The following is a 115,343-nucleotide window of genomic DNA, read 5'->3' as shown; positions in this document are numbered from 1 at the left end:
CTCCCCCTCCGACGACCACCTCGCCGCCCACGACGACCGTCTCCGCGACCGTGCCGGGGATCTCCTCGGGGGCGATCCGCAGGATGTCCCGCGAGAGGACCACGAAGTCGGCGAGCTTGCCGACGGTGAGCGAACCCCGCTCGTGCTCCAGGAAGTTCGCGTAGGCGGAGCCCCGCGTGTAGCCCTCGACGGCCTCGGCGACGGTGAGGGTCTGGTCCGCCGTCCACGGCTCGCCGCCGGCGAGCGGGCGGCGGGTGACGGCGGCGTGGATGCCGACCATGGGGTCCATCTCGGCGACGTTCCAGTCGCTGGAGAGGGCGAGCACGGCGCCCGCCTCGCTGAGGTCGCGCAGCGGCCAGGCCTTGTGCCAACGGTCGGGGCCGATGTTCTCGGCCCAGTCCTGGCCGGGGCCCGCGATGTCCGGGGCGGCGTGCCGGGGCTGCATGCAGGCGACGACGCCGAGTTCGGCGAAGCGCGGGGTGTCGGCGGGGTCGAGGCATTCGACGTGGACGATCTGGTGGCGCGCGTCGCGGGGGCCGTTGACGGCGCGGGCGTGGGCGACGGCGTCGAGGACGGTCCGGATGCCGCGGTCGCCGGTGGCGTGCACGAAGCACTGGAAGCCGCGGGCGTCGAGGCGGGCGAGCAGCTCGGCGAACTCCTCGGGCGGGTAGAAGGTGTCGCCCCGGTGGTGGGCGCAGCCGGCGTACGGCTCCAGGAGGGCGGCGGTGCGGGGTTCGACGACGTCGTCGATGTACAGCTTCAGCGGGCCGACGCGGAAGCGGTCGTCGGCGTGCTCCCCGGCGGCCGCCTCGAAGGCGTCGAGGTCGGCGTCGGTGGTGCCGCGCGGGTGGAAGAGGGCGGCGACGATCCGGGAGCGGAGCCGGCCCTCTTCGCGTGCGCGGGTGAAGAGGGCGAGGTCGTCGAGGGAGTTCTGGGGTTCGACGACGGTGGTGATGCCGAAGCGGACGGCGTCGTCGAGGCTCCGGGCGAGGCGCCCGTACTGGCGGTCGGGCGAGGCCCACGGGACGCCGAGGGCGCGCAGGGCGCGGTGGCCGTCGCGGGACAGGCCCTTGACCGCGAAGTCCTTGACGAATCCGGTGGGTTCGCCGGTGGCGGGGTCGGTGACGGCACGGCCGAAGGGCAGGTCGGTGTGGTCGCGGTCGACGCCGAGGGCGCGCAGGGCGGCGGTGTTGAGCCAGGCGGTGTGGACGTCGTAGCTGAGGACGAGGGCGGGGGTGTCGCCGGTGGCGGGGTCGAGGTCGGCGGCGGTGGGCATGCGTCCGCCGGGGATCGCGGAGTAGTCGAATGCCTCGGCCTCGATCCAGGCGGCGTCGGGGTGGGCGGCGTGCCAGCTCCGCACGCGCGCGTGGATCTCGTCGAGGGTGCGGGCGCCGGCGAGCTGGACGCAGGCGTCGTCGGAGCCGAGCCGGACGTGGTTGTGGGCGTCGACGAAGCCGGGCAGGACGAGCCGTCCGGCGGCGTCGAGGCGGCGGGTGCCGGGTCCGGTCCAGGCGGCGGCGTCCGCGTCGGCGCCGAGCCAGACGATCCGCCCGTCCCGTACGGCCATCGCCTCCGCCTCCGGCAGCGCGGGGTCGACGGTGTGGATGCGGGCACCGGTGAGGAGCAGGTCGGCGGGGGCGGGGGCGGTGCGGTTCATGCGGGGTGCGTTCCTTGTCGTACGGGAGGGAGGGCGGCGGTCGCGGTCGGGGCGGGGCCCGGTCAGGCGGCCGGGTGCGGGGTGGCGGTGCGGCGGGCCAGGAGGACGTACACGAGCGCGGCGACGGGTGCGCCGAGCAGGGTGAGGTCGGCGCCGCCGAGCGGGGCGACGAGGGGGCCGGTCCAGAGGGCGGAGTCGCAGGTGAGGGCGGAGAAGAGGCCGCCGGCGAGGAGCGCGGCGGCGCCGGCGGGGTGCCAGCCGGAGCGGTACCAGTAGGCGCCGCCGGGGCCGGTGCGGTGGAGGGCGTCGGAGTCGTAGCGACAGCGGCGCAGCACCATGTCGGCGAGGAAGACGCCGCCCCAGGGGGCGAAGACGATGATCAGGAGGGAGAGGAAGGAGAGGAGGGAGGTGGTGAAGTCGGTGAGGAACAGGGCGCCGAGGGAGCCCGCGGCGGTGACGGCGGCGCTGACGGCGAGGGCGCGGGCGCGGTTCCAGGGGATGCCGAGGACCTGGAGGTTGAGGCCGGAGGAGTAGAGGGTGATGACGGAGTTGGTGACGGAGCCGCCGAGGACGAGGGCGAGGAAGACCGGCCGGAACCAGCCGGGCAGCAGGCTCTCGGCGCCGGCGACCGCGTCGGTCATGTCCGTCCGCGTGGCGGCGGCGACGCCCGCGACGCCGAGGGCGACCGAGGAGAGGAAGCCGCCGAGGGCGCCGCTGACGGTGACGGCCCGCAGGCTCGTGGTCCGGGGCAGGTAGCGGGTGTAGTCGGCGGGCATCGGGAGGTACGAGAACGGGCCCGCGAGCATCACCACGAAGGCCAGGCTCCAGCCGGCGGCGCCCGGTCCGGTGGCGGGGGCGGAGGTGTCGGCGCCCGGCACCAGGAGGACGACGAGGACGCCGAAGCCGACGGCGAGGACGTAGGCCATCCAGCGCTCGGCGAACTGGACGGTGGCGTGGCCCCAGAAGGAGATCGCGAAGGTCAGGGCGAGGGTGACGGCGAGGGCGAGGGCCCGGGGCCCGGCTCCGCCGGACCAGCCGAGGGCGGCGAGGAAGGCCTCCAGGGCGAGGGTGCCGACGACGGTGTTGACGACCGTGTAGCCGATGCTGACGACCCAGTTGAGCGCGCCGGCGGGGCGGTTGCCGCGGTGGCCGAAGGCGGCGCGGGAGAGCACCAGGGTGGCGGTGCCGGTGCGGACGCCGCCGAGGCCGGCGGCGCCGATCGCGAGGAAGGAGAGGCCGCCGAGCACGACGACGGCGGTGGCCTGCCAGAAGGAGAGGCCGAAGGCGACGGCGAGGGCGCCGTTGATGACGTAGGTGAAGGTGAGGTTCGAGCCGAACCACACCCAGAAGACGTCCTTGGCGCTGCCGTGGCGCTCGGCGTCGGGGATGGGGTCGATGCCGTGCTCCTCGACCTGGAAGACCTCGTCCCGGGTGGCGGTCAGCGGTGCCGCCGGCTTGTGGTCGAGCACATCACGCTCCTCTTGAATGGCGTTCTAACTCCTTGAATGGCATTCAAGATGGGTGACGGGTTCCGGCCACGTCAAGACCCCGCCCGGGATCCGGTTAAGGTCGTTCCCGTACGCGGCGCCGCGCAGGGGCGGCGCCGCCGCGAGGGAACGGGGCACGGCGACGGTGGCAGGGGCGGCACGGCGGCGCGACGGACACGTCACCCAGGAGCGGATGCTGGAGGAGGCCATGGCGGCGATCGCCGAGGACGGCCTCGCCTCCCTCACCATGTCCGCGCTGGCCGAACGGCTCGGCACCAGCGGCGGCCACATCCTGTACTACTTCGGCTCCAAGGACCGGCTGCTGCTCGCCGCGCTGCGCTGGAGCGAGGCGGCGCTGGCAGGGGAACGCCGGGAGCTGCTCGCCCGCCGGACCACCGCCGAGCGGAAGCTCGACGACTTCCTGCGGCTCTACCTGCCGCGCGGCCCGCGCGATCCGCGCTGGACGCTCTGGATCGAACTCTGGGCCAGGACCGCCGGCAACCCCGAACTCCGCGAGGCCCAGCGGGAACTGGACGCCGACTGGCAGCGCGACCTGGAGTCCCTGCTCGCCGCCGGCGCGGCCCGGGGGCGCTTCGCCCCGCTCGACGCGACGGCCCGCGCCTCCGAACTCCTCGCCCTCCTGGACGGCCTGAGCACCCGCGTCGTCCTCGGCGGGCCGGACTCCCCGCCCGGCGGCCGCCCCGCCCTGGACACCGCCCGGGCCGCGGCGGCCCTGCTCGTCCCCCGCGCCTGACCCCGCTCAGCCGACCGGCGGCCCCGCGGGCCCGCTGGCCCGAACGGCCTTACGGGAGCGGTGAAGTGACGTACCGTCCGCTCCGCTCACCGGACCGCCCGTCCGGCGCGGGACGGGGCGCGGGGCGCGGGGGCGCCGTACGCGCGGGGGCGTGGCGCGGGCGTGTCGTGCGCGGGGCGCGCTCCCCGGGGTTCACGCCGGGTCGGCGCCGTCCCGGTACGCCTCCAGGAGCCGGAGCCAGACCTCGCTCAGCGTCGGGTACGAGGGGACCGCGTGCCACAGGCGGGAGACGGGCACCTCCGCGGTGACGGCGACGGTGGCGGCGTGGAGGAGTTCGCCGACGGCGGGGCCGACGAAGGTGGCGCCGAGAAGGACCCCGCGGTCGAGGTCCACGACGAGCCGGGCCCGGCCGCGGTAACCGCTGGCGTAGAGGCCCGCCCCGGCCACCGAGCTCATCTCGACGTCGACCGCGCGGACCCGGTGTCCGGCGCGTTCGGCCTCGGCCAGGCTCAGGCCGACGGCGGCGGCCTCCGGGTCGCAGAAGACCACCTGGGGGACGGCCCCGTGGTCGGCGGTGGCCGCGAGCGGCCCCCAGGGCGCGTCGCCGGCGGGGGCGGTGCCGGCCGCGCGGGCGGCGATCGCGGCGCCCGCGATCCGGGCCTGGTACTTCCCCTGGTGGGTGAGGAGCGCCCGGTGGTTGACGTCACCGACCGCGTAGAGCCAGTCGGTGCCGGTGACGCGGAGGCTGTCGTCGACGTCGAGCCAGGAGCCGGGTTCCAGGCCGACGGTCTCCAGGCCGATGGACTCGGTGCGCGGGGCGCGGCCGGTGGCGAAGAGGACCTCGTCGCCCTCGACGGTGTCGCCGCCCTCCAGGACCACGGTGACGGGGCCGCCGCCCCCGTCCCGTACCACCGCCTCCACCGACACGCCGGTGAGGACGTCGGCGCCGCGCGCCCGCAGGGCCTCGGCGACCCGCTCGCCGACGAAGGGCTCCATCCTGGGCAGCAGCCCGTCGCCGCGCACGAGCATCGTGACGTGGGAGCCGAGGGCGTGCCACGCGGTGGCCATCTCGACGCCGACGACGCCGCCGCCGACCACGACCAGACGGCCCGGCACCCGGTCGGCGCTGGTCGCCTCGCGGCTGGTCCAGGGGCGCGCGCCGGAGAGTCCGGGCAGCGGGGGCAGGACGGCGCGGCTGCCGGTGCAGACGGCCACCGCGTGCCGCGCGGCCAGGACGTGGTGCTCGCCCTCGGGGCCGTCGACGACGACCCGCCGGGGGCCCGCCAGGCGCCCGTGCCCGCGGTAGACGCGTACGCCGATCGAGTCCAGCCAGTCGACCTGCCCGTCGTCCTTCCAGTGCCCCACGGTCTCGTCCCGGTGCGCGAAGACGTCCAGGGCGTCCAGGGGGCCGTAGACCGCCTCGCGCAGGCCGGGGACCTTGCGCGCGTCCGAGCGGGCCAGCACCGGACGGAGCAGGGCCTTGCTGGGCATGCACGCCCAGTAGGAGCACTCGCCGCCGAGGAGTTCGGACTCCACGATCGCGGCGGTCAGCCCGGCCGCCCGCACCCGGTCGACGACGTTCTCGCCGACCGGCCCCGCACCCAGGACCACCACGTCGTACTCGTGCTCGTGCTCGTTCTCCACCGTTCGCGTCATGGGGACCAGTCTGGTGGGTGGGGGCCGGAATAGCTCGGCTCGCCGGGCCGTTGTGCGGGGCGAGTCCCCAGGGGACCGTGAGGACACCACCGGAGACCGGAAAGGCGGCGGCATGAGCACCATCGAGCTCACCAAGGACAACTTCGACGAGGTCGTGAGCGGGAACGACTTCGTCCTGATCGACTTCTGGGCTTCCTGGTGCGGACCCTGCCGTCAGTTCGGCCCGGTCTACGAGGCGGCCTCCGAGCGCCACCAGGACCTGGTCTTCGCCAAGGTCGACACCGAGGCGCAGCAGGAGCTGGCCGCCGCCTTCGAGATCCGGTCGATCCCGACGCTGATGATCGTCCGGGAGAAGGTGGCGATCTTCGCGCAGCCGGGCGCGCTGCCGGAGGCCGCGCTGGAGGACGTCATCGGCCAGGCGCGGAAGCTGGACATGGACGAGGTCCGCAAGTCCGTGGCGGCGCAGCAGCAGGCCGAGTGACCGGAGCGCCCCGCGCACGGTGAGAGAGCCCCCGCTCCGGCGGGGGCTCTCTCGTGTCCGTACGCCCTCCGGCGGGTGTCCGAGCGCGTCCGTGCGCCCTCCGGCGGGTGCTCACCCGTGTCCGTACGCCTTCCGGCGGGTGCTCACCCGTGTCCGTACGCCTTCCGGCGGGTGCCCGCCCGTGCCCGTGCGCCCTCCGGCGGGCGGGGGATGCCGGTCAGCGCTCCAGGACCAGGGCCAGGCCCTGGCCGACGCCGATGCAGAGGGCCGCGAGGCCCGTGCCGGAGCCGGCGGCGGCCAGCTGGTGGGCGACCGAGCCGGCGAGCCGGGCGCCGGAGGCGCCGAGCGGGTGGCCGAGGGCGATGGCGCCGCCGCGCGGGTTGACGATCGCGGGGTCGAGTTCCGGCCACTCGGCGAGGCAGCCGAGGGCCTGCGCGGCGAACGCCTCGTTGAGCTCGAAGGTGGTCAGTCCGGCGAAGGAGCGGCCGGCCCTGTCCAGGGCGCGGCCGACGGCGGCGACCGGGCCGAGGCCGAAGAGCTGGGGCTCGATGCCGGTGACGGCGGAGGCCCGGATCCGGGCGAGCGGCTCGCGGCCGGTCTCGCGCAGCCCGGTCTCGTCGACGAGGAGGAGAGCGGCGGCGCCGTCGTTGAGCGGGGAGGCGTTGCCGGCGGTGACGGTGCCGCCGTCGGCCCGGAAGGCCGGCTTGAGGCGGCCCAGCGCCTCCAGGGAGGTGTTCTCGCGGACGCACTCGTCGCGGTCGAGCTCCGCGCCCGGGTACGGGACCACCTCGCCGTCGTACAGGCCCTTGGCCCACGCCTCGGCGGCCTTGCGGTGGCTGTCGAGGGCGAAGGCGTCCTGCGCGTCGCGGCCGATGCCGTGGCGGTCGGCGACGAGCTCGGCGCCCTCGCCGAGGGAGACGGTCCACTCGGCGGGCATCCGCGGGTTGGTCATGCGCCAGCCGAGGGTGGTCGAGTGGAGCTGCTGGTGGCCGGCGGGGAAGGCGCGCTCGGGCTTCTGGAGCACCCAGGGCGCGCGGGACATCGACTCGACGCCGCCGGCGATCGCGACGGAGGCGTCGCCGAGGGCGATGGCGCGGGCGGCCTGGATCACGGCCTCCAGGCCGGAGCCGCAGAGCCGGTTCACGGTGACTCCGGGGACGCTGACGGGCAGCCCGGCGAGCAGGACGGCCATGCGGGCCACGTCCCGGTTGTCCTCGCCCGCGCCGTTGGCGTCGCCGAAGTAGACGTCGTCGACGAGGGCCGGGTCGAGGCCGGGGGTGCGGTCGACGAGGGCCCTGACGACATGGGCGGCGAGGTCGTCCGGCCGTACGGAGGCGAGGCCGCCGCCGAACTTCCCGATGGGGGTGCGGACGGCGTCGACGATGTACACGTCGCGGATGCTCATCGGATCTCTCCCGGGTCCCGGCGGAACGGCTCTGTTCGCCTGGTGAAACAAGTTTCGCGCTGGTGCGCGCGCAGAGTCTGGGCCCGCCGGTCCGCCGTGTCAACGGCCCCCCTCACGGCGGGGGCCGGGGCGCGCGGCTGTGGCGGGCCGGGCGCGCCTCTGTGGGGGCCGGGGCGCGCCGCTGCGGGAAGGGGTGCGCTGCCGTGGGAAGGGGTGCGCTGCCGTGGGGAGGGGTGCGCTGCCGTGGGGAGCGGGGCACGCCACCGTAGGAAGGGATGCGTCGTCGCGGGGGCCGGGGCGCGCCGTCCGTGTCACCGCCGCCGGGCTCACCCCGCGGGCGCGTCCCGGACCAGCGCGACCAGGCCGTAGTCCAGCTCGCGCCCGTCCACGAGCAGCGCCTCCACCGTGCGCGTCTCCGGGTCGACGTCGGCGACGATCCCGTGCCCCTCGTAGATGGGGTAGCCGGACTCGCCTTCCCGCCCGGTCAGCTCCACCACGGCCGACCGCACCGCGCTGTCCGCGACGGCCGCCCCGCCCCGGTCCTCGACGTGCGCGGGCACCAGCAGGATCTCGTAACGCTTCGGGTGAGTGCTCATGCACCGACGCTAAGCGCTGCGCGCGCCCCCCGCCGGGCGGCACGGCGGGCCCCCGGAGCGACGGAACGCCCCGCGACGGGGGCGGTACGGGGGTGGTACGGGGGCGGGGTACGGGCGCCGGGGCTCCGGGGGCGTACGGCCCCGGGGCGTGCGGCCGTCAGCCGGACTCGCGCGGGATCACGCGCGAGTCCAGGAGGGGGCGGGTGCTCGTCGCGCCGGCGGTGCCGTTCACGGCGCCGTCGACAAGGGCGGCGAGCTCCCCGCCCGGGATCAGGTCGATGCGCACGGTGCTCAGACGGGGGCGCAGGAGGCGGCCGATGAGGAGGTCGTCGGCGCCGACGACGGCGGTCTCCCCGGGGACGTCGACGCCCGCGTCCTGGAGGGCCCTCATGAGGAGCATGGCGTACTCGTCGTTGTAGCCGAAGACGGCGTCGAGGCCGAGTTCCGGCCAGCGCGCGGCCAGCGCCTCGGCGGACTCCTCGGTGTACGCGAGGGGCAGCGGTACGACGGTGGCGCCGGCCGTCTCGGCGGCGCGGCGGACGCCGTCGAGGCGCGGGCCCGAGAACATGCCGAGGCCCGGCTCCTCGGGGACGACGACGCCGATCCGGCGGCGGCCGGCCGCGACCAGGTGCTCGGCGGCGACCTGGCCGACCCGGGGCTGGTCCAGGACGAGGGAGTGGGTGCCCTCGGCATCGCGGGACCCGATGGTGATCACGGCCTTGACGCCGGAGCGCCTGAGGATCTCCACGGCGCCGGGCGTCACCTCCACCTCGCCCGTGGAGACCACGGCGACGGGGCGCAGCTCCGCCCAGGCGCGGGCCGCGTCCTCGGGGGCGAGGCCGACGCTGCCGTACTGGACGACGGTGTAGTCGAGGCGGCGCAGGGCCCACTGGAGGTCGTTGAAGAAGCGGCTGTAGAGCGGGCCGACGGGCACGTGCGCGGTGGGCAGCAGCACCAGCCGGCTGTGGCCGGCCCGCAGGGTGCGGGCGGCGGCGTGGGGGACGTAGCCCAGCTCGCGGGCCGCCTCGCGGACCCGCTCGCGGGTCGGTTCGCTGATGCGGACCGCCGAGGTGTTGTTCAGGACGTAGCTGACGGTGGCCCGGGAGACGCCCGCGAGGCGCGCCACGTCGGCGCTGGTGGGCACGGCGCGGGCGGAGGGGCGGGCCGGGGGGCGGTCGGGGACGCGGCCCGGGCCACCGTCGGGGGCGTGGTCCGGCGCGCCGTCGAATGTGTGGTCCGGCGCGCCGTCGGAGGTGTGGCCCGGCGGGCGGTCGGGGGCGTGGTCGGCGGGCTGTTCGATCGACTGACTCATCGCTTCGGCATCTTTCCAGAACAATCCGGCGCAGGGTCTGGCGGATGGCCGGATTTGAGTGCTACATAATGCCCACACGCGCCACTGACACGTGTCACCACCCTGAAACCATTCGCTTCCCGCCCCCTCGTCGGGCGTTCTCTCCCTGGAGGGCACCGTGGTCCTTTCCTCCCCCGGGACCGGAGCCGGTACGGGCTCCGGTCCGGGCACGGGCTCCGGTCCGGGCGCGGGCTCCGGTCCGGGCGCGGGCTCCGGTCCGGGCGCGGGTTCCGCCCCCACCACCGGTTCCGGCTCCGCCGCCTGGCCCACCCGCGGGCTCCTCCCGCTGCTGCTCCTCGGCAACACCGCGATGTACTCGCTCTACATAGGGGTGGCGGGCGTGCTGCTCGCGCTCCAGATCGAGGCCATCGACCCGGCGGAGAAGGTGGCGAACCTCGGGCTCGTCGCCGGTGTGTCCGCGATCTTCGCGACCGTCTTCAACCCGGTCGCGGGGGCGCTCTCCGACCGCTCCGGGCGCCGCAACCCGTGGATCCTGGCCGGCGGCCTGCTCGCGGTGCCGGTGATGCTGCTGCTCGGCAGCGTGCACACGGTCCTGCTGGTCACCGTCGCCTGGTGTCTGGGCCAGGCGGTGATGAACGTCTACCAGGCGGCGATCACCTCCGTGGTGCCCGACCGGGTACCGCTCGCGGCGCGCGGCAAGGCGTCGGCGGCCGTCGGTCTCGGCCTGCCGATCGGCTCCACCATCGGTGCCCTGGTCGGCGCGGCCTTCTCGGAGGACTACCGGACCGGCTATCTGGTCTTCGGCGCCGTCGTCGCCGTCGCCTCCGTGATCTTCACCTCGCTCGCCCGCGAGGAGCGGACACCGGCCAGGGCCCCGATGCCGGCCAAGGCGCAGATCGCCGCCTTCGGCAGCGCGCTGAAGGACCACGACTTCCGCTGGGCGTTCATCGGCCGGGCGCTGCTCGTCCTCGGCTACTTCGCGGTGTCCGGCTTCCAGCTCTACATCCTCAAGGACCACACGGACCTGCCGGCCGGGCTCTCGGCCGAGGAGGCCGTCGCCGTCCTCATGCCGGTCAACTCCGTGGCCATGGTGGTCTCCACGGTCCTCGGGGGCTGGCTGTCCGACCGCTTCGACCGCCGCAAGCTCTTCGTCGGCGCCTCGGCGGGACTGGCCGCCGCGGCCCTGGTCGTCCCGGCGCTCTCGACGAGCTGGCCGGCGATGCTCGTCTTCTCGGTCGTCAACGGCCTCGGTTTCGGCTGCTACATGGCGGTGGACACGGCCCTGGTGACCATGGTCCTGCCGAAGGCGGAGGACGCCGCCCGCGACATGGGCGTCCTGAACGTCGCCAACGCGGGCCCGCAGATCGTGGCGCCCTTCGTCGCCTCGGCGGTGGTCTCGGCCGGCGGCGGCTACACGCCCCTCTTCGTCGTGGCGGCCGTGCTGTCGGTCCTGGGCGCGCTCGCGGTCCGGCCGATCCGCTCGGTCCGCTGAGCCGGGGCTCCCGCGCGGGTCGCCAACCCCGTCCGGAGCCACGGGTTCTGACGTACCGTTCAGTCATGGACGAGTCGATGGACAGCTCGATGGTGGGACTGCTCGGCCGGGTGACCGGGACGATCGGGCCCGGACTCGTCGGCGAGGTGATCCTGCGGATCCGCGGCGGGGCGGAGCACTTCCTCGCGTACGCCGCGTCCCCGAAGGAGCGGATCGCGGTCGGCACCCTGGTGACCGTCGTGGAACACCTCCCTCCGCGCACCGTCTATGTCACAGCCGTGTACGACGTCTGACACGACGTCCGGCACGACCGTTGAGCGGCGCCCGTCCCGGGCGCACACTCCCTTCACCGGATCCGCACGGCTCCGGTGAAGGGGGAGCTTTCCCATGGGCATCGGCATTCTGGCGGGCGCCGTCGTCGGCTCGCTCGTCGTCCTGATCGTCCTGTTCAAGATGATGTGGCGGGTCGCGGAACCCAACGAGGCGCTCATCATCTCCGGTTCCAACCACAAGAACGAGGGCCTCGGCGACGGCATGGGATTCCGCATCGTCACCGGTCGCGGCACCCTGGTGGTGCCCGGCGTGCAGGCGGTGCGGAAGCTGTCGCTCGACCTCAACGAGACCCAGCTGTCCGTCGAGTGCGTCACCCAGCAGGGCATTCCGCTCAAGGTCCGGGGCGTGGTGATCTTCAAGGTGGGCGACGACTTCGTGTCGATCGCCAACGCGGCCCGCCGCTTCCTCGACCAGCAGAAGCTGATGAGCGAACGGGTCCACATCGTCTTCGCCGGTCATCTCCGAGCCATCGTCGGCGGGTTGACCGTAGAGGACATGATCCGTGACCGGGAGAAGCTGACCGGGCAGGCGCGTTCGGCCTGTGGCACGGAGATGGAGAAGCTCGGTCTGATCGTCGACTCGCTCCAGATCCACGAGATCGAGGACCCGACCGGCTACATCAAGAACCTCGCCGCCCCGCACGCCGCCGCCGTCCAGCGCGACGCCCGGATCGCGCAGGCGGAGGCCAACCGGCGGGCGACCGAGGCCGAGCAGCAGGCGGCCGCCCGGATGTCGGAGGCCACCCGCGACAGCGAGATCCTCCAGGCCGGCTACCAGGCCGAGCGGGACCAGGCCAGCGCCCGGGCCCGGCAGGCCGGGCCGCTCGCCGACGCCGCCTCCCGCCAGGAGGTGGTCGTCCAGGAGACCCGGGTCGCGGAGCTGGAAGGCCTCCGCAAGGAGCAGCAGCTCCAGGCGGAGGTCCGCAAGCCGGCCGACGCGATGGCGTACGAGACGCGGACGCTGGCCGAGGCCGAGCGCGACGCCCGGATCTCGGCCGCGCAGGCCAAGGCGCGGGAGACCGAGCTGGCGAGCGCGGCGACGGCCACGGCGACCCGGGTGACCGGTGAGGCCGAGGCCGCGGCGGCGCACGCCAAGGGCCTCGCGGTGGCCGAGGCCACCCGGGCCAAGGGCCTGGCCGAGGCGGAGGCGATCAAGGCGCGGGCGGCGGCGCTGGCCGAGAACCAGGAGGCCGTGGTCGCGCAGCAGCTCGCCGAGCGGTGGCCGGAGATCGTCGAGGCCGGCGCCTCGGCCTTCGGGAACGTGGACCAGATGGTCCTCCTGAACGGCGCCGACGGCATGGCGGAGATGTTCGCCAAGGCCCTCACCATGGGCGGCACCGGCCTCGGTCTCGCCCGCCAGCTGCTCGCCACGATGGGCCCGAACGGCGGCGACCGCCCGGCCGCCGCCGTACCGGCCGCGCGGGGCGGGGACGAGGAGGTGACGACGGTCGAGATCACCGTCGGCGACGACGCGTGACGCCACGGACCCCGTGGAGACCGGGGCGGGCCCGGCGCCATCCTGGCGCCGGGCCCGTATCCCGTATTCGGTGTTCAGGATCCCGGATCCAACCTTCAGGATCCCGGATCCAACGTTCAGGATCCGGGATCCTGAAGGTTGGATCCAGGACACCGTCTCCCCGGAACCGCGATCAGTTGTGCCCGAACTTCCGCTCCCGGCGGTGGGAGGGCTGCTCGATGACGGACCGCGGTGCCTCGCTCGCGGCCGTGGTCCCGCCCTTCTCCTTGGCGGACGCCGTCTCGCGCTGCTCGTGACCGCCCGTGCGGGCGCCCTTGTTCACCCGGGTCTGCTTCTTGCCCACGATCGTGCCTCCCGTACGACTGCGACGACGGCTCCGGGACGCGTCTCGGACGCGTCACCGTGTCCTTTCAGGCTCGCACGGGGGTACGAAGCACGCATCACGTGACGGATCGGGTGGTGGCGACGGGATCCAGGACCCGGTGGAAGGCGGCGAGGGTCGGCGTCCCGGCGGCACGGTCGAGGACGGCGAAGACGATCTCGTCGAAGTGGCCGGCGAACCGTCCGTCACCGGTCAGCAGCGCCTTGAAGGCGCCGGCCACCTCGGCCGGGTCGTTGCGGAAGACCCCGCAGCCCCAGGCGCCCAGGACGATCCGGCGGTACCCCTCGGCGGCGGCGGTCTCCAGGACCCGCTCCGCGCGGGAGGCCAGCACGGCGGGCAGCCGGTGGGCCCGCTCGGGGCTCGTGCGCCGGACGACGCCCGCGTTGGGCGCGGGCGAGGTCAGGAAGCCGACGGTGAAGGGGGCGGCGAGGAGGGCGCCGCGGTCGTCGCGGAAGACCGGGACGCGGGGCGAGTGGATCACCCGGTCGGTGTAGAAGGTGTCCCGGTCGCCCCGGTGGTGCTCGTAGTAGGCGGGGGCGCGGAGCAGCGTGGCGTGGAGGGCGGAGGAGCGGCACAGGGCCTCCTCCTGCGCCTGGGCGCCGTTGAGGTAGCCGCCGCCGGGGTTGCGGGCGGAGGCGAAGTTCAGGACGGCGACCGGGCGGCCGGGGCCTGCGGTGGTCATCCGGCGGGCGGCGGCGAGGCTGCTCTCGCCGGTGACCTCGATCCGGCCGGCGTGGCCGGTGTCCGGGGTGACGGGTACGGGCCCGGGGCCGTACAGACGGGTTCCGGCCAGGGCGGCCGCGAGGTCCTCGTGGAGGGAGACGGTCCGCCCGTCGGGGGCGGTGTAGGAGCCCGCGGCGACGATCGCCTCGGTCTGCCGTGCGATCTCGCGCAGTCGTGCACTCATGCTCCGAGGATGATCGTTTCAGCGGGTGCGGGACAAACGGTTTTCCCGTGCTCCCGGTGACCGCTGGTCCGGGAGCGTTTTACGGACGTCCGGGGGCACGGGGGGCGCGCACGGGGGCGCCGAGGCGCTCTTGCACGCCGCCCGGAGGTGGCTTTAGGTGGAAGGCAGCGGCTCCCGAACGGTTCCGCGACCAGCACCTGGAGGTGCACGGATGGCGTCCAGCGGCACCCCGCGCGGCGGCCCGCCCCTCACCGAGGAGGCGGCGGAGGACCTGCTGCGCTGCATCTGTTTCAAGACCGGCCCGCCCCGCACCGTGGGGGTGGAGCTGGAATGGCTCGTCCATGATCTGCGCGACCCGAGGGAGCCGGTGCGCGCGCCCCGCCTCACGGCCGCGCTCGACACCGTGCGGTCCCTGCCGCTGGTGTCGTCACTGACCTTCGAACCCGGCGGGCAGCTGGAGCTCAGCTCGCTTCCGGCCGGTTCCCTCATGGAGTGCCTGGACTCCCTCTCCTCCGACCTGGCGGCGGTCCGCGGGGCCCTGGGCCCGCACGGACTGACGCTGAGCGGGTACGGGGTGGACCCCTGGCACGCGCCGCGCGAGCGGGTGCTGCGCGAGCCGCGGTACGACGCGATGGAGATCGCGCTAGGCCGGTCGGGGCCTGCGGGCCGGGCCATGATGTGCGAGTCGGCCTCGGTCCAGGTCTGTCTGGACGCCGGATACGAGGAGCCGGGACCGCTCGGCTATCTGCGCCGGTGGGAGCTGGCGCACCTCTTCGGCGCGGTGCTCGTGGCCGTCTTCGCCAACTCCCCGCAGCACGGCGGCCGGCGGACCGGGTGGCGGTCCACCCGGCAGGCGCTGTGGGCGGACCTCGACCCGGTGCGGACCCTGGCGCCCGCGGCGGACGGGGACCCGCGCGGCGAGTGGACCGCGCACGTCCTGGACACGCCGGTGCTGTGCGTGCGCGCGGAGGAAGGCCCGTGGCTGGTGCCGGAGGGGCTGACCTTCCGGGAGTGGCTCCGGACGGGAGAGCCGCGGCCCGCCGACGCCGACGACCTGCGCTACCACCTGACGACCCTCTTCCCGCCGGTCCGGCCGCGCGGTCACCTGGAGCTGCGGATGATCGACGCGCAGCCGGGCGCGGACGGCTGGATGGTGCCGGTGGCGGTGACGACGGCGGTCTTCGAGGACGCCGAGGCGGCCGAGGCGGTGTACCGGGCGGTGCGGCCGCTGGCCGAGCTGGCCGGTCCCGGACCGGCTCCCCGCAATCCGCTCTGGTTCCTGGCCGCCCGGGAGGGTCTCGCCGATCCGCTGCTGCACGCGGTGGCGGTCGAGGTCTTCGCCGCGGCGCGGCCCGCGCTGCGCCGGATCGGCGCGGGCGAGGGCGTGCGGCGCGCCGTCGACGCCTTCCGGGAACGGTACGTGGACCCCGGGGGCTGCCCGGCCGACGAGCTCCAGGTGATGACCTCATGACCGGCACCACCGGCGGCGCGGAGGCGCTGCGGAGCAGGGCGCTGGAGGCCCTGACGGCCGCGCGGGCCCGCACCGCGCTCCTCACCGACTGTGTGGACGACGGCGAACTCACCGCCCAGCACTCGCCGTTGATGTCGCCCCTGGTCTGGGACCTGGCGCACATCGGGAACCAGGAGGAGCAGTGGCTGTGGCGGGAGGTGGCGGGCCGGGAGGCGCTGCGGCCGGAGATCGACCCGCTGTACGACGCCTTCGCGCACTCCCGCTCCGAGCGCCCGTCGCTGCCGCTGCTGGCGCCGGCCGAGGCCAGGGCCTACGCCGCCGACGTACGGACCCGGGTGCTGGACGTCCTGGCGGGGGCGCGGCTGGAGGGGCGTCCGCTGCTCGACGAGGGTTTCGCCTTCGGGATGATCGCCCAGCACGAACAGCAGCACGACGAGACCATGCTGATCACCCATCAGCTGCGCTCGGGGCCGGCCGTGCTGAGCGCTCCCCCGCCGCCGGCACACCCCTCGGGGCCGCTGCCGGCCGATGTCCTCGTGCCGGGCGGGCCGTTCACCATGGGCACCTCGGACGAGCCCTGGGCGCTGGACAACGAACGCCCGGCACACCTCCGTTCCGTTCCCGCCTTCCGCATCGACACGGTGCCGGTCACCAACGGCTCCTATCTGGCCTTCATGGCGGACGGCGGCTACACCGACCGGCGGTGGTGGCATCCGGAGGGATGGGCGCAGATCCGCGAACACGGCGTCGTGGCACCGCTGTTCTGGCGGCAGGACGGCGGGCAGTGGCTGCGGCGCAGGTTCGGGACGACCGAGCCGGTGCCGGAGGACGAGCCCGTGGTCCACGTGAGCTGGTACGAGGCGGACGCGTACGCCCGCTGGGCGGGGCGCCGGCTGCCGACGGAGGAGGAGTGGGAGAAGGCGGCGCGGTACGACCCGGTGACCGGCCGTTCGCGCCGCTATCCGTGGGGCGACGCCGACCCGGGCCCGGACCACGCCAACCTGGGCCAGCGGCACCTGCGGCCCGCGCGGGCCGGGAGCTACCCGGCGGGCGCCTCGCCGCTCGGGGTGCGGCAGCTGATCGGTGACGTGTGGGAGTGGACGGCGAGCGACTTCCTGCCCTACCCGGGCTTCCGGCCCTTCCCGTACGAGGAGTACTCGGAGGTCTTCTTCGGCCCCGAGTACAAGGTGCTGCGCGGCGGTTCGTTCGCGGTCGACGCGGTGGCCTGCCGGGGCACCTTCCGCAACTGGGACTATCCGGTGCGGCGGCAGATCTTCGCGGGCTTCCGCACCGCCCGCTCCGCGGAGCTGGGCTGATGTGCCGTCACGTCGCCTATCTGGGCGACCCGGTGGCACTCGGCGAGCTGCTCGTCCGGCCGCCGCACGCGCTGCTGCGCCAGGCGTGGGCGCCCCGCACGCAGAGCAGCGGGGTGGTGAACGCCGACGGCTTCGGCGTCGGCTGGTACGCGGACGGGGACCCGGTCCCGGCCCGGTACCGGCGCACCGGGCCGATCTGGGGCGACCTCTCCTTCGCGGACCTGTCCCGGGTGGTGCGCAGCGGGGCGCTGCTCGGCGCGGTGCGGGGGGCGACGCTGCCGGGCGCGGACGGGGAGGCCGCGGCGGCGCCGTTCGCGTCGGGGCCCTGGCTGTTCAGCCACAACGGGGCGGTGCCGGGCTGGCCGGGGGTCCTGACCCCGCTGGCGGCGACGCTGCCGGCGGCCGAGCTGCTCGGCCTGGAGGCGCGGACCGACTCGGCGCTGCTGTGGGGGCTGGTGCTGCACCGGCTGCGGGCGGGGCAGGGTCCCGGGGACGCGCTCGCCGGGACGGTGCTGGCGGCGGCCGAGGCCGCTCCGGAGGCCCGGCTCAATCTGCTGCTCACCGACGGTGACCTGGTCGCGGCGACGGCGTGGGGGAACAGCCTGTGGTGTCTGTCGGGTCCCGGCCGGGTGGTCGTGGCCTCCGAACCGTACGACGACGATCCCGGCTGGCGGGAGGTGCCCGAGCGGACGCTCGTCACCGCCTGCCGGACCGAGGTCGTCCTCACCCCGCTCAAGGAGTCGTCCGCGTGAGCACGTTCCAGCTGACCCGTACCCTCGCCCCGGACGCGGCCGCCGCCGACCTGCGCGCCGACGTGCTGAACGGGCTGACCCGCTCGCCCAAGGAGCTGCCGCCGAAGTGGTTCTACGACGCGCGCGGCAGCGAGCTGTTCGACGAGATCACCCGGCTGCCCGAGTACTACCCGACGCGGGCGGAGCGGGAGATCCTGGTCGCGCGGGCGCCGGAGATCGCGGCGGCGACCGAGGCGCGGACCCTGGTGGAGCTGGGTTCCGGTTCGTCGGAGAAGACCCGGTTCCTGATCGACGCGCTGCTGCCGGGGCTGGCCGCGTACGTGCCGGTGGACGTGAGCGAGTCGGCGCTGACCGGGGCGGCCGAGGCGCTGCTCGCCGACCGTCCCGGGCTGCGGGTGCACGCGCTGGTCGCCGACTTCACCCGGGGCATCGCGTTGCCCCGGACGCCGGGGCCGCGGCTGGTCGCCTTCCTGGGCGGGACGATCGGCAATCTGCTGCCGGAGGAGCGGCGGTCGTTCCTGCGCTCGGTGCGGTCGATGACGGCGGCCGGGGACGGCTTCCTGCTCGGTACCGACCTGGTGAAGGACGAGTCGATCCTGGTGGCCGCGTACGACGACGCGGCCGGGGTGACGGCGGAGTTCAACAAGAACGTGCTGGCGGTGATCGACCGCGAACTGGGCGCGGACGCCGATCCGGACGACTTCGACCACGTGGCCCGGTGGGACCGGGAGCGGGAGTGGATCGAGATGCGGCTGCGGGCGCGGCACGCGCTGACGGTGAAGATCCCCGGCCTGGACCTGGCGGTGCCATTCGAGGCGGGCGAGGAGCTGCGGACGGAGGTGTCGGCGAAGTTCCGTCAGGAGGGGGTGCGGGCGGAGCTGGCCGAGGCGGGGTTCGAGATGGCGCGGTGGTGGACGGACGAGGAGGGCCGGTTCGCGCTGTCGCTCGCGACGGCCCGGTAGACGGCCGGGGTGGCCCGGACGGCCTGAGCGACCGGGGCGGCCGGGGCGGCCGGGGTGGCCTGAGCGTCCGGTGGCGGCTGCCGGGGAGCGGGGGGCCGCCGGTGGGCGGTGGGCCGGACGGGGACCGCTGGGAGCCGGCGGGCGGGCCGGTGCGGGGACGTCGGGTCGACGGCCCGCTGGGCGGCGGCGGCCAGCATCCTGCGGTCCGGGTACTGGATCGCGGATATCGGATCCAGTACCCGGATCTCGACGGCGAGGCCCGGCGTCCGCGCGACCCGCCACAGCGACGCGCCCAGCGGGTCCTCCCCCACGTACGCCGCCGCCCCCTCGGGCCGGTAGCCGATCCGTACCGGCTGGATATCGGATCCGGTGTCCACGGCTGCCTGGAAGAGGGCCGGACGGAACCGGCCGCCGGCCCGCCCGCACCAGGTGGAACCCTCCGGGAAGGCGCTCACCCGGCCGCCCGCCGCGAGCGCCCCGGCGACCTCGCGGACGGTGCCGGGCAGCCGGCGCAGGCCGTCGCGGTCGATGAAGAGCGTGCCGCCCAGGGCGGCGAGCGGGCCGAGCACCGGCCAGCCGCGCACCTCCCGCTTGGCGACCATCCGGCCGGGCAGGACCGAGGCCACCACGGGGATGTCCAGCCAGGACACGTGGTTGGCGACCACGAGCGCCGGTCCGCCGGCGGACGGCCCGGCGCCGGTGACGGTCAGCCGGACGCCGAAGGCGCGGACGACCGCCCGCGCCCAGAGCCGTACGAGCGGGGGCCGCGCCGCGCCCGGCAGCAGGCCCGCCGCCGGGAGGAGCGCCACCCCGAGCAGGACGGTCGCGAGGCCCGCCGCGAGCCGGGCGCAGGCGAGCGGCGCGGGGACGGGCCGGAGGGCGGCCGGGGCGGCGGTCGGCGGGTCCGGGTGGGCCGCGCAGCGGTGGCCCGGGGTGCAGGGGGCCGTGGGGAGCCACGGCGAGGGGAGCGGGACCGCGCGGTTCACGAGGCCGGGGCGAGCGAGAGGAAGTGGCGCAGGTAGCGCGGGTTGGTCCGGCGGAGCGAGAGCAGCACGTAGAGGTCGGCGACGCCGAAGTCGGGGTCGTGGGCGGGGGCGCCGCAGACCCGGGCACCGAGCCGGATGTAGCCGCGGAGCAGCGGGGGCAGCTCGGTGCGGCCCTCGGGGCGGCGGACGCCGTCGGCGTTCCACAGCTTGTGCGGGGTGACCCAGTACTCCTCCGGGGCGAGGTGCTTCGCCTTGACGGTGTCCCAGGTGGCGGCGGCGAGGGCGCCGCCGTCGGAGAGCGGGAGGGAGCAGCAGCCGGCGAGCCATTCGTGGCCGGTGCGGGTCATGTAGCGGGCGAGTCCGGCCCAGATGAGGGCGATGACGGCGCCGTTGCGGTGGGCGGGGTGGACGCAGGAGCGGCCGACCTCGACGAGGTCGTGGCGGAGGGGGGCGAGCCGGGTGAGGTCGAACTCGGTCTCGGAGTAGAGGCGGCCGGCGACGGCGGCCCGCTCGGGCGGCAGGATCCGGTAGGTGCCGACGACCTCGCCGGTGGTCTCCTCGCGGACCAGGAGGTGGTCGCAGAAGGCGTCGAAGGCGTCGGTGTCGAGGCCCGGCTCGGGACCGTCGAGGCGGGCGCCCATCTCGCCGGCGAAGACCAGGTGGCGCAGCCGCTGGGCGGCGCGGACCTCGTCCTGGTCGCGGGCGAGTCCCACGACGTAGCGGGGCTCGGGCCGCGGCCCCCCGGCGGGCCCGGGCCGCGCGGGCTGCGCGGGCAGCGCCACGGCGGGCTGGATGCCCGCCGGCACGGGGACGGCGGGGGCCGCGGGGGCGGTGGAGTCGGCGAGCGCGTGCGAGAGGGCGGGCATGGCGGTCTCCTCCGGCGTACGGAAGGTGAAGGGTCGGCGCCGGTCCGCGAGCGGTGCGGTCCGGCCCCTCGTTTCTTCCGCCGCCGACTGGATTCGACGTGACCGGCCGGGGGCTCGTGGGTGTGGGAAGGCTGAATGCTCCGCGGCGCCCCTCGGCCCGCGCCCCGGGGCCGCGCCCTGAGCCGCGCCCCTGAGGCATGTCCCCGGGCCGCGCCCCTGAGCCGTGTCCCCGGGCTGTGTCCCCGGGCCGCGCCCCTGAGCCGTGTCCCCGGGCTGTGTCCCCGGGCCGCGCCCCTGAGCCGTTCCCCTCGGGACCGGACCCGGCCCGGCCCCGGCCCGGGCGCGGCCCGGCGGGGATCACTCGGCCAGGGTGCCGGTGATGGCCTCCGAGGCGGTGCGGGCCGCCTTCTCGGCGTCCTCGCCCTCCAGGACGGCGGTCATGAAGGGCTTGATGGGGTTGTCGCCCTCGACGCTGGCCCACTGGGGGGAGTTGGGGGTGGCGCGGCCGTTGGCGGCGCCGGCGGCCATGGCGGCGGTGGCCTCCTGGCCGGAGACCACGGAGGCGAGGCCCTTCTTGTTGGGCACGTAGCCCATGGCCCGGGCCAGTTCCGTCTGCCACTTCTCGCCCGCCAGCGCCTTGACGACGTCGAGGGCGGCGCCGCGGTCGGGGGCGTTCTCCGGGATGATCAGGTCGGAGCCGCCGGTGAAGACCGCGCAGGGGGTGCCGGCCTCCTTGCCGGGGATCGGGAAGTAGCCGAGCTTGTCCTTGAGTCCGGGGTTGGTCTTGAGGATGGCGGCGACGGCGCTGGGGGTGGCGACGATCTGGGCGACGTCGCCGCGGGCGAAGACCTCGGCCTGCGGCGGGTTCTGCTCGTCGGCGTTCTTCGGGCCGGAGCCGAGGGACTGGAGGTCCTTGTAGAACTCCATGCCGCGCAGGGCCGCCGGGCTGTCGAGGGCGCCGGTCCACTCGCCGCCCTTGTCGACGGCGAGCTCGCCGCCCTCGTCCCAGATGAAGCCGGCGAGGGTGTACCAGTCCTGGCCGGCCAGGTAGATGCCCTGGGAGCCCTGCCGGTTCAGCTTCTCGGTGGTGCTCAGCCACTCCGCGCGCGTGGCGGGCACCGCGGCGACGCCGGCCCGGGCGAAGAGGTCCTTGTTGTAGATGACGATGCGGTTGGCGGCGTACCAGGGGATGCCGTACTGGGAGCCGCCGATGCTGCCAGGCTCGGCGAGACCGGGCAGCCAGTCCTCGCTGCCGAGGTCGCGGACGGACTCCAGGGTGAGGTCGTAGAGCCGGTCGGTGTCGGCGTACTGGGCGACCTGGGTGTTGCCGACCTCGATGACGTCCGGTCCGCCGCCGCCCTTGATGGCCTCGGTGACCTTCTTGCCGATGCCGGTCCACTCCTGGATGGTGACGTTGAGCTCGACGTCGTCGTGCTCGTCCTCGTACGCCTCGGTGAAGCGCTTCAGGAAGTCCTCGCTGACGCTGTCCCGCATGAGCCATATGTCGACCGTCCGGGTCTCGCCCCCGGAGCCCGGCAACAGCCCGCAGCCCGCGAGGGCGAGTGCGGTGGCGGCAGCCAGCGGGCATGCGAGGAAGCGGTTCTTCACGGAGGTCACCTTCGGTTCAGCACACGGCGGTGCGGGCAGGGGGGCTGACCCGACGTGGGGGGACCGAACGGGTTGTTCGCGCGGGTATGTGGCCTGGATTCTGGTCTGGACCAAGCATGTGGTCAAGTCCTTGACCATCTCGTTCCCGGATCGGGCGGGGCATTCGGAACGGTTACCTCCGGGTACGGGCGAAGGGGGCGGCACCGCCCCGCCGTGTCGCGCGGTTCCCCGCGCTGGGGCACGGTGGAGTGACCGTACGAGAGGAGTCCGGCCCCCATGTCGAACCACACCTACCGCGTCACCGAGATCGTCGGCACCTCCACCGAGGGCGTCGACCAGGCCATCCGCAACGGCATCGAGCGCGCCTCGCAGACGCTCCGCGGCCTCGACTGGTTCGAGGTCACCCAGGTGCGCGGGCACCTGGTGGACGGGCGGATCGAGCACTACCAGGTCGGCCTGAAGGTCGGCTTCCGGCTGGACGACGAGGCCTGACCCGCCGTACGCCCGCCGGCGCCGCCGCGCACCCGGGCGGCCCGGCGGATCAGGTCCGCCCCTCGCGCTCCTGGGCCTCCCTCAGCGCCTCGGAGGGGGTCGCCCAGTGGGCGCGGACGACCGGGAAGCCGGCCGCCTCGGCGGCCTCGCAGACCAGCGGGTCGTCGTCGACCAGCATGCGGACCGCGCGGCCGGCGCCGAGCCGGCGCAGGATCTCCACCTTGGTGACCCGCGCCGGCCGGAAGTCGCGGTGCCGGCGCATGTGCAGCGGGCCCTCGGGAAGCCCCTGGGCGGCCAGCCAGTCCAGGGTGTCCCGACGGCAGCGCTCCGGACGCCCGGTCAGATAGACCACCTCGCACTCCTCGGCCGCCGACCGGCACAGCGCCACGCCCTCCGCCAGCGGCGGGTCGTCGGGCGCCGCGCCGAAGAAGGCGTCCCAGTCCCGGGGCCGGCGCTCCAGGAAGTGCTGCCGGTGGGCGGTGTCGGCGAGGGTGCCGTCGAGGTCGAAGACGGCCAGCGGCCGGAGGTCTCCTGTCACGCGCCCAGCCTAGGAGCCGCCTCCGACAACCGCCGCCGACAGCCGCCGCCGGACGCCTTCGCCGTACAGCGTCCCCCGCCCATACGCTGGCGCCCCGCCCGTACGCTGACGCCCCGCCCGCACGGCGCGCACCCGCCGTGCGGCCCGCCCCCGCCCCCCGTCCTCCCGGGCCGGGTGCCACGGGCCGCCGGGAACACCGGCGGCACGCGCGTGTTGGAACCGTCATGAGCACTCTCCCCCCGGGCTTCCCCCTCTCGGTCCTCGACCGCTCCCGCACGCGTGAGGGCGAGGCGCCGGCCCAGGCCCTGCGCGACACGGTCCGGCTCGCCCGCGAGGCGGATGCGCTCGGCTACCACCGCTTCTGGGTCTCCGAGCACCACGGCGTCCCCGGGGTCGCCGGTTCCGCCCCCACCGTGCTCGCCGCCGCCGTCGCCGCCGCCACCTCGGCCATCCGGGTGGGCACCGGAGGGGTGATGCTGCCCAACCACCGGCCCATGGTGGTGGCCGAGCAGTTCGGCGTCCTGGCCTCGCTCTTCCCCGGCCGGATCGACATGGGCCTCGGCCGCTCGCTGGGCTTCACCGACGGGGTCCGGCGCGCCCTCGGCCACGACAAGGACGAGGCCGAGTCCTTCCCGGAGCGGATCGAGGAGCTGCTCGGCTGGTTCACCGGCGACCGGACGGCCCATCCCGGCGTCCACGCCCGCCCGGCCGAGGGGCTGCGGGTCCCGCCCTTCGTGCTGGCGACCGGCGAGGGCGCCCGCATCGCGGCGGAGGCGGGGCTGCCGTTGGTCGTCGGGGACCTGCGCCGGCGTGCCCGGCTGCTCGCCGCCGTGGACGCGTACCGCTCCGCCTTCCGGCCCTCGGCGTGGGCGGCGGAGCCCTACGTCGTCGTCTCCGGCACGGTCGCCGTCGCCCCGACCGAGGCGGAGGCGCGCCGGCTGCTCGTCCCGGAGGCCTGGGCCATGGCCCATTCCCGCACCCGGGGCGACTTCCCGCCGCTGGCGCCGCCCGGGCGGATCGAGCGGCTCCCGATGACGGACCGCCAGCGCGGCCTGTACGAGGAGGGGCTCGCCGGTCATCTGCACGGGACCGAGGAGCAGGTGGCCGAGGGGCTCGCGGAGGCCGTGCGGGAGACCGGGGCGGACGAGGTCCTGGTGACGACGAGCACCTACGACCGCGAGGCGCTGCTCGCCTCGTACCGGGGGCTGGCCAGGGCGGCGGGGCTCACTCCCCGGACCGGTCGGGCTCCCGGACCCGAACGGCGGCCCGATACCGCCCCGGAAACGGATATTGGATAAAATCTCCGAATGCTGGATCCAGCCTCCGCCCACGACCCCTACATCCGGGTCCGCGGCGCCCGTGAACACAACCTCCGGTCCGTGGACGTCGACATCCCCCGCGACACCCTCACCGTCTTCACGGGGGTCTCCGGCTCCGGCAAGTCCTCCCTCGCCTTCGGGACCGTCTACGCGGAGGCCCAGCGCCGCTACTTCGAGTCCGTGGCGCCCTACGCCCGCCGGCTCATCCACCAGGTCGGCGCGCCGGAGGTCGGCGAGATCACCGGCCTGCCCCCGGCGGTCTCGCTCGAACAGCGCCGCGGCGCCCCGAGCGCCCGCTCCTCCGTCGGCACGGTCACCACCCTGTCGAACTCGCTGCGGATGCTCTACTCCCGCGCCGGCGACTACCCGCCCGGGGCGCCCCGGCTCGACTCCGACGCCTTCTCCCCCAACACGGCGGCCGGCGCCTGCCCGTCCTGCCACGGCCTCGGCCGGATCCACGAGACCAGCGAGGAGCTCCTCGTCCCCGACCCCGGCCTGTCCATCCGGGAGGGCGCCGTCGCGTCCTGGCCGGGCGCCTGGCAGGGCAAGAACCTCCGGGACGTCCTCGACGCCCTCGGCCACGACGTCGACCGGCCCTGGCGCGAACTCGACCCGAAGGACCGGGAGTGGATCCTCTTCACCGAGGAGCAGCCGGTCGTCACCGTGCACCCGGTCCGCGAGGCCGGCCGGATCCAGCGCCCGTACCAGGGCACGTACACCGGCGCCCGCCGGCTCGTCCTGCGCACCTACGCCGAGTCGAAGAGCCCCGCGCTGCGGGCCCGGGCGGAACGCTTCCTCACCAGCGCCCCGTGCCCGGTGTGCGGCGGCGGCCGGCTGCGCCCCGAGGCGCTGGCCGTCACCTTCGCCGGCCGGACCATCGCCGAGCTGGCGGCGCTGCCGCTGACGGCCCTGGCCGGGGCGCTGGCCCCGGCCGCCGCCCCCGGCGGTCCGGAGACCGCCCGCGTCCTCGCCGGGGACCTGATCGCCCGGATCGCCACCGTCACCGAACTCGGCCTCGGATACCTCTCCCTGGACCGCACCACCCCCACCCTCTCCAGCGGGGAACTCCAGCGGCTCCGGCTCGCCACCCAGCTCCGCGCCGGGCTCTTCGGCGTCGTGTACGTGCTCGACGAGCCGTCCGCCGGTCTGCACCCGGCCGACACCGAGGCCCTGCTCGTCGTCCTCGACCGGCTGAAGGCGGCCGGCAACACGGTCTTCGTCGTCGAGCACCATCTCGACGTGGTCCGGCACGCCGACTGGCTCGTCGACGTCGGCCCGCGCGCCGGCGAGCACGGCGGCCGCGTCCTGCACAGCGGACCGCCGGAACTGCTGGCGCGCGTCGAGGAGTCGGCCACCCGGCGGTTCCTCTTCGACCGCTCCCCCGTGCCCGAACGGCCCGCGCTCGCCCCCGGGGAGTGGCTGCGCACCGGGCCCGTCACCCGGCACAACCTGCACGGGGTGGACGCCGCCTTCCCCCGGGGCGCGCTCACCGCCGTCACCGGCGTCTCGGGCTCCGGGAAGTCCACCCTGGTCGGGGCGCTCACCGGGGAAGGGGAGGGGAACGGGCGGACCGTGACGGTGGATCAGAAGCCGATCGGCCGCACCCCGCGCTCCAACCTGGCCACGTACACCGGCCTCTTCGACGTGGTGCGCAGGCTCTTCGCCGAGACCGAGGAGGCCAGGGCGCGCGGCTACAAGGTCGGACGCTTCTCCTTCAACGTGCCGGGCGGCCGCTGCGAGACCTGCCAGGGCGAGGGGTTCGTCTCGGTGGAGCTGCTGTTCCTGCCGAGCACGTACGCGCCCTGCCCCGACTGCCACGGCGCGCGCTACAACCCGGAGACCCTCCAGGTGCGGTTGCGCGGCCTGACGATCTCCGAAGTACTCGACCTCACCGTGGAGTCGGCGGCGGAGTTCTTCGCGGACGTCCCGGCGGCGGCCCGGAGCCTGAGCACCCTCCTCGACGTCGGCCTCGGCTATCTGCGGCTCGGCCAGCCCGCGACGGAGCTCTCCGGCGGCGAGGCCCAGCGCATCAAGCTCGCCGCCGAGCTCCAGCGCCCGCGCCGGGCGCACACCCTGTACGTCCTCGACGAGCCGACGACCGGGCTGCACCCGGCCGATGTCGAGGTCCTGGTGCGTCAGTTGCGCGGCCTGGTGGACGGCGGCCACACCGTGGTCGTGGTGGAGCACGACATGGACGTGGCCGCCGGAGCGGACTGGGTGATCGACCTCGGCCCGGGCGGCGGCGAGGCGGGCGGGCGGATCGTCGCCGAGGGGCCCCCGGCCCGGGTGGCACGGTCGGCGCGGAGCCGCACCGCGCCGTACCTGGCCCGGGCCCTGGGGTCCGTGACCGGCTGACGGCGCGGAGCGGTCAGCCGTTCCGGCCGGTGGCCGAGCCGAAGCCGAGCCAGGTGTGGCGGTTGTTCCACCAGCACCAGCCGACCTTGGGCGCGCCCTTGCGCTCCTTGCCGTCCCGGCCGGTGCCGTTGCTGATCCAGAGGGCCGGGGTGCGGGCGTCGAAGGTGCCGTTGGCCTTCCGCAGGCGCGAACCGATCGTCATGAAGCACTTGTTGCGCTCCAGGACCCCGGGCCGCTGGAGCAGCCAGTGGATGCCCTCGCTGAGGACGAGCGGCGTCCGGCCTGCCGCCGTGATCGCCGGAAGCGCCTCCTCGGGGCTCCAGTTGCCCATGTGGTCGCCCCGGTCCAGGCCGTGGACGAGGTAGAACGGTCCTTCGGGGAGCTCCACGCCCTGCGGGGCGAAGTCGTCCACGTCGGTCATGTCGACCACGAGGAACCCGGCCTTGTCCCCCAGGCGGAGCAGCGGGGCGAGGGCGGAGGCGGGCGCGGCGGCCGGGTGGAGGGCGAGCAGCGTGCCGGCCGGGGCGTCGGCGGCGGCCTTCTCGGCGTAGGCGCGCAGTGCGCCGGCGTCGACGCCGGTGAGGGCGGGCACCCCCAGTTCGATCAGCCGCTCGGCCTGGTCGGTGAGCGGGGGGAGCGGGAAGGTCGTGGTGAAGGCGGTCGGGGCGGTGGGCTGGGCGTCGGGCAAGGTTCTCCTCCGTCGGGACTGCGTCGGCCCGGGAGGAACGGTCCGGGCCGGCGCTTTGTTCCCGGCGCCGGAGGGTGTGTCACCTCACCTTGCGGCGGGCCCGCAGCCATTCCTTGTTCATGGCGGCGATCGACGGCAGCGGGATGCCCTTGGGGCAGGCGGTGGCGCACTCTCCGGTGAGCGTGCAGCCGCCGAAGCCCTCCGCGTCCATCTGGGCGACCATGTCGAGGACGCGGGTCTCGCGCTCGGGGGCGCCCTGCGGCAGCACGTTCAGGTGGTTGATCTTGGCGGAGGTGAAGAGCATCGCCGAGCCGTTCGGGCAGGCGGCCACGCAGGCGCCGCAGCCGATGCACTCGGCGTGCTCGAAGGCGGAGTCCGCGTCCGCCTTCGGCACCGGGGTCGCGTGGGCCTCGGGGGCGGCGCCGGTGGGGGCGGTGACGTAGCCGCCGGCCTGGATGATCCGGTCGAAGGCCGAGCGGTCGACGACGAGGTCCTTGACGATGGGGAAGGCGGAGGCGCGCCAGGGTTCGACGTCGATGGTGTCGCCGTCGCGGAAGGAGCGCATGTGGAGCTGGCAGGTGGTGGTGCGCTCGGGGCCGTGGGCGTCGCCGTCGATGACGAGGCTGCACGCGCCGCAGATGCCCTCGCGGCAGTCGTGGTCGAAGGCGACGGGGTCCTCGCCGCGCAGGATGAGGTCCTCGTTGAGGGTGTCGAGCATCTCCAGGAAGGACATGTCGGGGGAGACGCCGTCCACCTCGTAGGTGGCCATGGCGCCCTCGGCGCCGGCGTTCTTCTGGCGCCAGACGCGCAGGTTGAGCTTCATGCGTAGCTCCGCTGGGTGGGGTGGACGTACTCGAAGGTGAGCTCCTCCTTGTGGAGGACGGGGGCTCCAGGCGTGAACTCCCAGGCGGCGGCGTACGAGAACTCCTCGTCGCGGCGCGCGGCCTCGCCGTCCGGGGTCTGGGACTCCTCGCGGAAGTGGCCGCCGCAGGACTCCTCGCGGTGCAGGGCGTCGAGGCACATCAGCTCGGCGAGTTCGAGGTAGTCGACGATCCGGTTGGCCTTCTCCAGCGACTGGTTGAACTCCTCGCCGGTGCCGGGGACCTTGATGCGGCGCCAGAACTCCTCGCGGATCTCGGGGATCCGGCGCAGGGCGGTGCGCAGTCCCTCCTCGGTGCGGGCCATGCCGCAGAACTCCCACATGACCTCGCCGAGTTCGCGGTGGAAGGAGTCGGGGGTGCGGTCGCCGTCGACGGCGAGGAGGAGGTGGAGGCGGTCCTCGGTCTCGGCCAGCACCTCGCGGACGGCGGGGTGTCCGTCGGTGACGGGCTCGGGCGCGGGGTTGCGGGCGAGGTAGTCGTTGATGGTGGCGGGCAGGACGAAGTAGCCGTCGGCGAGGCCCTGCATGAGGGCGGAGGCGCCGAGCCGGTTGGCGCCGTGGTCGGAGAAGTTGGCCTCGCCGATGGCGAAGAGGCCGGGGACGGTGGTCTGGAGGTCGTAGTCGACCCAGAGTCCGCCCATCGTGTAGTGGACGGCGGGGTAGATCCGCATGGGGACCTCGTACGGGTTCTCCGCGGTGATCCGCTCGTACATGTCGAAGAGGTTGCCGTACTTGGCCTCGACGGCCTTGCGGCCCATCCGGGCGATGGCGTCGGCGAAGTCCAGGTAGACGCCCTGGCCGCCGGGGCCCACTCCCCTGCCCTCGTCGCAGACGTTCTTGGCGGCGCGGGAGGCGATGTCGCGGGGGACGAGGTTGCCGAAGGAGGGGTAGATCCGCTCCAGGTAGTAGTCGCGCTCGTCCTCGGGGATCTCGGCGGCGGGGCGGGTGTCGCCCTGGGCCTTGGGGACCCAGATGCGGCCGTCGTTGCGGAGCGACTCGCTCATCAGGGTCAGCTTGGACTGGTGGTCGCCGGTGCGCGGGATGCAGGTGGGGTGGATCTGGGTGAAGCAGGGGTTGGCGAAGTACGCGCCGCGCCGGTGGGCCCGCCAGACGGCGGTGGCGTTGGAGTTCATCGCGTTGGTGGAGAGGTAGAAGACGTTGCCGTAGCCGCCGCTGGCGAGGACGACGGCGTCGGCGTAGTGGGTGGAGATCTCTCCGGTGATCAGGTCGCGGGCGACGATGCCGCGGGCCCTGCCGTCGACGACGATCAGGTCGAGCATCTCGGTGCGGGCGTGCATCTCGACGTTCCCGGCGGCGATCTGCCGGGACAGCGCCTGGTAGGCGCCGAGGAGGAGCTGCTGGCCGGTCTGGCCGCGGGCGTAGAAGGTGCGGGAGACCTGGACGCCGCCGAAGGAGCGGGTGTCGAGGAGTCCGCCGTACTCGCGGGCGAAGGGGACGCCCTGGGCGACGCACTGGTCGATGATCTCGACGGAGATCTGCGCGAGGCGGTGGACGTTGGACTCGCGGGCGCGGAAGTCGCCGCCCTTGACGGTGTCGTAGAAGAGGCGGTGGATGGAGTCGCCGTCGTTGCGGTAGTTCTTGGCGGCGTTGATGCCGCCCTGCGCGGCGATCGAGTGGGCCCGGCGCGGTGAGTCCTGGAAGCAGAACTGGACGACGTGGTAGCCCTGTTCGGCGAGGGTGGCGCCGGCGGAGCCGCCGGCGAGTCCGGTGCCGACGACGATGATCCGGTGCTTGCGCCGGTTGGCGGGGTTGACCAGCTTCGCCTCGAAGCGGCGGGTGTCCCACCGCTCGGCGACGGGGCCGGCCGGGGCCTTGGTGTCGGCGATCGGGTCGCCGGTGCGGAAGTCGAGGTAGCTCATGGTCAGTTCACCACTCCGGTCATGACGCCGACGGGGACGGCGATGAAGCCCGCGGTCAGGACGAGCGCGAGGGCGTTCGCCGTGAGGCGCAGGAGGCGTTCGCGCCGGGCGTTGCCGACGCCGAGGGTCTGGGCGGCGCTCCAGAAGCCGTGGCGGACGTGGAGTCCGACGGCCAGCATGGCGACGATGTAGATCGTGTTGCCGTACCAGGTGGAGAAGGTGTCGATGACGTTCTGGTAGGGCCTGCCCTCCTCGAAGCCGCCGGGGTGGACGGTGCCGGTGGTGAGGTCGAGGACGTGCCAGACGATGAAGAGGCCGAGGATGATCCCGCCCCAGCGCATGGTGCGGGTGGCGTAGGAGGAGCCCTTGCGCCGGTGCGCGTACCGGGTGGGGCGGGCCCTGATGTCGCGCCTGCTGAGCTGGTACGCGGAGACGGCGTGCGCGCCGACGGCGGCGAGGAGCGCGATCCGGGCGAGCCACAGCCCCCACTCGTGGTGCAGGACGGGGGCGCCCATCACGCGCAGCCAGTGCGCGTAGCCGTTGAACTCCTCCGGGCCGAAGAAGACCTTGAGGTTGCCGGCCACGTGCGCGACCAGGTAGGCGAGCATGATCAGGCCGCTCGCGGCCATCACGGTCTTCTTGCCGATGGTCGACGACCAGAAGCCGCGGGAGGGGGTGCGGGACGGCGGGCGGGCGGGGGCGGTGTCCCCGGCGGGTGCCGGGCCCTTCGCGGTCGCCGTGTCCTTGCTGGGTGCCAGAGCCATGTCCTCGACGCTAGGGCCGAAGGGCCCGAGAGGTCCAAGACATGGTCCGGCTCATCTCCATAGGCTGTCGCTATGGTTTTGCCTTAGGCTGGTGTTCATGCAGTTCCAGCAGCTCCTCTACTTCGTGGCCGTCGCCGAGACCCGCCACTTCACCCGGGCCGCCGAGCGCGTCCACGTCTCGCAGCCCTCGCTCTCCCAGCAGATCAAGGCGCTGGAGCAGGAGCTGGGCGCCGAGCTGTTCAGCCGGGCCCGGGGCAACATCGCGCTCACCGACGCGGGCGAGGCCCTCCTCCCGCTGGCCCGCCGGATCCTCGCCGACACCGAGACGGCCCGCCGCGAGGTGCAGGAGCTGGCCCAGCTCAAGCGCGGCCGGGTGCGGCTCGGCGCGACCCCCAGTCTCTGCACCGGTCTCCTCCCCGACGTGCTGCGCGCCTTCCACGACCTGCACCCGGGGATCGAGCTGCTCATCGAGGAGGGCGGCTCGCACGACCTCGTCCGCGAGCTGGCCCGCGGCTCGCTGGACCTGGCGCTCGTGGTGCTCCCGCTGCCGTCCCCGTCGCCGGCGCTGACCACGGTGGAGCTGCTGCGCGAGGACCTGGTGGTGGTCTCGGCGGCCTCCGCCCCGCCGCCGCGCCGCCCGGTACGGATCACCGATCTGCGCGACCAGCCGCTGGTGATGTTCCGGCACGGCTACGACCTGCGGGAACTGACCGTGGGAGCCTGCCGGGCGGCCGGTTTCGAGCCGGCGTTCACGGTGGAGGGCGGCGAGCTCGACGCGGTCCTCGGCTTCGTGCGGGCCGGGCTCGGGCTCGCCGTCGTGCCGGCCATGGCCGCCGCCCGCGCCGGCCGCGACCTGCGCGTCACCGCGCTCGCCCGGCCGGGCCTGCGGCGCACGATCGCCCTGGCGCACCGCAGCGACGTGGCGCCGCCGCGGGCCGCGCGCGAGCTCCAGAGGCTGCTGATGGCCTCGCGGCCCGGGAAGCCGGCCCCGGACGTCGCCTGAGGGGCGCGCTCAGGGTTCGATGAGGCCCGCGCGGATCGCGTACCGGGTCAGCTCGACCCGGTCGCGCAGTCCGAGCTTCTGGAGGATGTTGGCGCGGTGGCGCTCCACCGTCTTCGGGCTGATGAAGAGCAGGTCGGCGATCTCCCTGGAGGTGTGTCCCTCCGCGACCAGCTTGAGGATCTCCTCCTCCCGCTCGGTGACCGGCCGCTCGGGCAGTCCCGCGCCGGACCGCGCCCGGTCCAGGTAGCTGCGGATCAGCGCGGTCTCCGCGCCCGGGTAGATGAACGGTTCGTCGCGCAGCGCCGCCCGGCACGCCTCGACCAGGTCCCGGTCGGCGACGGACTTCGGCACGTACCCGTTGGCGCCGGTCCGCAGCGCCTCGAAGAAGTACTCCTCGTTGTCGTACATGGTGAGCATCAGGATCCGCAGCCCGGGCCGGAGCCGGGCGAGTTCGCGGGCCGCCTGGAGCCCGGTCGTCCGGGGCATCGCGATGTCCAGGACGGCCAGGTCGAGCCCGTCGTCCCGCCGGGCGGCGGCGACGGCCTCGGCGCCGTCCCCCGCCTCGGCGACCACCTCCAGGTCCGGCTCGGCGTCGAGGATCAGCCGGACCCCGCGGCGCACCAGCGCGTGGTCGTCGGCGAGGAGGATCCGGGCGGGCGGGCGTACGGGAGGGGTCATCGCCCGTCTCCGGGAGCCGGTCGCGCCGGCAGGTCGAGGCGCACCTCGGTCCCGCCCCCCTCCCCCGCGCCGACCCGCAGCCCGGCGCCGACCAGCAGGGCGCGCTCGCGCATGCCGCCGATGCCGGCGCCCTCGGCGGCGCCGCCCGTGCCGTGCCCGTCGTCGCGGACGAGGAGGCGGGTGCCGCCGCCGGGGGCCGGACCGAGGCGCAGTTCGACGTGGCCGGCGCCCGAGTGCCGGGCCGCGTTGGTGAGGCCCTCCTGGGCGACCCGGTAGACGACGAGTTCGGTGGCGGGGTCGAGCGGCCGCGCGCCGGGGGCGAGGTGGGTGGTCACCCGCAGGCCGGGGGTGGAGAGTTCGCCGGCGAGGGAGCGGAGCGCGCTGTGCAGGCCCAGCTCCTCCAGGACGCCGGGCCGCAGCCGGCGGGCGATCCGGCGGATCTCCTCCAGACCGGCCCGGGTGGTCTCCTGCGCCTGGCGCAGGTCCTCCCGCAGCTCCGCCGGGGCGCGGTCGGCGGTGTGCTTCAGCTGGAGGAGGACGGCGGTGAGGGTCTGGCCGACCTCGTCGTGCAGCTCGCGGGCGATCCGCTGCCGCTCGGCCTCCTGCGCGGTGAGGACCCGCCCGCTGCTGGTGGCCCGTTCGGCCTCCAGGCGGTCGAGCATCGCGTTGAAGGCCGCGGTCAGGTCCGCGATCTCGCCGCGGCCGGTGACCTCGGCGCGGGTGCCCGGCTTGAGCAGGTCGGCGGTGGCCATGGCGCGGCCGAGCCGCCCGAGCGGGGCGAGCCCCACCCGCAGCAGCGCCGCGTCGAGGACCAGCATCAGGGCCAGTCCGCAGACGACCACGACGGCCTCGCCGAGGAGCACCGGGGTGGAGACGGTGACGGGGCCGAGGAGGAGGGCGGCGGCCAGGACCAGCACCGCCGCGTTGAGGAGGAAGATCCGTCCGTACAGTGACACCGTCCCGCTCCCCCTGACTCCGCCGAGCCCGCTCGCACCCGCCTGACCTGCGCAGAAGCCTATGCGCCGCTTCATCCTGCGGGTCGGCCGGGGGCCCTGTCCATCCGTGCCGGCACCCATGTGCGCGGCCCTTCGGAGATGGCAGCATGGACCGGCCGCGGCCCCGGACCGCCCGCCCTCGCGGAGGGGCGCCGGCCTCCTCGCCGCGCGCCCACGCAGAGCAGAGACGACACGAGGAGTCCGGGCCGTGCCCACTTCACGGATGAGCTCGACGCCGTTGCCCGGCGTCGGCGTCCAGTACGACCTCACCACCCGGGAACACCGGCACCTGTCGGTGATCGCCCACCGCGACGGCACCCGCAGCGTCAACGTCTACCGGTCCGACGACCCGGACGACTGCCTGCAGTCCCTGCACCTGACCGCGGGCGAGTCCGCCGCCCTGATCGACGCCCTGGCGCCCGCCCACCACAGCCCGAACCTGCTCCACACCACCGAGCTGGGCCTGGTGGCCGAACGCGTCGAGCTGTCCTCGGTCTCGCACTGGAACGGGCGCACGCTCGGCGAGACCCGGATGCGCACGGAGACGGGCGTGTCGATCGTGGCCGTGCTGCGCCGCGCGGACGCCGTCCCCTCCCCCGGCCCCGGCTTCCGCCTGGCCGGCGGGGACACCCTCATCGTCATCGGAACCCACGAAGGCGTCGACGCCGCCGCCGCGATCCTGGGAAGGGAGTGATCGGTGCATTCGTCCGCCGTCTTCCTCATCGAGTTCGGAGCGATCATCCTCGGCCTCGGCCTGCTCGGCCGGATGGCCGGGCGGCTGAAGTTCTCGCCCATACCCCTGTACCTCCTGGCCGGTCTCGCCTTCGGTGAGGGGGGACTGCTGCCGCTGGGGGCCAGCGAGGAGTTCGTCGCCATCGGCGCCGAGATCGGCGTCATCCTGCTGCTCCTGATGCTCGGTCTGGAGTACACGGCGACCGATCTGGTCACCAACCTCAAGACGCAGTACCCGGCCGGTCTCGTCGACGGGGCGCTCAACGCGCTGCCCGGGGCGGCGATGGCGTTCCTGCTGGGCTGGGGCCCGGTGGCGGCCGTGGTGCTGGCCGGCGTCACCTGGATCTCCTCGTCCGGCGTCATCGCCAAGGTGCTGGGCGACCTGGGGCGGCTGGGCAACCGGGAGACCCCGGTGGTGCTGAGCATCCTGGTCCTGGAGGACCTGGCGATGGCGGTCTACCTGCCGATCGTGACCGCGCTGCTCGCCGGGGCCGGGCTCGCGGCCGGCAGCGCCACGCTCGCCATCGCGCTGGGCGTCGCGGGCCTGGTGCTCTTCGTCGCCGTCCGGTACGGGCGGGTGATCTCCCGCTTCGTCTCCAGCGACGACCCGGAGAAGCTGCTCCTGGTCGTGCTCGGTCTGACGCTGCTCGTCGCCGGCCTCGCGCAGCAGCTCCAGGTGTCGGCGGCGGTCGGCGCGTTCCTGGTGGGCATCGCGCTGTCGGGGGAGGTCGCGGAGGGCGCCCACCACCTGCTGAGCCCGCTGCGGGACCTGTTCGCCGCCGTCTTCTTCGTCTTCTTCGGGCTGCACACGGACCCGGCGAGCATCCCGCCGGTGCTGCTGCCCGCGCTGGCGCTGGCCGTCGTCACCGCCGGCACGAAGATCGCCACGGGGTACTGGGCGGCGCGCCGCAACGGCGTCTCCGCGAAGGGCGCGTGGCGGACGGGCGGGACGCTGGTCGCGCGCGGCGAGTTCTCCATCGTCATCGCGGGCCTGGCGGTCTCCGCCGGGATCGAGCCGTCGCTGGGCCCGCTGGCCACCGCGTACGTCCTCCTCCTGGTCGTCGTCGGCCCGCTCACCGCCCGCTGGACGGAGCCCGTCGCCACCTGGGTCACCGCCCGGCTCGGCGGTCCCGCCCCCGACCCGGGGCCCGCCCGGGAACGGCTTCCGCTCGCCGGGCCCGATCCGGAGCCCGAGCCCGATCCGGAGCCGGAGCCCGTCCGGAACGAGAGCTGACCGGTGGCCGCGCCGGGAGGGGAGCCGCGGGGCCCCCTCCCGGGGCGCGCTCCGCCCGGGACCCGTACGAAATCCGCGTGCGGACCGGTCGGGCGGGCTGCGAGCATCGCGGGATGGACCACGCTCTCGAACGTCTGCTCGTCCGGCACACCCTCCGCCTGCCCGCCCCCTCCGGTCCGGCCGGGGACGGATCCGCAGCCGCCCTGCGGTTCGACGCCGCGCTGCGGACGGCGGGGTTCGCCCTCTCCTCCCCGCTGCTGAGGGAGCTGTCCGGGCGGTCCGCCGAGACGGTCGTCGAGCTGGCCCGCTGGACGCTGGAGGCGGTCCGCGAGCGGGTCGGCGACCACGTCCGGCACAACGCGTACTTCATCGACTTCCCGGCCAACGTCCCCGACACCTGGGACTTCTGGCTGTCGTGCGTCCTGGACGCGCTGGAGGACCCGGCGGTCCGGGAGTCGGTCGAGGCGCGGCTGAGCACCGGGGTGCTGGACCTGCTGACGCTTCCCGCCTACGGCCGCTACCCGCACTCCTACGAGGAACTGCTCGCCGCGCACGAGGAGTTGGTCCCGGCGGCCGGGGACCGGCTGACCGTGCTGCACCTCGGCGGACCCGTCGGGGAGGAGCTCGGCGCGCTCTACGTCGCGCTGGCGGGCTCCACGACCCCGCTGGGCGACGAGCACCTGGCCGACCTGGCGGTGCTCGCCGGGCACTGCGCGGACGGGCCGCAGCCGGCGGAGATCCCGGTCCGGGAGGTCCGGGCCGTCGTGAACCGGGCCCGGCTGCGGGCCGGTGCGGCACCGCTGCTCGACACCGTCACGGACGTCCTGCGACTGGCCTGCGCGCTGGCCGACGGGGACGTGACGCTGCGGGAGCCGACCCGATTCCGCGCGCTGTCCCGGCCGCTGCGGCGCGCGCTGCTCGCGGGCCTCGACGGCGTGGTGGCGGGGGCGCCGGAGAAGCTGGCCGACGTGGGCCCGCACCGGGAGGCGTGGAAGCGGCTCGGGGAGCGGCTGCACCCGCACGAGCACCCGGCGTGGCCGCACGCGGCCGAGGTGTTCGCGGTCGCCCGGGGCGAGGTGCGGGCGCCGTCGCTGGACTCCCGGGTGGAGGCGCTGCTCGCCCGCGGCGACGTCCCGGGGGCGGCCGGGCTGCTGGCGTCGGCCGCGCCGGGGCGCCTGTTCAGGGCGCTGGACCGGCTGCTGCGCTCGGCCGCGGACGGGACCGGGCGGGAGGCGGTGCTCGCGGCGGCGGAGCGTGCCGCGCCCCGGGTGGCGGGCCGGGTGGTGCTGTCGGTGCGGGAGCACCTGCGGAACCGGCACGACGGGCCGGGCGCGCCCCGGCGCCTGTTCGTGAACCGCCAGGGCTGCGCGTGGGTGACGGCGGACACCCGGCGCGCCCTGCCCCCGGACGCCCGGCGGCGGCTGCTCGCGCTGCTGGACGGGGAGACCCGGCGGCGGATCGGCGCCCCCGGGCACCTGCTGGTCGACCCGCTGATGCTGGACGTGGCGCTGCCGCTGAGCGGCCGGGCCTCGTCGGGGGGCTTCGGGGTGCTGCCGCGCGGCTCGGTCTCGCCGGTCGACGGCGAGCTGCTGCGGTTCTTCATGTACTGGAAGGAGGCGCGGCGGACGACGGACCTGGACCTGTCGGCGCTGCTCCTCGACGAGCGGTACGCGACGGTCTCCTGGCTGTCCTACACGGAGCTGACCACGGTGGAGGGCCGGCACTCCGGGGACGTCACCGAAGCCCCGGACGGTGCCTCGGAGTTCATCGAGCTGCGGCTCGGCGCGGTGCGCGGCACGTTCGTGGTGCCGCACGTGCACGTGTACGCGGGCGAGAACTTCGAGCAGACGGCGGAGTCCTTCTTCGGGTACATGCTCCGCGAGGGCGAACAGGGCGGCCGTCCCTTCGAGCCGCGCACGGTCCGGATGAAGTCGGATCTGCGCGGCCCCGGGCGGGTGGCGCTGCCGGTGGCCTTCCGGCGGGACGAGGAGGGGGGGTGGCACGCGCACTGGCTCCACCTGTGCCTGCGGGGCACGCCGTCGGTGAACCGGGTCGAGGACCACCGGGTGTCGATGGCGGTCCTGCTGCGCGGGGCGGTCGAGCACGTGCCGCTGACCGTCCGTCACCTCGTTGATCTGATGCGGGAGTCGGGGTCCCGGGTCACGGAGTGGTCCGGGGGCGAGCCGCCGGCCGGACCCGTGACGTACCTCGGCCTGTCCCGGCCCGAGGGGCTGGCGCCGGGCTCCCGGGTGGTGACGCCGGAAAACCTGCGCGACCTGGTCCCGGCCTGAGTGCTACGGTCGTTCCGGGGGCGAGGCCATGAAGGGGCTTCCTTCTCATACTCCTGATGACATAGCCCCTTCGCTCTCTTCGCCCCCTTCGCGCTTCACCCGGCGGGCCCGGTCCTCAGGAGGACCGGGCCCGCACGCGTGCGCTCAGACCGCGTCGGCGAGGACCAGGGAGTGGATGCGGTCCGGGGCGCCGGGGCGGGCGTAGTACCAGCCCTGGGCGGTGTCGCAGCCCAGTTCGCGGAGGCGTTCGGCCTGTGCGGCGGTCTCCACGCCCTCGACGGTGACGGCGAGTTCGAGGCTGTGGGCGAGGGAGACGATGCCTTCGACGATCTTCAGGTCGACGGGGTCCACCGGGTGCTGCTGCATGCCCCGGGTGAAGGAGCGGTCGAGCTTGAGGACGCTCACCGGCAGGCGGCGCAGGTTGGCCAGGTTGGAGTAGCCGGTGCCGAAGTCGTCCAGGGCGATGTCGACGCCCATCTCGGCGAGCTGGCGCAGCGGTTTCAGGAGGTCCTCGTCGGCGCCGATCAGGGCGGACTCGGTGACCTCCAGGCAGAGCGCGCCGGGCGCGAGGCCGGAGCGTTCCAGGACGTCGACGGTGTCGGCGACCAGCCGGGGGTGGTGGAGCTGGGTCGGCGACAGGTTGACGTTGATGCGCAGCGGGGTGCCGGCGGCGGGGTCGTCGAGCTGCCAGGAGCGGGCCTGGCGGACGGCCTCCTGGAGGACCCAGCGGCCGAGCGGCACGATGAGTCCGGTGTCCTCGGCGAGCGGGATGAAGCGGTCGGGGCCGAGCACCCCGTGCTGGGGGTGGCTCCAGCGGACGAGGGCCTCGGCGCCGTGGACGCTGCCGTCGTCGAGGTGGACGAGCGGCTGGTACTCGATGAAGAACTCGCCGCGCTCCAGGGCGGTCGGCAGGGCGGTGGTGAGGCCGTGCCGGGTGATGGCGCGGGCGTCGGCCTCGGGGTCGGCGAGCTCGAAGCGGTTGCCGCCCGCGGACTTCGCCCGGTACATCGTGATGTCGGCGCTGCGCAGCACCTCGGCGGCGGTGCGCTCGCCGGCCGGCCCCTCGACGACGCCGAGGCTGCCGCGCACGGTCAGTTCGCGTCCGTCGACGCCGACGGGGGTGGCGAGGGCGGCGAGGATGCGGTCGGCGAGCGCGGCCGCGTCGCGTTCGCCGCCGGTGCCGGTGGTGAGGGCGACGAACTCGTCGCCGCCGAGCCGGGCGACCATCTCGTGGGGGCCGGTGGCGCAGGCCTGGAGCCGGTCGGCGACCTCGACGAGCAGCCGGTCGCCGATGGAGTGGCCGAGGCTGTCGTTGATGGCCTTGAAGCCGTCGAGGTCCAGGTAGCAGAGGCCGAAGCGGCCGTCCTCGCCGGCCGTGGCGGGGGCGAGGGCCTTCTCCAGGCGCTCGAAGAACAGCGTCCGGTTGGGCAGCCCGGTGAGGGCGTCGTGGGTGGCCTCGTACCGCAGGCGCAGGTGGAGCAGGCGCCGTTCGGTGATGTCCTCCATGAGTGCCAGCTGGTACTGGGGCAGGCCCTGGGCGTCGCGGAGGAGGGAGACGGTGAGGTTGGTCCACAGGACCGTGCCGTCGCCCCGGTAGTAGGGCTTCTCCACCCGGTACTGCTCGCGTTCGCCGCGCACCAGTTCCTCGTAGAGCCGCCAGACGTGCGGCCCGTCCTCGGGGTGGACCCACTCGCTGACGTTGCGGCTGCGGACGTGGGACTCGACGCCGCCGAACATGCGGGTCATGGTGTCGTTGATCTCGACGATGCGGCCGTCGAGGTCGGCGATGCCGATGCCGATGGCGGCTCCGTCGAAGACGGCCCGGAAGCGGCTCTCGGTGGCGTGCAGGGCGATCTCGGCGGCGCTGCGGGCGGAGAGCGCGGAGCGGGCGATGGCCTCCTGCTCGACGCGGGTCCGCTCGCGCAGGGCCTGGGCGTAGCCGGTGGCCATGGCGTGCTGGAGGCGGGCGCAGCGGGCCCGCAGTTCCTCGGCGGTGAGCTCGGGGTCCGTACCGCAGTAGAGGACCAGGTACGAGTCGACCACGCCGAGGCTGCGGCCGAGGGCGTCCGGGTCGGTGCAGTGGGCGTCGACCAGTCCGGCGCCGGCCCGCTGGGCGGGGGCGGTGTCGAAGGGCCGGGCGAGCAGCGCGCCGCTCAGCAGGCGGGCGAGCGGGAGGAGGTGGACCTCGAACTCGGTGCGGGTGAGGGAGGTGGCGGTCACCGGGAAGATGGCGCGGCTCCAGATGGTGACGAACCGCCTGAGTCTGTCCTCCGGGCCGTCGGCTTCCGCGACGTTGCCGGACGGCTGCGACGGCACCTTCACGCCTTGCGCCCCACACCTGCGAAGCCGGAGAAGGCGTACGGGTCCTCCTCCTCGGCCGGGCTGTCCGGCCGCCAGAGGGGCATGGAGACGATCCCGGGCTCGACGAGGGCGGTGCCGTCGAAGAAGCGGCCGATCTCGTCCCGGGAGCGCATCACCAGCGGGCTGCGGGTGCTGCGGTAGACGTCCACGGTGCCGCTGGCGCGCTCCTCGTCCACGGGGATGCCCTCGTAGGAGGCGTGGGTGAGGATCAGGAGGCTGCCGGGGGCGAGCGCGCCGAGGAGTTCGGCGACGGCCTCGTGCGGGCGGTCGGTGTCCTCCAGGAAGTGCAGGACGGCGACGAGCAGCAGGGCGACCGGCCGGTCGAGGTCGAGGAGTCCGGTGACCTCGGGGCTGTGCAGGATGTCGGCGGGCTTGCGGAGGTCGGCGGGGACGACGGCCGCGCCGTCGACGCCCTCCAGGACGGCCCGGCTGTGGGCGACGGCGACCGGGTCGTGGTCGACGTAGACGACGCGGGAGGCGGGGTCGGCGGCCAGGGCGACCTCGTGGACGTTGCCGAAGGTGGGTATGCCGGAGCCGATGTCGAGGAACTGGGTGACGCCGCCGTCGACCGCGAAGCGGACGGCCCGGCGCATGAACGCCCGGTTCGCCTGCATGATCTTGGGGAGGCCCGGCAGGAACTCCATGGCCTTGCGGGCCGCTTCCCGGTCCACTTCGAAATTGTGCGAGCCGCCCAGATAGAAGTCGTACATACGGGACACGCTCGGTACCGAGATGTCGATACCGGGCGGAGCCCAGGCGGGACGCTCCATCAATGTCTCCAACAAGTCGCCATGGGGGATGCGGCCCGGTTTTCGCGGCCGTGTTCGAGGTGAGGCTACTGATCGCCCGCCGGGAGAGCGAGTAGAAACGGAAATTCGCGGTCCGTTCTTGGTCACACGCCTTTGGCACGTGCGTACGGAACGAAGAGTTCACGCCTTCAGGCCGTGCACCTTCACGTGCAGATGGCCGTGCGCGCCCTCTCCGGAGCGGCTCCGCCCGCCCGTTGCGCGGCCCCGTGCCCGGCCGGGCCTCGGTGGTCGGCGCCCCGGGGGCCTTTTGCCGGGCCGGAACGCGCCGCCGGGTCGCGCCCCTGACGGGGCGACAACCGGACAGTTCTTCCGAACGGCCCCCGCGGTGGTCTCCGTCGGCCATTCCCCGTCCCTTCCCCGCGCCTTCCCCACCTCTCGGGAGGCCCGTTCTCCGGGCCGATCGGGCCCGTCGGCGGCGAAACGTCAAACCGGTGCATCCGAAGATCCCCACCATCCGGGGAATCAGGCCGCATTCGGCCCCCGGTTCGGCGTCCGTGTGTTCAAGCTCGTCGGCGTGTCTCTGTACGGATCACCCCTCGCGCGGTCGCTGGCCGCCGCCGGACTGGTGTGGCTGCTCGCCGCGCCCGTGCCGGCGGCGGCCGACTCCTGCGCCTACGCCACGGTCGGGCCGAACGGCTCGCACACCTCGGTGTCGGTGGTCGGCCCCGGCGCGTGCTCGCCGTCACCGAAGCCCCCGCCGCCGAAACCGACTCCGGAACCGCTGCCGCCCGAGCCCCCCGCGCCGCCGAAACCGCCCGCGCCTCCGCAGCCGCCCGCGCCGACGATGCCCCGGCCCTCGCCCCTGCGACCCGGCTCCCCGCCCGCACTCCCCCCGGCCCCCTCCCCCGTCCGGCCGCCCGCCCCCACCCCGGCGCCGCGGCCCGCCCCGCCCTCCCCCTCCCCCGCGCCGGCCACCCCGGCCCCCGCGGAACCGCCGGCCCCCGAACCGCCGGTCCCCGTCCCGCCGCCCGGCCCCGCCGCGGCGCCGACCGCCGCGCCCCCGAGCCCGGTGCCGCTGCCGCACTACAAGCGGACCTCGCGGCCCCAGCCGAAGAGCACGTCGTCACCCGTCACCACGATGCTCCTGCTCACCGCGCCGGCCGTGCTGGCCACCGCGATCCTGCGTCCGCGCTCCTCCCGCTGATCCGGCCCCGAGCGCCGTACGCCCTCCCCGAACCGAACACTTTGAGGAAGACCGAGGAACCATGTCCGAATGGCTCGTCCTGACCCTGGCGATGGCCGCCGCCTGCGGCGTCGTCCTGGCCATCGTCGTCATCAACCAGCGCCGGATCTCCGAGGACGACGACCCCAGCGAGACCCCCGACGTCATCGAGTACATGACGATGATGATCGGCGTGATCTACGCGATCGTCCTCGGCCTCGCCATCGCCGGCGTCTGGGAGGCGCGCGGCGCCGCCCAGGAGGTGGTGCGCCAGGAGGCGCAGGCCATGCACGAGATCTCCGAGCGGGTCGAGGTCTACCCGGCACCGGTCCGGACCCGGATCCGCGCCGACGTCGACGCGTACGTCGACTACGTGGTGAACGAGGAGTTCACGTACATGGCCGAGCACGGCGAGACCAGCGCCGAGGGCGACGCCCTGATGCGGAAGGTGCGCCGCAGCGTGACCGACTACGAGCCGGTCAACGACTTCGAGGGGCAGGCCTACCAGCCGCTGGTCGACCAGGTGATGGTCGCCGACGACGCCCGCGGCGCCCGCGGCCAGAGCGCCGGGGAGACCATGCCGGGAGTGGTCTGGTTCGGCCTGATCATCGGCGCCCTGGTGTCGGTGGGGCTGATCTTCACCCTCCAGATCCGGCGCACCGGACGCGAGGTGCTGCTCGCGGGCCTCTACAGCGCGCTGATCGCCTTCCTGCTCTTCCTCATCTGGGACTTCGACGCGCCGTTCGGCCGCGGTCTGGCCGCCACCGCCGCGCCGTTCACCGACCTGTTCCCGCAGGTCACCGACTGACCGGCCGACCGGGACTGGGCCGCCCGGGGGACAACGGTGCCCCATTCGCACGTCTGGGATCGCGGTTGTGGTAGTGCGCTCCTAGCGTTTCGGGCAACGAGGTGCACGCAGGCTCCTCGCGGCCACTGGGCCGCGGCCGGCCCTCGGGACCCGGAGGAATCACCATGCGCGCGATACGTGCCGCGTCCACCGCCCTGCTGGGGGCGGCCGCCCTCGCCCTGGCCGCCCCCGTCACCGTCGCCCACGCGGCCGACGGCGCGCCCGCGCCGAACCCGCGGGCGCGGGGTGCTCAGGCCCCGGGCGACTTCGTCGTCTCCCCCTCGCTCGTCGTCGCCGGCGGCCAGGTGACGCTCAGCGCCCCCGGCTGCTCCAGCACGGCGACGGCTACGGCGGGCATCTTCGACACCGTCCAGATCGCACCCGGTTCGGCCGTGACCGCCACCGTGGACGCGGACGCCAAGCCCGGCGCCGTGTACACGGTGGCGTTCAACTGCTCGGGCGGGGTGCAGGACACCGTCGACCTGACGATCAGCGGACTGGCCACGCTGTCGCCCACGGCCCGCTCGACCGTGCTGCTCACCCCGCGCGGTGTGCAGGGCGGCCTCGGCGGCTCGCAGAGCGGCGTCGGACCGGGGACGCTGGCGGCCGGCACGGCCCTGGTGCTCGCCGCGGCGGCCGGTTCCGCGTACGCGATCCGGCGGCGTGCGAACGGCCGCCGGCACTGACCCGGCACGCGGCCCCCGTGCGCCGGACGACGAACAGCCCGCCGCCCCCGGATCCCTTGCGGAACACGGGGGCGGCGGGCACAGTCGGCCGACCGGGAGGTTCGGGCCGGTCAGGCGCCCGCGCCGGTCATGCGGCGGCGGCGGAGGACGAAGACACCGCCGCCGAGCGCGGCGGCGGCGACCAGGCTGCCGCCGACGGCCATCTCGGTGGAGCTGGGCGCCAGCGAACCGCCGAGGCCGCCCTGGGCGCCGCGGCCCGCGAGCACGCGGAACGGGTGCGTGACGACCTTGGAGTTGTCGCTGCACTTCACGGCCAGGTTGTAGTTGCCGGGCGTGGCGTTGTTGTAGACGCGGGCGATCGCGCTGGACAGGCCGTTGGAGTTGACCGAGAGGCTGGTCTCCGGGAAGGCGTTGGACGTCACGGTGCCGCCGTGGCCGCATCCCTTGGCGGTGATCGTGATCGTCGACCCCGCGTGGACGTCGTAGGGATTGACGGTGACGTTGCTGGGACCGCTGGTGGCGGCGGCGAGGGGTGCGGCCAGGCCGACCGCCGCGATCGCGGTGGCGGTCACCGCCAGAGTGCGTGCAGCACGCATGGTTGAACCTCCAGTGGAAGACGCCCCAAAGCGGTGCTCCGGGAGATTCGACGAGTACGCCTTCCATGACGAACCATCACAATTCAGGCAGCTCCTTGCACCTCGGCACTGGGCCGGTCCGGTGAGCCCCCGTGCCGCCGATCGAGTTGCGCCGGGCCGCACAACCGCAGGTCAGGGGTGCGCGAAACGATTGTCCGACGAGTACTCGGATGGGTCAGCGCACCGTCACCCGAGCCGCCCAACGGAGCCCGAGGAGCGCCGCCGACGGGCTTTCTGACGGGTGGTCGGCAACACTTCTGACGAGTCGTCGGATATCGGGCGGCCCCGGCCGGGACCCCCTCCGGCGCGTCGCCACCCGTACGGAGGCCGCGGGATACCCGTACGGAGGCGGCGGACTACCCGTACGGGCCGTCCGGAGCGCGGGAACGGGGAAGCGCCCTTACCGTTCACACGTCGCCACGAAGGGAGAACCATGCCCCCGAAGGACTTCCGCGTCCCCGAGCGCAGGAGACGTCAACCCTGGGGCGTCCTGGCCCTCGCCATGCTGTCCGGACTCGCGATGATGCGCAACGGCGTGGACCTCGCGGGAGGCCCCCCGCAGCCGGCCGCCGCGGCCCGTCCGGTGGCCCGTCCCGTGGTCCCGCCGCCCGCGGAGGCGTCGGCGGGCCTCCAGCCGCTGCCCTTCGCGCCCGCATCCCGGGTCCGCATCCCGGCGATCGACGTGGCGGCCCCGGTGATGGACGTGGGGCTCGACGCGGACGGCTGGGTGGCGGCCCCTCCCCCGCAGGACGCCAATCTGGCCGGCTGGTACCAGAACGGCATCGCGCCCGGCCAGCGCGGCACCTCGGTGATCGTCGGGCACGTCGACAACAAGAGCGGGCCCGCGGTCTTCTACGGCCTCGGGGCCCTGGAGAAGGGCCAGCACGTCGAGGTCGAGCGGTACGACGGCCGGGTGGCGGTCTTCGAGATCTACGGCGTCGAGGTCTACTCCAAGCAGGACTTCCCCGGCCCTCAGGTCTACGGCGACACCGGTCACCCCGAGCTCCGGGTGATCACCTGCGGCGGCGGCTACACGCGGGCGAACGGGTACGACGGGAACGTCGTCGTCTACGCCCGGATGGTCGGCTCGCGCTGACCCCGGACGGACGAAGGGCCCCGGGGTTCCCCGGGGCCCTTCCCGCGCGGCGGCGCCGTCCGGTCAGCGCCGGGGGACGGTGACGGTGTAGCCCTCGTCGAGGAGCGCGGGCAGGTAGCGGCGGAGCGCGGCGACGCTCTGGGACCGGTTCCCGCCCGCGTCGTGCGAGAGGACGATCACGCCGGGCCCGGCGCCGTCCAGGACCCGGCGGACGATGGTGCCGCTGCCGGGCTCCTTCCAGTCGAGGGTGTCCACGGACCAGGCGAGCGGCTCCATGCCCAGTTCGGCGCCGATCTCGAAGGAGTGCCGGTTCCAGGCGCCGTACGGGGCGCGGTACCAGACCGGCGCGGTGCCCAGGGCACGCTCCACCACCTCGCTGGTGGAGCCCAGTTCGTCACGGATGCGGGAGGGCCGGAGCTTCGGCACCAGCGGGTGGGACCAGGAGTGGTTGCCGACCACGTGCCCGTCGTCGGCCATCTCGCGCAGCAGGTCCTGGTTGTCCACCGCCATCTCGCCGCAGACGAAGAACATCGCCCGGCAGTCGTACCGGCGCAGGGTGGCCAGGATGGCCGGGGTGTAGCGGGGGTCGGGCCCGTCGTCGAAGGTGAGGACCATGGAGCGGCCGACGCCGGTGAGCGAGAGGAAGGGCCGCTGCCGGACCGGCGGAAGGGCGCGGGGCCGGGCGGCGGGGGCGTACGCGGTCATGGGCTGGAGCCGGTACGCGGAGGGGCGCAGCCGGGGCGCGGCGGCCGGCGGGCCCGCGGCGGGTCCGGCGGCGCCGGGCGGGGGCGCGGGCGCGGCGGCGGTGCCTCCGCCGGCGCCTTCTCCGAGCCGGTCGACGGCGAGGGCGCCGGCCGTGACGGTGGCGCCGAGGGCGGCGGCCAGGCGCAGGACCGACCTCCGCCCGGGCAGCTGATCGTTTTTCATGACCAATGGTTCGTACGGGGAGGTTCCCTGGCCCCTCACCGACACCGGACCGCCGTCCGATTGCACCCGATGGGCCGATACCCTCGAAGGGTGAGCGAACACCAGCCCCACCGGTTCGAACGGGGCACCGACGGCCCCAAGGTCATCATGGCGGGGGTCGACGGCTCGGACTCGTCGCTGCGCGCGGCGGCGTACGCGGCCGGGCTGGCCCGCCGGCAGAACGCGCTGCTCGCGCTCGTCTACGTCCAGCCGGTGATGGCGGCCGGCGCCTCGCTGGGCGCCCCGGTGTCCGGGACCACCGAGGAGATCGCCGAGGGGCTGGTGGAGGAGATCCGCACCTCGGCCGAGAGGGTGAAGGACCTCTGGCGGGTGCGCTGGGAGTTCCGCACCTTCAAGGGCGACGCCTACGCGGGGCTGGTGCGCGCGGCGGAGGAACTGAAGGCGGACGCCGTGGTGGTGGGCGTCTCGGAGTCGGCGGGGCACCGCTTCGTCGGCTCGGTGGCCGTCCGGCTGGTGAAGGCGGGCCGCTGGCCGGTCACGGTCGTGCCCTGACCGGCCGGCGCCCTCACGCGCCCGGGGTCAGGCCGTCCTTGCCGGCGCCCCGGCCGAGGACGACCTGGCGGATCGTCTCGCGGATGCCGGGGTGGCGCGGGTCGGAGCCGTCGGCGGCGCCGAGGTTGACCACGCGGCCGCGCCCGGTGTCGAACCACTGGGGCACGAACTCGGCCCTGGTGACCTCCCAGCGGCCTCCGGGTTCCTTCGGCGGCGCGAAGGTGAAGCGGCCGATGCTGCTCTGGTTGCCGCGCGGGTCGAAGGCGCCCTGGTGGTTGATCATGTCGCCGGCGATCTGGTCGCCCATCCCGTAGATCACCCAGGTGCCGTTGACCTTCTCGTACGCCTGGGGCACATGGGCGTGCGTCCCGACGATGAGGTCGATGTCGGGGCGTCCGCCGGTCCGGGAGGCGGTGAGGGAGCGGGCGAGCGAGAGCTGGCGCTCGTCGGGCGCGGTCTGCCACTCGGAGCCCCAGTGGACGCTGACCACGACGACGTCGGCACCGGCGGCGCGGGCCGCCCGGGCGTCGGCGAGCACCTTACCCTCGTCCAGCAGGTTCACCGCCCAGGGCTGCCCCTCGGGGAGCGGGTAGCCGTTGGTGTCGTAGGTGTAGGCGAGCTGGGCGACGGTGGCGCCGCCGGCCTTGAGGAGGGTGGGCCGGGCGGCCTCGGCGGCGGTGCGGGCCGAGCCCGCGTGCTTCACGCCCGCCGCGTCGAGGGCGTCGAGGGTGCGGCCGAGGCCGGCCGCGCCGTCGTCGAGGGTGTGGTTGGAGGCGGTGGAGCAGGAGTCGTAGCCGGTCGCCCTCAGCGCGGTGGCGACCTCGGGCGGGGACTTGAAGGCGGGGTAGCCGGTGTAGGGCCCGCCGTCCTTCCCGTACACGGTCTCCATGTGGCAGATGGCGAGGTCGGCGCGGGAGACGACCGGTTTCACCCCGGCGAGCATGGGACGGAAGTCGTATCCGCCGTCACCGGCGTCGGCGGCGGCGCGGCGGATGATCGAGTCGTGCGGGAGGATGTCGCCGGAGGCCACCAGGGTGAAGCCGGCCGGCTTCGGGGCCGGGGCGGCGGGGCGGGGCGCGGTGGAGCCGCCGGGCGGGCTGCCGGGCGAGCCGCCGGGGGCCGGTGCGCCGCCGGGGGGACCGCCCTGGCCGCACGCGGCGACGACGGCGAGCAGCGCGCCGGCGACGGCGGTGGAGCCGGCCCGGGCGGCCCGGGCCCGCGCGCGGCTCGGTCCGGTACGCCTCGGTCCTGTACGTCTCGGTCCTGTGGTCATGAGGACTTCCACCCCGATCATCGGAAGAACATGTGTTCTGCCGAATTGATCTCCCGGGCGCCGCCCAGTCAAGGGACCGGGCCGCCCCCCGGCCGAGAACCCACCGCATCGGACGCACGGCCGTCGTCCGATCGCCGCACGGCCGCCGACCGACCGTTCGCCGTGCCATTCGCCGCTCGTTACGACCGTTCGTCGCAGACGGCTGTCCGCTCCCTGTCCCCTTCCGCCCGGATGCGTTCGTATACGGCGCGGACGACGAACCGCAGAGCGGGCGGGGAAGGGTGACAACCATGACGACGGCGACGGCGACCGTGACGACCGACGAGCGGACGCTCCAGGAGCTCCAGCGGGAGCACGGCCCCGCCCTGCTCTCCTTCCTCCTCGGACTGACCTACGGCGACCGCCAGCGCGCCGAGGACCTGGTCCAGGAGACCCTGGTCAGGGCCTGGCTCCACCCCGAGGCCTTCAGCGGCGCGTACGACTCGATGCGGCCCTGGCTCTTCACGGTGGCCCGCCGGATCGCCATCGACGCCCGCCGCTCCCGGCTGGCCCGGCCGGCCGAGATCGGCGACGGGGTGCTCGCGGTGACCCCCGACCCCTCGGACGCCACCGAGACCGCCGAGGCGGCGCTCGACGTCCGGGCGGCGGTCCGGGGACTGAGCCCGGAGCACCGGGCGGTGCTGGTCCGGCTCTACTTCGACGGGCTGACCGTCAACGAGGCCGCCGTCGACCTCGGCATCCCGGCCGGCACGGTCAAGTCCCGCTCGCACTACGCCCTCCGGCAGCTGGGCCGCTCGCTGCCCGGCTACCGGCCGCGGCACGGCGCCATTGCCCGGCCCCGGACCCCGGCCGCACAATGACGCCGTGACGCACAACGACGCCGTGACGCCTCCCGAGACCGTGCCGCTGACGCCCGCCGCGGCCGAGAAGATCCTCGCCGACAACTTCGCCCCCTGGGTCCTGGACCTGGGGCTCACGGTCGACTCGCTCGACGACCGCGAGGCCGTGCTCCGGCTCCCCTGGTCCGGCCGGCTGGCCCGCGAGGGCGGCGGCCTCTCCGGCCAGGCGCTGATGGCGGCCGCCGACACCGCCACGGTGATCGCCGTCTCGGCGGCCCGCGGCGGCTTCGTCCCCATGACGACCGTCCAGCAGTCCACCAGCTTCCAGCGGGCGGTCCTCGGCACCGACGTCCTGGTCCGCGCCCGGCTCACCAAACTGGGCCGGCGGATGGCCTTCGCCGACATCACGATGACCGCCGAGGGCGCCGGCGAACCGGCCGCCCACGCGACCGCGGTCTACGCCCTGCTCGGCTGACATCCGCCCCCTCCGCCGACTCCGCGGGCGCACCGGCGGCGCGGAGTCACGGGGGGTCGCGCCCCCGCCCGACGGGGACCCGCGGGGCTCTATACACTCCGCGTATACGCAGTGCGTATAGTCGCGTCCATGGCTTCACGGACCCACACCCCGCCCCTGCCCCGCCTGCTCAAGACCGTCGTCGTCACGGCGCTCGCGATCGCGGCCGCGCACCTGGTCCTCTCCGACACGCTGCGGTTCGCCCTCGTCGCGGAGGCCTCCGCCGCACTGGGGTCGCCGACCGGGTACGGCACCGCCCAGGTCTTCACCACCGCGCTGTTCAACACGGCGCTGGTCATGCCGATCGTGCTGTGGACCGGGATGCGGCTGAGCGGGGAGCGGCGGCTCGGGGCGGTGGTCCTGGTGGGGAGCGTGGGGTGGATCGCCGTCGTCTGGCGCGGCGTCGACGCCCTGGACGACTCCTTCGGGGCGGTGCTGCCGCTGCGCCCGCTCGCGCTCCTCGTCGGCGTCACCGCCCTCGCCTCGCTCGTGCGCCGGCGCCCCTCCCCCGTCCCCTCCACCCCGCGCGCACCACAGGACCCGTCCGTACCGATCCGGCCGGGGAACGTATCCGAAACCACACCGGCGAGTTGAGCAAAGCGGTCCACGCGGACGCCCCGAGCGGAGGAGGCTCTGCTCCGGGTCCCGAGAACCGCGGGGCCCCGACGTCCGGGAGAAGGTGGGAGCGTTGCCGCCCGAGAGCACGAACGGCGCCGGCCGCAGGAACGGCGGGGGCCTGGCCGTACCGATGGCCTGGCTGTGCGCCGAGTACCTGGCCGACCAGTACCTGACCGTGGCCGGGCTCGCCGAGCCCGGCTCGCTGGAGCACCGGGCCTCCCTGCGGGCCCTGGCCCTCACGGTCCACCTGTCCGGGGAGCCCGCGCCCGAGGAGTGGCTGCACCTCACCGCGTACGAGGCGGACTGGCCGGACTGGGTGGAGGAACGGCTCGCCGCCGAGGCGGCCGAGGACCCCGACGGGGCCGACCTGGCCCTCGCCCGGGACGCCTGGCGGGCCCTGCGGGAGACCTGGGTGCACGCCACCGACCTGGACGGCGTGCCGGGCACGGGAGCACGGCTCCTGGTGGACGAGACGGCCCGCGCCTGGCTGCCCGCCTGGCGGCTGGGCCTGCCGCTCGCCCATCTCGCCGTCTGGCTCTCCTGATCCGTCACCGCGCCGGCGAAGGATGCACCCCCGGGCGGTACTTGGGGAACCGCGCGGTCACCTTCACGCCGGCGCCGACGCCGGTCTCGATGACCAGCCCGTACTCCGGCCCGTACACCTGGCGCAGCCGCTCGTCGACGTTGGAGAGCCCGATGCCGGAGCCGCCCGGGTGCTCGCCGCGCAGCACCGCCCGCAGCCGCTCGGGGTCCATGCCGACGCCGTCGTCCTCGACGGTCACCACCGCCTCCGAGCCCGCGTCCCGCGCGGCGATGGTGACCCGGCAGCCGCGCTCCCGGTCCTGGAGCCCGTGCTTGACCGCGTTCTCCACCAGCGGCTGGAGGCAGAGGAAGGGCAGCGCGACCGGCAGCACCTCGGGGGCGATCTGGAGCGTCACCTTGAGCCGGTCGCCGAAGCGGGCGCCGGCCAGCGCCAGGTACTGCTCGATGGCGCGCAGTTCGTCGGCGAGCTGGGCGAAGTCCCCGTGCCGGCGGAAGGAGTAGCGGGTGAAGTCCGCGAACTCCAGGAGGAGGTCCCGGGCCCGCTCCGGGTCGGTGCGGACGAACGAGGCGATCGCCGCGAGGGAGTTGAAGATGAAGTGCGGGGAGATCTGGGCGCGCAGCGCGCGGATCTCCGCCTCCACCATCCGGGTCCGGGAGCGGTCCAGCTCGGCCAGCTCCAGCTGGACCGAGACCCAGCGGGCCACCTCCGTCGCGGCCCGGACCAGCACCGCCGACTCCCGGGAACCGTAGGCGACGAGGGCGCCGAGGACGCCCTCCTCGCCGGTGAGCGGCGCGGTGACCGCCCACCGCAGCTCGCAGCCGGGGTCGGCGCACCCGGTGGGCGCGGAGCGGCTGCGGCCGGTCTCCAGGGTCGCGGCGGCCAGGTCGGGCACGCCCGCGTGGTGGTGCCCCTCCCCGGGGCCGTCCCAGGCGAGGACGGCCGTGCCGTCGGTGAGGCAGAGGGCCTCGGTGCCGAGGAGCGAGCGCAGCGGGCGGGCCGCCCGGCGCGCGGTCTCCTCGGTCAGCCCGGCGCGCAGCGGCGGCGCGGCGAGCGAGGCGGTGTGCAGGGTGTGGAAGGTGGCCCGTTCGACCGGGGTGCCGAGGTCGAGGTCGGCGGAGCGGCCGCCGCGCGGGGCGGTGAGCCGGCCGAGGACGACCCCGGCGGCGAGGAGGACGGCCGCGGCGGCGCTCGCCGCGGCCCAGACGATGCCGCTCACCGGCGTGCCTCCTGGGCGGGTACGGGGGCGGTGAACCGCTCCGGCAGGTGCAGCCGGGCGAGGGTGGCCGCGGTGCCGGCCGGGACGCTGCGCGGGGTGGCGAGCGAGACCAGCACCATGGTGAGGAAGCCGAGCGGGACGGACCAGACCGCGGGCCAGGCCATCAGGGTGTGCGGCCAGCCCCCCGGGGGGAGTCCGGCGCGGGTCGCCATGACGGCGGCCAGCGCGGAGCCGCCGCCGAGGAGGAGGCCGGCGGCCGCGCCGGGCGGGGTGAGCCGCCGCCACCAGATGCCGAGGACGAGGAGCGGGCAGAAGGAGGAGGCGGAGACGGCGAAGGCGAGCCCGACGGCGTCGGCCACCGGCACCTTGGAGGCGGCCACGCCGACGGCGAGCGGCACGGCGGTGGCGAGCGGCGTCGCGAGCCGGAAGTGGCGGACGGCGCGGGAGGGCAGCACGTCCTGGGCGAGGACGCCGGCGACGGACATGGTGAGCCCCGAGGCGGTGGAGAGGAAGGCGGCGAAGGCGCCGCCCGCGAGGAAGGCCCCGAGGACGTCGCCGAGCACGCCGCCGAGGATCCGGTCGGGCAGGACGAGCACGGCGGCGTCGGCGGAACCGGTGAGGGCCAGTTCGGGGGCGTAGATCCGCCCGAGGGCCCCGTACAGCGCGGGCAGCAGGTAGAAGGCGCCGATCAGGCCGAGGACGACGAGGGTGGTGCGGCGGGCGGCCCGGCCGTGCGGGCTGGTGTAGAAGCGGACGGCGACGTGCGGCAGGCCCATGGTGCCGAGGAAGGTGGCGAGGATCAGTCCGTACGTGGCGTACAGCTGGTGCCCGTCGCGGCCGCCGGCCAGCGGCTGGGACCAGCCGAGGGGGTCGGCGCCGTCGGCGCGGCGCTCGGGGACGGGGGTGCCGGGCGGCAGGGCGAGGACCGTGCCGCCGTCCACGCGGTGGGTGCCGGGGGCGAGGGTCACGGCCCGCTCCTCGTACCGCACCGCGTCGACCGTGCCGGTGACGGTGAGGGTGAGCGGGGCGTCGAGCCCGACGCGTACGGTGTCGGCGACCCGGACGACGGTGTGCTCGCGGAGCACGGCGGGCGCGTCGAAGCGGGCCCGGGGCGCGCCGTCGCCGTACCAGGCGGCGACCAGGAAGAAGGCGGGGACCAGCAGCGCGGTCAGTTTCAGCCAGTACTGGAAGGCCTGCACGAAGGTGATGCTGCGCATGCCGCCCGCGGCGACGGTGCAGGTCACGACGAGGGCGACGAGGAGGCCGCCGACCCAGTCGGGGGCGCCGGTGAGGATCTCCAGGGTGAGCCCGGCGCCCTGGAGCTGCGGCAGCAGGTAGAGCCAGCCGATGCCGACGACGAAGAGGCTGGCGAGCCTGCGGACCCGCCGGGACTCCAGCCGCGCCTCGGCGAAGTCGGAGAGCGTGTACGCGCCGGAGCGGCGCAGCGGGGCGGCGACGAGGACCAGCAGCACCAGGTAGCCGGCGGTGTAGCCGACCGGGTACCAGAGCATGGCCGGGCCCTGGACGAGGACGAGTCCCGCGATGCCGAGGAAGGAGGCGGCGGAGAGGTACTCGCCGCTGATGGCGGCGGCGTTGAGCCGGGGCCCGGCGGTCCGGGAGGCGACGTAGAAGTCGGAGGTGGTGCGGGAGACGCGCAGGCCGAGGGCGCCGATGAGGACGGTGGCGAGGACGACGGCGGTGACGGCGGCGACCGCGTAGGTCTGGTTCATGGGGGGTGGTCCACCGGTTCCTCAGCGCTCGACGAGGCCGGTGAAGTCGCGCTCGTTGCGCTCGGCCCTGCGGACGTACCAGTGGGCGATCGCCCAGACGACGGGGTAGACGCCGACGCCGAGCGACGCCCACACCAGGGCCTCGGGGGCGGGCAGCGCGAGCAGCAGCGGGAGGGTGCCGACGAGCAGGGCGAGCGCGCCGAGCGCGGTGAGGGCGGCGCGGAGCTGGCTGCGCATCAGCGAGCGGACGTAGGTGTGGCCGAGGGTGGTCTGCTCGTCGATCTCGGACCGGGCGGGCGGGTGCGGCGCCCGGGGACGCAGCCGCGGGGCGGGCCGGTCGCCGAGGGCGGAGGCGTGGGTGACGGTCTCGCGCCGGGGCCGGCGCGGCTGGGGGTGCTCCGGCATCGGCGTCGCTCTCTGACGGGCGGGTGGGCCCGTGGAGTGTAGGCAGACGGGGCCGGGTGCCGGTAGGGGTGGCCGGTCAGCCGCCGGCGCGGCGCATCAGCAGGTCACGGAGGTGGCGGGCGTGCCGGCGGCTGACGGCGAGGTCGGTGGAGCCGACCCGCACGGAGGTGGCGCCGCCGTCGAGGCGGAGCTCGTCGACCCGGCCGAGGGCGACGAGGTGGCTGCGGTGGATGCGGACGAAGCCCCGGTCCGCCCAGCGCTCCTCCAGGGTGGAGAGCGGGATGCGGACGAGGTGGCTGCCCTGGTCGGTGTGGAGGCGGGCGTAGTCGCCGTGGGCCTCGACGTAGGCGATGTCGTCGACGGAGACGAAACGGGTGACGCCGCCGAGTTCGACGGGGATCTGCTCCGGCGCGGCGGCCGGGGCGGGCGCGGCGCCGGCGTGGACCAGCTCGTGGACCCGGCGGACGGCCTCCGCCAGCCGCTCGCGCCGCACCGGCTTGAGCACGTAGTCGACGGCCTTGAGGTCGAAGGCCTGGAGCGCGAAGCCCTCGTGCGCGGTGACGAAGACGACCAGCGGCGGGCGGGCGAAGCCGGCGAGCAGCCGGGCGACGTCGAGGCCGGTGAGGCCGGGCATGTGGATGTCGAGGAAGACGACGTCGACCGCCTCCTCGCCGTCCGGTCCGGAGTCGAGCGCGCGGCCGATCCGCCGGAGCGCGGCCGTCGCGTCCCCGGCACCCTCGGCGGTCCGCACCCGGGGGTCGGCGCGCAGCAGGTAGAGGAGCTCCCCGAGGGCGGGTTCCTCGTCGTCGACGGCCAGTACGCGCAGCATGCGCGGGAGCCTACTGGAGCGGCGGGCCCGGGTCCTGGCCGGTGCCGTGGTGGTGGACCGGTCCGGGTCGTGGCGGCGGCGGGCGCGTCCGGTGCGCCCGCTGTGCCCGGTGTGCCCGGTGCGGGTGCGGGTGCGGGTTCAGTCCGTGACGGCGAACTCGCACCAGACGCACTTGCCGCCGCCCCGGGACTCCACGCCCCAGCCGTCGGAGAGCTGGTCGACGAGGAGGAGGCCCCGTCCGGAGACGCCCGCCTCGCCCGCCTCGCGGCGGCGGGGCAGGGCGCTGGAGCGGTCCTCGACCTCGACCCGGAGCCGCCGTTCGGCGCCCGGCAGGACCCTCAGGGTGATGATGGCGCCGCCGTCGGTGTGCATCAGCGCGTTGGTCATCAGCTCGTCGGCGACGAGTTCGATCTCGTCGGCGCGGGAGCCGGCGCCCCAGGCGCGGACGGCGGCCCGGATCATGTGGCGGGCGGAGCTGAGGGCCTCGGGGTCGCTCGGGGCGACGTGCTGGCGGAAGCGGCCGCCGGTGGGGGCGTACGCGCCGAGGCGGCGCAGCAGCAGGATGGCGACGTCGTCCTCGCCGCCCCGGTCGGCGACGACGTCGCAGAGCAGGTCGGCGAGCTGCTGGAGGTCGGAGGGGCCGCGGCGGACGAGGGAGGAGAGCCATTCGAGGCCCTCGTCGAGGTCGGCGCCGGGCTTCTCGACGAGCCCGTCGGTGTAGAGCATGAGGGTCTGGCCGGGGTCGAGCTCCAGGGTGGTGACGGGGTAGTCGAGCCGGCCGAACTCGGCGGAGAGGCCGAGCGGGAGCCCGCCCTCGACGGCGACCCGGCGGCAGGTGCCGTCGGCCTCCCGGACGAGCGGGTCGACGTGCCCGGCGCGGACGACCTGGACGACGCCGGTGCCGGGGTCGGCCTCGGCGTAGGTGCAGGTGGCGAAGCGTTCGGTGTCGAGTTCGTGGAGGAAGACGGAGGCCCGGGCCATGACGGTGGCGGGGGTGTGGCCCTCGGCGGCGTAGGCGCGCAGCACGATCCGCAGCTGGCCCATGACGGCGGCGGCGTGGGTGTCGTGGCCCTGGACGTCGCCGATGACGGCGCCGACCCGGCCGCCGGGGAGCGGGATGACGTCGTACCAGTCGCCGCCGATGTCCCGGCCGAGGCGGGCGGAGCGGTAGCGGACGGCTATCTGGGCGCCGGGCACGTCGGTGAGCCGGCGGGGCAGCATCGCCTGCTGGAGTCCTTCGGCGAGGTCGTGCTCCTGCTCGTACAGCATGGCCCGCTGGAGGCTCTGCGCGATGCTGCTGCCGAGGGCGACGAGGAGGGTCCGCTCGTCCTCGCTGAAACCGGTGCGGTCGCTGTAGAGCAGGCCGAGGGCGCCGATGGGGCGGGCCTGGGCGATGAGCGGCAGGTAGGCGGCGGCGGTGATGCCGAGGCCGCTGATGTGCGGCCACAGGACGGGGAAGGAGGCGGCGAAGTCCTCGGCGGTGTCGATGAAGCGGGGCCGCAGGGTGCGGATCACCTCGCTCATCGGGTACGGCTCGTCCACCCGGGTGAAGCGGGTGCCCGGCACGAAGGCGCCCTCGGGCCCCTCGGCGACGAGGTGGATGCGGCCGGCCTCCAGGAGGCCCATGACGAGGCTGGCGGCGCCGAAGTGCTCCAGGGCGTGCGAGTCGTTGAGGAGGTCGATGACGTCCTGGACGGTGCGGGCGTAGGCGAGGGCGGCGGTGGTGCCCTCGACGACCCCGGCGCGCTGCCGTCTGCCCTCGTCGAGGCCGAGGCGGGCGGCGGACTCGGTGAGCTCGTGGGTGGCGTCGCGGACGACGCCGATGATCCGCACGGGGCGGCCGCCGGCGTCCCGGTGGACGAGGCCCTGGGTGTGGGTCCACTGGTGGGAGCCGTCGCGCCGGCGGATGCGGAAGTACGCGCCGTACTGGTCGGAGCCGTCCTTGAGTGCCTGGGCGACGAGGGTGTCGAGCTGTCGGCCCTCGTCGGGCAGGACCCGGCTGCCGAGGGTCTCGGGGCGCCCGTCGTAATCGGCGGGGTCGAGGTCGAAGACGTCGAGGGCGGCCTCGTCCATCTTCATGGTGCCGGTGGCCAGGTCCCAGTCGAAGCCGCCCATGCGGAAGGCGGAGCCGAAGGCGCTGAGGATCGGCGCCGCCGCGCCGTCCGCGACCGGTGCCGCGTCCGGCCGGCCCACCGTGTCCGCTCCCCCGCTGCCCGCGCTCATGGGGGCCACGCTAGGGCCGGTGGGTTCCTCGCGCACCACGGAGATCCTTCATCCGGCGAAGGTGTCGGGCTGGGTGGGGCCCGGTTCGAGCGGAAGGAGGTCCTCGGGGAGCGGATGGCCGCCGTCGGGCTCCGCGTAGGGGTCGGTGTAAGGGTCGGCGTACGGGTCCGCCGGGGGCTCGGCGTACGGATCGGCGGGGGCGTCCGGGTCGGGGTACGGCTCCGGGGGCGCCTCCGGGGCCGTCGGCGGGTCGAGGACGGTCGGGGTGTCCGGCGCGGTCGGGGCCTCCGGTGTCGTCGGGGTGTCCGGTGTCGTCGGGGTGTCCGGTGCGGCGGGGGTGTCGGGCGCCGCGGGGGTCTCCGGCACGGCGGGGGCGTCGGGGGTCCTCGGCGCGGCGGGGCGCTCCGTGGGGGGCTCCGGGGTGCCGGGCGCGTCGGGGTCCCCGGCGCCGGTGTCCGGGGTGACGGGGTCGCTCAGGGCGCAGGTGTCGGGGTCGCAGTCGGGGACGGTGTCGGGCTTGCGGTCCTCGTCCCCGTCACTGCCCGCCTTCCGCTCGATCCAGCTGTCGTCGGAGACGTTCACGATGACCAGGCTGGTGACGACGGTGGTGGTGGGCTTGACGATGATCACGCGGTCGGGGTCGAAGCCGGTCCAGGGGTCGCCGTGGTGGACGGCCCCGGAGACGCTGACGGGCGTGCGGAGCGGGTTGCCGCAGGCGCAGCGCACGCGGGGCGCCCCGTAGGGGTCGACGAGGACGGCGGTGCCGGCCTGGAGGACGGACTGGAAGGCGGAGGCCCGGCCGTCCCGGAAGCCGTGGTTGGTGACGCGGGTGTCGGCGCGCAGCAGCACGGGGGTGAGCTCGCGCAGCCAGTCGGCGACGCCGCCCTCGGGGATGCCGGCGGCCTCGGCGAAGGCGCGGAGCTTGGCGGGTTCGGCGGCCAGGTAGGCGACCTGCTGCTCGATGTCGCAGCTGCCCTCGGCGCGGGTGCCGCCGTAGAGGCCCGGGGTGGAGCCGGTGACCTCGCGGATGCCGGGGGCGCTGACGGGCTGGGCTCCAGGGTCGGCTTCCCGGGGCGCGCGCAGTCCGGCGCCCCGGGCGGTGGAGGCGGTGAAGGGGTCGGGTCCCTGGGCGGCGACCGGCTGGAGGCGCACTTCGTGGGCGGCGCCGAGGGCGGCCCGGCCGGCGGCGCCTCCGGTGTCGTCGGAGGAGCACCCGGCGAGGAGCAGGGCGGCGGCGCCGAGCGTCGCGGCGAGGGCGGTACGGCCCTGGCCGCGGGCGGCTCCGGGGGCTGGGCGGACGGCGGCGGGGTTGCTCCGCGTCCGGCGCTGCGTGGGGCGCACGTTGCTTCTCCCGGTCGTCACGGATGGGTTCCTCCTGTTCTGTCGCAGCCGGTGACGGAGCGCAAGCGGAGAGCGTCCGACCGGGCGGGGGCCGGCCGCCCGGAGCGGCGGGGGTGCGGCCCGGGCCCGGCGGGAGGGAGGACGGGCGGCCCGGCCCTGACGGGGGCGACCCAGGCCCGGCGGGGGGCGTGGTGCCCGGTCCTGGCGGGGGGCGCGGTGCCCGGTCCTGGCGGGGGCCCGGACTCGGCGGGTCCACGACCCGAGCCCCGCACTTGAACACGTTCAAGAGAAGCCCTACGCTCGGTCCCGTCACCGTTGAACACGTTCAAGTCGGGGGGTCGGATGTCATGACCACACTGTCGGCCTTCGTGGTCCCGGTCGTGACGGCCGGGATGCTCTGGGTGGTGCCGACCGGGCTCGGGCTCATCGAGGGGCCCCGGCCGCCCGGCTGGGACCGGCTCCGGCGGGCCTGGCCGCTGCTCGCGCTGCCCGGCGCGGTCTCGCTCTGGCTGCCCCGCTCCGGCACGGCGACCGCGCTCGCGGCCTGCTACGCGCTCGCCACCCTGGCGCTCGCCCTCCAGGCCCCCGCCCGGCTCGCCCTCACCCGCTCGCTGCGGCCCGGCGAGATCGCCGTCCTCACCGCCCTCGTCTCGCCGTCCGTCGCGGGGCTCGCGCTCGTGGCCGAGCGGGCCTCGTACCCGCTCTTCGGCTTCGAGCTCGACCTGCTCGCGCTGACCGTGCCGCACTTCCACTTCGCGGGCTTCGCCGCCGCCCTGGTCGCCGGGCTGCTCTGCCGGGCCTCCGCCGCAGGACCGCTCGCCAGGACCGCCGCGCTCAGCGTGCCCGCCGGCACCCTGATGGTGCTGGCCGGCTACTTCGTCGACGACTGGGCGGAACTGGCCGGGGCGGTCGTCCTCACCACCGGGATGGCGGCCGTCTCGGTGCTGACCCTGCGCGAGCGGCGCGGCCCGGCCGCCGACCCCGTGACCCGGACCCTGCTCGGCGTCTCGGCGCTGGTCCTGGCGGTCACCATGGCGCTCGCGCTCTGGTGGGCGCTGGGCGAGGCGACCGGCCTGCCGCACCCCACCCTGACCTGGATGGCCGCGACCCACGGCCTCGGCAACGCGCTCGGCTTCGCCGTCTGCGCCCTGCTCGCCCACCGCCGGCTCCGCGCGGCGGACCCCGCCGGCCCCGCCGCGCCCACCGATCCCCGCCGCCCCGCACCCCTCCCGCGAACGGAGCTCCCGGCATGACCCGCATCCTCGGCGACCTCGCCCCGCGCCGCACCCTCAGCTACCGCGAGACCGGCGCCACCCGCACCCCCGACGCCCTTCCCGCCGGCTATCACCACCTGCGCCACAGCACGCCCGTCGGCCACGGCCCGGCCGACTTCCGGACCGCCGCCGAGGCCGTCACCACCTGGCGGATGCACCGCGCCACCGGCGCCCGCGTCCGCTCCACGGCCGGGCGCGCGGCACCGGGCGTCACCCTGGAGGTCGCCCTCGGCGTCGGCCCGCTGGCCTACGGCGTGCCGTGCCGGGTGATCTGGCTCCCCGAGGAGGAGCACCGGGCCGGTTTCGCGTACGGCACCCTCACCGGGCATCCGGAGAGCGGCGAGGAGTCCTTCCTCGTGGAGCTGGAGCCCGACGGCACGGTCCGCTTCACGGTGACCGCCTTCAGCCGGCCCGCCGCCTGGTACACCCGGCTCGCCGGCCCGCTCGTCCCCCGCCTCCAGCGCGCCTACGCCCGCCGGCTGGGCCGCGTCCTGACCCGCCTCGTCGCCGCGGGCTGAGCCCGGGCCGATACTGGAGGCGATGGAGTGGTTCACCGCGCCCGAGCTGTGGATGGGCCGGACCGTCTTCCAGCGCGGCCTGGCCGTGCTGTACTGCGTGGCGTTCCTGTCGGCCGCGCTCCAGTTCCGGGCGCTCATCGGCGAGCGCGGCATGCTCCCCGTACCGGCGTACCTGCGCCGCACCACCCCGCTCCGCTCCCCCTCGCTCTTCCACTGGCGCTACACCGACCGCCTCTTCGCGGCGGTCGCCTGGTCGGGCGCCGCCCTCGCGGCGGCGCTCGCGGCGGGCGCCGGGGACGCGGTGCCGCTCCCGCTCGCCATGCTGGGGTGGCTGGTGCTCTGGGGCCTCTACCTGTCGATCGTGAACGTCGGGCAGACCTGGTACGCCTTCGGCTGGGAGTCGCTGCTCCTGGAGACCGGCTTCCTCGCGGTCTTCCTCGGCAACGACGACGTCGCCCCGCCCCTCCTCGTCCTCCTCCTGCTCCGCTGGCTGCTCTTCCGCGTCGAGTTCGGCGCCGGCCTCATCAAGATCCGCGGCGACGCCTGCTGGCGGAAGCTCACCTGCCTCTGCCACCACCACGAGACCCAGCCGATGCCCGGCCCGCTGAGCTGGTTCTTCCACCGGCTCCCGCGCCCCCTGCACCGCGTCGAGGCGGCCGCCAACCACGTCGTCCAGCTCGGCGTGCCCTTCCTCCTCTTCGCCCCGCAGCCGGTGGCCTCGGTCGCGGCCGGCCTGATGATCGTCACCCAGCTGTGGCTGGTGCTCTCCGGCAACTTCGCGTGGCTCAACTGGCTCACGATCGTCCTCGCCGCCTCGGCCCTCGACCTCTCCGCCGTCACCGCGGACCACCCCCGCCCCGACCCCCCGCTCTGGTACGCGGCCCTGGTCCTCGCCCTCACCGCGCTGGTCCTGTTCCGCAGCCACCGGCCGGTCCGCAACCTCCTCTCCCGCCACCAGTCCATGAACCGCTCCTACGACCCCTTCCACCTGGTCAACACCTACGGAGCCTTCGGCACGGTCGGCCGCGTCCGCGACGAGATCGTCGTGGAGGGCACCACGGAGGAGACCCCGGGCCCGGCCACGCCGTGGCGGGAGTACGGCTTCAAGGGCAAGCCCGGCGACCCCCGGCGGTGGCCGCGCCAGTTCGCGCCGTACCACCTGCGGCTGGACTGGCTGATGTGGTTCGCGGCGCTCTCGCCCGGATACGCGCGTGAATGGTTCGGGCCCTTCGTGGAGCGGCTGCTCGCCGCGGACCGGGACACGCTGCGGCTGCTCGCGCACGATCCGTTCGCCGGCGCGCGTCCGGCGCGCGTCCGGGCCCGGCTCTACCGGTACCGCTTCTCCACCTGGGACGAGCTGCGGGCGACCGGCGCGTGGTGGCAGCGGCGGCTGGTGCGGGAGTACCTGCCGCCGACGCGACTCCGGACCCCGCCCGGACCGCCCGCTCCCTGAGGGTCCCGCGCGACCCGCGCGACCGGCGTGACCGGCGTGACCGGCGGATCTGACGGGCTGACGGGCTGACGGGCTGACGGGCTGACGGGCTGACGGATCTGACGGATTCTCCGGAGGAGCCTTGTCCCCGGAGCGGCCGCTCCCTACGGTGTGCCGTTTGCCCTCTCGGGCATTTCCGCCACAAGGGAGCTACGAGGATGAGACAGGCAGCGCGCCGCCTGGCGGTGCTGTGTTCCGCTCTGTTCGCGATGATGGTCATGACACCCGCGCAGGCCCAGGCGGTGGAGAGCCGGGCCGTGCCCGTCACGGCGAGCGACAAGTACGCGCTCAGGTCCGTGGGCGCCGGAAACCTCTACGTGTCGGTGGAGATCTCCAAGACCGGCAGCGGGGAGGCGATGCTCCGCGCGCGCACCTCCGCCGCCTCGCTCTCCGACCTGGGGTCCTGGGAGAAGTTCACGCTGCACACCGACGACAAGGGCGTGACCGCCACCCTGCGTTCGGAGGCGAACGGGAACTACGTCACGACCGAGCGCGGCTACACGGGCAGCTACCAGAACCTGCTGCGCGCCCGGGGCACCACCTCCGGCGAGTGGGAGAAGCTCCGGCTGGAGAAGCAGACCGACGGCACGTACGCCCTGAAGGCCGCCACGGACGACGGCTACCGGTACGTGACCGCCGAGGTCCAGGACCCCGGCGAGGACGCGGGCCTGCTGCGCGCCCGCGGCACCTCCGTCGGTTCCTGGCAGAAGTTCCAGCTCGTCTACCTCGCCGAGGAGAACGCGAGCGACCTGGGGGGCCGTCCCGCCCCCGCCTCCCCCGCCCCGGCCGCCGACTTCCGCGTGATGTCGTGGAACGTCTGCGCGAACCACAACTCCGCCTGCGACAACCACCGCGTGGAGGGCCCGTCCCTGGGCGCGCAGATCACCGGCCGGATGGGCACCGACGCGGAGGCGCGGACGTACCGCGCCGTCTTCCTCCAGGAGATGTGCGAGTCGCACGCCAAGCCCATCGAGACCGCCCTGGAGGCGAAGACGGGCACCGGATGGGACGTGCGCTTCGCCCCCGTCAAGTTCACGGTCGACGGGTCCTCGCTGGAGGCCGCGAGAACCTGTGACAACGCCGGTTCGTCGGGCGCCTGGAAGGACCGCGGCTCCTACGGCATCGGCCTCGCCCTGCCGGACGCCAACGAGTGGTACCACTCGTACGACCTGCCGTCTCCGCAGAACAGGACCATCGACGGCACCTGGGTGCGCATGGAGCAGCGGGCCGGCATGTGCGCCGTCCTCCCGGCGCAGGCCCTGCAGTTCTGCACCGCCCACTTCAGCGCCGGCCTGCCGACGGACGACGCGGACGGCACGAAGCGCGCGGAGCAGGCCGCGGAGATGCAGAAGATGGTCCGCTCGTACACCATGCCCGGCTACCGGACCGTCTACGGCGGCGACTTCAACGCCGTCCCGCCGGACTCCGCCTCGCCGGACACCCCCAAGGACGTCATGGCGTCCGCCTACGCGGCGGACGAGGAGTGCGACGAGGGCCTGTCGAGCACGCGTCCGCGCGACGGCCGGTCGACGAAGCCGCTGGCGACCCGCAGCATCAAGATCGACTACCTGTTCGGCCCCCCGTCGGGCACCGTCCTGTCGTGCGCGGTGACGACCGACGCGGGCCGGTCGGACCACTACCCGATCACGGGCCGCTTCAGCTTCTGAGCGCGGGACGGCACGCGGCGGTGCCCCCGGCCGGGAGGGCCGGGGGCACCGGGGTCGTACGGGCCGCGTCGGTGCGGCCCGGGACGACGCCTCGCGTCGGGGGCACCGGTCAGTCGATGCCCGGCAGGATGTGGGGCTCGGCGAGGTCGTCCTCGTAGCCCGCGAGGCGGATCGGGGCCGAGCGGGCCCAGACCTCGAGGCTGCCCAGCTCGCCGTTGCGCCGCTGCCGTTCGGAGGGTTCCGACGGTCGGGATTCCTGCTTCGTCAGTTCGGGGGTCACCGCGCACTCCTTTGTGTCGCGTCAGAGGGGAACGTAAGGCCGTTCGGTCGCGGTGGCGCCGTACTGGGGCGGGACCGCGGCCGAGGTGGGTGGCCAGTCCCCTGGTCGGCCGTGGAGCGGTGTGTCGCTCCGGTGGCCGTCCGTGGGCATCAGAGTAACCAAATGAGCGCGCTCGCGCTCTACCGGGCTCAAAAGTGTGACGCGTTCGAGTGACGAAGACCGAAAGAGCGCCCTTCCGGGAGGGAAGGGCGCTCTTTCGCGGTCCGCGCGGGACGGGGGTGAATCCGTGGGCTACCACTTGCCGGGGGCGTAGTCCTTCATGAAGACGCCGTACAGGTCCTCGCCGGCCTCGCCGCGGACCACCGGGTCGTAGACGCGGGCGGCGCCGTCGACCAGGTCGAGCGGGGCGTGGAAGCCCGCCTCGGCGAGCCGCAGCTTCTCGAAGTGCGGGCGCTCGTCGGTGATCCAGCCGGTGTCGACGGAGGTCATCAGGATCTTGTCGGCCTCGAACATCTCCTGGGCGCTGGTCCGGGTCACCATGTTCATGGCGGCCTTCGCGGCGTTGGTGTTCGGGTGCCCGGCGCCCTTGTAGCCGCGGGAGAAGACGCCCTCCATGGCGGAGACGTTCACGACGTAGGCCCGGCCGCTCGCGGCCTGCGCCGCGGCCTTCGCCATTGACGGGCGCAGCGCGCTGATCAGGATGAACGGCGAGGTGTAGTTGCAGAGCTGGGTCTCCAGGAGCTCCACCGGGGAGATCTGGTCGATGGTCTGCACCCAGGTGTTGGACTCCACCACGTCCGGCAGGAGGCCGCCGGCGTCGATCGCGGTGCCCGCGGTGTACTGCTCCAGGCTCGCGTTGCCCGCGACCAGGGCGAGGTCGGCGACCTTCTGGGCGTCGAGGCCGCTGGTGCCGACGGGCAGCGCGGCCAGGCCGTCGACGGCGCCGGAGTTGAAGGCGCCGATGACGTGGTGGGCGGGCAGCTCGCCGGCCGGCAGCGGGGCGCTCTCGCCGTCGACCAGGGCCGCGTACGCGGAGGGCAGCCGGCGCACGGTCTGCGTGGCGTTGTTGATCAGGATGTCGAGCGGGCCCGCCGCGGCGACCTGCTCGGCGAGGGCCACGGCCTGGGCCGGGTCGCGCAGGTCGATGCCGACGACCTCCAGGCGGTGGATCCACTCCGCCGAGTCCTCCATCGCTTTGAAGCGGCGGATGGCGTCCTTGGGGAATCGGGTGGTGATCGTGGTGTGGGCGCCGTCGCGGAGCAGCCGCAGCGCGATGTACATGCCGATCTTGGCCCGGCCGCCGGTGAGCAGGGCGCGCTTGCCGGTGAGGTCGGCGCGGACGTCCCGCTTGGAGCGGTTGAGGGCCGCGCAGTCCTGGCAGAGCTGGTGGTAGAAGTAGTCGACCTCGACGTACCGGGTCTTGCAGGTGTAGCAGGACCGGGGGCGCTGGAGTATGCCCGCGATCTTGCCGGCCTCGGTGACGGAGGAGGGCAGGATGCCCTCGGTCTCGTCGTCGATGCGCTGGGCGGAGCCGGTCGCGGTGGCCTCGGTGACCGCCCGGTCGTGGGCGGTCTTGGCGGCCCGGCGGTCCTGGCGGCGGCGCTGCTTGACCGTGCGGTAGATGCCGGCGGTGGCGCGGCGGACGGCGATCGCGTCCGGGTGGTCGACGTCGATCTTGTCGAGCTCGTCGAGCACGCTCAGGCAGACGGCCAGGCGCTCGGGGTCGATGCCCGGCCCGTACTCCTGGGTTTCTTCAGTCACCGTCATGGCCTTCGTCGTTCCTCGATCGCTCGCGGGCGGGCGCGCTGCCGCCGGGGGTTGTGAAGAATCAACTTTACGGAGCCGGGGGCTGCCGCTCCAAACCCGTTCCCGGGGCGTGGTCGAACACACAGTCGCCGCACAGGCCGCCGGAGGGACAGCGGTAGTACAGGCAGCAGCTGGCGCGGCGCAGGGCGGGGCCCCGGACGGTGCCGGCGAGGTCGGGGTGGTCGAAGAGGCCCTGGACGAGGGCGGCGGCCCGCTCGGCGGCGGCCGGGCGGCCGTGGGCGCGGGCCCAGCGGGTCAGCTCGCGCAGGGCGCCGGCGAGGGCGGAGCCGGCGTTGCCCCACAGCAGCCGCGGGGAGATCCGTCCGTCGCGGGCGAAGGCCGCGTGCAGGGGGACGAGGTGCGCCTCCTGGACGGCCTCGCGGAGCGCGGCGACCGTGGCGGGGCGGGTGTCGGCGCCGCCCCACCACAGGTCGTCGGGGGAGCCGAGGGCCGGGTCCCAGTGGAGGTCGGCGGGGCCGAGGGCGGGGAAGCGGCCGTGCAGGGCCGCGGGGCCGAGCGCCGTCGACCAGAGGCGGGCGGCGAGCCCCAGGTGGGCGACGGAGGCGCCGACGCGCCGCTCGGGGGCGCCGAGCCGGGCGGCGACCCGGTCCACGCGCGCGTGGAGGGGCGCGTCGCCCCCGTCCCCTCCCCCGTAGAGGCGGGCGAGGGGGCGGTGGTCGCCGCCGGTGGGCGGCGGGGCGGTCCGCAGGGCGAAGAAGCCGCCCGGGCCGGACGTGCCGCTCGTCTCGGGATCCACCGAATTCCCCCCCGGGTTCCCCGCCGGTACGGCCCGGCGGCGCGGGGTTCACCGTATCCCCCGCCGCCGGGCGGGGATCTTCCGGTCCAAAGTGGCCCGGCGGGGGCGGCGACTGGCTCGGGTTCCGCGGCGCGTCCGGCCCGCGGAGCCGCGGCCGGTACCGCCCCACGAGACCGTTTCACCCCCTTTCCGACCCCTCTGACCTGCGGGGGCGTACGCCTCCGGGTGTACGGGACGGGCATGTACTGCGTCGGCGGTACCGGTGAAGGCCTTCCCTGGTCTGACGACGGGAACGGCCCGGAGGGCGATCGTGGAGGGTATGAGTCCCCTCCTGCTGTCCGTCGTCCTCTCGCTGGTCTCCGCGGTCGCCTACGCGGGCGCGGCGATCGTGCAGGAACGGGTCGCCGCGGTCGCCACCGGGCCGGCCTACGCGCCGCTGCGCAATCCGGTCTGGTGGGGCGCCGTGCTGCTCAACGGGCTGGGCGCGACCCTGCACGTGGTCGCCCTCGCCTACGGCCCGCTCAGCGTGGTGCAGCCGCTGGGCGCGCTCACCATCGTCTTCGCGCTGCCGATGGCCGCGCTGTTCGTCCGGCGTCCGGCGGGCCGGCGGGCCTGGCACGGGGCCCTGATGGCCACGGCCGGGCTCGCCGGTCTGCTCAGCGTGACCGACGGCGGCGAGGGCCGCACCCCCGGCGCCGGGGAGCGCTGGCTGCTGGCCGGCGCCACCTTCGTGGCGGTGGCGGCGCTGTTCCTCCTGGCCCGGCTCGCCGGGCGGACCGCGCTGCGCGGGGTGGCACTGGCCGCGGCGGCGGGCGTGGCCTTCGGGGTGGCGTCGGTCTTCACCAAGGCCGTCGCGGAGGAGTGGACGGCGGACGCGCCGCTCGCCGAGTGGGGGTCCGTGCTCGTCCTGTCGGCGCTGGCGGTCACCGGCCTGCTGCTGTCCCAGGCGTCCTACCGGGGCGCCGGGCTCGCCGCCCCGCTCGCCACGGTCACCGTCGTCAACCCCGTGGTGGCCGCCACCGTCGGCCTCACCCTCTTCGGGGAGGGCTTCCGGTACGGGGCGGCCGGCGCGGTCGCGGCGCTGGTCTGCGGCGCCGTCGCGGCGGGCGGCCTGGTCGAGCTGACCCTGGACCGGCTGGCCCGCTCCGGCGAGGACGGGCCGGGCGCGGACGGACCCGGCACGCACGGCCCCTCCGCGCACGGCCCCTCCGCGTCGGAGGGGCCGGCGGGAGCCGCGGGGCCGTCGGGGTCAGATGGAGACGCCGCGCGCCCTGAGATAGGCGAGGGGGTCGATGTCGGAGCCGTACCCGGGACCCGTCCGCACCTCGAAGTGGAGGTGCGGCCCCGAGCTGTTGCCAGTCGATCCTGAGCGCCCGATGCGCTGCCCGCCGGTGACCCGCTGCCCCTCGCGGACGGAGACGGCGGAGAGGTGGGCGTACTGGCTGTAGCGCCCGTCGTCGTGGCGGACGACGATCTGGTAGCCGTAGGCGCCGCCCCATCCGGCGGAGACGATCCTCCCGTCGGAGACGGCCTTGACGGTGGTGCCGGTGGGCACCGGGAAGTCGACGCCCGTGTGGTAGCCGCTGGACCAGGACGAGCCGGGCTTGCCGTAGCGGGTGCCGACGTCGGCGGAGACCGGCGCCGAGTAGCGGTCCTCGCGGGGCGCGGCGGGCCTGGGCTTGCTCTGCGGCTTCGGCTGGGGTTTGCTCGCCTGCTGCGGCTTCGGCTGGGGCTTGCTCGCCTGCTGCGGCTTCGGCTCGGTCCGTGCCGGCGGCTTGGGCTCGGTCTGGGGCTTCGGCCTGGCCTGGGGCTTGGCCGGTGCCGTGTGCTGCGGCTTCTGCGCGGCCTTGACCGGGGGCTTCGCCGGGGGCGTGCGGTCGGCGGCGGGCCTGACGGCCGGGGGCTTCGCGCTCGGGGCCCGCGTCGCCGGGGGCTTCGCGGCGGGCGGACGGGCGGCCGGGGGCTTCGGGTCCGCGGAGGGCCTGGCGGCGGGTGGCGCGGGAGCCGTCGGGCGGGCGCTCGGCGGGGCGGCGATCCTCAGGGTGAGGCGCTGGCCGGGCAGGATCAGGTCGGGGTCGTCCCCGACGACCTTGCGGTTGATCTCGTACAGGCGCTGCCAGCCGCCGCCCACCCGTTCGTCGCGGGCGATCGCGGAGAGCGAGTCCCCGGGAGTGACGGTGTACATCTCGCGGACGGTCGGCACGGTCGTCGGACCGGGCTTCGCGGACGCTTCCCGCGGTAAGGCGCGCTGCGCGGGCAGCGAGGCGGTCCGTACGTCGTTCCCGCCGCCGGGGGCGTCCGGCGCGGGGCCGCCTCGGGCGAGTCCCGCGCGGCTGCCGCAGGCGGGCCAGGCGCCGGGCCCCTGGCCCTTGAGGACCCGCTCGGCGACGGCGATCTGCTGGTCCTTGGAGGCCAGGTCGGCCCGGGGCGCGAACTCGCGGCCGCCGTACGCCTCCCAGGTGGACTGGCTGAACTGGAGGCCGCCGAAGTAGCCGTTCCCGGTGTTGATGTGCCAGTTGGAGGAGGACTCGCAGGACGCGACCTTCTCCCAGACGTCGAGCGAGGCCGCCTGGGCGGCGCCCGCGCCGACGAGGGGCAGCGCGATGCCGGCCCCTCCGGCGGTGACGGTGAGCGAGGCGCGGTTGATCCGGCTCGGCTGGTGGCGGCGGTGACGTCCGCGTACGGCCATGGGCCCCCCTAGAACACAGCGACAGCGGTCCAAGTTACGGGGGTCGCACGCTGCGTGACAAGCCGGATGCGGAAGTCCGCCACGAAGGCGGACTCCCGTACGTCACCGGTCCGTTGCCGCTCCGCCCGGTCCGCCGCCGCGCCCGGCGGGGCCGGGCTGCGGCTGCGGCTCCGGGGCCGGCACGGGCCCGCCGGGCTGCGGCCGGCCGGGCGGGGCGGGCTCGGGCGGCACGGGCACCGGGTTCGGCGGCGGCACCGGCGGCGGCGAGGGCTCCGGCGGCGGGATCGGAGAGGGCGGCAGCGGGTCGGGATACGGATGGGTCATGACGGCCTCCGGTCGACGTCCCCCCGGTGGTCCCCCCACCCCCCTCTTTCCACGTTCCACCCCCCATATTCCGCAGTGGCGCCGCTCGCGCCACTCCGGGTCACCCGCCCGGGAGGCGCTTCACCACAGCCCGGGGGTGGCCGCCAGCTGCCTCTCGGCGGCGCGGACCACCTCGGCGGAGGCCCTCGGGGCCTGGGCCGGGTGCCGCTCGGCCCACTTGGCGGCGTACGGGCAGAGCGGCACGACGGGGACGCCCTCGCGTGCGGCGATCGCGTAGAGCTCGCGGACGAGCGCGCCGGCGATCCCCCGCCCCTCGTGGGCGGCCTCGACGACCGTGTGGACGGCGACGAGGGCGTGCGGCTCCTCGTCGAGGGCGAAGTGGACGATCACGCCGGCGAAGACGTCGTCGACGTACGCCTCCAGCCGCCCCTTCTCCCGCACGTCACGGATGACCGGCTCGACCGCCCGCTGCTCCGCCACGTCGTACGCTCCTTCGGTCAGACGGCCGCCGGCACCGCGTGCGGCGGCCGCACCGTGTCACTGCCGGGCACGGGCGCCGAGGCGTCGGCACCCAGCTCCACGATGCGGTTCGCACCGTCGACGTGCACGACGCGCGGCACGTGGGCGCGGGCCTCGGCGTCGTCCATCTGGGCGTAACTGATGAGGATGACCAGGTCGCCGGGGTGCACCAGGTGCGCGGCGGCACCGTTGATCCCGATGACCCCGGAACCCCGCTCACCCTCGATGACGTAGGTCTCCAGGCGGGCGCCGTTGGTGATGTCGACGATGTGGACGAGCTCGCCGGGCAGCAGATCGGCGGCGTCCAGCAGATCGGCGTCGACGGTGACGGACCCGACGTAGTGGAGGTCCGCCTGGGTGACGGTGGCCCGGTGGATCTTGGACTTGAACAGAGTACGCAGCACTTGGGACTCCTTCGAGACGGCTCCCTGCCTGCTTTGTGCAGGTCAAGGGCGGTCTCGACTGTACACCGGCACACGCCGGACGATGTTGGTGAGGAACATCGCCCTGGCCGGGTGATACGTACCCTCACCTGGGTTTTCGCGTCGTCACCGACGGCTGTTAAGGGAATTCTCCGGGGACACCGACGACTCATGCTGACCGCATGCTGACTTTCCTGATGTTCCGTCACACATGCGGGAGACCGCGGGCCTGGGCTGAAGGTCTCGCAGCGCGGGTCGGCGGCCGGGGGGGCAAAGGAACGGGCGAGCGGAGGACCGCGGCAGCGGTCGGAGCCGGGCCCCGTGACTCCCGCGGGTCGGCGTCGGCGCCTGAGCGTTCATCGGCGGCGGCCCTGGAGGGCGGTGGCAAGCCGCTCGGGACACTGGTGCCGTCGGCGAGAGTGCGGGATCACCAGCCGCGCAGGCGTGGTCAGGATCGCAGTAATGCCTGAGTAACGCCCCTCCTTCTAGCGTGTGGCACCGTCCGGTCCGTGTCCGTGAGAACCCCCTGGACTGCCGGGCGTCCCCTCCCCCGAAGGAGCGAGTCCCCCTGATGAATGTCCCCCGCACGCCCCGGCTCCGGGGCACCGCATGGGCGGCGGTCACCCTTGCCGCTGTGCTCGGCGGTTCGGCCGCCGTGCTCCCCCAGTCCGCCGCCGCTTCCCCCGCCTCCTCCGCCTCCCCCGGCCAGGCCCGCGTCGACGCCGCCGTGCTCGACGCCGTCTCCGCCGGCCAGGAGTCCCGGTTCTTCGTCGTCCTCAAGGACCAGGCCGACCTCTCCACCGCGAAGCGCGCGAAGGGCCACGGCGCCCGGGCGAAGACCGCCTTCGAGGCCCTCCGGACGGAGGCGGCGGACAGCCAGAAGCCGCTGCGCGCGTTCCTGGACCGCAAGAAGGTCGGGTACGAGTCGTACTGGATCGCCAACACCCTGCTGGTGACCACCGACGACAAGGCCGTCGTCGAGGAGCTGGCCGGCCGCGCGGACGTGGCGAGCATCGTCGAGGAGCGGACGTACCGCCTCGACGGCGTCGAGGCCGCCTCCCAGGACACCGCCGCCGCCTCCGCGACCGCCGACGAGGCCGCCGGTGACGTCACCCCGGAGTGGGGCGTCGCCGACATCCGGGCCGACCAGGTCTGGGACCAGTACGGCGACCGCGGCGAGGGCGTCGTCATCGCCAACATCGACTCGGGCGTGCAGTACGACCACCCGGCGCTCGTCGGCAACTACCGCGGCAACCTGGGCGACGGCGCCTTCAGCCACGACTACAACTGGTACGACCCGACCGGCCAGTGCGGCACCGGCGGCACCCCCTGCGACAACAACGGCCACGGCACCCACACCATGGGCACCATGGTCGCCTCCGGCGGGGCCGGCGTCGCGCCCGGCGCCACCTGGATCGCCGCCAAGGGCTGCGAGTCCAAGTCCTGCTCCGACGCCTCGCTGCTCGCCGCCGGGCAGTGGATCCTCGCGCCGACGGACCGCAACGGGCAGAACCCGCGCCCGGACCTGGCGCCGAACATTGTCAACAACTCCTGGGGCGGCGGTGACACCACCTTCTACCAGGACATCGTCGAGGCGTGGAACTCCGCCGGCATCTTCGAGGCCTTCGCCGCCGGCAACGACGGCGACGGCACGACCTGCTCCACCGCCAACGCGCCCGGCTCCCAGGCCCCCGCGTACGGCGTCGGCGCCTACGACGCCACCGGGAAGATCGCCTCCTTCTCCGGCTTCGGCCCGTCCCTGGTCGACGGCTCGGCGAAGCCGAACATCTCCGCACCGGGCGTCAACATCCGCTCCACCTGGCCGGGTTCGACGTACAACACCATCAACGGCACGTCGATGGCCACGCCGCACGTCGCGGGCGCCGTCGCCCTGCTGTGGTCCGAGGCCCCCTCGCTGGTCGGTGACATCGACGCCACCCGCGCGCTGCTGAACGGCGCCGCCCGCGACGTCGACGACACCCACTGCGGCGGCACCGCCGGGATGAACAACGTCTGGGGCGAGGGCAAGCTCGACATCCTCGGCGCCGTCGACGCCGCCCCGCACACCGCCGCCGTCGTCACCGGCCGCGTCACCGACGGGGCCACCGGCGCCCCGCTCGGCGACATCGCCGTCAAGGCGACCGGCGACGCGGCCACCCGCACCGTCACCACCAGGGCCGACGGCACGTACCGGCTGACCCTGCCCGCCGGAGACTACGCCCTCACCCTCGGCGGCTACGGCTACGCCACCGCGGGCCAGACCGGGTTCGAGGTCACCACCGGCGGCGACACCACCAAGGACTTCACGCTCGACGCCGTCCCGCACCACGCCCTCACCGGCACCGTCCTGGACGTCACCGGCAAGCCGCTCCCCGGCGCCACCGTGAAGGTCGCGGGGACGCCCGTCGCCGCCGTCACCACCGACGCCTCCGGACGCTTCACCGTCCCGGACGTCGCCGAAGGCGCCTTCACCCTCACCGCCGCCCCCGCCGCCCCGGTCCGCTGCAACGGCCCCGCCGCCCAGCCGCTCACCGTCGACGGGGACGAGACCGCCACCGTCCGCCTGCCGAACCGCACCGACGCGGGCGGCACGTACAGCTGCGCCCCGGTCGCCTCCTCCTGGATCGCGGGCAGCACCAAGGTCGCCCTCACCGGCGACGAGGACGCCACCACCGTGTCCCTGCCCTTCCCGGTGCGCCACTACGGCACCGCCTACACCCGCGCGTCCGTCACCACCAACGGCCTGGTCAACTTCCTCGCACCGCGCCTGGGCGACTACGCCAACACCGCCCTGCCCAGCACCACCCAGCCGCACGGCGTCGTCGCCGCCTTCTGGGACGACCTGGTCCTGGACAAGAAGTCCAGCGTCCAGACCGCCACCACCGGCACCCCCGGCGCCCGCCGCTTCGCCGTCGTCTGGAACAACGCGGCCTTCGTCGCCGCCCCCTCGGTCCGGATCTCCTTCGAGGCCGTCTTCGACGAGGCGACCGGCGCCGTCACCCTCCAGTACAAGGGCATCGGCTCGAACCCGCTCCAGCAGGGCGCGTCGGCCACCACCGGCATCGAGAACCAGGCCGGCACCGACGGCCTGGGCCACTCCTTCGACTCCCCCGTCCTCAGCGACGCCACCGCAATCCGCTTCACCCCGAAGGGCGCGTGATGAGCAGCATCAACCGACGGGGCCTGCGCCTCGCCTCCGCCCTGGCCGCCGCCGGACTGGCCCTCAGCGCCGTCCCGGCCGCCGCCCAGGCCGACGACAACGGGCTCCTGACCCTCACCGACACCCAGGCCCAGACGCTCGCGGGCCGCTTCCAGCCCGACGTGTACGGCGACGGCACCACAGGGGTCGCCGGGGTCGACGCGCTCGACACCGCCCGGGCCGCGCAGCAGGCCGCCGAAACCGCCGAGAACACGGGAACAGCGTCCGAGACGGACACGGCCACCGCCGATGCCGGAACCACTGCTGTCGGCGCGGTGAAGATGACGAACCGTTCGGCCGTCGAAGGCGTCCAGGGCGCCGCCCGGACGATCGCGGTCGGCGGCGCGGCCGGCGACTACTTCACCGTCCACGCGCTGGGCGTCGTCCAGCGCATGAGCGCCGACGGCAGGCAGCTGTGGAAGCGGGACTCGGGCTCGCTGCACACCGACTGGCAGGTCACCCCGACCCCCCGTGCGACGAAGGAGCCGTACCCCGCGGCGATCGTCATGGGCTTCAACGCCGTCAGCCCCTTCGACGCGTCCTCCGACGACGGCTACGCGACCGGCGACCTGACCGGCGACGGCGTCGACGACATCGTCTTCACCGCCAAGGTCGGCGTGCAGCCCTACCGGCCGTTCACCTCGCCCGGCTCGACCCTGCCCAACGGCACCTTCGTCACCGTGCTCGACGGCTCCACCGGCAAGACCCTCTGGTCGAAGCTGTACGCCGGCGCGTACAACATCAAGCTGGTCGGCAAGACCCTCGTGGTCGCCGACTCGGCGTACTACAACCTCAACTCCCCGGCCGGCTCGAAGACCACGCTCAACGGCATCCGCTTCTCCTACGCCGACGGGCGGCTCACGCCCGCCGACACCTGGACGTACGACGCGGGCACGTACACCGGCGTCTCCTGGGGGTCCCTGGAACCGATCGGCGACGGCCTCGTCGCCGCCTCCTGGAACCAGTCCATGCAGTACGCCCCCGACCGCACGCCCAGCGGCCACACCCTCGTCATCGACACCGCCGACGGCAGCCTCCGCTGGGAGAAGTCCGGCCGGAACTACGTCCGCCAGCTGCGCCTCGACCCCGCCCGGGACCGGATCGTCGCCCTGGAGCAGTCGGACTACAACGAGGGCATGAGGTACGAGCTCGCCTCGTACGACCCCGCCGACGGCGCCCGCGCCACCCTGACCACCCGCGTCAACGCCGTGGCCACGGCGCTGGAGATCGGCGACATCCAGGGTGATGCCAGGCCGGAGTACGCGGTCGCCGAGGCCACGGTCTCCAGCTCGGGCCCGTTCGTCGACTCCAGCAGCATCCGGGCCCTGAACGGCGACGACGCCTCCCTGCTGTGGGCGCGCACGGTCAAGCCGTCCGAGAGCAGTGGCGCCGGGGCGGACACCCCGTGGCAGCTCCAGGCCGTCGACGGCAGGATCGTCGCCTCGTACCTGGACGACCAGGACGCCGACACCGCCGCCAACCGCGGCGGGGCCCACTACGCCCGCCTCGCGGTCCTCGCGGGCAAGAACGGCGCGGTGAAGTGGGAGAAGCGCGGGATCGTCGGCTCCCAGATCGGCGCGCAGGCGTACGCGAAGGGCGGCGGCTGGCGGCTGCGGACCGTCGACACCCACCAGAACATCCACGTCTACAACCTCGCCAACGGCAAGGAGGAGAGCCTCACGCCGATGCAGGGGCCGGTCTCCTCGGGCGTCGCCCTCGACCTCACCGGCGACAGGAAGCAGGACGTCGTCGTCGGCGGCGTCTCCAACGGCCTGTTCGCCTACGACGGCCCCTCCATGGTCGCCGGAACGCCGAAGCCGCTGTGGACGGCCACCCTGCCGGGCCAGGTGAACCAGATCGTCAAGGCCGACACCACCGGCGACGGCCGCGCCGAACTCGTCGTCGCCGCCGACACCGCGGCCGCGATCGTGGACGCCGCCACGGGCAAGGTGCTCACCGTCATCGACGGCGGAGGCGAGTACGTCCGCAACGTCGTCGCCTCCGACCTCGACGGCGACGGCGCCGCCGAGGTGGCCGTGGCCACCGACAAGGTCCGCGCCTACGAGGGCACCGGCGCCCTCAAGTGGGAGTGGGCCGCCCCCGCGGAGATCGGCACCCCGGCCTTCGCCGACCTGTCGGCCTCCGAGGGCAAGGTCTACGCCCAGTACCAGACCCGGGGGCTCAACCCCGGCAACACGGCCGGCGTCCCCGTGGGCGGGGTCGCGCTCGACGGCACGGACGGCTCGGTCACCTGGTCGTTCACCCAGAAGGCACCCGCCACCGGCACCACCGGCGCCGTCCTCGGCATCCCGCTGCGCGCCGGCACGTTCGCCGGCCCCGGCATCCCCTACGCCGACGGCCACGCGGTGGTCTTCACCTACGTGGTCCGCGGGGACGCCACCCAGCTCCCGCCCAACCAGCTGGCCAACATGGTCCAGATCCGCGACAGCCGCACCGGCGAGGTGCTGCACGAGTCCAAGGCGGGCGGCTACGCCACCCTCTCCAACTGGTACACCGCCCCCGAGGGCCTGATCGGCACCAGCCTCGTCGCCCTGCGGACCTACTCGGGCGACCCGGCCGCCTACCAGCAGGTCCTCACCATCGGCGAGATCCGCAGCAGCGCCCTCGTCACGGGCCCCGACGGCCGGCGCCTCGTCGTCGCCGGCGGCGAGACCTTCTCGTCGGTCTACGACGCATCGCTCCTCGCCTCGGGCGCCCGCTACCCGGCCTCCGCGGCCTCCTACGACGCCCTGGGCGCCCGCGAGTTCCTCACCGCCGACCTCGAAGGCGACGGCCGCGAGGAGGTCGTCCTGCTGAACTGGGACGGCTACGGCGCGGACCGCAGCGCCGAGCTCGTCGGAAACTCGGTAAGCGGCTCGTACACCGCGATCCGCTCGATGATCACCCTGACCATCGACAAGGCCTGACCCCGCGGAACCCCTTGACGGAGGCCGTCCCCGGCGCGCGAACGCGCCGGGGACGGCCTCCGTGCGTTCTCAGTCAGTCGGGAAGCTTCGCCGTGACGATCCTCACCGAGCCACCCGCCGTCAGGTCGTACGCGTAGAAGGCGACCTCGCCGCGGTCGTTGACGCCTATGCCCTCGGTCGGCACCCAGTGGGTGCGGTCGACCATGGCGCGCAGGTCGTACAGGCGGCCCTGCGGGTCCCAGACGACCGCGGTCGTCGCGTCCGGTTCGAGTTCCGCCGTGCCGGCGATCCAGCCCGCCGCGTTCACGGAGAACGCGTCCGCGTCGAAGCCGAAGTCGGGCAGCCGGGTCATGGCGCCGCCGGGCCTCTGGACGAACGCGTCGTGTCCGCTGCTGCCGACGACGGTGCCGGTGGCGCTGATGTCGCGGGCGGTGCTGTCGGCCATCCCCGGCAGCGTGCCGAGGTCGTGGACGGTGCCGTCCGCGTCCCAGCGCACGGCGTGGCGCCTGCCCTCCTTGGACGAGTGGCCGACGACCGTGCCCGCCTCGTCGATGGCCAGCGGCTCGGTGAGCCGGCGGTCGGCCGTCAGGTGTGCCAGGCGGGTGAAGCCGCCGTCCCGGGTCCAGCGGAACGGGTCGTTGACCGAGAGCCTGATGCCCGTGGCGGGGTCGGTGACCAGTCCGGAGGCGTTGCCGATCACGGTCCCGGAGTCGTTGACCGCGAAGGCCCGGTCGTAGGTGTACTGCTCCCAGTCCGGCAGCGGCAGCACGGCGAGCGCGCCGTTCGCGTCCCAGAGGGCTCCACGGGTGCCGCCGGGCAGGGTCAGCTGCCCCACGGTCAGGCCGGAGACCGGGCTGGTGCCCAGGGCGTAGCCACTGGTCGAGGCGGCCGGGTCGAGCGCGGTCACGCCGTCCTTCGCGGTCCAGGAGATCGGGCGGGTGCGACCCCCTGACTGCTGCGAGCCGACGACCCGGCCGTTGTCGTCGATGCCGAAGCCGACGGCCGGTCCGAAGGCGGCGGTCACCTCGGCCGTCGGCTGGGTGACGGAGCCGATCAGGACGTCGGTGCTGCCGAGCGTGGTGCCTCGGTCGGTCGCCAGGGAGAAGCGGCCGACGAGCTGCCGACCGGCGGGCGGACGGACGTCCGCGGTGAGTCGGCCCCGCACCGTCAGCGCGGCTCCGGACGCCAGGTCTACGGGCTCCGTGTCATCCACCGTGACCGCTCCGAGGGATTCCGAGAACATGGTGTCCTGGATGTCGAAGGCGGTGCTGCCGGACGGCACGGCCGTGCCGGCGATGTACAGCAGGTAGTAGCCGGGGGCCGGGTCCTTCACGGTGATGCGTTCCTCGGACCCGCCGTTGGTGGAGGAGCCGGCGAGCGTGCCCGACTGGTGGACGAGGAACAGGTCCAGGTCGGCCTTCGGGTCGGAGGGGTTGCCCAGGGCGACCTCGAACCGGGTGGCGTCCCGGGGGACGGTGATCTGCTTGCCGGTGAGCTGCTGGTCCGCGACGGTCGGCCGGGCGTGGGACACCGCGCCGAGCGGGCCTCCGACCGGGCGGGCCTTCACCGGGGCGAAGGCGTTCACGGCGGTGAAGGTGCGCTCCACCGGAGTGTGCAGCGCCGCCTCGTCGATCGTCGCGGACCTGGGGTCGAGCGTGGCGCCCTGCACGGTCGCCGTGAGCCGGAACGGGTTGTCGAGCAGCGGCGAGGTGCGCCGGCTCTCGACCTGGAACTCCCACACGCCGGCCATCGGCGTCTCGAACACGCGGGAGGCCGGGTCGCACTCCTCGACATCCGAATGGTGGGTGTAGCAGCGGCTGGCCGCGGTGTCCTCGGCCGGCTTGCCTTGCGGGTCGACGGCGAGGAAGCGGGTCTGGCTGCCTTCGGCGATCCGGGTGAGGTCGACGCGTATCGCCGCGGCGCTCTGGGGCACGGCGACGAACAGGGACCGGGTGCGGTTGCGGATGACGTCGCCCGCCATGACCGCGGTGTGTCCTGGCGCCTTGGGCCGGTCCGCTGCGACGACGGTGACGAGCACCATCCGGTCGACTCCGGGTGTGCCGAGGTCGTCCACGCGCAGCACGGCGGAGTGGGCACCGGTGTGGCGCGGTGCGGCACGGACGGTGACGGTGGTGGGCTCGCCCTGCTTGAGCCGTACCAGGGCCGGGGCGGTGAAGACGCCGTCGTCGCCCAGCCAGGACAGCCGGGTGACGCCGCTGCCGCCCTCGGTGCGGGTGAGTTCGATGTCGTACGTCTTCGGCCGGCCGGCCTCCTGGCCGCCGTCCTGCTCGGCGCAGCGGTCGTAGACGCCCTCGCCGGTGCCGGGCGTGGTGAGCAGGCCCGAGAGCGCGGCGCAGACCGGTGCCTTCACTCCGTACGCGGCGGGTTCGGGGCCGCGTTCGAGGAGCCGCCACGCCTGCGGGACGGAGATCCGGCCGGCGCCCTGGGCGTAGGCGGGCTCGCCGTCGAGGTAGTCCGCGCTGCTGGTCAGCGCGGTGCGCAGGGCTGCCGGGGTGATGTCCCGGCCGGTCGCGGCGGCGGCGGAGAGCAGCAGTGCCGCGGCGCCCACGGCCTGCGAGGAGGCCATCGAGGTGCCGTTGAACATGGCATAGCCCGGCGGCAGTTCGTACCCGGCCTGCGGGACGGGTGAGCCGGGCAACCAGGTGGGGATGGCGGAAACGGCGGCGCCGGGGGCGACCAGGGTCGGCTTCATGCCGCCGTCCTCGCGCGGGCCGCGCGCGGAGAAGGGGAAGAGGGCCTCGGGGGTCTCGACGCGCGAGCCGTAGTCCGCCCACCAGATGGCCCGGCTGACGGAGGCGCCGACGCTGACGACCCGTCCGGCCACGGACGGGTCGCCGACGGTGTTCATGCCGGGGCCGTCGTTGCCGGCGGAGACGAAGATCTGGACGCCGTACCGGTCGATGAGGCGGTTGTAGAGGACGGAGCGGACGTTCTGGCCGTCGTTGAGCGCGGGGAGACCGCCGACGGACAGGTTGACGACATCGGCGCCCTTGTTCACGACGACGTCGATCATGCCTTCGGCGAGAGCGTAGGAGGTGCAGCCGCCGCGGAAGAGGCAGACGCGTTCGGAGACGATACGGGCGCCGGGGGCGGCGCCGTCCATCCGCCCGCCGAACAGTCCGTGTCCGGCGGTGATGCCCGCGACGTGGGTGCCGTGGGCGCCGGACACGATGCCGACGCTCACGAAGTCGGCGGTCTTCCCGGTGCTCGTGCCGCCACGCGGGGAGAGGTCGACGTCGTCGCGGTGCTCGACGGTGAAGGGCATCGACTCAGCGACCGCGGTGGTCGGGTCGTCGGTGCCGAAGGTCGCCGTCGCGCCGTTCTCGGCGTACGGGGCGACGGTCTCGTCCTCCTCGAAGGAGTGGTCGAGGTCGGTGTCCACCCAGATGGTGTGGTCGCTCTTGCGGTACAGGACCCCGAAGTCGTCGTCGTAGTCGCCGTCGCGGTTGACGTCTCCGGCGAGTTCGCTGCCGTAGGTGGTGCTCTCCCTGAACAGTTGGAACTGGTAGGCGCCTTCGGGGGCGGTCCACTTGACGCCGCCGTTGGTGAAGGACGGGCCGGTGACCTTGAACCGCATCTCCAGCCAGGTCGGGTCGCCGTCGAGAACGGGGTCGGTGGCGGTGACCCAGTCGGCCAGCTTGCGTTCGCCGGTGGTGGTGGTCCGCAGCGCGGGGTGCGCGAGGTCGACCCCGGTGTCGAGGATGCCCACGGTGATGCCGCGGCCGTCCCAGGTCGGGTGCCGGTCGGTGAAGTCCACCGCGCCCGTCTCCGCGGTCGGCAGGTACGGGTTGCCCGCCGGGGTGTTCTTGCCGGGGGCCGGGGCCGTGCCCGTCTCCCCCGCCTTCCTGTCGGCGGCGGTGACGGGTGACGGATCGGGCAGCGTGAAGGTCTCGTCGAGGTCGACGGCCCTGACCGTGTCGAGTCCGGCCAGCTCCTCGACCTTGGCGGTCGGCACGGTGGCGCGGACGTAACCGAGGCGGTCGTCGGCCTTGCCGAGGTGGCCGCCGGCCTTCTCGACCGCGGCGCGCAGCTCCTCGGTGCGGCCCTCGGCGGTGGCGAGCAGGACGGTGACCGTCCCGGTCTTCCTGCTCTCCGCCTCCTGGAGAAGGGTGCGGTCGTGGGTGCCGAGCTTGTCGCGCCCGGTGTCCTTCGGAACGTCGGGGGTGAGCGCGCGGAGCGGGCGCCAGTCGTCGGCCGCCCGCGCGGGCGCGGTCAGGCCCAGGAGAGAGCCCGTCAGCCCGGCGACGAGCGCGGCGGCTGTCAGCCCCCGTACGGCGCGGGGTGGATGGTGTCGCACGTGTCTTCCTTCCAGGAACGCGGTGAGCCGCTCGGGGCGCGGGAGGGCGGTGACGGTCGCGGCCGGTGCGGTCCGGTGCCCCCGGAGCAGGTCCTTTGCAGAGGGGTCTACGGGACGCGGCCATGCGGGCGCAGCGCTCACGGGTGGCGAGTCACCGTCACGTCGCAATGCCGCCACGGACGTCGTGAGGGGATGCCGAGCCTGACCGCCGCCTTAGACGGGTGCCGATGGCGAGCCTCCGCCGTGTCGCCATCTCGCCACCCCCGCACCCACCGCACCGCATGACCGCGATCGCATACTCCTGCGGTGATCTCCCGCTACGGGCAGGGGAGTTCAGCGCAGGACGGCCGTGACGCACCGCCCCGACCCGACCGGTCGGCAGGCCGTCGCACCCGCGGCCGGCGGCACCCGGCACGCCACCGGCCGCTTGTCCGGGCGGGAGATCCCCGCCCTCCGAGGAAAGCGAGTCATGCAGTGAGTCGAAGAACCCCGAGGTGGCGCGGACTGCTCGCCGCCTCTCTCGTGATCGCGACGGGAGCGCCCCTGCTGGGGGCGGGCCCTGTCCTGGCAGCTCCCCCTCCCGCCCCGCGACAGGCGAACACGCTCGCCGCCAAGGCGGACGGGGCGGTGCTCGACGGCCTCGCCAGGCAGGACCGCGTCTCGTTCTGGGTCCGTCTGGACTCGGAGGCCGAAGCCTCCGCAGCCGGGGGACGACGCGCCAAGGCCGACAAGGGCCGCGCGGTGATCGAGGCCAAGACCCGGCACGCCGAACGCACTCAGGCCGGTCTGAAGGCCCTGCTGCGGAAGGAGGGCGCGCGCTTCACCCCGTACTGGATCAGCAACACGGTGAAGGTCACCGGCGACAGGGCGCTCGCCGAGCTGATCGCCGCGCGCGACGAGGTGGCCGCCATCGAGGCCGACGTACCGGTGGACCTGCCCGACCCGCTGCCGGGCACCGAGCAGGCCGCCGTGAACGGCGTCGAGTGGGGTGTCGACGCGATCGGCGCCCCTCGCGTCTGGGACGAGCTGGGCGTACGGGGTGAGGGCGTCGTCGTCGGCAACATCGACACGGGCGTCGAGTACCAGCACCCGGCACTGCTGCGCGCCTACCGCGGCAGCGCGGCGGACGGCACCGTCAGTCACGCCTACAACTGGACCGACCCCACGGCGAGCTGCCAGGGCGACGCACCCTGCGACGACCACGGGCACGGCACGCACACCATGGGCACGATGGTCGGCGACGACGGTGCCGGCAACCGCATCGGCGTGGCGCCGGGCGCGCGGTGGATCGCCGCGAAGGCCTGCACGACCCTCGGCTGCCCGCAGGACGCCCTCCTGGCGGCGGGGCAGTGGATGCTCGCCCCCACCGACTCGCGGGGCCATAACCCGCGGCCGGAACTCGCCCCCGATGTGATCAACAACTCCTGGGGCAACGGCATCATCGACACCTGGTACAAGTCGATGGTCCAGGCGTGGCGGGACGCGGGCATCTTCCCAGCCTTCTCGGGCGGCAACGACGGTCCCGACTGCGCGACCGCCGGATCGCCCGGCGCGTACACCAACGCCTACGCCTCCGGCGCCTTCGACAGCGAGGGGCGGATCGCCGTCTTCTCGTCGCGGGGGGCCGGTGAGGGCGGCGCGGTGAAGCCGGACATCGCCGCTCCCGGCGTGGACGTGCGCTCCTCCGTCCCCGGCGGGGGCTACGCGCTCAACTCCGGTACGTCGATGGCGTCTCCCCACACCGCGGCCGCGGTCGCGCTCCTGTGGTCGGCGTCCCCGGCGCTCCGCGGCGACGTGGCGGCGACGGAGCTGCTCCTCGACCGCACGGCGGCCGACACGGACGACACCTCGTGCGGAGGCACGGCGGCGGACAACAACGTCTGGGGCCAGGGCAGGCTCGACGCGTACGGCGCGGTCGACGGGGCCCCGCGCGGCCCTCTCGGCGCACTGCGGGGCACCGTCACCACCGGCGGAGCGCCGCTGGCGGGCGCCACCGTGGAGCTGACCGGTCCGATGTACGCGACGGCGACCACGCAGGCGGACGGCGCCTACGCGCTGCCGAAGGTGATGGTCGGCGACTACACGGTCACCGTCTCGCGGTTCGGCTACGTCACGGAGCGGACGACCGCCACGGTCACCGAGGGCGGGGCGGCCGTCCGCGACGTCGCGCTCACACTTGCCCCGCTCGGCACCCTCACCGGCACCGTCCGCACGGCGGGCGGCCCCGAGCCCGGCGCGAAGATCGCCGTGGCCGGCTCCCCCGTCGTCACCACGAGCGGGGCAGACGGCTCGTACTCGCTCGAACTCCCCGCCGGAGAGCATCAGCTGACGATCACTCCGACATCGCGGTGCACCACGGTCGGAGCGCTCACCGTCGAGGTCGCGGAGGGCACGCACAGCCGTGATCTCGCGCTGCCCGGCCGGAGCGACAAGTTCGGCACGACCTGCCGGGTCGTGCGTGGGGCCGCCTTCCCCACCGGCGAGACCCGGCTGAACCTGACCAGTCCGTACTCCGGTTCCGCCACCATCAAGCTTCCCTTCCCGGTGGCGCTGTACGGCCGGACCTACCGTGAGGTGCGGCCGAACATCGAGGGCTTCCTCGCCTTCGGGCCGACGACCAACCTCGCGGCCAACCGGTCGCTCCCCCACACCGGCGTCCCGAACGGCTCGCTCTACCCCTTCTGGGACGACCTCCAGCTCGCCACCACCACCGGCGGCATCCACTGGTCGACGCGCGGTACGGCCCCGCACCGCGAGGTCGTCGTGGAGTGGCGGGACCTGGTGCCGAGCGCGGCCCGCACGCAGAAGCTCGACTTCGCCGTGGTGATCGGCGAGGACGGCACGTACTCCTACCACTACAAGGAACTGACCGGCGGGGCCCACGCGCTCGGCCTCGGCGCCACCATCGCCGCCGAGAACGGCGACGGCACCGACGCCCTCCAGTTCTCGTACAACGAGGCATCCCTCTCCGAGGGCATGAGCATCGCCTTCCGGCCCGAGCGCAGCGCGTCCGTCTCCGGCACCGTGACGGACGCCAACGACGGCAAGCCGGTCGGCGGAGCCGCTGTGACCGTGACTCGCGCGGGCGAGCCCGTCGCCACGGGCACGACCGCGAGTGACGGCGCGTACCTGGTACAGGTGCCCGTGACGGCCGGGGCGGAGCCCTACGAGGTCACCGTGTCCGCATCCCACTACACGACCGGCGTCCGGACCGTCGCGCTGGCGTCCGGGACCGTGTCCCGGGGGGCCACCTCCCTGGAAACCGGCCTGGTCACGGTGACTCCCGCCGCCGTGCCGGTCCTCACCGTGCTGCCCGGCGGGACCGGGGAGCGGAGCATCGCCGTCCGCAACTCCGGCTCCGGCACCGACTATTCGGTCACGGCCGAGGCCGGCGTGTCCTGGGTGCGCGCCACCCCGGCCTCGGGACACCTGGACAAGGGTGGCGAGGCCGCTGTCACGCTCGTGTTCGACACCGCCGGCGTCACCCCGGGCACGGTGCTCGACGGCGCGGTCCTGGTGGCGTCCGACAGCGGACGCGCACCCGTCATCCGGGTCCCGGTGCGGGTCCTCGTCCCCGCCTACCACCTGGCACTGGACACTGGTGCCGACGCCCAGCCCGCCGACGGCTGGGGCCCCGACCGGGCCTGGGAGTCCGGTGCCTACGGACACGTGGGCAGGACGGGCACCGTGTCGACCGGCAAGGCGGTGTACGGCACGGAGGACCAGGAGGCGCTGCGGACCGCTCGCCAGGGAGCCGTGGAGTACCGGTTCGACGGTCTGCCGGACGGGGTCTACCAGATCGACCTCGGCTTTGCCGAACTCGCCAACAGAGCGGCCGGAGAACGGGTCTTCGACGTCATGGCCGAGGGCGTCGAACGCGTCGCGGCGCTCGACATCGTCGCCGAGACGGGCTCCGTGCGTACCGCGCTGTCCAAGACGTTCACCGTCGAGGTCGCGGACGGCCAGCTGAACCTGCGGTTCGTCGCCCACGCGGGCAAGACGCTGGTGAACGCCGTCCGCGTCACCGAGCGGCCGGACCTGGGCGCCTGATGCCTCCCCGCTACGGATCCGGCGCGTCCGCGCGGCGGAACGCCACACCTAGGAGAAGAAGTTGAGCAGAGGAAGATCGCTGCGGCGGGGCCTGGTCCCCGCCGTGCTGGCCGCCCTCCTGGGCGTGCCCCTGATGGGTGCCGCGCCCCCGTCCGGCCACGACTCCGTCCCGGCGGCGAGCGCGCTGGAGCGCAAGGCGCGGGGCGGGGTGCTCGCCGAGTTCGCGGACGGCGCCAGCACGAGGTTCTGGGTCCAGCTGGCCTCCGAGGCGGACACGTCCGCGCCCCGCGGTCAAGTCTCCGGAAGCGGTACGTCCGCCACCGAACGGCGCGCAGCCAAGACCGCCCGCGGCCGCGCCGTCATCGCGGCCAGGCAGGGCCACGCCGACCGCGCCCAGGCCGGGCTCCGCGCCCTCCTCGACCAGGAGGGGGTGGCCTACCGGTCCTTCTGGATCAGCAACACGATGCTGGTCACCGGCGGCGAGGCGCTCGCCGCGAGGATCGCCGCCCGTGACGAGGTGACGGCGATCCTCGCCGACGACCCGATCGCCGTGCCCGACCCGCTGCCGGCCGTGGAGGAGGCCGCCGTCGACGGCGTCGAGTGGAACGTCGAGCGCGTCGGCGCGCCCAGGGTCTGGGACGAACTGGGCGTGCGCGGCGAGGGAACGGTGGTCGCCGGCATCGACACGGGCGTCGACCACGACCATCCGGCCCTGCTGGGCTCCTACCGGGGCCTGGCCGCCGACGGCACCGTGGACCACGCGTACAACTGGTTCGACCCGACCGGCGTCTGCGCCGAGCGCGGTCCCGAGCCGTGCGACGAGGGCGGCCACGGCACGCACACCATGGGCACGATGGTCGGCGACGACGGCGCCGGCAACCGCATCGGTGTCGCCCCCGGTGCCACGTGGATCGCCGCCAAGGCGTGCAACCCGCAGGAGTGCACCCGCTCCGCGCTGCTGGCGGCGGGCCAGTGGATGCTGGCCCCGACCGATGCCAAGGGCCGCAATCCGCGCCCGGACCTGGCGCCGGACGTGGTGAACAACTCGTGGGGCGGCAACACCCTGGACACCTGGTACCGCGACATGGTCCAGGCGTGGCGGGACGCGGGGATCTTCCCCGCCTTCTCGGGCGGCAACCTCGGACCGGCCTGCGACGTCGCCGGCGCGCCGGGCGCGTACGCGCCCTCGTACGCCACGGGCGCCTTCGACGTCGCGGGCCGCATCGCCCCGTTCTCGTCCCGGGGCCCGGGTGAGAACGGCACGGTCAAGCCGGACATCGCCGCTCCGGGCGTCAACGTCCGCTCCGCCGCGCCCGGTGGCGGATACGTGCCGAACTCCGGTACGTCGATGGCATCGCCGCACACCGCGGCCACCGTGGCCCTGTTGTGGTCGGCGGCCCCGGCGCTGCGCGGCGACGTGGCGGCGACGGAGGCCGTGCTCGGCGGCAGCGCGATCGACGTGGACGCGACGGCCTGCGGCGGGACCGCGCAGAAGAACAACGTCTTCGGCGAGGGCCGGCTCGACGCGTACGCCGCGGTGACGGCCGCGCCCCGCGGCGCGCTCGGCGCCCTCACCGGCACGGTGACCACGGCGGCCGGCACACCGGTGGGCGACGCGACGGTGAGCCTCACCGGCCCTGTGCGGGCCACCGCCCGCACCAGGTCCGACGGCACGTTCACGCTGCCCCGGGTCGTGGCGGGCACCTACCCGGTCACCGTCGTGAAGTTCGGCTACCTGACCGGGAAGAGCGACGTCACGGTCGTCGCGGACCGCACGACGACCACCGACACGGTCCTTGTCCCGGCGCCCACGGGCACGGTGACCGGCACGGTCGGCAGCGTCTCCGGTCCCGAGGCCGACGTGGAGCTGGTCGTCCAGGGCACGCCGGTGCGGACCACGACGGGTGCCGACGGGCGCTACGCGCTCACCCTGCCCACGGGCACGTACGAGGTGACGTTCACGCCCCGGAACAAGTGCGCGGAGACCGAGGCGATCGGCGTCACGGTGGGCACGGGCGGACTCGGCCGGAACGTCAGCCTGTCCGGCCGCGTCGACGGCTTCGGCACCACCTGCCGGCAGAGCGCGGCGCCGTTCCCGAGCGGCGACAGCCGCGTGGACATCACCGGCCCGTACAGCGGCTACGACGTCGTCGACCTGCCGTTCCCGGTCGCGCTCTACGGGCGCACCTACGACAAGGCATGGGTCTCACTGGACGGCGTGCTGATCCTCGGCTACCCGGACTTCGGCGGGGCCAACACCCGGCTGCCGGACAAAACCGGCGCCAACGGCGCCCTGTACCCCTTCTGGGACGACCTGCGGATGGACGAGGCCTCCGGCATCTACACGGCCGTACGCGGCACCGCGCCCCACCGGGAGTTCGTCGTCGAATGGCGCGACATGCAGCTGAGCAAGACCCCGGACCGGCGCGTCGGCTTCGCCGCGGCGATCGGTGAGGACGGCACCTACTCCTTCCACTACCGGGGCGTCGATCCCGGCGGGGTGAACGACGAGCTGGGTGCCGGTGCCACCGTCGGGGCGGAGAACCACGAGGGCACCGACGCCTTCCTGTACTCCTTCAAGGAGGTGTCCCTGCGCGAGGGCATGGCGGTGCGGTTCCGCCCCGAGCGGAGTGCCGTCGTCTCCGGCACGGTCCTCGACGCCAACGACGGCAAGCCGGTGCCGGGCGCGAAGGTCACGGTCACCCGTGACGGGACCACGGTGGCCACGCCCGCGCTGCGGGCCGACGGCTCGTACCTGGCACAGGTGCCGGCCACCGACCCGGCGCCGTACGAGGTGCGTGTCACCGCGCCGAACTACGAGCCGGTCACCGAGACCGCGACGCTCCAGGGCCTCTCCGTCCTGCGGACCGGGACGAGGCTGCGTACGGGCGTGGTCGTGGCCGACCGTACGGAGGGCTGGGCGCTGACGATCCCGGCCGGGGAGACCCGCGAGCGGAGTCTCGTCCTCGCCAACTCCGGTTCCGCGGCCGACTACACGGTACGGGAGAAGGCGGGCGCCCCCTGGCTGACGGCAACGCCGTCGGCCGGACGGATCGACGCGTCGGGGACGCAGCGGGTGACGCTGGCCTTCGACACCGGCCGGGCGACCCCGGGCACGGTCCTGAAGGGCACGCTGGTGGTCGCCTCGGCGAGCGGCCGCGCGCCGGTCACCGAACTGCCGTTGACCGTCGTCGTCCCGGCCTACCGGTCTGCGGTCGACGCGGGCGCGACGAGCGGGCTCGTCGACGGCCAGGGCGACGCATGGACGGCCGACCGTGCCTGGGCCGAGGGCTCGTACGGCTATCTGGGCGAAGACGCGGTCGCCGTCCGCACCAACAAGTCCATCGGGAACACGCAGGAGCAGGAACTGCTCCGGACCGGCCGCCAGGCGGCCACGGGCTACCGCTTCGACGGACTGCCGAACGGGGTGTACCAGGTCGAGCTGGGCTTCGCCGAACTCAGTGGCAAGGCACCCGGGCGGCGGGTGTTCGACGTGCTCGCGGAGGGCGTCGAGAAGCTGTCCAACGTCGACGTCGCCCTGGAGTCCGGGGGCGGCTACCGGGCGTTGGCCAAGTCCTTCACGGTCACGGTCACGGACGGACGGCTCGATCTGACGCTGTCGGCCGTCACCGGCACGCCGCTGGTGAACACGGTCCGCGTCACCCACCGTCCCGACCTGCGGTAGCGACCGCCGGGACGGGATCGGAAGGGGCCACCACCCGCGAGAGCGGGCGGTGGCCCCTTCTCACCGGCCGGTCAGCGCAGCTCGTAGGCGCGGACCATGGTCTGGTCGACCCGGGCGCCCGCGCCGTCGGCGAGGGTGACGCGCAGGTGGACGAAGGCTCCTGCGGGGGCGTCGCCCGGCAGGCTCGCCGTCCAGGTGGCGCCGGACCGGCGCACCTCCGCCGGACGCCAGTCGGTGACCGTGTCGACGGTGCTCTGGGTGCCGTACGCGTACTCCACGCCGACCGAGTCCGGCGTGACGGGCTCCGTGCGCCCGTCGACGACGGCGCTCAGCCCGATCGTCGTGGGCTCCCCCGCGGGGCGGGAGTTGCGCAGGTCCGACGGCAGGTCGACGACCGGCACGAGGAGGCGTTGGGCCCCTTGGTCGGCGGCCTCCGTACGGAAGGTCCAGGAGGTGGCGTACGCGAGGCCCGTCCGGTCGACGGGCGAGACGGTCCGGCGCCAGCTCTGGCGGAACGTCACCTCGGCGGACTCCTGCGGCAGGGTGAAGACGCCGCCGGTGGCCGCCTGCGGCTCGCCGTCGACGAGGAGCTGCCGGGTGCCGTAGTCGGTGCGGGCGAGCGTCGAGTCGTGGCCGCCCGCATCGCCCACCGGCGCGACGACGAAGCCGAGACGGTCGCCGTCGCGGGACATCAGCGGCCGGTCGTAGGTGTTGCGCACCGGGCCGTACGGCGTCTTGTACCAGTCGCCGGTGACGCGGCCGCGCTCGGCCCGGCGCGGGCCGTCATAGGCGGTTCCGCCGTACGGGCCGAGGTCACGGCGCATGAGCGTCGTCCACGTCAGGCCGTCCTCGCCGCTCGGGGTGAAGAACTCCGTGCGCTCCTGCGGGGCGCGCAACGGCAGCGTCGTACCGCCCGCCCACACCGCGGCGAAGCCGGGGACGCCGACCTGGACGTCCGACCAGTACGTCGTGTCCGTCGCGGTCTGCACGTGGTAGCGGGCGTCGGACACGGCGAGGTCGCGGTCGCGGACCCGCTCCGTCCCGGCGCTGATCGCGCCCCGGTCGACGTGCGCCAGGTTGTAGACGTACGGGCTGCGCGCGGTGGCGGTGCCCGACCAGGCCACGGTGACCGGGCCACGCTCGGCCTCCGCCTTGAGCGCGAGGGAGTCGACCCAGGTGACCGTGGACTGCGGGACGCCCTCGGGGCCGGTCAGCTGGTGGCGGCCCGGACTGTCGGGGACGGCGGCGAGGACACCGACGGCGCCGGCCGCCGCCGCGGCCTGGTCCCAGGTGTGGGCGTTGCCGCCGCCGGGGCCGGCGTCCACCAGGGCGATCTTCCCCCGGAGGTCATGGGCGGCGAACCGGTCGGCGGTGCCCTTGCCGATGGCGACGACCTCGGCCGTGCCGCGCCCGTCGAACTCCGTGGACCTCTGGACGGGGAGGGCGTCGAGGGTCCGGCCGCCGGAGCTGGTGAGCCGGGCCCGGGGCGCGGTCAGCCGCGCCGAGGCGAGGAACGTCAGCCGGTCGTCGGCGCGCACGGGCCGGGCGTAGACGTCCTTGACGTAGGAGGGCACGGCGGCGAGGTAGCCGGCCTTGAGCCGCCGCGCGTCGTCGAGGGCCACGGTCAGACCGAGGGCGAAACCGGCGGCCTGGCCGGCCCGCTCGGTGTCCCAGGAGAGCCGCTCCGTTTCGCGGGCGTCGAAGGTGACCGTGGTGTCGCCGGTGACGGTGAGCCGGGGCTCGTACAGCTGGGCGACGGAGGCGACGCTGCCCGCGCCGCCCGGCTCGTCCCGCGTCATGATCAGACCGCTGAGCGAGTACGTGCCGAGCGGTACCCGGATCGTGGTGCTGCCCGCTTCGGGGTGGCCGAGGGTGTACCGGCGCGCCGTGTCGCGATGGTCGTCGAAGAGCTGGAAGGCCGAGGGGGAGACCGCCGGCTCGCCGTGCCGGTCGATCCCCTCGACGGTGAGGTCCGCGGACGGCACCTCCAGGTGCACGCCGAACGGGACGACGAGCCGCACGCCGTCGGGTCCGGTGCCGACGAGGCGTCCGGTGAGCGTGCCGAGGGCGGCGGGGTCCAGGGGGACCGAGGGGTCGATGCGGATCGGGACCTCGGCCGTGCCGTGGGCGGGGACGGTGACCGCGTGCCGGGCGGGCCGGGCGAAGCCCCGCACCCGGGAGCCGTCGTCGCCGCGCACGTCGCGGACGGCGAGCTGGAGGGTGACGTCCTCGTCGGTGCCATTGGTCAGCGTCACGGGTGCGTCGACCGGGTCGAGGCCCGACTGGGGGTAGGAGAAGTCGCCGAGCAGCGGCGCCGGTGCGGCGGTCACCGGCTGTACGACGGCGCGCGCCACGTCCATCGGGCCGGCGCCCTGCTCCAGGACGGGGGCGTCGGTGGTCGCCGACGACGAGGTCAGGAGGGCCTTGAGACCGGCGGGCGTCAGGTCGGGCCGCCGCTGGAGGAGGAGAGCCGCGCCGCCCGCCACGTGCGGGGTGGCCATCGACGTACCGGACATCTCCTGGTACGCGAGGTCACCGCGGCCACCGGCTCGGGCGGCGACGACGCCGACGCCCTGGGAGGCGATGTCGGGCTTGGCGGAGACCCCGTCGGCGGACGGGCCCCGGCTGGAGAAGGAGGCCGTCACGCCCTTGCGGTCGACGGCGCCGACGGTCAGCGCGGCGGGCGCGCAGCCGGGGGTGGAGACCGTGCCCCGCAGCGAGGCGTTGCCCGCCGCTATGACGAACAGGGCCCTGTCGGAGAGGCGCTGGACCGCTTCGACGTCGGGGCCCGCGCAGCGGGTGGCGCCGTCGGCGCCGAGCGACATGGAGACGATCCGCGCGCCCTGGTCGACGGCCCACTCCATGCCGGCGACGATGCCGCTGAGGGTGCCCGAGCCGTCGTCGCCGAGGACCTTCCCGACGAGGAGGTCCGCCCGGGGCGCCATGCCCGCGTAGCGGCCCCGGGAGGCTGCGCCGGTGCCGGCGATCGTGGAGGCGGTGTGGGTTCCGTGGCCCGTGCGGTCCTCGGCGTCGGCGCGCGGCACGAAGACCTCGGTGGCGGCGATCCGGCCCGCGAGGTCGGGGTGGGCGGCGTCGACGCCGGTGTCCAGGACCGCGACCCGGACGCCGCTGCCGTCGAGCCCGGCGCGGTGCGCCGCCTCGGCGCCGGTGAGCGGCACGGTCGGGGTGCCGAGGCTGTCGGCGGCGGTGCCGTGGACCTTGGCGTCGAGCCAGATCCGGCGGACGGCACCGGCGGCGCGGGCGCGGTCGCCGCGGGGTGCCAGGGCGGCCCAGGCGTCGGCGGCGGACTCCTTGTCGACGGCGAGGGCGGCGCCGCCGATGGAATCCAGTGTGTGGGTGACGGTGGTGCCGGGTGTCGTGGCACGGCGGGCGGCGCCGCCGGAGCCGTAGGAGACGACGACGGGAAGGGTGTCGCTGTGCGCGTCGTCGTAGCCGTCGGCGACGAGCCCGCCGATGTCGAAGAGCGCCGGGTCGACGAGTCCGGCGTCGACGAGCGGCTCGACGCCCTGCGGGAAGACGTAGGTGCGGGTGCCGTCCTGCCAGGTGGCGGCGGGGTGGTCGGTGGCGTCGGCGGGGCGCGGGGCGGCGGACAGCACGGTGCCGTCGGCGGCGACCCGGGCGTCGACCACGTCGCCGGTGACGAGGGTGACGGTGACGGTACGACCGCCGGTCTCCGGGCCCAGGGGGGTGGGCGGGTCGGCCGCGTGGGCGGCGGGCGGGACGGCGGCGAGCAGCGCGGCGAGCGCCGGGGCTGCCGCGATCCGCTGCCAGGATCTGCGGGTTCTCACAAATGTCCTTCCGGGTTGGGGGATCGAGGGGCAGCAGCAGCGTGGCCAATCCGTCGTGCCGCCGGGGAACTTCGGGCTGGCGAGAGGCCGTCATGACGCCGACTCGCCACCGCACCCGCCCCCCGGGGCCGATCGCGCGGAGGCGGATGTGACGAGGTCAGGGGTGACTACGGCCGTGCACATGACGACACTGGAACCATGTCGTCCGCACATGGAACCCAGCCCCGGCAGACCGCCGGCGCCGCTGCCGCCACGCCGTCCCACCCCTCCGACGCCGTGACCGATCTCGCTCTGCGCAACCGGTTCGCCGACCTCCAGGCGGAGTTGCGCCGGGCCGACGACTCGCTCACCCGGGTCCTCACTCAGTGGCGCCCGGAGTCTGTCCGGGCCGAGGAGCTCCTGGTCGAGTTCGTGGAGGGCAGGACGGCGCAGGCCCTCCGCCTCAACGCCCTGGAGTACGCGGCCCGTCGTTCCCTCTGCGTCTTCCAGTCCGGTGCGAACGCCGTCGCTCCGGTGCCGACCACCCTCTCGGAGGACGCGGGCGAGGAGGAACGCTCCATGCCTGAAGGCGACTCCGGGGCCGATCTGCGCGGAGAGGAGCCGGCGGACGACGAGAAGCTGCCGTTGCGCCGGGACGGGAACACCGTCGCCGCCTACCGGGTCGTGGTGGACCGGGCGTTCCTCACCGAGCCGGCGGCACTGCGGGCGCTCGACGAGCGGCTGCTGCTCGGTCACCAGGTGCGGGTGGTCGACCATCCGCTGACCAAGCTCGTGGTCGCGGACGAGGAGACCGCGATGGTCCAGGTGGAGCCGGGGCGTTCGGTGGTGCTGCGGCCGCCTCTCGTCGCGCTCGTGACCGAGCTGTTCGAGTCGGTGTGGCGGCGGTCCCGCCCGTATCTGCGGGAGGACGGCGACCTGGACCCGACGGACCGCAAGCTGCTCCAGCTGATGCTCTCCGGTCTGACGGACGCGGCCACGGCCCATCAGCTCGGCAGCTCGCCGCGGACGGTCCAGCGGCGGTTGCGGGCCCTGATGGACGTGGCGGGCGTCTCCTCCCGTGTCCAGCTGGGCTGGTACGCGATGCGGAACAACTGGGTGTGAGGGGTGGCGGGCCCCCCACGGCCCCGCCACCCCTCACGTCGTGCGCCGGCCCCGCGCGGACCGCTTGGGGTTCGCCCCCGTCGGGCCGCGCGTGGCCGACCGGTCACATGAGCGCCACGTAGTCCTCCAGGGTCCGGCCCCGCAGCCGCTTCACCGGGTCGGTGTACCGCTCGGACATGCTGTTCTGCCGCAGGTAGTTGGTGACCACCCAGGCCATGTCGGCGGCGTCGACGACGCCGTCGTGGTCGATGTCGGCGGCCCGCAGGCCGGTGCCGCGTGCCGCGTGGACGGCGGCGGCGTCGCGGACGTCAATGACGTCGTCGCCGTTGACGTCGCCGGCGAGGAGCGCCGCCCGGGAGGAGGCGCCGGTACCGGCCAGGCCCCAGGGTCCGCGCAGCGCGAGGTCGATCTCCTCCGACCATCCGAAGTGGCCGGGCACCCGCACGTCGAAGCGGTGGGTCCCGTCGGAGGGGGCGAGCCCCGAGACCGACATCCGGCCGGTGCGGTCCGCGGTCAGTGCCGTAACGGTGCCGTCGGGCGCGGTGAGGGCGGCTGCGATGTCGTCGGCGCTGTGGTCGCGGGCGGCGTTGTAGGCGCCGGCCTCGGTGAGCAGGCCCTGGACGGCGGGCCGGGCCCCGAAGGAAGAGGTCGGGGCGAGCATCCGGACCGCCCCGTAGAACTGGATGTTCAGCACGGTCCGGACGCCCTCCGTGTCGACGACCGTGGTGGTGCCCGTGGCGAGGCCCGCCGACCCCGTCTGCCAGCCGCCGGTCACCTCGTAGGTGACCTTCAGGAGCGGCATGGAGTCGTCCGTGATGCCCTCGGCATCACCGACGTCGACGGTGACGGTGCTGTACGAGGACGCGCCGGCGGACACGTCGGAACGACGGACGGCCGACGGCGCGTGGGCCGCCAGTTCCGGCGTCGGCTCGACGCCCACGAGCCGGATGTTGCGGTCGTCGTAGCGGATCTGGGAGGTGAAGGTCCGCAGTCTCCTCAGCTCGTGCGCGGTGAGGGTGTAGGTCACCCGGTCGCCCGCACGGGCGGTGGCGGCGCTCGCGTCACCGACGACGTACGGGGTGCCCTCCTTGACGACGTTGAGCACGCGGGTGGCGCCGATGTTGCCGGCCGCGTCGGCCGGCCACAGCTTGACGAGCGCGACGGGGACGACGGGCTGGATGGCCACCGAGCCGCGCACCGTGCCGTCTTCGGTCGCGGCGACGTGGCCGGTGGGGGCATTGGGGCTGTAGAGGGAGTAGTAGAGGACGTTGTCGTCCTGGCCGATGTCGAGGCCCGACGACCGGATCGCGTCGGCCTCGCCGTCCCGCAGGGTGCCGTTCAGCTCGAACGACGATGCCGTCGGGGCGCGTTCGACGACCTGGGGGTGTGCCGGGTCCCAGGCTCCGTAGGAGTCCTCGTAGCGGGGAGCCGCGTTGTCGACGTAGACGCGGCGCAGTTCGCTGTCGGTGCCGCCGAAGGCGTCGGTTCCGACGATGCGGAGCTGGTGGGCGCCGTCCTCCATCCACCGGCCGCGCGGGTCGACCGGGGTACCCTCGTCGCCGGTCAGCGGGTAGTACCAGGCGCCGACGGTGGCGGGGCCGTACAGGACTCCCTCGGTGAGGCCCGTGGTGTTGACGCCGCCGACGTAGCCGATGTCCACGCCGCGCTCGTCGGTGAGGAACACGTCGATGCTGCGCAGCTCTCCGGCCATCCGCAGGTCGAAGGTGGCGGCGCCGCCGCCGACCGCGCCCTCCGCGGTGGCGCGTCCCGTGGACATCACCGGCTTGGTCATGACGACCTCCTCGAAGCCCGACGGCGCGACGCGCAGCCCGAAGGGGACGCGCAGTGTGCCCGAGGCGCCGGCGGTGAGCGGCGTGAGGACGAGGAAGCCCTCGTAATGGCCGACGGGAGCTCCGGCCGGGACGTGCAGGGTGGTGCGGACCGGTACCTTGCCGCGGGCTCCGACGGTCACGCGGTCGTCGGTGGTGAGGGTGACGCCGGCGGCCCGCGCGTCCTGGGAGGCGCCGGAGCCTCGGGTGAAGGCGGCGGACACGCGGTAGGTGCCGGGCGCCCCGGCGGTGTTGACGAGGTCCATGCGAGCGGCGCGGGTGGTGGCGCGGCCCGGCGGCAGCACGCCGAGGTCCAGGGCGCCGGTGCGGTGCTCGATCTCGGTCGGTGTGCCGTCGAGGCCGGTGGAGGCCGTGCGGGCCGGGACCTGAAGGGTGGTGCGTGCGTGGACGGCGGCGTACGGGTCGACGGCTCCGGCGCCCGCCTCGAAGACGCTCGGGTTCCCGGGGAGCGGCACGGCCGTGTTCATCAGGGCGGTCTTCACGTCGTCGGGGCCCATGCCGGGGTCGTGCTGGAGCAGCAGGGCCGCGGCGCCCGCGACGTACGGGGCGGCCATGGAGGTGCCGCTCATGCGGGCGTACGCGGTGGTGTGGTCGCCTCCGGCAGGGTCGACGGCGTCGGCCGGGACGGAGGACAGGACGCTGACGCCGGGCGCGGTGACCTCGGGCTTGATGGCCGAGGTGCCGTAGACCGGGCCGCGCGAGCTGAATTCGGCGAGGGAGCCGTCACCGAGCCGGAAGGTTCCCGCGGCGGTGAACGAGACCTCGCCCCGGACGGCGGCAGCGGCGAGGGCGGCTCCGTCGGCGGCGGTCAGGGAGAAGGCAGGGACGTAGGAGGGCTTCTCGCCGAGGTAGGCCGGGATGTGCCCCTCGTCCGCCTTGTCGTTGACGAGGAGGACGGCGGCGGCGCCCATGCTCCGCGCGCGGCTCACCTTGTCGTCGAGGCTGGTGCCGCCGCGCGTGACGAGGACGGCGCGGCCGGTGACGTCCTTGCCGGTGTAACCGGCGGCGGCGCCGGTGCCGACGTCGGTGACGCCGAGGCCGTCGCCCCGGGTGAGCGCGTCGAGGGCGTCTCCGAAGGGCTGCGCGAGAAGACGGCCCCCGACCCGGACGGGACCGGCGGCGAGGGTGTACGCGGGCAGGGTGAGCGGCGCGGCGTGGGCGCCGACGGTGATCGGCAGGGCGGCGGCACCCGGGGTGCCCAGGGTGCCCGCGGACGGGCCGCTGTTGCCGGCGGCGATCACGGTCGTGACACCGGCGAGGACGAGGTTGTCGGCCGCGACGGCCTGCGGGCTGAGGGGGTCGTTGACCGCGGCGCCGAGCGACATGTTGACGACGTCCATGCCGTCCTCGGCCGCGCGGTCCATCGCGGCGATGATGTCGCTGGTGCGGCCCGTGCCGTACGGGCCGAGGACGCGGTAGGCGTGGACGGAGGCGCCGGGTGCGACGCCGTGCGCGGCGCGCTCGGTGGAGGTGTCGCCGCGGCCCGCGACGATGCCCGCGACGTGGGTTCCGTGCGCGGTGTAGTAGGTGGAGCCGCGGTTGGTCTCGGCCTGACCGGACGCCTTCCAGTCGGCGTACGTCGTCTCCATGGGGTCGGTGTCGTCGTCGACGAAGTCGTATCCGCCGGCGTAGACGTCCTTCAGGTCGGGGTGACGGTGGTCGATGCCGGTGTCGATGACGCCGACCTTGACGCCCTTGCCGGTGACGCCCTCGGCGTGCAGGCGGGCCAGGCCGTCGTCGTGGTCCTGCCCGCCGATGTCGGCGGCTCCGGCCGGGCCGGTCTCGGGGTCGGACAGTGCCCGGACGGCGGTGTCCTGCCAGACGGCCGTCACGCCGTCCTGCTCCAGGAGGTCGGCTATCCGGTCGCCCGGCACGCTCAGGCTGACGCCGGTGAAGCTCCGGGTGTAGGTGCGGCGCACGCGGGCTTCGGTCCTGGCGCCGGCCTTGGCGCCGGTCGCCGGGAACAGCCTGTCGAGCGTGGTGCGGAAGTCGGCGTGCGCCTTCGTCACGGCCCCGTGGGCGTCGGCTTCGCTCAGTTCCCGGCCCTGGCCCGCGGCGAGCAGTCGCGCGGTACGGGCCGGGGGCGTGCTCAGCCGCACGATGACGTCGACGGGCTCGTCCGAGCGCAGCACGGCCTCGTCGGTGATGTGCGGGCCGTTCAGGTCCAGGGCGGCCATGCGGTGCAGCGCCTCGGTCTCCTGACGGCCGAGCGAGGCGAGGAGGGAGCGGGCGCTCGTCGCCGGGGCTGCCGCAGGGGGCTCGCCGCCGGAGTCGGCGGCATCAGCGGCCGTCGCGGGCCCGGTGGTTGCCAGGGAGGCGAGCAGGACGGCCGCGACCGCCGTGGCGAGGCGTCTGCGGCCGGGTGGGTTCGTCATGTTCCTGGCTCCGCTCTGGTCCGTGGGGCGGGGTCTCCGTCAGCACGGGGGTTGGACGGTCGGATGACGCACGATCATGGCCATTCGGAACGCCGGGCACCAGTTCGAGCGGTGGCGAATCTCCGCCATGTCGAGATGTCGTCAGCGTGAGGGCCGGATGCGGGGCCGACCCGGTCCCGGCACCTGCGGTTCAAAGTGCCGGGACCGGGTCGGCGACGGTGTCGCTTCACCCTCACTTCCCCGCGCGGACTCCGAAGGCGCGGATGACCGTCTGGGTCAGGGTGCTGCCGTCGCTCGCCTCGACCGTCACGCGGAGCGAAGCGGACGCGGCTCCGTCCGGGGCGGTGACGTCGGCGTGCTCGGGAGAGGCGCCCTGGGCGGGCCGGACGCCGACGGGGTGCCATGTGGCGCCGTCGTCCCAGCTGACGTCGAGGGTCGTGCGCCGGACCGTGGCCCCGGCCGCGCCCGGCGCACGCTGGACGGCGAGGTCCACGCGGGTGGTGGCACCCGGGGCGACGCGGCCGTGGTCGTCCAGGCCGCGCGGGGCGAACCGGACGGCCATGAGCGGCAGTACGGTGCCGGTCCCGTCGTCGGTCGCCGAGTCGAAGCCCCACTCCGTCCGCACGCGGGTGGAGAGTTCCGCGTAGGACTGTGCTCGGACGACGTCCGCGGTGAGCGTGTAGCGGCCCTCGGGCGCCGGGACGCTCGTGCTCGTGCCGGCGCCCAGGGCGTTCCACGAGCCCACCCGCACTCCGTCCCGGGACAGGGCCATCGTGCCGGTGGCGCCCCAGTCGGTGCCGCCCCGACCGCCGTCGCCGTCGACGAGCCACGGCATGGGGCTCCACAGCATGGTGTCCCGGACCCGTCGGAGGGGTGCCGCGGGCAGCGCCGGGCCGACCACGGCGGTCCCGAAGCGCAGTTCGCGCCCTTCGCGCGGACCGAAGGCCGTCGACGGCGTGACGAAGGACTGACGGCCGGCGACCGTGGCGCGGTCGAGCCAGTCGCCCTCCGTGCGGTAGTCGTGCACCGTCGAGGGGAAGGCCACCGGCTGGTCGATGTGGACGGGGAGCATCGCGCCGTGGTCGGGCGCCACCGCGGTCGTGCCTGCGGACGGCACACCCTGGGCGTCGAACTCCATTCGTACGTCGGTCAGTTCGCTTCGTCGGGTGGCGAAGGACGGCGTGGCGGGCACGCCGCCGTCCCAGGTGCGCGTCACATGGTAGAAGAACGGGCTCGGTGCCACCGACGAGGCGCCGTCGGCCGCGAGCACGGCGAACGTACGGTACGTGACGTCCGCGTGCGGGAACGCGGTCGCGTACAGGGACGAGCCGGCGGCCGCTCCCGTGGTCACCACGCTCATCGTGTACGTGCCGGTGCCGGCCGGCATCGCGAGGGCGGCCTGCATGGCCGTGGCCCGCGCCCCGGCGTCGTTCACGTCGACGCGGACGGGGGCGGCGGTGCGCGCGTCGAGCTCCACCGCGGTGTCGGCCGCGGGCGTGACGGAGGTCGCGGCGAGCGTGGTGGTGCGCTCCGCGCCGGTGCCGCCGATGATCGTCATACCGACCCAGTACTCGGCCTCGGGCACGGTCACGGAGCCGGTGCCGCCGCTGAGCCGGACCGGGTAGCGGTCACCCGTCCAGCGACTGACCAGCAGTGCGGTGCCGGTGGCGGGCGTGCCGTCGCGGTTCACGGCGCGCACGGTCACCGTGCGCGCGGGGACGGGGCTGTCGACGCCTAGGAGGGTGCGGGTCACGCTCCGGCCGTCGTGGGAGGCGGTGAGCACGGCGGACCACGGCCCGTGCGGCAGCAGCGAGGCGCGTGTGGTGACCGTGACGCCGGCCGTCCCGTGAGCGGGGACGGTGACGCGGTCGCGGTCCACCGAGAACTGAGCGGCGTTGCCCGGCTGGGCCGTCGGGGAGAGGGGCGACTCGACGGCGAGGTCGAGGGTCGTGTCGGTGTCGCCGGAGTTGGTGAACGTGACGGTGTGGCCGGTGTCCTTGCCCGAGCCCAGCGACCAGCCGGTGGTCGTCGTCAGGTTCGCGGGCGTGGCGAGGATCGTCCCCTCGACGGCGCGGCCGACGTCGACGCGGCCGGCGCCCTGCTGGTAGGGAGACCGGCCCGGGGTGGGTACGGCGGTCCCCATCAGCGCGGCCTTGAGCCGTTCGCCCGTCCAGTCGGGGTGGGCCTGCGCGAGGAGCGCGGCGGCGCCGGTGACGTGCGGGGTCGCCATCGACGTACCGCTCTTCGCGGTGTGTCCGCCGCCGAGCTTCGCGGCGACGATGTTCACGCCGGGTGCGGTGACGTCGGGCTTCACGGCGTTGTCGTGGGGGCGCGGGCCTCGGCTGGAGAAGGGGGCGAGGCGGTCCTGCGCGTCGACGGCGCCGACGGCGAGGGCGGCGTCGGCGGTGGCCGGCGAGCCGACCGTGCCGGTGCCGTACTCGCCCTCGTTGCCGGCCGCGACGACGAAGAGCGTGCCGGTCCGCGCCGACAGGTCCTCGATCGCCAGGACCGCCGGGTCGTCCGCGTCGGCGGGGCCGCCGAGGCTCATGTTGACGACCTTGGCGTGGGCGGTGTTCACCGCCCAGTCGATGCCGGCGAGCACGGCGGACGTGGGGCAGGAGCCGGTGCGGTCGCAGACCTTGCCGACGGCGAGGCCGGCGTCGGGCGCGACACCGCGGTACGTGGCGTCGACGCCGGCGATCGTGGAGGCGACGTGGGTGCCGTGCCCGTTGTCGTCCTCCGCGCTTCCGGTGCCGGTGAAGTCGGCGGAGCTCGTCACGCGGCCGGCGAGGTCGGGGTGGTCGGAGTCCCAGCCGCTGTCGAGGACGGCGACGGTGACGCCCTCGCCGGTGTAGCCGTCCTGCCAGGCGCGGGGCGCGCCGATCTGCGGAACGCTGCGGTCCAGGGCGACGCGCATCCGCGCGTCGAGCCAGATCTTGCCGGCACCGCCCGCGAGGGACCGGCCGGCTCCCCCGCCGGTCAGCCGCTTCCAGGTGGCCGCCGCGTCGGAGCGGTCGCGCGGCGCGAGGGAGGTCATGCCGAGGCGCGGCAGGGAGCGCCCGGGGCGCGCCGCGGTTCCCGCCGCGTCCCTGGCCTTCCGCGAAGCGGTGTCGCCCTTGGCGTGCTGGACGATCAGGCCGACGGCGTCGGTGGCGGGGGTGCCGCCCTGTGTCCCGTACCCGGCGTCGAGGAGGTCGCCGACGTCGAACAGGCGGGGGTCGAGCCGGCCGGTGGCGAGCAGGGGTTCGGCGTCGGAGGGCACGACGGTCACGTCGTCCTCCCCCACACTGCTGGTGGTGAAGGTGATCCCCTCCCGGCCGGGTGCCGGGGAGACGGTGGCGGAGCGGATCGCCCCGTCGGAGCGCTCGACGGTCACGGTGTCGCCGGACGGCAGGGGGACGGTGACGGTGGTGAGGGGCGCCGCGGCCTCGGAGGCGCCGGGCTCCGGTGGCGGCGCGGACCGGGCGACGGTGGCGGGAATCAGGGCTGCTGCGGTGGCGACGACGGCCACGACGGATCTCAGGTGCACGGAGGGGGCTCCAGGTGATCGCAGGGGAGGGACCCGCCGATGCTGGCAGCGCGGACGGGCTTCGACCGTGGCCGTGGGGTGGCGGGATGGCGACGCGACGCAGAGTCGCCACGGCTCCCGCCTACGCCTCCGCCCCGCCGTAGGGGACCGGCGGGGCGGAGGAACGTCAGTCGGTGTTCAGATCGTCCGGCGAGCCGGTGAAGTCGACCGCCGTGGTGGCGGAGCAGCGCTCCGTACCGGTGTCGTCCAGCCGGTACCGGTACACCGGCCGGCCTTCGATCCGGACGCGGTCCGCGTGACGGCCGGTGCTCGGCACCGTCGCCACCACCCGGCCGTCGCGGACCACGTCGACCTCGGCGGGCCGGTACGTGACGACCAGGGACCGGTGGCCGAGACCGTCCGCCGTCAGGCCGAGGAGGAACTCCAGGGTGGCGGTGTCCGCCCAGTGGGCGTCCTCCAGGACCAGGACGTCCACGGCCATCCTGTCGAGGAGTTCGGCGAGGGCACGGAACAGCCGGTGCCGGGTCGCCCCTGCGGTCTCCAGCGGTTCGAGAGGGGCGGCAGCAGCCGGGCCCACTCGGGAAACAGGGGCCGCAGGGCACCGGCCAGGGGACTGAGGCCGACCGGCGCCCGGTCGACGCGGCACCGTACGCCGTCGACGATCGGCCCGAGCGGGAACGGCTCCGCCAGGGGCGGGGCGGTCGCCCACAGCACCGTCCGCCCGTCGAGGGCGTCAAGGCGCCGAGGCTGTGCCGCACCAGGCGTGTCTTGCCGATCCCCGGCTCCCCTGCACGACGACGAGCGCGGCGCCCTCACGTACCGCGCCGATCAGAGCGGCCGTCTCGGCGTCCCGCCCGACGAACGCCGGCGCGCCGCCGGTAGGCCCGCTCAATGGCTCCGCCCGCCTGCCCGCCTCGGCCTCGTCCTCGGACCTGCCGGGCCGCGTTCAGCGGTGATCACGGCAGAGCCCGGGAGACCGGCAAAGGCCTCGGACCGGTGAACCATCGCCGAAGGACGCCGGCCTCGCCCGTGCCCCGCTACGCACACGGTCTTCCAGCCGGGTGCGATCCCACCCGGCGCAGCCGTCTGGACGGCGTGCCCAGTACGTCGGTCCGCCGGCGGTCGGCCAGGCCCGCGTACGCACGCGCAGGAGTCGGGGTTTAGTCTGTTTCGCCTCATGCACACGGCACACTCCCCCAGCACGGCCACCGCGCCCCCTCTGCTCCGCCTGCACCTCCTCGGCGGCTTCCGGGTGACACGTGATGGCGGCCCGCCCCTCGCCGACCGCTGGCCCCGTCCCGGCGCCCAGGCCCTGGTCAAACTGCTCGCCGTCACACCCGACCACCAGCTCCACCGCGATCAGGCCATGGAGGCGTGCTGGCCCGGAGCGGACCGGAAGGCGGCGGTCAGCAGCCTGCGCGTGGCCCTGCACACCGCCCGCCGCGCGCTGGAGCCGGAGCTGGCGCCGCGCGCCGTCTCCTCGTACCTCACCAGCGACGGCGTCATGCTCAGGCTGGATCCGCACACCGTCTGGGTCGACGCCGACCACGCCGAGCGGCTCGCCGCCGAAGCCCTGGAGCAGGGGCCTGGCCCCGCACTCGCAGAGGCTCTCACCGCGTTCACCGGCGAGCTGCTGCCCGAGGACCGGTACGCCGACTGGGCCGAGGAGCCCCGGAAACGGATCGGAGAACTCCGTGACCGGCTGCGGCTGGCGCACGGGACCGCGCTGCTGGAGCAGGGTGCCGCCGAGGAAGCGGCCGACGCGGCCCGGAAGGTCCTCGACACCAGTCCCTCCGAGGAGCGCGCCCATCAGCTGCTGATCAGCGCCTACCTGAGGCAAGGGCTGCGGCGCCAGGCCATATCCCAGTTCCACGCGTGTCGCCAGGCCCTGGACGTCGAGCTGGGCATCCGTCCAGGTCCGGAGACCGAGCGACTCCACCTCCTCGCTCTCGACGGTCCGGGAGGCGGGGCGCTGTCCACCCGGCCGTCCGGCGTCACCCTGCCCCCCGCTCTCCGCACTCCTCCGCCCGGTCCGCTGCACGGCCGCGGCCGCGCGCTCGCGGAACTCCTCTCTCCCGACGCCTGCCCCGTGCAGCTCCTCGGCGGGGAGGCGGGTCTCGGCAAGACCCGCCTGGTCACGGAAGCCGCGCGGTGCGCCGCCGAAGACGGCGCCGTGGTGCTGTGGGGCGCCGGTCACGACGCCGAGGGGCACACCCCGTACGGGGCGTTCGTGGAGGCGCTCGACGGCTGGCTCGCCGAGCGGCCGGCCACCGAACGCGCCCGTGTCGGTGCCGACTACCCGGAACTCGCCGTACTCCTGCCGTCCCTCGGCCGCACCGGTTCGGACACCGCCCGCAGCCCCGAGGACGAGCGCGACCGGCTCTTCACCGCCACCGCCGCCCTGCTGCGTGACCTCGCCGCCTCGGCGCCGGTACTCGTCGTCCTCGACGACCTGCACGCCGCCGACACGGGCTCCTTCCACCTGCTCGGCCATCTGGCCCGCCGCTCGGCCGGCGCCTGGCGCTTCGCCGTGACCTACCGCCCGGAGGAGCTTCCCGACGACGATCCACGCCGGACCGTGCTCGATGGCCTGCGCCGGTCGGGACTGGCACGGCACGTCGGTCTTGAGCGGCTCGGGCGGGACGACTGCCTGGCCCTCGCGGCCGGCGTGCTCGGTCTGCCGCCGGGGTCGCCCGTGCCGGAACGGGTGTGGGACCTGTCGCTGGGCAACCCGCTCTTCACACTGGAGCTGGCTCGCGAACTGATGGAGGGCGGCGGGAGCACAGCACCCGAAGGCGTACGGGAGCTCGTCGCGGCACGACTGTCCCGGCTCGCGCCCGTCGCGCGAGGCGTCGTCGAGGTCGTCGCCGTCGCCGGGGGGCACGCGGCGCTGTCCGAGGTCCTGGACGTCACTTCCTCCCTCGCCGTCTCCCCCGGGGACGGGCCCGTCGCCGCCGAGGCCGCCGCCGGAGCGGAGGCCGCCGTATCCGCGGCGATACTCACCGAGCGTGACATCGTTGTCGACGGGCGCACGGTCGACGGTCTCGCCTTCCGCCACCCGCTCATCCGGCTGACCTGCTACGAGCGGCTCTCCGCCGCCCGCCGCCGCGTACTGCACGCCTCCTACGCGGACGCCGTGCGCAGCCGCCGTCCCGACGCCGTCGACACCCTCGCAGCACACCTCACCCGGGCCGACGACCCGCGTGCCACCGCGTACCTGCGGCAGGCCGCAGAACGCGCCGCGGCCCTCTGCGCCAACGACACCGCGGACCGCTACTACACGGAACTGACCGAGCGCCTCGACTCCCTGGCCGCCGAGGCCGCCTGGGCGCGCATCGACCGGGGTGCCGTGCTGCGGCGAATGGGCCGCTACGAGGACGCGGCGACCGTACTGCGCGAGGCTGTGGAGGAACTGCGGCGCCGTGGCGACGAGGACGGTCTGGTCCTCGCCACCGGTCGCCTCGCGGAAGTGCTCGTCGGCATGCGGAACGCCCGGGAGGGCCTGGCCCTGCTCGACGCGCGGACGCCCACAGCCGACGTCAGGCCCCAGTCCGCCGCCGCCCACCACGGGAGCCGGGCCCTGGCCTGTATGGTCCTGGGCCGCTACGAGGAGGCGATCGACGCGGCCGGCGATGCGATCGAGCGTGCAGAGGAGGTAGTGGGCGCCGAACGACGCGCCCTGCTGGCCCGCGGCCTGTCCCTGCGGGCGACCTCGCTCGCGCTGGCCGGACGGTTCGCCGAGACGGGCCCGGTCGTCGAGGAGGCGCTCCCGCACGCCGAGGCGTTCGGCGAACCCTGGCTGCTGGGGTCGGTGCTGTCCGTACTGCGCGAGCAGGCCCGCCGGTCCGGCCGGCTGCGCGAGGCCATCGCCACCGGCCGGCGCGCGCTGGCCCTCTCCGAGCGGACCGGCGACCGGTCGGGCGTCGCCTTCGAGCAGGCCAACCTCGCCGAACTGCACCTCATGCTGGAGGAGACGTCCGAGGCCGCCGAGCTGGCCCGGGCGGCCGAGCGAGCTCCGTTCGGCTGGTCGACCCCGTACGCCCGGCTCGCCCTGGCCCGGGTCCTCATGCGCAGCGGGGAGGACGACCCCGAGGAGCTGTTCCGGTCCGCCGTCTCCGCCGCACGGGACAGCGCCGACCGGCAGGCACAGAACGAGGCCCGCACCGCGCAGGCAGAATGGTTCATCCACTCGGGCCGGGCCGACGAGGCGCTGGTGCTGCTCGGCCAGGTGACGGGCCACACCCACGTCACCGCGTGGGCGCATCTGGCGGCCGGGCGGCCGGACCGGGCAGTTGCGCTCGCCCGGTCCGAGGTCGAGCGTGCGGCCCGGACGGGCGAGCGGATCGCGGAGACCGCGGCTCGCGCCGTCCACGCCGCGGCGCTCGCCGCACGGGGCAGCGCCGAGGAGGCCGCCGAAGCTTTCGCGAAGGCGTCGCGATTGGCCGAGCTGCTCCCGTATCCGGCGGCCCTGCGCAGGATCAAGGAGATCCGTGCGTCGAGCAGCTGACCTGGGCAGCGGAAGGACCGCCCCTGCCGCGCCGCACCGACCGTCTCCTCCGCTCAAGGGTCGGTCAGCGTGGGATGCACCGCCGACCACGACATCGCAGGTGCCGACGCGGCGAACGAACTCGCGTCCGCGGCCGCCCTTCTCACCACAACGTCGCCCCGACTGGAGGTACATGGGCCTGCTCCTACGGAAGGGGAAGGTGCCGGGGAGACCGCCGTCGCTCCGGCACCGACGGCCCCCGGATCCTACGACCGCGGCGTTACGCGGCCGTTACTGGTTCCGCCGAGCCGGTACGGGATGTCCGCGACCTCCCGCGACCGTTGCATACGGCCCCGCCCACCGCGTCGGCGCCAGGCGGACCGAGGCGATCAGAGCGTCAACCAGCCCTTGCGCAGCGCCTGTACACCGGCCTGGAAGCGGGTTTCCGCGTCCAGGAGCAGCAGAAGGCGCTTGATGCGCCGCCGGACCGTGTGCACGTGCACCTGCAGCCGGCGTGCCATCGCCTCGTCCTTCATGCCCGAGGCGAGCAGGGTCAGGAGTTCACGATCCTCGGCCGTCACGTCGTCCTGCGCGCCCGGACCGATGGGCACCGCCCGCTCCCACACGGACTCGAACAACGGCACGAGCACATGGTGGAGCACGGAGTCCTTGACGACGAGCGCGGCGGCCGTGGGGTCGGCCGCGTCAGTGGGCGGCAGCAGGCTGACACGCCCGTCGATCAGGATCAACTTGGTCGGAAGGGCCGGTGCCACCCGGATCTCGACGCCCTCCTGGGTGAGCAGGTTGAGCCCGCGTGCCCTCCCCGGGAGATCGAGACCCTCGCGATCCACCACCACCCGGACCCGGACGCCCCGTCCCACCAGATCGGTGACCGCGAGCGGAACGGGCATACCCCCGTCGGGGCTTGAGGCATAGGGCGGCCGGTCGAGGAGGGCCAGCTCCCCTCCCGCCGAGGCGAGAAGCGCCTCGGTGCGGGCGACGATCGCCTCGCGGCCGCTCAACACCTCGATGCCGGTGCGTGCTTCGTCGGGCGCTCCGCCCGGGAACCGCGCGGCCAGCCTGTCCACGGAAGCGCTCAGCAGCTCCAGCCGGGAGGACCTGTCGAGGAGCTCCGACCGGCGGACGTGGACGAGCCGGCGCAGCGCGGTGCCCGGCGGGACCGCCTCCGGCAGCGGGCGCCCCGCCGCCGGAGGCAGGACGAGTCCGTGCCGCGCGAGGACGTCGAGAGCGGCCGGAAGCCGGTCGGCCGGCACTCCGGCGGCTCGGGCGAGGGCGGCGAGTGAGGAGGGCCGAGGCGCGGCGAGAAGGGCTTCGTAGAGCTTCAGTTCGTCGGGCCCCAGACCCAGTTCCGCCCAGTCGGGGCTCCTGTCAGGCCAGTTCATGGGGATGGATCATGGACCCGGACGCCGTGGACACACAAGTGAGCATGTCCACTATTCGGCATGCCCGCTCCGTTGTCCGGGCGCCGTCGGCGTACTTCCATGTGGCCACCCCCATCGGACTCCGCCCATTGGAAGAGGGACGTCTTGCCCATTTCACGCACCCGGCCTGGGTACGGCCGCCGCCGCGCGGGCACCGCCGCCGGCTCCGGCATCACCGCCGTGCTCGCTGCGGCCGCCCTGCTGCTGCCCGGCGCCCCGGCCCACGCCGACACGGCTCCGGCGCCCACGAACGAGATACCCGCCACCGCCACCCCGGCGCTCGTCACCGGGCTCGACGAACCCGTGGCCGCCGACGGCAGCGCGGCCGACGCCGCCCGCGGCCACCTCGCCGCCAAGCGGGACCGCTACCACATCCCCGATCCCGGGAAGGACTTGACGGCCGGCAGGACCGACAGCGAGGGTGGCCGCGAGACGGTACGGCTCCGTCAGAACTACCGGGGCGTTCCCGTGCTCGGCGGCGAATACGTCGTCCGCATGGAGAGGAAGGCCGGCAAGCGCACCGTGACCGGCACCTCCGGCCGGTACTTCACACGACTCGACCTGGACACCGTGCAGCCCGAGGTGTCCGAGGCGGTGGCGATCGACCGCGCCGTGGGCGCCGTCGTCTCCCAGCTCGGCGCGGGGCCGCTGACCCGCCCGGCCCAGGACGCCCCGAAGGGCTCCGCCACGCTCACCGGCGAGGCACAGGGGCTCGTCGTTCTGCCTCAGGGGAAGGGCGTGCTCACCCGGCACATCACCGTGACCGGGGTCGGCCCGGCCGACGGGCGGCCGGTGAAGCAGGAGGTCTACGTCGACGCGCGCTCCGGCTTCCCCGTCCTCCAGTACAGCGGGATCAAGAGCTTCGGCGCGACGGGCACGGCGGCCGGCGCCACGACGGACGCGGCCGACGCCTCCGACGCCTCCGGTACGACCGCCCAGCAGCTCGTCGTCAAGGGGGCCGGCACCCGCTACAACGGCGAGAAGACGGAGGTGAACCTGTACCAGGGGACCGACGGCGCCTACCAGATGATCGACTACAGCAAGCGGCCCGCCACCTCCCCGTTCAGCGGCACCCTGCTGGCCACCTACGACGCCCGCGGCCGCGAGGCGTCCTCAGCGTCCGGCACGTGGCCCAGCGGCATCAAGACCTTCCGCTCCACCACCACGGACCTCGGCGCCGAGTTCACCGACTCCGGTGCGATCGACGCCCATTGGGCGGCCGGGAAGGTCTACGACTACTACTTCTCGAAGTTCGGCCGGGACAGCCTCGACGGCAAGGGCGGCTTCGTCAACTCCCTGGTCGGCGTGGTCAACAACGGCCGGCCGTTCAACAACGCCTTCTGGGACGGCCAGAAGATGGTGTACGGCCAGGGCGGCGACGGCTACCACACCTTCTCCGCCGACACCGACGTCGTCGGCCACGAGATGACGCACGGTGTCGTCGAGCACAGCGCGAACCTCGTGTACGTCGGCCAGTCCGGGGCGATCAACGAAGCGGTGGCCGACTACTTCGGCAACGCCATCGACCTGGAGGCCAACGGCGTCCCCATGGACGACCCCGACGCCGCCCTACTCGGCGAGGACCTGTGCACCACGAAGGCCCCCCGCGAGTGCGCCCTGCGCGACCTCGACGACGGCGCGACCACCCAGGACGACTTCGTCGGCGTCACGCTGCGCGGCGACAACGGCGGCGTCCACCTCAACTCCACCATCTTCTCCGGGGCGTTGTGGGACATCCGGCAGAACCTGGGGGCGGACCTCGCCGACCGGATCGTCTACCGGGCCCTGACCGCCTACATGACCCCGCTCGACGGCTTCACCGACGGACGCGCCGCCGTCACGGCCGCCGCCCGCGAGCTGGGCGCCACCAAAGCCCAACTGGCCGTCGTCGAGGACGCTTTCACGGAGCACGGCATCATCGACGGCTGGGAGAAGGGACTCGGCATCGACGCCGACACCCTGATCCCGGACGTCAACATCACCGGCACCGGGGTCGGCGCGGGCAAGGGCTGGTACGCCGTCTCCCGCTCCGGCGCGGACGGCAGCGAACCCTACTCGGTGTGGGCCGGCCGCACCGACGGCAAGGGGGCGCCGCAGCTCGTCAGCGGCAACACGGGCAACTACGCCGTGTACGCGGACACCGACGGCACCACCGTCGCCTGGGCAGAGTACGGCCCCCAGTCGATCGCCATCAAGGTCCGCCCCCTCGCCGGCGGTCTGGAGCGGACCGTAGGGGCCTCCGGCACGGCCCTCACCTCGCTGGCCGTCGACGGCGACCACGTCGTCTACTCCCTGATCGACCCGTACACCGGCGGTGAGCACGTGGCCTATATCGACCTGCGGTCGGGCACCACCGGCTTCGTCGACAACGCCGACCACGCCCTGTCCACCGCCCTGCCCTCCGTCCGGAACGGAAAGATCGCGTACGCCAAGATGTGGCCGGAGCGCGACGGCTACCGCCTGGGCGCGGAGGTCTTCGACACGGCGACCGGTACCAAGACCCTGCTTCCGGGCGACCCCGCCGAGACGATGGGTGTGGGTCAGACCGCCGTCACGGACGACGGCGTCCTCTGGCTGCGGGACGTCGACGTCCAGGACGGCGGAAAGGCCTCCCTGGAGCGTGTGAACACCGACGGCTCGAACCCCGTCACCGTCCTGCCCGAGGCGGGCGAAGGCTCCCTCTACGGCTACTCCCTCACGGCCTCGGACGACGCGGTCACCGTCGTGTCGATGCCACCGGCCACCTCCTGGAGCAACGCCACGCTCCCGAAGCTCTTCCAGGTGGCCCCCGACGGCAAGGGCGGCCCGAAGCGGGTCTCCTGCGGCCGCGGCGACCAGATCTTCCCGGCCGCCGACACCGGCAAGCGAGTGCTCTGGCTCGACGGCACGACCGGCGCGACGAACCTCGTCACCCGCGCACGCCCGGCCGGCACGTGCTGAACCGATACGCCGCGCCATAGCCACCGACGGGCGGGCGGGACGGGGCGATCTCCCGGCCCTGCCCGCCCTGCGGCGATACCTACTGTTCCCTCTGGGGGCAGACATCAGGCTGCTTCCCAGAGGCCGGCGTCGAGGATCCGGGCGGCCTTGGTGATGCTGCCCGGCATCAGATGCCGGTAGGTCCGGTACGTCTCCTCGATGGACTTGTGGCCCATCCACTCCGCGACGTCGGTGATGGGGATGCCGTTGCCGAGGGCGTTGGAGGCGAAGTAGTGGCGGAAGCCGTACATCCCCACCCCCTCCTCCGGCGGAAGGCCCGCGAAGAGCCTCCTCACCCGCCGCCGCTCCATGCCCTCGGTGAAGTAGCCGCCCGGGCCTCGCAGCAGGTATCCGTCCCCTGTTGTGCCGTACTTCTCCGCGTACCGCTCGATCGCCTCCCGCACCGACCGCGGAAGCGGCACCTCCCGGAACTCCCCCGCCTTGCGGTGCTTCAGCTTCGCCGGCCTCAACGTGTTCGAATGGATCTGCTCCCGCACCCGGTACACGTCCTGCGCCACGACATTGTTGACGTTCACCGCCCGCGCCTCACCATTGCGCAGACCACAGCCGGCCATTATGACGATCTCCAGCGCCAGGTCCTCGTCTGCGACCGCCAGAGCCTTTTTCACGTAGGCGAGCGACGGAATGACCACCTGCTCACGCACGTATTCGGGATCCTGGACCCCCTTCACCGGATCGTCCGCCATGGCCCCCTTGGCGTACGCGTCCCGAAGGATCGTCTTCAGGACCCGGAATATGTTCACCTGGTTCCCTCGGCCGACCCCGTCGCTCTCCATCTCGTCCAGGAAGCGCTCGACCACCATGGGCGTGACCGAGTTCAGCTTCCGCGCCCCCAGACGCGGGACGATATGCACGTTGATCGAACTGTCGACATGCTCTCCCGTGGAGTAGTCCGTCATCCGGCGCTGCCTGGGCCGCCACTGCTTCGCGTACTCCTCCACCGTCAGCTGCCCCAGTTCCCGGCGGGCCACCGCCACCGAAGGCGCCGTGGTCTTCTTCTCCGCGTAGAGCTGTGTGAGGCGTTCGATCGCGTCGTCCTGCGTGCCGTATCCGGATTCCTCGCGCTGCTTGCCGAGCGCGTCCCGGAAGCGAATCGAGTACGGATGAGGGCAGCGGGTGGGCTTCGCGCAGCCGCAGTCCTTGAAGAAGGACCCCATGCCGCGGGCGAGCTGTCGGGCCATGTCACGCACCATCCGTTCCAGCCCAAGAACCTGCTCAGGCGCCGCACTGTCGGTCGCAGGTCAGCAAGCGGGGACACGTGCGGGACGCATGCTGACCGTTTGCTGACCTGAGGGGGCACATGATGCCCCTGACCTGCGGCGACGCCAAACAGTCAGATCTTGGACTTGAACAGAGTGCGCAGCACTGTGAACTCCTCTGGGACGGCTCCCTGCCTGCTTCGTGCAGGTCAAGGGCGGTCGCGACTCTACACCGGCACGCGCCGAACGATGTTTGTGAGGAACATCGCTCCTGCCAGGTGAGACGGCTCCCCACCTGGGCTTTCGCGCCGCCGCAAAGCCCCGTTCAGGCATTCCTCGGGAAAGGTCGGCGACTCATGCTGACCCGATGCTGACTTACCTGACGATCTATCAACGGTGTGGGAAACCCCTCCCCACACCTCACGGAGGACGGCTTCGCACCCGGAGGCCTCGCGAGCAGGAAGCGCGGTACAGCCCGTGCCAGTCCCGAGGCGCACCGGCCGCTTCGGCGCTGGAGCGAATGCGCGTACGGGCCTACCTACTGACGTTGCTGCAAGCGCGGGGCCGATGCAGGGCGCACTCCTCGCGGCCCTGCCCCGCCCGATGACTCTCGGCAGGATGGACCTCGCGGACGGCACCTTTGCGACCGGCTTCCTCTGCGAACCGCAGGCTCTCGAAGGCGCCCGCGAGATCACCTCCTACGGCAGTTGGCGCGCGGCCCTCCCTCCTTCGCTCGTGGTAGCCGGGACGGGGGTAGCGGGAGACCCGCGCCGGTCAACGCGCCCCCGCGGGTGGCGCGCCGGATGTCACGTTCGCCGTGCGTCCACTCCGGCCTCGACTTCGCCGTGTGCTTGCAGCAGCGCACCGCGATGGCCACGCACCGGTCCCAGGGACGCTTTCGAAGTGCCGGCAGGAGCGCCGGCGGGCCGTTTGCCATCGGCCGGGATCCGGAGCAGCGTGGACCATACCGGCTGCCACCCTTACCGCGACGCGGGTCCAGACAACCCGTGGCAGGAACCGGAGCGAGAGGAGAGACCGGTGACCGCACCGAAGTCCGGCCCGGAAGCCGTGCCCGTCGTACGCCGCCGGGAGAAGTCCGACAGCGTCTTCTGGGAGCCGGCGGAGCGCTGGGTGCGTGCGACGGCGGGGGAGCTCACGATCGTGGACAGCCGTAGACCGGTTCTCGTGTGGGAGCCCGGTCGCCCCGTCCCCCTCTACGCGTTCCCGACCAGGGATGTCCGGACGGACTTGCTGCGGCGGACGGAGCGGCCCGCCAGTCTGCGGCGTCACGCGGGAGCGACGGTCTTCTACGACCTCGTGCTCCCCGACCGGACCGTGGGGGCGGCGGCCTGGACCTACCCCGGAGAGGAGCTGGCCGACCACATCAGCTTCGAATGGTTCGGGCGCGACGTTCTCGACCACTGGTACGAGGAGGACGAAGAGATCTTCGTGCACCCGCGCGACCCGCACAAGCGGGTGGACGCCCTGCCCAGCAGTCGACACGTCCAGGTCGAGATCGCGGGCACGGTCGTCGCGGACACGCACACGCCGGTTCTGCTCTTCGAGACGGGCCTGCCGGTGCGCTTCTACTTCCCGAGGGAGGACGTCCGCCTCGACCTCTTCACCCGTACCGACGGGCATACCCGCTGTCCGTACAAGGGTTTGGCGAGCGAGTACTGGTCCTGGGCCGGCGACGCCGACGTGCGACCCGACATCGCCTGGAGCTACCCCGACCCCCTGCCCTCCGTAGAGATCATCAAAGACCGGGTGGCCTTCTACGACGAGTCCGTCGACGTCGACGTCGACGTCGACGGAGTACGGCGGGAACGACCGGTCACGTTCTTCAGTCGGCCGTCACGGTAGGTCCCCACAGGGCCTCGCCGCCGGATGGCGAGAGTCATCGGAGACCCGGCTCGCCATCCTCGAGGACGGGCGGGCGGCCCGGGCGATTCCCGACCCGCGCCGCCCGACGACGTACACGCGTGCCACCCCTCGGGGCGCCGGCTGTCGGGGAAGTCAGCTGTACAGCCGAGCGGGATCGCCCCCTAGGTTCTGTCGTCAAATGTCAGGCCCACATCAGGGGTGAGGCGAGGGTGACGGCTGCTTCGTAGGACTGGGCGGTCTTGTCGTATCGGATGGCGATCCCTCGCCATTGCTTGAGACGGTTGAAGCACCGTTCCACGACGTTGCGGTGTTTGTATGCCTCGCGGTCGAAGGCCGGCGGGCGGCCTCCGTGGCTGCCGCGCCGGGCCCGGTTGCGGGATGCCGTGGCGGCGGAGCCAGGAGCGGATCGCCTTCGAGCTGTAGCCCTTGTCGCCCAGGACGTGATCAGGCCGGACGCCGGGCCGTCCGGGGCCGATCCGAGGCACTCGGATGGCTTCCATCACGGCGGTGAATTGGGTGCAGGCGTCGGTGTGGCCGCCGGTGACGACGAAGGCGAGCGGACAGCCCCGGCCGTCGCAGGCCAGGTGAATCTTGCTGGTCAGCCCGCCTCTGGACCGTCCGAGCGCCGGGTCACGGAGCCCCCTTTTCGGGCTCCGGCCGCATGCTGGTGGGCACGGACGACTGTGGAGTCCACCGAGACGAGCCATTCGATGTCGCCCGCCGCGTCCGCCTTGGCCTGGGCGGCCTGGAGCATCCGGTCGAACGTGCCGTCCGCCGCCCACCTGCGGAAACGCGTGTGGAGCGTTACCCATGGGCCGTATCGCTCGGGCACGTCCCGCCAGGCCGTCCCGGTCCGGAACTTCCACACGATCCCGTTCAGGACCCTGCGGTCGTCCAGCCGCTTCCCCCCGCGCAACGACTCGGGCAGCAACGGCCGGACGAACTCCCACTCGGCATCCGACAGTTCATGGCGACGTATCACACCACCATGATCCACCAGGCAAGATCGTTTGAAGACATCGCCTAGCCAGTGGCCGCCAGCCCCGCCAGTGATTGTCAGGCGTATGGAACGGCCCTTCGGTACGAGCGAAGGGCACGGACTTGAGGTGTCCTCGCCACGCCCGGGACCGGGCCCACGGAGACCGCTTCACCGAAAGCAGCGTCGTCAATACTGGCCGTAATGGCGTACGCGCCCGTGCGCAGCAGAGCAACGGGCCGAATCAAGGCAGCATGACTGCATGATCTCCGCACGCTTCGCCGGCCCCCGCGGCATTCACTACCACGCGAGCCGCTCCGACCGCCGCGACCTCCAATCGACCCCGAGGGATCCCAACGCAAACTCGAGGCCGCATCAGATGACTCCGATACGGCCTGTGATCTACGACTCTTTCGACTCGCGATGACAGGACTCGAACCTGCGCTCCACCGCCATCGCCTGAGGCCTGCTACCAGAGCACCCGTGCACGGCGCTCACTGTTGAAGCCAAGACCATGTCGATAGATCTCCGGCACCCAGTAGCGCCCGTCGGCCCCCTTACTGAAGACCCCGGATTCAATCAGCAGGTCCGCATCCGTCACAGTCAACTCGACCTGCTCGAGGTCGAACGGAACCAGAACAGAGTGACCGAGGCCCTGCATGTGCACCAGCAGCCTCCCGATCTCCTTGTTCTCCTCCCCCACCGAAATGATCTTGTTCTTGCTGCACTCCAGCAAGGCCTTGCGCATGGCAGTGGGGACGAGCACACGGTCGTCCACGGTGTCGTTGTACTGCTCAGAATTCTTGGCTGCTGTTGCGAGGAACATCACTACATCGCGCGCCTGCACTTGGCCGTTGAAGTCGCCCAGGGCTGCAGGGACCCACAGGTGGGAGCGCGCCTCTCGGGACTTCGCGCTGCCCATCTTCCAGCCCCATACCTGGATGAGGCTGTTGATCAAATCATCCGTCGAAAGATCGGTGATCCCAGAGAGCGGAACAAATTCGGGCAGTGCATCGGCGTGCGCAGTCACCCACAAGGCAAGACGCAGGGCCTCTTCCTTGCTCCAATGCAGGGCATAGTGATCGTACCGGCCCAGGAGCTGGCCGCTGTTCTGCCGAACGGCGCCGGTGACCAGGTCACGCCGGACGAAGACCACAAGGCCGAAGGGGCGGCCGCGCAGGGAGCGGAGCCATCCAAGGACGTCGATCAGCAGAACCCTTAGGGCGGTGCGCTTTGTGTCACTGTCCAGGTTCTGCATGAGATCCTCGAGGCCGTCGATCACGAAGACCGCCTTGGCCCGGCGGCCAAGCTCGATCAATGCCTCTTCTGAAGTTCGCTGCTCCGAAACTTCCAGTCCGCAGGCCATGGCCAGGCATTCCAGCCACAGGCTCCGCCAACCGAGTTCATCCT

The 115,343-nt window shown here is 74.2% G+C and carries 81 protein-coding genes and 2 pseudogenes (2 of these 83 cut by a window edge); 39 read left to right on the top strand and 44 right to left on the bottom strand.

The window, feature by feature from the left end:
• Together ACF1ED_RS03485 and ACF1ED_RS03480 are read right to left on the bottom strand one after the other, a co-directional pair.
• Positions 1-1,657 carry the 5' portion of an amidohydrolase gene (locus tag ACF1ED_RS03485; RefSeq protein WP_391756699.1) on the bottom strand. Its footprint begins 47 nt before the window's first position, so only the first 1,657 of its 1,704 coding nucleotides appear in the window; it begins with the start codon at positions 1,655-1,657; the stop codon falls past the left edge of the window.
• 62 nt (positions 1,658-1,719) lie between these two features.
• A complete protein-coding gene (locus ACF1ED_RS03480) occupies positions 1,720-3,126 on the bottom strand; it encodes a purine-cytosine permease family protein (protein ID WP_391756698.1) in 1,407 nt (468 codons plus the stop codon).
• 163 nt (positions 3,127-3,289) lie between these two features.
• On the opposite strand from ACF1ED_RS03480, the gene ACF1ED_RS03475 reads away from it, so the two are divergent.
• The gene (locus ACF1ED_RS03475) at positions 3,290-3,898 is read left to right on the top strand and encodes a TetR/AcrR family transcriptional regulator (RefSeq protein WP_391756697.1); all 609 of its coding nucleotides are present in this window, start codon (positions 3,290-3,292) and stop codon (positions 3,896-3,898) included.
• Positions 3,899-4,090: 192 nt separating this feature from the next.
• Here ACF1ED_RS03475 and ACF1ED_RS03470 read toward each other — a convergent pair whose 3' ends face one another.
• Positions 4,091-5,554: a dihydrolipoyl dehydrogenase family protein gene (locus ACF1ED_RS03470; protein WP_391756696.1), complete on the bottom strand. Its 1,464-nt coding sequence runs from the start codon at positions 5,552-5,554 to the stop codon at positions 4,091-4,093.
• 112 nt (positions 5,555-5,666) lie between these two features.
• Between ACF1ED_RS03470 and trxA the strand changes: the two genes are divergently transcribed.
• Positions 5,667-6,035, top strand: coding sequence for a thioredoxin (trxA, locus tag ACF1ED_RS03465; RefSeq protein WP_043229704.1), 369 nt, complete (start codon positions 5,667-5,669; stop codon positions 6,033-6,035).
• 217 nt (positions 6,036-6,252) lie between these two features.
• On the opposite strand, the gene ACF1ED_RS03460 is transcribed toward trxA, so the two are convergent.
• From ACF1ED_RS03460 to ACF1ED_RS03450, 3 genes are all read right to left on the bottom strand, one after another.
• Positions 6,253-7,440 carry a thiolase family protein gene (locus tag ACF1ED_RS03460; protein ID WP_391756695.1) on the bottom strand — a complete coding sequence of 396 codons (1,188 nt, stop codon included), beginning with the start codon at positions 7,438-7,440 and terminating at the stop codon, positions 6,253-6,255.
• A 326-nt stretch (positions 7,441-7,766) separates the two neighbouring features.
• Entirely contained in the window at positions 7,767-8,036 is a 270-nt protein-coding gene (locus tag ACF1ED_RS03455) for a hypothetical protein (protein ID WP_391756694.1), read from the bottom strand.
• A 157-nt stretch (positions 8,037-8,193) separates the two neighbouring features.
• Positions 8,194-9,348, bottom strand: coding sequence for a LacI family DNA-binding transcriptional regulator (locus ACF1ED_RS03450; protein ID WP_391756693.1), 1,155 nt, complete (start codon positions 9,346-9,348; stop codon positions 8,194-8,196).
• A 157-nt stretch (positions 9,349-9,505) separates the two neighbouring features.
• Here ACF1ED_RS03450 and ACF1ED_RS03445 point away from each other — a divergent pair, with 157 nt between their 5' ends.
• From ACF1ED_RS03445 to ACF1ED_RS03435, 3 genes are all read left to right on the top strand, one after another.
• Positions 9,506-10,840: an MFS transporter gene (locus tag ACF1ED_RS03445; RefSeq protein ID WP_391756692.1), complete on the top strand. Its 1,335-nt coding sequence runs from the start codon at positions 9,506-9,508 to the stop codon at positions 10,838-10,840.
• Between the two features lie 89 nt (positions 10,841-10,929).
• A complete protein-coding gene (locus ACF1ED_RS03440) occupies positions 10,930-11,133 on the top strand; it encodes a hypothetical protein (RefSeq protein WP_351854618.1) in 204 nt (67 codons plus the stop codon).
• A gap of 94 nt (positions 11,134-11,227) precedes the next feature.
• Positions 11,228-12,649, top strand: coding sequence for a flotillin family protein (locus tag ACF1ED_RS03435; protein WP_391756691.1), 1,422 nt, complete (start codon positions 11,228-11,230; stop codon positions 12,647-12,649).
• 172 nt (positions 12,650-12,821) lie between these two features.
• On the opposite strand, the gene ACF1ED_RS03430 is transcribed toward ACF1ED_RS03435, so the two are convergent.
• Together ACF1ED_RS03430 and ACF1ED_RS03425 are read right to left on the bottom strand one after the other, a co-directional pair.
• On the bottom strand, positions 12,822-12,992 hold the full coding sequence (locus ACF1ED_RS03430) for a hypothetical protein (RefSeq protein WP_391756690.1): 171 nt from the start codon (positions 12,990-12,992) through the stop codon (positions 12,822-12,824).
• Positions 12,993-13,089: 97 nt separating this feature from the next.
• Positions 13,090-13,938 (bottom strand): TIGR02452 family protein, encoded by an 849-nt coding sequence (locus ACF1ED_RS03425; RefSeq protein ID WP_391756689.1) that lies wholly within the window; start codon positions 13,936-13,938, stop codon positions 13,090-13,092.
• A 211-nt stretch (positions 13,939-14,149) separates the two neighbouring features.
• On the opposite strand from ACF1ED_RS03425, the gene egtA reads away from it, so the two are divergent.
• The 4 genes from egtA to egtD are packed head-to-tail and all read left to right on the top strand — an operon-like array spanning position 14,150 to position 18,439.
• Entirely contained in the window at positions 14,150-15,409 is a 1,260-nt protein-coding gene (egtA, locus tag ACF1ED_RS03420; protein ID WP_391756688.1) for an ergothioneine biosynthesis glutamate--cysteine ligase EgtA, read from the top strand.
• The gene (egtB, locus tag ACF1ED_RS03415) at positions 15,406-16,725 is read left to right on the top strand and encodes an ergothioneine biosynthesis protein EgtB (RefSeq protein ID WP_391756687.1); all 1,320 of its coding nucleotides are present in this window, start codon (positions 15,406-15,408) and stop codon (positions 16,723-16,725) included. Before egtA ends, egtB begins: the two co-directional genes overlap by 4 nt.
• Positions 16,725-17,477 carry an ergothioneine biosynthesis protein EgtC gene (egtC, locus tag ACF1ED_RS03410; protein WP_391756686.1) on the top strand — a complete coding sequence of 251 codons (753 nt, stop codon included), beginning with the start codon at positions 16,725-16,727 and terminating at the stop codon, positions 17,475-17,477. The genes egtB and egtC overlap by 1 nt, the downstream gene beginning before the upstream one ends.
• Complete coding sequence (gene egtD / locus ACF1ED_RS03405) at positions 17,474-18,439, top strand: L-histidine N(alpha)-methyltransferase (protein ID WP_391756685.1); 966 nt, start codon at positions 17,474-17,476, stop codon at positions 18,437-18,439. Before egtC ends, egtD begins: the two co-directional genes overlap by 4 nt.
• Here egtD and ACF1ED_RS03400 read toward each other — a convergent pair.
• From ACF1ED_RS03400 to ACF1ED_RS03390, 3 genes are all read right to left on the bottom strand, one after another.
• Positions 18,334-19,425 carry a lysophospholipid acyltransferase family protein gene (locus ACF1ED_RS03400; protein WP_391756684.1) on the bottom strand — a complete coding sequence of 364 codons (1,092 nt, stop codon included), beginning with the start codon at positions 19,423-19,425 and terminating at the stop codon, positions 18,334-18,336. The genes egtD and ACF1ED_RS03400 overlap by 106 nt on opposite strands.
• Entirely contained in the window at positions 19,422-20,291 is an 870-nt protein-coding gene (locus ACF1ED_RS03395; RefSeq protein ID WP_391756683.1) for a GNAT family N-acetyltransferase, read from the bottom strand. The genes ACF1ED_RS03400 and ACF1ED_RS03395 overlap by 4 nt, the downstream gene beginning before the upstream one ends.
• Before the next feature lie 357 nt (positions 20,292-20,648).
• Complete coding sequence (locus ACF1ED_RS03390; RefSeq protein WP_391756682.1) at positions 20,649-21,899, bottom strand: extracellular solute-binding protein; 1,251 nt, start codon at positions 21,897-21,899, stop codon at positions 20,649-20,651.
• Positions 21,900-22,175: 276 nt separating this feature from the next.
• On the opposite strand from ACF1ED_RS03390, the gene ACF1ED_RS03385 reads away from it, so the two are divergent.
• Positions 22,176-22,391, top strand: coding sequence for a dodecin (locus ACF1ED_RS03385; RefSeq protein ID WP_391756681.1), 216 nt, complete (start codon positions 22,176-22,178; stop codon positions 22,389-22,391).
• 49 nt (positions 22,392-22,440) lie between these two features.
• Here ACF1ED_RS03385 and ACF1ED_RS03380 read toward each other — a convergent pair whose 3' ends face one another.
• A complete protein-coding gene (locus ACF1ED_RS03380) occupies positions 22,441-22,929 on the bottom strand; it encodes a hypothetical protein (RefSeq protein WP_391756680.1) in 489 nt (162 codons plus the stop codon).
• Positions 22,930-23,153: 224 nt separating this feature from the next.
• Here ACF1ED_RS03380 and ACF1ED_RS03375 point away from each other — a divergent pair, with 224 nt between their 5' ends.
• The gene (locus ACF1ED_RS03375) at positions 23,154-24,227 is read left to right on the top strand and encodes an LLM class flavin-dependent oxidoreductase (protein ID WP_391756679.1); all 1,074 of its coding nucleotides are present in this window, start codon (positions 23,154-23,156) and stop codon (positions 24,225-24,227) included.
• A gap of 9 nt (positions 24,228-24,236) precedes the next feature.
• Entirely contained in the window at positions 24,237-26,603 is a 2,367-nt protein-coding gene (locus ACF1ED_RS03370; RefSeq protein WP_391756678.1) for an ATP-binding cassette domain-containing protein, read from the top strand.
• Positions 26,604-26,616: 13 nt separating this feature from the next.
• On the opposite strand, the gene ACF1ED_RS03365 is transcribed toward ACF1ED_RS03370, so the two are convergent.
• The 4 genes from ACF1ED_RS03365 to ACF1ED_RS03350 all read right to left on the bottom strand — a co-directional run bounded on the left by ACF1ED_RS03365 (position 26,617) and on the right by ACF1ED_RS03350 (position 30,680).
• Positions 26,617-27,291: a DUF5701 family protein gene (locus ACF1ED_RS03365; RefSeq protein WP_391756677.1), complete on the bottom strand. Its 675-nt coding sequence runs from the start codon at positions 27,289-27,291 to the stop codon at positions 26,617-26,619.
• Between the two features lie 79 nt (positions 27,292-27,370).
• Positions 27,371-28,114 (bottom strand): succinate dehydrogenase/fumarate reductase iron-sulfur subunit, encoded by a 744-nt coding sequence (locus tag ACF1ED_RS03360; RefSeq protein ID WP_391756676.1) that lies wholly within the window; start codon positions 28,112-28,114, stop codon positions 27,371-27,373.
• The gene (locus tag ACF1ED_RS03355) at positions 28,111-30,051 is read right to left on the bottom strand and encodes a fumarate reductase/succinate dehydrogenase flavoprotein subunit (protein ID WP_391756675.1); all 1,941 of its coding nucleotides are present in this window, start codon (positions 30,049-30,051) and stop codon (positions 28,111-28,113) included. The genes ACF1ED_RS03360 and ACF1ED_RS03355 overlap by 4 nt, the downstream gene beginning before the upstream one ends.
• Positions 30,052-30,053: 2 nt before the next feature.
• Positions 30,054-30,680: a succinate dehydrogenase gene (locus tag ACF1ED_RS03350; RefSeq protein ID WP_391756814.1), complete on the bottom strand. Its 627-nt coding sequence runs from the start codon at positions 30,678-30,680 to the stop codon at positions 30,054-30,056.
• 232 nt (positions 30,681-30,912) lie between these two features.
• Here ACF1ED_RS03350 and ACF1ED_RS03345 point away from each other — a divergent pair, with 232 nt between their 5' ends.
• A complete protein-coding gene (locus ACF1ED_RS03345) occupies positions 30,913-31,818 on the top strand; it encodes a LysR family transcriptional regulator (RefSeq protein WP_391756674.1) in 906 nt (301 codons plus the stop codon).
• 9 nt (positions 31,819-31,827) lie between these two features.
• Here ACF1ED_RS03345 and ACF1ED_RS03340 read toward each other — a convergent pair whose 3' ends face one another.
• Positions 31,828-32,496 carry a response regulator gene (locus ACF1ED_RS03340; RefSeq protein WP_391756673.1) on the bottom strand — a complete coding sequence of 223 codons (669 nt, stop codon included), beginning with the start codon at positions 32,494-32,496 and terminating at the stop codon, positions 31,828-31,830.
• On the bottom strand, positions 32,493-33,452 hold the full coding sequence (locus tag ACF1ED_RS03335; RefSeq protein ID WP_391756672.1) for a HAMP domain-containing sensor histidine kinase: 960 nt from the start codon (positions 33,450-33,452) through the stop codon (positions 32,493-32,495). The genes ACF1ED_RS03340 and ACF1ED_RS03335 overlap by 4 nt, the downstream gene beginning before the upstream one ends.
• 262 nt (positions 33,453-33,714) lie before the next feature.
• Here ACF1ED_RS03335 and ACF1ED_RS03330 point away from each other — a divergent pair, with 262 nt between their 5' ends.
• The 3 genes from ACF1ED_RS03330 to ACF1ED_RS03320 all read left to right on the top strand — a co-directional run bounded on the left by ACF1ED_RS03330 (position 33,715) and on the right by ACF1ED_RS03320 (position 37,748).
• Complete coding sequence (locus ACF1ED_RS03330; RefSeq protein ID WP_391756813.1) at positions 33,715-34,185, top strand: cation:proton antiporter regulatory subunit; 471 nt, start codon at positions 33,715-33,717, stop codon at positions 34,183-34,185.
• Positions 34,186-34,188: 3 nt separating this feature from the next.
• Complete coding sequence (locus ACF1ED_RS03325; RefSeq protein ID WP_391756671.1) at positions 34,189-35,457, top strand: cation:proton antiporter; 1,269 nt, start codon at positions 34,189-34,191, stop codon at positions 35,455-35,457.
• 113 nt (positions 35,458-35,570) lie between these two features.
• Positions 35,571-37,748, top strand: a complete 2,178-nt coding sequence (locus ACF1ED_RS03320; protein WP_391756670.1) for a hypothetical protein — start codon at positions 35,571-35,573, stop codon at positions 37,746-37,748.
• 144 nt (positions 37,749-37,892) lie between these two features.
• Here the strand turns inward: ACF1ED_RS03320 and ACF1ED_RS03315 are convergent, their stop codons facing one another.
• Both ACF1ED_RS03315 and ACF1ED_RS03310 read right to left on the bottom strand, forming a co-directional pair.
• Positions 37,893-40,070: a putative bifunctional diguanylate cyclase/phosphodiesterase gene (locus tag ACF1ED_RS03315; protein ID WP_391756669.1), complete on the bottom strand. Its 2,178-nt coding sequence runs from the start codon at positions 40,068-40,070 to the stop codon at positions 37,893-37,895.
• A complete protein-coding gene (locus ACF1ED_RS03310; RefSeq protein WP_391756668.1) occupies positions 40,067-40,879 on the bottom strand; it encodes an SAM-dependent methyltransferase in 813 nt (270 codons plus the stop codon). The genes ACF1ED_RS03315 and ACF1ED_RS03310 overlap by 4 nt, the downstream gene beginning before the upstream one ends.
• Positions 40,880-41,432: 553 nt before the next feature.
• Between ACF1ED_RS03310 and ACF1ED_RS03305 the strand changes: the two genes are divergently transcribed.
• The 3 genes from ACF1ED_RS03305 to ACF1ED_RS03295 all read left to right on the top strand — a co-directional run bounded on the left by ACF1ED_RS03305 (position 41,433) and on the right by ACF1ED_RS03295 (position 43,613).
• Positions 41,433-42,062, top strand: a complete 630-nt coding sequence (locus ACF1ED_RS03305) for a hypothetical protein (protein ID WP_391756667.1) — start codon at positions 41,433-41,435, stop codon at positions 42,060-42,062.
• A gap of 61 nt (positions 42,063-42,123) precedes the next feature.
• A complete protein-coding gene (locus ACF1ED_RS03300; RefSeq protein ID WP_391756666.1) occupies positions 42,124-42,888 on the top strand; it encodes a hypothetical protein in 765 nt (254 codons plus the stop codon).
• 164 nt (positions 42,889-43,052) lie between these two features.
• On the top strand, positions 43,053-43,613 hold the full coding sequence (locus ACF1ED_RS03295) for a hypothetical protein (RefSeq protein WP_391756665.1): 561 nt from the start codon (positions 43,053-43,055) through the stop codon (positions 43,611-43,613).
• A gap of 110 nt (positions 43,614-43,723) precedes the next feature.
• Here ACF1ED_RS03295 and ACF1ED_RS03290 read toward each other — a convergent pair whose 3' ends face one another.
• On the bottom strand, positions 43,724-44,209 hold the full coding sequence (locus tag ACF1ED_RS03290) for a hypothetical protein (RefSeq protein ID WP_391756664.1): 486 nt from the start codon (positions 44,207-44,209) through the stop codon (positions 43,724-43,726).
• A gap of 472 nt (positions 44,210-44,681) precedes the next feature.
• On the opposite strand from ACF1ED_RS03290, the gene ACF1ED_RS03285 reads away from it, so the two are divergent.
• Positions 44,682-45,344, top strand: a complete 663-nt coding sequence (locus ACF1ED_RS03285) for a class F sortase (protein ID WP_391756663.1) — start codon at positions 44,682-44,684, stop codon at positions 45,342-45,344.
• Positions 45,345-45,407: 63 nt separating this feature from the next.
• On the opposite strand, the gene ACF1ED_RS03280 is transcribed toward ACF1ED_RS03285, so the two are convergent.
• A complete protein-coding gene (locus ACF1ED_RS03280; RefSeq protein WP_391756662.1) occupies positions 45,408-46,271 on the bottom strand; it encodes a polysaccharide deacetylase family protein in 864 nt (287 codons plus the stop codon).
• A 90-nt stretch (positions 46,272-46,361) separates the two neighbouring features.
• On the opposite strand from ACF1ED_RS03280, the gene ACF1ED_RS03275 reads away from it, so the two are divergent.
• Complete coding sequence (locus ACF1ED_RS03275; protein WP_391756661.1) at positions 46,362-46,823, top strand: universal stress protein; 462 nt, start codon at positions 46,362-46,364, stop codon at positions 46,821-46,823.
• Positions 46,824-46,836: 13 nt separating this feature from the next.
• Here the strand turns inward: ACF1ED_RS03275 and ACF1ED_RS03270 are convergent, their stop codons facing one another.
• A complete protein-coding gene (locus tag ACF1ED_RS03270; protein WP_391756660.1) occupies positions 46,837-48,096 on the bottom strand; it encodes a CapA family protein in 1,260 nt (419 codons plus the stop codon).
• 290 nt (positions 48,097-48,386) lie between these two features.
• Between ACF1ED_RS03270 and ACF1ED_RS03265 the strand changes: the two genes are divergently transcribed.
• From ACF1ED_RS03265 to ACF1ED_RS03250, 4 genes are all read left to right on the top strand, one after another.
• Positions 48,387-48,956: a sigma-70 family RNA polymerase sigma factor gene (locus ACF1ED_RS03265; RefSeq protein WP_391756659.1), complete on the top strand. Its 570-nt coding sequence runs from the start codon at positions 48,387-48,389 to the stop codon at positions 48,954-48,956.
• A gap of 40 nt (positions 48,957-48,996) precedes the next feature.
• Entirely contained in the window at positions 48,997-49,410 is a 414-nt protein-coding gene (locus tag ACF1ED_RS03260) for a PaaI family thioesterase (protein WP_391756812.1), read from the top strand.
• A gap of 129 nt (positions 49,411-49,539) precedes the next feature.
• Positions 49,540-50,043, top strand: a complete 504-nt coding sequence (locus ACF1ED_RS03255) for a hypothetical protein (RefSeq protein WP_391756658.1) — start codon at positions 49,540-49,542, stop codon at positions 50,041-50,043.
• Between the two features lie 154 nt (positions 50,044-50,197).
• Positions 50,198-50,611, top strand: a complete 414-nt coding sequence (locus ACF1ED_RS03250; RefSeq protein ID WP_391756811.1) for a hypothetical protein — start codon at positions 50,198-50,200, stop codon at positions 50,609-50,611.
• A 4-nt stretch (positions 50,612-50,615) separates the two neighbouring features.
• Here the strand turns inward: ACF1ED_RS03250 and ACF1ED_RS03245 are convergent, their stop codons facing one another.
• The 6 genes from ACF1ED_RS03245 to ACF1ED_RS03220 all read right to left on the bottom strand — a co-directional run bounded on the left by ACF1ED_RS03245 (position 50,616) and on the right by ACF1ED_RS03220 (position 58,376).
• Positions 50,616-51,827 carry a histidine kinase gene (locus tag ACF1ED_RS03245; RefSeq protein WP_391756657.1) on the bottom strand — a complete coding sequence of 404 codons (1,212 nt, stop codon included), beginning with the start codon at positions 51,825-51,827 and terminating at the stop codon, positions 50,616-50,618.
• A complete protein-coding gene (locus ACF1ED_RS03240; protein WP_391756656.1) occupies positions 51,824-53,557 on the bottom strand; it encodes a cation acetate symporter in 1,734 nt (577 codons plus the stop codon). The genes ACF1ED_RS03245 and ACF1ED_RS03240 overlap by 4 nt, the downstream gene beginning before the upstream one ends.
• A 21-nt stretch (positions 53,558-53,578) precedes the next feature.
• Positions 53,579-53,962: a hypothetical protein gene (locus ACF1ED_RS03235; protein WP_391756655.1), complete on the bottom strand. Its 384-nt coding sequence runs from the start codon at positions 53,960-53,962 to the stop codon at positions 53,579-53,581.
• Positions 53,963-54,038: 76 nt separating this feature from the next.
• Positions 54,039-54,791, bottom strand: a complete 753-nt coding sequence (locus ACF1ED_RS03230; RefSeq protein ID WP_391756654.1) for a LytR/AlgR family response regulator transcription factor — start codon at positions 54,789-54,791, stop codon at positions 54,039-54,041.
• 138 nt (positions 54,792-54,929) lie between these two features.
• The gene (locus ACF1ED_RS03225) at positions 54,930-57,014 is read right to left on the bottom strand and encodes a SpoIIE family protein phosphatase (RefSeq protein ID WP_391756653.1); all 2,085 of its coding nucleotides are present in this window, start codon (positions 57,012-57,014) and stop codon (positions 54,930-54,932) included.
• A 48-nt stretch (positions 57,015-57,062) separates the two neighbouring features.
• The gene (locus ACF1ED_RS03220) at positions 57,063-58,376 is read right to left on the bottom strand and encodes a DUF6777 domain-containing protein (protein WP_391756652.1); all 1,314 of its coding nucleotides are present in this window, start codon (positions 58,374-58,376) and stop codon (positions 57,063-57,065) included.
• Positions 58,377-58,702: 326 nt separating this feature from the next.
• Between ACF1ED_RS03220 and ACF1ED_RS03215 the strand changes: the two genes are divergently transcribed.
• The 4 genes from ACF1ED_RS03215 to ACF1ED_RS03200 all read left to right on the top strand — a co-directional run bounded on the left by ACF1ED_RS03215 (position 58,703) and on the right by ACF1ED_RS03200 (position 63,306).
• Positions 58,703-59,608, top strand: coding sequence for a YndJ family protein (locus ACF1ED_RS03215; protein ID WP_391756651.1), 906 nt, complete (start codon positions 58,703-58,705; stop codon positions 59,606-59,608).
• Positions 59,605-60,147, top strand: coding sequence for a DUF1990 family protein (locus ACF1ED_RS03210; protein ID WP_391756650.1), 543 nt, complete (start codon positions 59,605-59,607; stop codon positions 60,145-60,147). The genes ACF1ED_RS03215 and ACF1ED_RS03210 overlap by 4 nt, the downstream gene beginning before the upstream one ends.
• 22 nt (positions 60,148-60,169) lie before the next feature.
• Positions 60,170-61,600 (top strand): lipase maturation factor family protein, encoded by a 1,431-nt coding sequence (locus ACF1ED_RS03205; protein WP_391756649.1) that lies wholly within the window; start codon positions 60,170-60,172, stop codon positions 61,598-61,600.
• A gap of 197 nt (positions 61,601-61,797) precedes the next feature.
• On the top strand, positions 61,798-63,306 hold the full coding sequence (locus ACF1ED_RS03200) for a hypothetical protein (protein WP_391756648.1): 1,509 nt from the start codon (positions 61,798-61,800) through the stop codon (positions 63,304-63,306).
• 109 nt (positions 63,307-63,415) lie between these two features.
• Here ACF1ED_RS03200 and ACF1ED_RS03195 read toward each other — a convergent pair whose 3' ends face one another.
• The 3 genes from ACF1ED_RS03195 to ACF1ED_RS03185 all read right to left on the bottom strand — a co-directional run bounded on the left by ACF1ED_RS03195 (position 63,416) and on the right by ACF1ED_RS03185 (position 66,149).
• Entirely contained in the window at positions 63,416-63,586 is a 171-nt protein-coding gene (locus ACF1ED_RS03195; RefSeq protein WP_384670592.1) for a hypothetical protein, read from the bottom strand.
• A gap of 291 nt (positions 63,587-63,877) precedes the next feature.
• Positions 63,878-65,353, bottom strand: a complete 1,476-nt coding sequence (locus tag ACF1ED_RS03190) for an SDR family NAD(P)-dependent oxidoreductase (protein WP_391756647.1) — start codon at positions 65,351-65,353, stop codon at positions 63,878-63,880.
• A gap of 67 nt (positions 65,354-65,420) precedes the next feature.
• Complete coding sequence (locus tag ACF1ED_RS03185; protein WP_391756646.1) at positions 65,421-66,149, bottom strand: (2Fe-2S)-binding protein; 729 nt, start codon at positions 66,147-66,149, stop codon at positions 65,421-65,423.
• Positions 66,150-66,468: 319 nt separating this feature from the next.
• Here ACF1ED_RS03185 and ACF1ED_RS03180 point away from each other — a divergent pair, with 319 nt between their 5' ends.
• The gene (locus tag ACF1ED_RS03180; protein WP_391756645.1) at positions 66,469-67,518 is read left to right on the top strand and encodes a DMT family transporter; all 1,050 of its coding nucleotides are present in this window, start codon (positions 66,469-66,471) and stop codon (positions 67,516-67,518) included.
• Here ACF1ED_RS03180 and ACF1ED_RS03175 read toward each other — a convergent pair.
• From ACF1ED_RS03175 to panD, 3 genes are all read right to left on the bottom strand, one after another.
• A complete protein-coding gene (locus tag ACF1ED_RS03175) occupies positions 67,399-68,838 on the bottom strand; it encodes a transglycosylase family protein (RefSeq protein ID WP_391756644.1) in 1,440 nt (479 codons plus the stop codon). The genes ACF1ED_RS03180 and ACF1ED_RS03175 overlap by 120 nt on opposite strands.
• 444 nt (positions 68,839-69,282) lie before the next feature.
• On the bottom strand, positions 69,283-69,642 hold the full coding sequence (locus tag ACF1ED_RS03170; protein ID WP_391756643.1) for a GNAT family N-acetyltransferase: 360 nt from the start codon (positions 69,640-69,642) through the stop codon (positions 69,283-69,285).
• A 17-nt stretch (positions 69,643-69,659) separates the two neighbouring features.
• Positions 69,660-70,085 carry an aspartate 1-decarboxylase gene (gene panD / locus ACF1ED_RS03165; protein ID WP_351109463.1) on the bottom strand — a complete coding sequence of 142 codons (426 nt, stop codon included), beginning with the start codon at positions 70,083-70,085 and terminating at the stop codon, positions 69,660-69,662.
• Positions 70,086-70,674: 589 nt separating this feature from the next.
• Between panD and ACF1ED_RS03160 the strand changes: the two genes are divergently transcribed.
• On the top strand, positions 70,675-73,263 hold the full coding sequence (locus ACF1ED_RS03160; protein ID WP_391756642.1) for a S8 family serine peptidase: 2,589 nt from the start codon (positions 70,675-70,677) through the stop codon (positions 73,261-73,263).
• The gene (locus ACF1ED_RS03155; RefSeq protein ID WP_391756641.1) at positions 73,263-76,229 is read left to right on the top strand and encodes a hypothetical protein; all 2,967 of its coding nucleotides are present in this window, start codon (positions 73,263-73,265) and stop codon (positions 76,227-76,229) included. Before ACF1ED_RS03160 ends, ACF1ED_RS03155 begins: the two co-directional genes overlap by 1 nt.
• 73 nt (positions 76,230-76,302) lie before the next feature.
• Here ACF1ED_RS03155 and ACF1ED_RS03150 read toward each other — a convergent pair whose 3' ends face one another.
• Positions 76,303-80,547, bottom strand: coding sequence for a S8 family serine peptidase (locus ACF1ED_RS03150; protein ID WP_391756640.1), 4,245 nt, complete (start codon positions 80,545-80,547; stop codon positions 76,303-76,305).
• A 474-nt stretch (positions 80,548-81,021) separates the two neighbouring features.
• On the opposite strand from ACF1ED_RS03150, the gene ACF1ED_RS03145 reads away from it, so the two are divergent.
• A complete protein-coding gene (locus tag ACF1ED_RS03145; protein ID WP_391756639.1) occupies positions 81,022-84,597 on the top strand; it encodes a S8 family serine peptidase in 3,576 nt (1,191 codons plus the stop codon).
• A 61-nt stretch (positions 84,598-84,658) separates the two neighbouring features.
• Positions 84,659-88,282 (top strand): S8 family serine peptidase, encoded by a 3,624-nt coding sequence (locus tag ACF1ED_RS03140; protein WP_391756638.1) that lies wholly within the window; start codon positions 84,659-84,661, stop codon positions 88,280-88,282.
• Between the two features lie 71 nt (positions 88,283-88,353).
• Here ACF1ED_RS03140 and ACF1ED_RS03135 read toward each other — a convergent pair whose 3' ends face one another.
• Positions 88,354-92,091: a S8 family serine peptidase gene (locus ACF1ED_RS03135; RefSeq protein WP_391756637.1), complete on the bottom strand. Its 3,738-nt coding sequence runs from the start codon at positions 92,089-92,091 to the stop codon at positions 88,354-88,356.
• A 198-nt stretch (positions 92,092-92,289) separates the two neighbouring features.
• Between ACF1ED_RS03135 and ACF1ED_RS03130 the strand changes: the two genes are divergently transcribed.
• A complete protein-coding gene (locus ACF1ED_RS03130; RefSeq protein WP_391756636.1) occupies positions 92,290-93,192 on the top strand; it encodes a helix-turn-helix transcriptional regulator in 903 nt (300 codons plus the stop codon).
• A gap of 103 nt (positions 93,193-93,295) precedes the next feature.
• Here the strand turns inward: ACF1ED_RS03130 and ACF1ED_RS03125 are convergent, their stop codons facing one another.
• The 3 genes from ACF1ED_RS03125 to ACF1ED_RS03115 all read right to left on the bottom strand — a co-directional run bounded on the left by ACF1ED_RS03125 (position 93,296) and on the right by ACF1ED_RS03115 (position 101,523).
• On the bottom strand, positions 93,296-97,417 hold the full coding sequence (locus ACF1ED_RS03125) for a S8 family serine peptidase (RefSeq protein WP_391756635.1): 4,122 nt from the start codon (positions 97,415-97,417) through the stop codon (positions 93,296-93,298).
• Between the two features lie 232 nt (positions 97,418-97,649).
• Entirely contained in the window at positions 97,650-100,946 is a 3,297-nt protein-coding gene (locus ACF1ED_RS03120; RefSeq protein ID WP_391756634.1) for a S8 family serine peptidase, read from the bottom strand.
• Positions 100,947-101,112: 166 nt separating this feature from the next.
• Positions 101,113-101,523, bottom strand: coding sequence for a hypothetical protein (locus tag ACF1ED_RS03115; protein WP_391756633.1), 411 nt, complete (start codon positions 101,521-101,523; stop codon positions 101,113-101,115).
• Between the two features lie 600 nt (positions 101,524-102,123).
• Between ACF1ED_RS03115 and ACF1ED_RS03110 the strand changes: the two genes are divergently transcribed.
• Positions 102,124-105,453: an ATP-binding protein gene (locus tag ACF1ED_RS03110; protein WP_391756632.1), complete on the top strand. Its 3,330-nt coding sequence runs from the start codon at positions 102,124-102,126 to the stop codon at positions 105,451-105,453.
• A 368-nt stretch (positions 105,454-105,821) separates the two neighbouring features.
• Here ACF1ED_RS03110 and ACF1ED_RS03105 read toward each other — a convergent pair whose 3' ends face one another.
• Positions 105,822-106,835: a LuxR family transcriptional regulator gene (locus ACF1ED_RS03105; RefSeq protein ID WP_391756631.1), complete on the bottom strand. Its 1,014-nt coding sequence runs from the start codon at positions 106,833-106,835 to the stop codon at positions 105,822-105,824.
• A 150-nt stretch (positions 106,836-106,985) separates the two neighbouring features.
• On the opposite strand from ACF1ED_RS03105, the gene ACF1ED_RS03100 reads away from it, so the two are divergent.
• The gene (locus ACF1ED_RS03100; RefSeq protein ID WP_391756810.1) at positions 106,986-109,814 is read left to right on the top strand and encodes a M4 family metallopeptidase; all 2,829 of its coding nucleotides are present in this window, start codon (positions 106,986-106,988) and stop codon (positions 109,812-109,814) included.
• A 104-nt stretch (positions 109,815-109,918) separates the two neighbouring features.
• Here ACF1ED_RS03100 and ACF1ED_RS03095 read toward each other — a convergent pair whose 3' ends face one another.
• Positions 109,919-111,055, bottom strand: a complete 1,137-nt coding sequence (locus ACF1ED_RS03095; protein ID WP_391756630.1) for a tyrosine-type recombinase/integrase — start codon at positions 111,053-111,055, stop codon at positions 109,919-109,921.
• 585 nt (positions 111,056-111,640) lie between these two features.
• On the opposite strand from ACF1ED_RS03095, the pseudogene ACF1ED_RS03090 reads away from it, so the two are divergent.
• A pseudogene (locus ACF1ED_RS03090) lies at positions 111,641-111,781 on the top strand (hypothetical protein); the annotation flags it as partial.
• A 330-nt stretch (positions 111,782-112,111) separates the two neighbouring features.
• Positions 112,112-112,936: a DUF427 domain-containing protein gene (locus ACF1ED_RS03085; RefSeq protein WP_391756809.1), complete on the top strand. Its 825-nt coding sequence runs from the start codon at positions 112,112-112,114 to the stop codon at positions 112,934-112,936.
• 202 nt (positions 112,937-113,138) lie between these two features.
• On the opposite strand, the pseudogene ACF1ED_RS03080 reads toward ACF1ED_RS03085, so the two are convergent.
• Both ACF1ED_RS03080 and ACF1ED_RS03075 read right to left on the bottom strand, forming a co-directional pair.
• Positions 113,139-113,936 (bottom strand): annotated as a pseudogene (locus ACF1ED_RS03080) (IS5 family transposase).
• Between the two features lie 466 nt (positions 113,937-114,402).
• Positions 114,403-115,343 carry the end of a KGGVGR-motif variant AAA ATPase gene (locus ACF1ED_RS03075; protein ID WP_391756629.1) on the bottom strand. 1,807 nt of this gene lie beyond the right edge of the window, so 941 of the gene's 2,748 nt are visible here — the last part of the coding sequence; its start codon lies off the right edge, out of view; the stop codon is at positions 114,403-114,405.

The organism is Streptomyces sp. NPDC014656, assembly GCF_043084305.1.
Taxonomy (GTDB): Bacteria; Actinomycetota; Actinomycetes; order Streptomycetales; family Streptomycetaceae; genus Streptomyces.
This window is presented reverse-complemented; position numbering and strand designations above follow the sequence as displayed.

Coding starts and splice junctions, on each gene's coding strand:
- ACF1ED_RS03395 (WP_391756683.1), bottom strand. CDS start 20,291: ATGCCCGCCCTCTCGCACGCGCTCGCCGACTCCACCGCCCCCGCGGCC.
- ACF1ED_RS03155 (WP_391756641.1), top strand. CDS start 73,263: ATGAGCAGCATCAACCGACGGGGCCTGCGCCTCGCCTCCGCCCTGGCC.
- ACF1ED_RS03310 (WP_391756668.1), bottom strand. CDS start 40,879: ATGGAGCGTCCCGCCTGGGCTCCGCCCGGTATCGACATCTCGGTACCG.
- ACF1ED_RS03350 (WP_391756814.1), bottom strand. CDS start 30,680: ATGGCCGCGAGCGGCCTGATCATGCTCGCCTACCTGGTCGCGCACGTG.
- egtB (WP_391756687.1), top strand. CDS start 15,406: ATGACCGGCACCACCGGCGGCGCGGAGGCGCTGCGGAGCAGGGCGCTG.
- egtC (WP_391756686.1), top strand. CDS start 16,725: ATGTGCCGTCACGTCGCCTATCTGGGCGACCCGGTGGCACTCGGCGAG.
- ACF1ED_RS03340 (WP_391756673.1), bottom strand. CDS start 32,496: ATGACCCCTCCCGTACGCCCGCCCGCCCGGATCCTCCTCGCCGACGAC.
- ACF1ED_RS03375 (WP_391756679.1), top strand. CDS start 23,154: ATGAGCACTCTCCCCCCGGGCTTCCCCCTCTCGGTCCTCGACCGCTCC.
- ACF1ED_RS03175 (WP_391756644.1), bottom strand. CDS start 68,838: ATGGCCGTACGCGGACGTCACCGCCGCCACCAGCCGAGCCGGATCAAC.
- ACF1ED_RS03385 (WP_391756681.1), top strand. CDS start 22,176: ATGTCGAACCACACCTACCGCGTCACCGAGATCGTCGGCACCTCCACC.
- ACF1ED_RS03265 (WP_391756659.1), top strand. CDS start 48,387: ATGACGACGGCGACGGCGACCGTGACGACCGACGAGCGGACGCTCCAG.
- ACF1ED_RS03160 (WP_391756642.1), top strand. CDS start 70,675: ATGAATGTCCCCCGCACGCCCCGGCTCCGGGGCACCGCATGGGCGGCG.
- ACF1ED_RS03180 (WP_391756645.1), top strand. CDS start 66,469: ATGAGTCCCCTCCTGCTGTCCGTCGTCCTCTCGCTGGTCTCCGCGGTC.
- ACF1ED_RS03290 (WP_391756664.1), bottom strand. CDS start 44,209: ATGCGTGCTGCACGCACTCTGGCGGTGACCGCCACCGCGATCGCGGCG.
- ACF1ED_RS03470 (WP_391756696.1), bottom strand. CDS start 5,554: ATGACGCGAACGGTGGAGAACGAGCACGAGCACGAGTACGACGTGGTG.
- ACF1ED_RS03215 (WP_391756651.1), top strand. CDS start 58,703: ATGACCACACTGTCGGCCTTCGTGGTCCCGGTCGTGACGGCCGGGATG.
- ACF1ED_RS03240 (WP_391756656.1), bottom strand. CDS start 53,557: ATGAACCAGACCTACGCGGTCGCCGCCGTCACCGCCGTCGTCCTCGCC.
- ACF1ED_RS03360 (WP_391756676.1), bottom strand. CDS start 28,114: ATGAAGCTCAACCTGCGCGTCTGGCGCCAGAAGAACGCCGGCGCCGAG.
- ACF1ED_RS03205 (WP_391756649.1), top strand. CDS start 60,170: ATGGAGTGGTTCACCGCGCCCGAGCTGTGGATGGGCCGGACCGTCTTC.
- ACF1ED_RS03300 (WP_391756666.1), top strand. CDS start 42,124: ATGTCCGAATGGCTCGTCCTGACCCTGGCGATGGCCGCCGCCTGCGGC.
- ACF1ED_RS03190 (WP_391756647.1), bottom strand. CDS start 65,353: ATGACGGTGACTGAAGAAACCCAGGAGTACGGGCCGGGCATCGACCCC.
- egtA (WP_391756688.1), top strand. CDS start 14,150: ATGGCGTCCAGCGGCACCCCGCGCGGCGGCCCGCCCCTCACCGAGGAG.
- ACF1ED_RS03110 (WP_391756632.1), top strand. CDS start 102,124: ATGCACACGGCACACTCCCCCAGCACGGCCACCGCGCCCCCTCTGCTC.
- ACF1ED_RS03345 (WP_391756674.1), top strand. CDS start 30,913: ATGCAGTTCCAGCAGCTCCTCTACTTCGTGGCCGTCGCCGAGACCCGC.
- ACF1ED_RS03200 (WP_391756648.1), top strand. CDS start 61,798: ATGAGACAGGCAGCGCGCCGCCTGGCGGTGCTGTGTTCCGCTCTGTTC.
- ACF1ED_RS03330 (WP_391756813.1), top strand. CDS start 33,715: ATGAGCTCGACGCCGTTGCCCGGCGTCGGCGTCCAGTACGACCTCACC.
- ACF1ED_RS03440 (WP_351854618.1), top strand. CDS start 10,930: ATGGTGGGACTGCTCGGCCGGGTGACCGGGACGATCGGGCCCGGACTC.
- ACF1ED_RS03105 (WP_391756631.1), bottom strand. CDS start 106,835: ATGAACTGGCCTGACAGGAGCCCCGACTGGGCGGAACTGGGTCTGGGG.
- ACF1ED_RS03210 (WP_391756650.1), top strand. CDS start 59,605: ATGACCCGCATCCTCGGCGACCTCGCCCCGCGCCGCACCCTCAGCTAC.
- trxA (WP_043229704.1), top strand. CDS start 5,667: ATGAGCACCATCGAGCTCACCAAGGACAACTTCGACGAGGTCGTGAGC.
- ACF1ED_RS03425 (WP_391756689.1), bottom strand. CDS start 13,938: ATGAGTGCACGACTGCGCGAGATCGCACGGCAGACCGAGGCGATCGTC.
- ACF1ED_RS03250 (WP_391756811.1), top strand. CDS start 50,198: ATGGCCTGGCTGTGCGCCGAGTACCTGGCCGACCAGTACCTGACCGTG.
- ACF1ED_RS03460 (WP_391756695.1), bottom strand. CDS start 7,440: ATGAGCATCCGCGACGTGTACATCGTCGACGCCGTCCGCACCCCCATC.
- ACF1ED_RS03130 (WP_391756636.1), top strand. CDS start 92,290: ATGTCGTCCGCACATGGAACCCAGCCCCGGCAGACCGCCGGCGCCGCT.
- ACF1ED_RS03285 (WP_391756663.1), top strand. CDS start 44,682: ATGCCCCCGAAGGACTTCCGCGTCCCCGAGCGCAGGAGACGTCAACCC.
- ACF1ED_RS03320 (WP_391756670.1), top strand. CDS start 35,571: ATGGACCACGCTCTCGAACGTCTGCTCGTCCGGCACACCCTCCGCCTG.
- ACF1ED_RS03280 (WP_391756662.1), bottom strand. CDS start 46,271: ATGAAAAACGATCAGCTGCCCGGGCGGAGGTCGGTCCTGCGCCTGGCC.
- ACF1ED_RS03370 (WP_391756678.1), top strand. CDS start 24,237: ATGCTGGATCCAGCCTCCGCCCACGACCCCTACATCCGGGTCCGCGGC.
- ACF1ED_RS03455 (WP_391756694.1), bottom strand. CDS start 8,036: ATGAGCACTCACCCGAAGCGTTACGAGATCCTGCTGGTGCCCGCGCAC.
- ACF1ED_RS03235 (WP_391756655.1), bottom strand. CDS start 53,962: ATGCCGGAGCACCCCCAGCCGCGCCGGCCCCGGCGCGAGACCGTCACC.
- ACF1ED_RS03295 (WP_391756665.1), top strand. CDS start 43,053: ATGCGCGCGATACGTGCCGCGTCCACCGCCCTGCTGGGGGCGGCCGCC.
- ACF1ED_RS03255 (WP_391756658.1), top strand. CDS start 49,540: ATGGCTTCACGGACCCACACCCCGCCCCTGCCCCGCCTGCTCAAGACC.
- ACF1ED_RS03355 (WP_391756675.1), bottom strand. CDS start 30,051: ATGAGCTACCTCGACTTCCGCACCGGCGACCCGATCGCCGACACCAAG.
- ACF1ED_RS03225 (WP_391756653.1), bottom strand. CDS start 57,014: ATGAGCGCGGGCAGCGGGGGAGCGGACACGGTGGGCCGGCCGGACGCG.
- ACF1ED_RS03270 (WP_391756660.1), bottom strand. CDS start 48,096: ATGACCACAGGACCGAGACGTACAGGACCGAGGCGTACCGGACCGAGC.
- ACF1ED_RS03095 (WP_391756630.1), bottom strand. CDS start 111,055: ATGGCCCGACAGCTCGCCCGCGGCATGGGGTCCTTCTTCAAGGACTGC.
- ACF1ED_RS03125 (WP_391756635.1), bottom strand. CDS start 97,417: ATGACGAACCCACCCGGCCGCAGACGCCTCGCCACGGCGGTCGCGGCC.
- ACF1ED_RS03435 (WP_391756691.1), top strand. CDS start 11,228: ATGGGCATCGGCATTCTGGCGGGCGCCGTCGTCGGCTCGCTCGTCGTC.
- ACF1ED_RS03230 (WP_391756654.1), bottom strand. CDS start 54,791: ATGCTGCGCGTACTGGCCGTCGACGACGAGGAACCCGCCCTCGGGGAG.
- ACF1ED_RS03450 (WP_391756693.1), bottom strand. CDS start 9,348: ATGAGTCAGTCGATCGAACAGCCCGCCGACCACGCCCCCGACCGCCCG.